The organism is Tenacibaculum discolor (assembly GCF_003664185.1).
Taxonomy (GTDB): Bacteria; Bacteroidota; Bacteroidia; order Flavobacteriales; family Flavobacteriaceae; genus Polaribacter; species Polaribacter discolor.
In genome coordinates this window covers 173015-288357 of the sequence record NZ_RCCS01000005.1, presented here as the reverse complement: position 1 = coordinate 288357, position 115343 = coordinate 173015, and the positions used below count along the sequence as shown (strand labels likewise).

General features: G+C 31.5%; 102 protein-coding genes and 1 tRNA gene (2 of these 103 running past the window's edge). 44 read left to right on the top strand and 59 right to left on the bottom strand.

Going from position 1 to position 115343, the window contains the following annotated elements; translation table 11 throughout:
• The 7 genes from C8N27_RS04785 to C8N27_RS04755 all read left to right on the top strand — a co-directional run.
• On the top strand, positions 1-146 hold the 3' portion of the coding sequence (locus C8N27_RS04785; protein ID WP_121146483.1) for a LuxE/PaaK family acyltransferase. It extends 829 nt beyond the left edge of the window; the window shows 146 of its 975 coding nt (coding positions 830-975); the start codon falls outside the window, past its left edge; it ends in the stop codon at positions 144-146.
• A gap of 58 nt (positions 147-204) precedes the next feature.
• Complete coding sequence (locus C8N27_RS04780; RefSeq protein WP_121146482.1) at positions 205-1491, top strand: D-arabinono-1,4-lactone oxidase; 1287 nt, start codon at positions 205-207, stop codon at positions 1489-1491.
• A gap of 4 nt (positions 1492-1495) precedes the next feature.
• Complete coding sequence (locus C8N27_RS04775) at positions 1496-2674, top strand: alanine racemase (RefSeq protein WP_121146481.1); 1179 nt, start codon at positions 1496-1498, stop codon at positions 2672-2674.
• A gap of 54 nt (positions 2675-2728) precedes the next feature.
• On the top strand, positions 2729-3184 hold the full coding sequence (locus C8N27_RS04770; protein WP_121146480.1) for a YHS domain-containing (seleno)protein: 456 nt from the start codon (positions 2729-2731) through the stop codon (positions 3182-3184).
• A gap of 1 nt (position 3185) precedes the next feature.
• Positions 3186-3620, top strand: coding sequence for a YHS domain-containing (seleno)protein (locus C8N27_RS04765; RefSeq protein ID WP_121146479.1), 435 nt, complete (start codon positions 3186-3188; stop codon positions 3618-3620).
• Between the two features lie 111 nt (positions 3621-3731).
• Complete coding sequence (locus tag C8N27_RS04760) at positions 3732-5378, top strand: glycerol-3-phosphate dehydrogenase/oxidase (protein ID WP_121146478.1); 1647 nt, start codon at positions 3732-3734, stop codon at positions 5376-5378.
• A 93-nt stretch (positions 5379-5471) separates the two neighbouring features.
• Positions 5472-5963, top strand: a complete 492-nt coding sequence (locus C8N27_RS04755) for a hypothetical protein (RefSeq protein ID WP_099214945.1) — start codon at positions 5472-5474, stop codon at positions 5961-5963.
• Positions 5964-6043: 80 nt separating this feature from the next.
• Here C8N27_RS04755 and C8N27_RS04750 read toward each other — a convergent pair whose 3' ends face one another.
• From C8N27_RS04750 to C8N27_RS04740, 3 genes are all read right to left on the bottom strand, one after another.
• A complete protein-coding gene (locus C8N27_RS04750; protein WP_099214944.1) occupies positions 6044-7312 on the bottom strand; it encodes an MFS transporter in 1269 nt (422 codons plus the stop codon).
• A 3-nt stretch (positions 7313-7315) separates the two neighbouring features.
• Complete coding sequence (locus C8N27_RS04745; protein WP_099214943.1) at positions 7316-7975, bottom strand: hypothetical protein; 660 nt, start codon at positions 7973-7975, stop codon at positions 7316-7318.
• 228 nt (positions 7976-8203) lie between these two features.
• A complete protein-coding gene (locus tag C8N27_RS04740; RefSeq protein WP_099214942.1) occupies positions 8204-9199 on the bottom strand; it encodes an NAD(P)H-dependent glycerol-3-phosphate dehydrogenase in 996 nt (331 codons plus the stop codon).
• Positions 9200-9294: 95 nt separating this feature from the next.
• On the opposite strand from C8N27_RS04740, the gene dut reads away from it, so the two are divergent.
• On the top strand, positions 9295-9726 hold the full coding sequence (gene dut / locus C8N27_RS04735) for a dUTP diphosphatase (protein ID WP_121146477.1): 432 nt from the start codon (positions 9295-9297) through the stop codon (positions 9724-9726).
• On the opposite strand, the gene C8N27_RS04730 is transcribed toward dut, so the two are convergent.
• Complete coding sequence (locus C8N27_RS04730) at positions 9723-10262, bottom strand: GNAT family N-acetyltransferase (protein WP_121146476.1); 540 nt, start codon at positions 10260-10262, stop codon at positions 9723-9725. The two genes, dut and C8N27_RS04730, sit on opposite strands and share 4 nt — an antisense overlap.
• Before the next feature lie 84 nt (positions 10263-10346).
• Positions 10347-11354 (bottom strand): recombinase RecA, encoded by a 1008-nt coding sequence (gene recA / locus C8N27_RS04725; RefSeq protein ID WP_099214939.1) that lies wholly within the window; start codon positions 11352-11354, stop codon positions 10347-10349.
• A 116-nt stretch (positions 11355-11470) separates the two neighbouring features.
• On the opposite strand from recA, the gene C8N27_RS04720 reads away from it, so the two are divergent.
• Complete coding sequence (locus C8N27_RS04720; protein WP_121146475.1) at positions 11471-12046, top strand: pseudouridine synthase; 576 nt, start codon at positions 11471-11473, stop codon at positions 12044-12046.
• A gap of 162 nt (positions 12047-12208) precedes the next feature.
• Here the strand turns inward: C8N27_RS04720 and C8N27_RS04715 are convergent, their stop codons facing one another.
• The 4 genes from C8N27_RS04715 to C8N27_RS04705 form a co-directional block, all read right to left on the bottom strand.
• Complete coding sequence (locus C8N27_RS04715) at positions 12209-12649, bottom strand: GNAT family N-acetyltransferase (protein WP_121146474.1); 441 nt, start codon at positions 12647-12649, stop codon at positions 12209-12211.
• Positions 12649-13080 carry a ribose 5-phosphate isomerase B gene (gene rpiB, locus C8N27_RS04710; protein ID WP_121146473.1) on the bottom strand — a complete coding sequence of 144 codons (432 nt, stop codon included), beginning with the start codon at positions 13078-13080 and terminating at the stop codon, positions 12649-12651. Before rpiB ends, C8N27_RS04715 begins: the two co-directional genes overlap by 1 nt.
• A 696-nt stretch (positions 13081-13776) precedes the next feature.
• Positions 13777-13941: a hypothetical protein gene (locus C8N27_RS15865; RefSeq protein WP_164723404.1), complete on the bottom strand. Its 165-nt coding sequence runs from the start codon at positions 13939-13941 to the stop codon at positions 13777-13779.
• Between the two features lie 56 nt (positions 13942-13997).
• Positions 13998-14927, bottom strand: a complete 930-nt coding sequence (locus C8N27_RS04705; protein ID WP_121146472.1) for a diacylglycerol/lipid kinase family protein — start codon at positions 14925-14927, stop codon at positions 13998-14000.
• Positions 14928-15043: 116 nt separating this feature from the next.
• Between C8N27_RS04705 and rnr the strand changes: the two genes are divergently transcribed.
• The 3 genes from rnr to C8N27_RS04690 all read left to right on the top strand — a co-directional run bounded on the left by rnr (position 15044) and on the right by C8N27_RS04690 (position 18233).
• Complete coding sequence (rnr, locus tag C8N27_RS04700; protein WP_121146471.1) at positions 15044-17239, top strand: ribonuclease R; 2196 nt, start codon at positions 15044-15046, stop codon at positions 17237-17239.
• Between the two features lie 91 nt (positions 17240-17330).
• Complete coding sequence (locus C8N27_RS04695) at positions 17331-18008, top strand: head GIN domain-containing protein (RefSeq protein ID WP_121146676.1); 678 nt, start codon at positions 17331-17333, stop codon at positions 18006-18008.
• Positions 18009-18041: 33 nt separating this feature from the next.
• The gene (locus C8N27_RS04690) at positions 18042-18233 is read left to right on the top strand and encodes a Sec-independent protein translocase subunit TatA/TatB (RefSeq protein WP_099214931.1); all 192 of its coding nucleotides are present in this window, start codon (positions 18042-18044) and stop codon (positions 18231-18233) included.
• 55 nt (positions 18234-18288) lie between these two features.
• On the opposite strand, the gene C8N27_RS04685 is transcribed toward C8N27_RS04690, so the two are convergent.
• Positions 18289-18606 carry a heavy metal-binding domain-containing protein gene (locus tag C8N27_RS04685; RefSeq protein WP_121146470.1) on the bottom strand — a complete coding sequence of 106 codons (318 nt, stop codon included), beginning with the start codon at positions 18604-18606 and terminating at the stop codon, positions 18289-18291.
• 2 nt (positions 18607-18608) lie between these two features.
• Positions 18609-19535 carry an SPFH domain-containing protein gene (locus C8N27_RS04680; protein ID WP_099214929.1) on the bottom strand — a complete coding sequence of 309 codons (927 nt, stop codon included), beginning with the start codon at positions 19533-19535 and terminating at the stop codon, positions 18609-18611.
• A 135-nt stretch (positions 19536-19670) separates the two neighbouring features.
• Here C8N27_RS04680 and C8N27_RS04675 point away from each other — a divergent pair, with 135 nt between their 5' ends.
• Entirely contained in the window at positions 19671-20069 is a 399-nt protein-coding gene (locus C8N27_RS04675) for a DoxX family membrane protein (protein ID WP_121146469.1), read from the top strand.
• Positions 20070-20212: 143 nt separating this feature from the next.
• On the opposite strand, the gene C8N27_RS04670 is transcribed toward C8N27_RS04675, so the two are convergent.
• The 4 genes from C8N27_RS04670 to C8N27_RS04655 all read right to left on the bottom strand — a co-directional run bounded on the left by C8N27_RS04670 (position 20213) and on the right by C8N27_RS04655 (position 26887).
• Entirely contained in the window at positions 20213-21106 is an 894-nt protein-coding gene (locus C8N27_RS04670) for a class I SAM-dependent methyltransferase (RefSeq protein WP_121146468.1), read from the bottom strand.
• Positions 21107-21189: 83 nt separating this feature from the next.
• A complete protein-coding gene (gene mnmG, locus C8N27_RS04665) occupies positions 21190-23067 on the bottom strand; it encodes a tRNA uridine-5-carboxymethylaminomethyl(34) synthesis enzyme MnmG (protein ID WP_121146467.1) in 1878 nt (625 codons plus the stop codon).
• 31 nt (positions 23068-23098) lie between these two features.
• On the bottom strand, positions 23099-23515 hold the full coding sequence (gene ybeY / locus C8N27_RS04660; RefSeq protein ID WP_121146466.1) for an rRNA maturation RNase YbeY: 417 nt from the start codon (positions 23513-23515) through the stop codon (positions 23099-23101).
• Positions 23516-23602: 87 nt separating this feature from the next.
• Positions 23603-26887 carry a DUF4175 family protein gene (locus C8N27_RS04655; protein ID WP_121146465.1) on the bottom strand — a complete coding sequence of 1095 codons (3285 nt, stop codon included), beginning with the start codon at positions 26885-26887 and terminating at the stop codon, positions 23603-23605.
• Between the two features lie 561 nt (positions 26888-27448).
• Between C8N27_RS04655 and C8N27_RS04650 the strand changes: the two genes are divergently transcribed.
• The 5 genes from C8N27_RS04650 (at position 27449) to gltX (ending at position 30784) form a co-directional block, all read left to right on the top strand.
• Positions 27449-28294, top strand: a complete 846-nt coding sequence (locus tag C8N27_RS04650) for a hypothetical protein (RefSeq protein ID WP_121146464.1) — start codon at positions 27449-27451, stop codon at positions 28292-28294.
• Between the two features lie 97 nt (positions 28295-28391).
• A complete protein-coding gene (locus tag C8N27_RS15860) occupies positions 28392-28544 on the top strand; it encodes a hypothetical protein (RefSeq protein WP_167444723.1) in 153 nt (50 codons plus the stop codon).
• 124 nt (positions 28545-28668) lie between these two features.
• Complete coding sequence (locus C8N27_RS15855) at positions 28669-28821, top strand: hypothetical protein (protein ID WP_167444722.1); 153 nt, start codon at positions 28669-28671, stop codon at positions 28819-28821.
• A gap of 184 nt (positions 28822-29005) precedes the next feature.
• A complete protein-coding gene (locus C8N27_RS15850; protein ID WP_167444721.1) occupies positions 29006-29158 on the top strand; it encodes a hypothetical protein in 153 nt (50 codons plus the stop codon).
• Positions 29159-29266: 108 nt separating this feature from the next.
• On the top strand, positions 29267-30784 hold the full coding sequence (gene gltX / locus C8N27_RS04645; RefSeq protein WP_121146463.1) for a glutamate--tRNA ligase: 1518 nt from the start codon (positions 29267-29269) through the stop codon (positions 30782-30784).
• A 50-nt stretch (positions 30785-30834) separates the two neighbouring features.
• Here gltX and C8N27_RS04640 read toward each other — a convergent pair whose 3' ends face one another.
• A complete protein-coding gene (locus tag C8N27_RS04640; protein ID WP_099214918.1) occupies positions 30835-31428 on the bottom strand; it encodes a transporter family protein in 594 nt (197 codons plus the stop codon).
• Positions 31429-31484: 56 nt separating this feature from the next.
• Positions 31485-31919 carry a tellurite resistance TerB family protein gene (locus tag C8N27_RS04635; RefSeq protein WP_121146462.1) on the bottom strand — a complete coding sequence of 145 codons (435 nt, stop codon included), beginning with the start codon at positions 31917-31919 and terminating at the stop codon, positions 31485-31487.
• A gap of 402 nt (positions 31920-32321) precedes the next feature.
• Here C8N27_RS04635 and C8N27_RS04630 point away from each other — a divergent pair, with 402 nt between their 5' ends.
• The 9 genes from C8N27_RS04630 (at position 32322) to C8N27_RS04590 (ending at position 42934) form a co-directional block, all read left to right on the top strand.
• Positions 32322-32819 (top strand): nuclear transport factor 2 family protein, encoded by a 498-nt coding sequence (locus C8N27_RS04630; RefSeq protein ID WP_121146461.1) that lies wholly within the window; start codon positions 32322-32324, stop codon positions 32817-32819.
• Between the two features lie 169 nt (positions 32820-32988).
• On the top strand, positions 32989-34218 hold the full coding sequence (locus C8N27_RS04625) for an RNA methylase (protein ID WP_121146460.1): 1230 nt from the start codon (positions 32989-32991) through the stop codon (positions 34216-34218).
• A 483-nt stretch (positions 34219-34701) separates the two neighbouring features.
• A complete protein-coding gene (locus tag C8N27_RS04620) occupies positions 34702-35004 on the top strand; it encodes a GIY-YIG nuclease family protein (RefSeq protein ID WP_121146675.1) in 303 nt (100 codons plus the stop codon).
• Positions 35005-35850: 846 nt separating this feature from the next.
• On the top strand, positions 35851-36405 hold the full coding sequence (locus C8N27_RS04615; RefSeq protein ID WP_121146459.1) for a DUF6932 family protein: 555 nt from the start codon (positions 35851-35853) through the stop codon (positions 36403-36405).
• Positions 36402-37319, top strand: coding sequence for a hypothetical protein (locus C8N27_RS04610; protein ID WP_121146458.1), 918 nt, complete (start codon positions 36402-36404; stop codon positions 37317-37319). The genes C8N27_RS04615 and C8N27_RS04610 overlap by 4 nt, the downstream gene beginning before the upstream one ends.
• A 37-nt stretch (positions 37320-37356) precedes the next feature.
• Positions 37357-37911: a hypothetical protein gene (locus C8N27_RS04605; protein WP_121146457.1), complete on the top strand. Its 555-nt coding sequence runs from the start codon at positions 37357-37359 to the stop codon at positions 37909-37911.
• Positions 37912-37966: 55 nt separating this feature from the next.
• On the top strand, positions 37967-41302 hold the full coding sequence (gene mfd, locus C8N27_RS04600; RefSeq protein ID WP_121146456.1) for a transcription-repair coupling factor: 3336 nt from the start codon (positions 37967-37969) through the stop codon (positions 41300-41302).
• A gap of 12 nt (positions 41303-41314) precedes the next feature.
• Entirely contained in the window at positions 41315-41872 is a 558-nt protein-coding gene (locus C8N27_RS04595; protein ID WP_028891635.1) for an RDD family protein, read from the top strand.
• 201 nt (positions 41873-42073) lie between these two features.
• The gene (locus tag C8N27_RS04590) at positions 42074-42934 is read left to right on the top strand and encodes a DMT family transporter (protein WP_121146455.1); all 861 of its coding nucleotides are present in this window, start codon (positions 42074-42076) and stop codon (positions 42932-42934) included.
• Here C8N27_RS04590 and C8N27_RS04585 read toward each other — a convergent pair.
• A complete protein-coding gene (locus C8N27_RS04585; RefSeq protein ID WP_099214909.1) occupies positions 42931-44016 on the bottom strand; it encodes a hypothetical protein in 1086 nt (361 codons plus the stop codon). The genes C8N27_RS04590 and C8N27_RS04585 overlap by 4 nt on opposite strands.
• A gap of 12 nt (positions 44017-44028) precedes the next feature.
• Positions 44029-45126 (bottom strand): DNA-processing protein DprA, encoded by a 1098-nt coding sequence (gene dprA, locus C8N27_RS04580; protein WP_121146454.1) that lies wholly within the window; start codon positions 45124-45126, stop codon positions 44029-44031.
• A 94-nt stretch (positions 45127-45220) separates the two neighbouring features.
• Between dprA and C8N27_RS04575 the strand changes: the two genes are divergently transcribed.
• Positions 45221-46120 carry an HU domain-containing protein gene (locus tag C8N27_RS04575; RefSeq protein WP_121146453.1) on the top strand — a complete coding sequence of 300 codons (900 nt, stop codon included), beginning with the start codon at positions 45221-45223 and terminating at the stop codon, positions 46118-46120.
• Positions 46121-46179: 59 nt separating this feature from the next.
• On the top strand, positions 46180-46692 hold the full coding sequence (locus C8N27_RS04570; protein WP_099214905.1) for an acyl-CoA thioesterase: 513 nt from the start codon (positions 46180-46182) through the stop codon (positions 46690-46692).
• Between the two features lie 6 nt (positions 46693-46698).
• Here the strand turns inward: C8N27_RS04570 and C8N27_RS04565 are convergent, their stop codons facing one another.
• Genes C8N27_RS04565 through C8N27_RS04540 form a run of 6 tightly spaced genes read right to left on the bottom strand, consistent with a single transcriptional unit; the run spans position 46699 to position 53509 of the window.
• The gene (locus C8N27_RS04565) at positions 46699-47733 is read right to left on the bottom strand and encodes an AI-2E family transporter (protein WP_167444720.1); all 1035 of its coding nucleotides are present in this window, start codon (positions 47731-47733) and stop codon (positions 46699-46701) included.
• A 56-nt stretch (positions 47734-47789) separates the two neighbouring features.
• Positions 47790-49007: a murein hydrolase activator EnvC family protein gene (locus tag C8N27_RS04560; protein ID WP_176550551.1), complete on the bottom strand. Its 1218-nt coding sequence runs from the start codon at positions 49005-49007 to the stop codon at positions 47790-47792.
• A 2-nt stretch (positions 49008-49009) separates the two neighbouring features.
• Positions 49010-49777 (bottom strand): lipoprotein insertase outer membrane protein LolB1, encoded by a 768-nt coding sequence (locus C8N27_RS04555; protein ID WP_099214903.1) that lies wholly within the window; start codon positions 49775-49777, stop codon positions 49010-49012.
• Between the two features lie 20 nt (positions 49778-49797).
• The gene (locus C8N27_RS04550) at positions 49798-50796 is read right to left on the bottom strand and encodes a tetratricopeptide repeat protein (RefSeq protein ID WP_147431702.1); all 999 of its coding nucleotides are present in this window, start codon (positions 50794-50796) and stop codon (positions 49798-49800) included.
• A complete protein-coding gene (locus tag C8N27_RS04545; RefSeq protein ID WP_121146450.1) occupies positions 50774-51790 on the bottom strand; it encodes a sugar nucleotidyltransferase in 1017 nt (338 codons plus the stop codon). The genes C8N27_RS04550 and C8N27_RS04545 overlap by 23 nt, the downstream gene beginning before the upstream one ends.
• Positions 51791-51847: 57 nt before the next feature.
• Positions 51848-53509, bottom strand: coding sequence for an ABC transporter ATP-binding protein (locus C8N27_RS04540; protein ID WP_121146449.1), 1662 nt, complete (start codon positions 53507-53509; stop codon positions 51848-51850).
• Between the two features lie 326 nt (positions 53510-53835).
• Between C8N27_RS04540 and C8N27_RS04535 the strand changes: the two genes are divergently transcribed.
• The 4 genes from C8N27_RS04535 (at position 53836) to C8N27_RS04520 (ending at position 66514) form a co-directional block, all read left to right on the top strand.
• Positions 53836-56532 (top strand): GEVED domain-containing protein, encoded by a 2697-nt coding sequence (locus C8N27_RS04535; RefSeq protein ID WP_121146448.1) that lies wholly within the window; start codon positions 53836-53838, stop codon positions 56530-56532.
• A 68-nt stretch (positions 56533-56600) separates the two neighbouring features.
• Positions 56601-60086 carry a M4 family metallopeptidase gene (locus C8N27_RS04530; RefSeq protein ID WP_121146447.1) on the top strand — a complete coding sequence of 1162 codons (3486 nt, stop codon included), beginning with the start codon at positions 56601-56603 and terminating at the stop codon, positions 60084-60086.
• Positions 60087-60331: 245 nt separating this feature from the next.
• The gene (locus C8N27_RS04525; RefSeq protein WP_121146446.1) at positions 60332-64579 is read left to right on the top strand and encodes a GEVED domain-containing protein; all 4248 of its coding nucleotides are present in this window, start codon (positions 60332-60334) and stop codon (positions 64577-64579) included.
• A gap of 75 nt (positions 64580-64654) precedes the next feature.
• Positions 64655-66514: an ABC-F family ATP-binding cassette domain-containing protein gene (locus C8N27_RS04520; RefSeq protein WP_121146445.1), complete on the top strand. Its 1860-nt coding sequence runs from the start codon at positions 64655-64657 to the stop codon at positions 66512-66514.
• A 30-nt stretch (positions 66515-66544) separates the two neighbouring features.
• Here C8N27_RS04520 and C8N27_RS04515 read toward each other — a convergent pair whose 3' ends face one another.
• The 5 genes from C8N27_RS04515 to C8N27_RS04495 all read right to left on the bottom strand — a co-directional run bounded on the left by C8N27_RS04515 (position 66545) and on the right by C8N27_RS04495 (position 70207).
• Positions 66545-66988: a MarR family winged helix-turn-helix transcriptional regulator gene (locus C8N27_RS04515; RefSeq protein WP_099214896.1), complete on the bottom strand. Its 444-nt coding sequence runs from the start codon at positions 66986-66988 to the stop codon at positions 66545-66547.
• Positions 66972-67412 (bottom strand): EVE domain-containing protein, encoded by a 441-nt coding sequence (locus C8N27_RS04510; RefSeq protein WP_121146444.1) that lies wholly within the window; start codon positions 67410-67412, stop codon positions 66972-66974. Before C8N27_RS04510 ends, C8N27_RS04515 begins: the two co-directional genes overlap by 17 nt.
• The gene (locus C8N27_RS04505) at positions 67405-67635 is read right to left on the bottom strand and encodes a DUF2798 domain-containing protein (protein ID WP_121146443.1); all 231 of its coding nucleotides are present in this window, start codon (positions 67633-67635) and stop codon (positions 67405-67407) included. The genes C8N27_RS04510 and C8N27_RS04505 overlap by 8 nt, the downstream gene beginning before the upstream one ends.
• A 105-nt stretch (positions 67636-67740) precedes the next feature.
• Positions 67741-68457, bottom strand: a complete 717-nt coding sequence (locus tag C8N27_RS04500) for a 3'-5' exonuclease (RefSeq protein ID WP_121146442.1) — start codon at positions 68455-68457, stop codon at positions 67741-67743.
• Entirely contained in the window at positions 68447-70207 is a 1761-nt protein-coding gene (locus C8N27_RS04495; protein WP_121146441.1) for a DUF4153 domain-containing protein, read from the bottom strand. Before C8N27_RS04495 ends, C8N27_RS04500 begins: the two co-directional genes overlap by 11 nt.
• A gap of 173 nt (positions 70208-70380) precedes the next feature.
• Between C8N27_RS04495 and C8N27_RS04490 the strand changes: the two genes are divergently transcribed.
• Complete coding sequence (locus tag C8N27_RS04490; RefSeq protein WP_099214891.1) at positions 70381-71079, top strand: response regulator transcription factor; 699 nt, start codon at positions 70381-70383, stop codon at positions 71077-71079.
• Positions 71080-71224: 145 nt separating this feature from the next.
• The gene (locus tag C8N27_RS04485) at positions 71225-72271 is read left to right on the top strand and encodes a sensor histidine kinase (RefSeq protein ID WP_121146440.1); all 1047 of its coding nucleotides are present in this window, start codon (positions 71225-71227) and stop codon (positions 72269-72271) included.
• A gap of 35 nt (positions 72272-72306) precedes the next feature.
• Here the strand turns inward: C8N27_RS04485 and purD are convergent, their stop codons facing one another.
• From purD to rnpA, 4 genes are all read right to left on the bottom strand, one after another.
• The gene (purD, locus tag C8N27_RS04480; RefSeq protein ID WP_120185916.1) at positions 72307-73581 is read right to left on the bottom strand and encodes a phosphoribosylamine--glycine ligase; all 1275 of its coding nucleotides are present in this window, start codon (positions 73579-73581) and stop codon (positions 72307-72309) included.
• A 149-nt stretch (positions 73582-73730) separates the two neighbouring features.
• A complete protein-coding gene (locus C8N27_RS04475; RefSeq protein ID WP_121146439.1) occupies positions 73731-75410 on the bottom strand; it encodes a DUF6909 family protein in 1680 nt (559 codons plus the stop codon).
• 40 nt (positions 75411-75450) lie between these two features.
• Entirely contained in the window at positions 75451-77076 is a 1626-nt protein-coding gene (locus C8N27_RS04470; RefSeq protein WP_121146438.1) for a S41 family peptidase, read from the bottom strand.
• Positions 77066-77485, bottom strand: a complete 420-nt coding sequence (gene rnpA, locus C8N27_RS04465; RefSeq protein ID WP_237270775.1) for a ribonuclease P protein component — start codon at positions 77483-77485, stop codon at positions 77066-77068. The genes C8N27_RS04470 and rnpA overlap by 11 nt, the downstream gene beginning before the upstream one ends.
• Positions 77486-77595: 110 nt before the next feature.
• Here rnpA and C8N27_RS04460 point away from each other — a divergent pair, with 110 nt between their 5' ends.
• Entirely contained in the window at positions 77596-78774 is a 1179-nt protein-coding gene (locus C8N27_RS04460) for an acyl-CoA dehydrogenase family protein (protein ID WP_099214886.1), read from the top strand.
• Positions 78775-78861: 87 nt separating this feature from the next.
• On the opposite strand, the gene C8N27_RS16140 is transcribed toward C8N27_RS04460, so the two are convergent.
• The 8 genes from C8N27_RS16140 to C8N27_RS04430 all read right to left on the bottom strand — a co-directional run bounded on the left by C8N27_RS16140 (position 78862) and on the right by C8N27_RS04430 (position 86363).
• Complete coding sequence (locus C8N27_RS16140; RefSeq protein ID WP_262607244.1) at positions 78862-78996, bottom strand: hypothetical protein; 135 nt, start codon at positions 78994-78996, stop codon at positions 78862-78864.
• A gap of 239 nt (positions 78997-79235) precedes the next feature.
• Positions 79236-79907, bottom strand: a complete 672-nt coding sequence (locus tag C8N27_RS04455; RefSeq protein WP_167444719.1) for a heparin lyase I family protein — start codon at positions 79905-79907, stop codon at positions 79236-79238.
• Positions 79908-80113: 206 nt separating this feature from the next.
• Positions 80114-80656, bottom strand: a complete 543-nt coding sequence (locus tag C8N27_RS04450; protein ID WP_121146436.1) for a pyridoxamine 5'-phosphate oxidase family protein — start codon at positions 80654-80656, stop codon at positions 80114-80116.
• Positions 80657-80668: 12 nt separating this feature from the next.
• On the bottom strand, positions 80669-82153 hold the full coding sequence (gene glpK / locus C8N27_RS04445; RefSeq protein ID WP_121146435.1) for a glycerol kinase GlpK: 1485 nt from the start codon (positions 82151-82153) through the stop codon (positions 80669-80671).
• 672 nt (positions 82154-82825) lie between these two features.
• Complete coding sequence (locus tag C8N27_RS04440) at positions 82826-83503, bottom strand: response regulator (RefSeq protein ID WP_099214882.1); 678 nt, start codon at positions 83501-83503, stop codon at positions 82826-82828.
• On the bottom strand, positions 83472-85334 hold the full coding sequence (locus tag C8N27_RS04435) for a tetratricopeptide repeat-containing sensor histidine kinase (RefSeq protein ID WP_121146434.1): 1863 nt from the start codon (positions 85332-85334) through the stop codon (positions 83472-83474). The genes C8N27_RS04440 and C8N27_RS04435 overlap by 32 nt, the downstream gene beginning before the upstream one ends.
• Before the next feature lie 86 nt (positions 85335-85420).
• Positions 85421-85594, bottom strand: a complete 174-nt coding sequence (locus tag C8N27_RS15845) for a hypothetical protein (protein ID WP_167444718.1) — start codon at positions 85592-85594, stop codon at positions 85421-85423.
• A 238-nt stretch (positions 85595-85832) separates the two neighbouring features.
• Entirely contained in the window at positions 85833-86363 is a 531-nt protein-coding gene (locus C8N27_RS04430; protein WP_121146433.1) for an RNA methyltransferase, read from the bottom strand.
• Between the two features lie 104 nt (positions 86364-86467).
• Here C8N27_RS04430 and mutS point away from each other — a divergent pair, with 104 nt between their 5' ends.
• Genes mutS through C8N27_RS04415 form a run of 3 tightly spaced genes read left to right on the top strand, consistent with a single transcriptional unit; the run spans position 86468 to position 91208 of the window.
• A complete protein-coding gene (gene mutS, locus C8N27_RS04425) occupies positions 86468-89077 on the top strand; it encodes a DNA mismatch repair protein MutS (protein ID WP_121146432.1) in 2610 nt (869 codons plus the stop codon).
• A 47-nt stretch (positions 89078-89124) separates the two neighbouring features.
• Complete coding sequence (locus C8N27_RS04420; RefSeq protein ID WP_394342563.1) at positions 89125-90417, top strand: MATE family efflux transporter; 1293 nt, start codon at positions 89125-89127, stop codon at positions 90415-90417.
• Between the two features lie 23 nt (positions 90418-90440).
• Positions 90441-91208: an enoyl-CoA hydratase/isomerase family protein gene (locus C8N27_RS04415; RefSeq protein WP_121146674.1), complete on the top strand. Its 768-nt coding sequence runs from the start codon at positions 90441-90443 to the stop codon at positions 91206-91208.
• Between the two features lie 4 nt (positions 91209-91212).
• Here the strand turns inward: C8N27_RS04415 and C8N27_RS04410 are convergent, their stop codons facing one another.
• The 3 genes from C8N27_RS04410 to C8N27_RS04400 all read right to left on the bottom strand — a co-directional run bounded on the left by C8N27_RS04410 (position 91213) and on the right by C8N27_RS04400 (position 93279).
• Positions 91213-92088: a sterol desaturase family protein gene (locus C8N27_RS04410; RefSeq protein WP_121146430.1), complete on the bottom strand. Its 876-nt coding sequence runs from the start codon at positions 92086-92088 to the stop codon at positions 91213-91215.
• A gap of 2 nt (positions 92089-92090) precedes the next feature.
• Positions 92091-92276 carry a hypothetical protein gene (locus C8N27_RS04405; RefSeq protein ID WP_121146429.1) on the bottom strand — a complete coding sequence of 62 codons (186 nt, stop codon included), beginning with the start codon at positions 92274-92276 and terminating at the stop codon, positions 92091-92093.
• Positions 92277-92409: 133 nt separating this feature from the next.
• Entirely contained in the window at positions 92410-93279 is an 870-nt protein-coding gene (locus C8N27_RS04400) for an AraC family transcriptional regulator (RefSeq protein WP_121146428.1), read from the bottom strand.
• Between the two features lie 335 nt (positions 93280-93614).
• On the opposite strand from C8N27_RS04400, the gene C8N27_RS04395 reads away from it, so the two are divergent.
• On the top strand, positions 93615-94064 hold the full coding sequence (locus tag C8N27_RS04395; RefSeq protein ID WP_121146427.1) for a 6-pyruvoyl trahydropterin synthase family protein: 450 nt from the start codon (positions 93615-93617) through the stop codon (positions 94062-94064).
• Between the two features lie 42 nt (positions 94065-94106).
• Here the strand turns inward: C8N27_RS04395 and pth are convergent, their stop codons facing one another.
• The 3 genes from pth to C8N27_RS04380 all read right to left on the bottom strand — a co-directional run bounded on the left by pth (position 94107) and on the right by C8N27_RS04380 (position 96349).
• A complete protein-coding gene (pth, locus tag C8N27_RS04390) occupies positions 94107-94673 on the bottom strand; it encodes an aminoacyl-tRNA hydrolase (RefSeq protein WP_121146673.1) in 567 nt (188 codons plus the stop codon).
• A gap of 137 nt (positions 94674-94810) precedes the next feature.
• Complete coding sequence (locus tag C8N27_RS04385) at positions 94811-95386, bottom strand: 50S ribosomal protein L25/general stress protein Ctc (RefSeq protein WP_121146426.1); 576 nt, start codon at positions 95384-95386, stop codon at positions 94811-94813.
• Between the two features lie 21 nt (positions 95387-95407).
• Positions 95408-96349, bottom strand: coding sequence for a ribose-phosphate pyrophosphokinase (locus C8N27_RS04380; protein WP_099214870.1), 942 nt, complete (start codon positions 96347-96349; stop codon positions 95408-95410).
• 111 nt (positions 96350-96460) lie between these two features.
• Between C8N27_RS04380 and C8N27_RS04375 the strand changes: the two genes are divergently transcribed.
• Both C8N27_RS04375 and katG read left to right on the top strand, forming a co-directional pair.
• Positions 96461-96544: transfer RNA gene (locus C8N27_RS04375), tRNA-Leu, on the top strand.
• A gap of 228 nt (positions 96545-96772) precedes the next feature.
• Positions 96773-99055, top strand: a complete 2283-nt coding sequence (gene katG / locus C8N27_RS04370) for a catalase/peroxidase HPI (RefSeq protein WP_121146425.1) — start codon at positions 96773-96775, stop codon at positions 99053-99055.
• A gap of 66 nt (positions 99056-99121) precedes the next feature.
• On the opposite strand, the gene C8N27_RS04365 is transcribed toward katG, so the two are convergent.
• The 6 genes from C8N27_RS04365 to C8N27_RS04340 form a co-directional block, all read right to left on the bottom strand.
• Positions 99122-100237 (bottom strand): NTP transferase domain-containing protein, encoded by a 1116-nt coding sequence (locus C8N27_RS04365; protein ID WP_121146424.1) that lies wholly within the window; start codon positions 100235-100237, stop codon positions 99122-99124.
• Positions 100230-100706: a cyclic pyranopterin monophosphate synthase MoaC gene (moaC, locus tag C8N27_RS04360; RefSeq protein ID WP_121146423.1), complete on the bottom strand. Its 477-nt coding sequence runs from the start codon at positions 100704-100706 to the stop codon at positions 100230-100232. The genes C8N27_RS04365 and moaC overlap by 8 nt, the downstream gene beginning before the upstream one ends.
• An 11-nt stretch (positions 100707-100717) precedes the next feature.
• On the bottom strand, positions 100718-101239 hold the full coding sequence (locus tag C8N27_RS04355; RefSeq protein WP_121146422.1) for a hypothetical protein: 522 nt from the start codon (positions 101237-101239) through the stop codon (positions 100718-100720).
• Positions 101236-102426: a molybdopterin molybdotransferase MoeA gene (locus tag C8N27_RS04350; protein WP_121146421.1), complete on the bottom strand. Its 1191-nt coding sequence runs from the start codon at positions 102424-102426 to the stop codon at positions 101236-101238. Before C8N27_RS04350 ends, C8N27_RS04355 begins: the two co-directional genes overlap by 4 nt.
• Before the next feature lie 103 nt (positions 102427-102529).
• Positions 102530-103519: a GTP 3',8-cyclase MoaA gene (moaA, locus tag C8N27_RS04345; protein ID WP_121146420.1), complete on the bottom strand. Its 990-nt coding sequence runs from the start codon at positions 103517-103519 to the stop codon at positions 102530-102532.
• Positions 103520-103609: 90 nt separating this feature from the next.
• The gene (locus C8N27_RS04340; RefSeq protein ID WP_121146419.1) at positions 103610-105382 is read right to left on the bottom strand and encodes a MutS-related protein; all 1773 of its coding nucleotides are present in this window, start codon (positions 105380-105382) and stop codon (positions 103610-103612) included.
• Positions 105383-105451: 69 nt separating this feature from the next.
• Here C8N27_RS04340 and uvrC point away from each other — a divergent pair, with 69 nt between their 5' ends.
• Positions 105452-107248, top strand: a complete 1797-nt coding sequence (gene uvrC, locus C8N27_RS04335) for an excinuclease ABC subunit UvrC (RefSeq protein WP_121146418.1) — start codon at positions 105452-105454, stop codon at positions 107246-107248.
• Entirely contained in the window at positions 107245-109434 is a 2190-nt protein-coding gene (locus C8N27_RS04330) for a patatin-like phospholipase family protein (RefSeq protein ID WP_121146417.1), read from the top strand. The genes uvrC and C8N27_RS04330 overlap by 4 nt, the downstream gene beginning before the upstream one ends.
• 57 nt (positions 109435-109491) lie before the next feature.
• On the opposite strand, the gene C8N27_RS04325 is transcribed toward C8N27_RS04330, so the two are convergent.
• The 5 genes from C8N27_RS04325 to C8N27_RS04305 all read right to left on the bottom strand — a co-directional run.
• Positions 109492-111036 carry an Rne/Rng family ribonuclease gene (locus C8N27_RS04325; RefSeq protein ID WP_099214862.1) on the bottom strand — a complete coding sequence of 515 codons (1545 nt, stop codon included), beginning with the start codon at positions 111034-111036 and terminating at the stop codon, positions 109492-109494.
• A 293-nt stretch (positions 111037-111329) separates the two neighbouring features.
• The gene (locus C8N27_RS04320; RefSeq protein ID WP_047787990.1) at positions 111330-111620 is read right to left on the bottom strand and encodes an HU family DNA-binding protein; all 291 of its coding nucleotides are present in this window, start codon (positions 111618-111620) and stop codon (positions 111330-111332) included.
• Positions 111621-111755: 135 nt separating this feature from the next.
• On the bottom strand, positions 111756-112994 hold the full coding sequence (locus C8N27_RS04315) for a DUF4302 domain-containing protein (RefSeq protein ID WP_121146416.1): 1239 nt from the start codon (positions 112992-112994) through the stop codon (positions 111756-111758).
• Positions 112995-112999: 5 nt separating this feature from the next.
• Positions 113000-113860: a substrate import-associated zinc metallohydrolase lipoprotein gene (locus tag C8N27_RS04310; RefSeq protein ID WP_244174713.1), complete on the bottom strand. Its 861-nt coding sequence runs from the start codon at positions 113858-113860 to the stop codon at positions 113000-113002.
• Positions 113861-113870: 10 nt separating this feature from the next.
• A protein-coding gene (locus tag C8N27_RS04305; RefSeq protein WP_121146415.1) for a RagB/SusD family nutrient uptake outer membrane protein crosses the window boundary here: on the bottom strand, positions 113871-115343 show its 3' portion. Its footprint extends 15 nt past the window's final position; the window shows 1473 of its 1488 coding nt (coding positions 16-1488); the start codon falls outside the window, past its right edge; it ends in the stop codon at positions 113871-113873.

Genomic DNA, 115343 nt, shown 5'->3' with positions numbered 1-115343 from the left:
TTAATGTGATTGATTTAGCTAACTATAACTCTTGTTCTTTTATCGCTACACAAGATTTAGGTAAAGTATACCAAGACAACAGTTTTGAAATTATCGGTCGTTTTGATAACTCTGATATTCGTGGTTGTAATTTAATGGTTTTGTAATCCTTTTTTATTTTTTGCTATCTTACCTTGCTATTAACCTCTATTAGTTCAAGGTATTATGAAAAACTGGGCAGAAAATGTACAGTGGAATCCATCTGCAGTTGCATTTCCTCATTCGGAAAATGAAATTCAACAACTTGTTTTAAAAGCTATTCGGTTTAACCAAAAAATTCGAGTTATTGGTTCTGGACATTCTTTTACTTCTTTATGTAGTACTGATGAAATATTGGTGACTCTCGATAATTTTCAAGGACTCATTTCAATTAATAAAGAAAAAAATCAAGCTACTATAAAAGCAGGAACGAAACTTTCTTTATTAGGAGAACTTCTTTTTAAAGAAGGATTAGCCATGGAAAATATGGGCGATATCAACGTTCAATCAATTGCAGGTGCCATAAGTACTGGAACACATGGAACGGGTATTGGACTTAAATCTATTAGTAACCAAGTTATTGGGTTGAAATTTGTGAATGGGAAAGGAGAAATTATTGAGTGCTCCACCACAAAAAATACAGAACTATTTAAAGCTGCTCAAGTATCTTTAGGATGCTTAGGAGTTATTACAGAAGTTACTTTACAGTGTGTACCAACTTACAAACTAAAACTTCAAAACAAAAAAGAGAAATTAAGTGATGTTTTAGCAACTTTAAATGAACGAAATTCTCAAAATAGAAATTTTGAGTTTTATTGGATTCCTTATACAAATACTGCCTGGACCAAAACTTCAAACATTGTAGAAGATTCTGAGCCTGATAAAGTAAACTTTTTCAATTATTGGACCGAATATGTACTCGAAAACTATGTTTTTAAACTCATGTGTGAGTACGCTAAAGTTTTTCCTTCACAAAACAAAACAGTAGCTAACATCACTGCAGCCAGTATTAGTAACGTAAAAAAAGTATATCACAGTCATAAAGTATATGCAACACAACGAATGGTAAAATTTCATGAAATGGAATACAATATTCCAGCAGAAACTTATCAAGATGTATTTAAAGATGTGCAAAAAATTGTCAATTCAAAAAAGTTTAATATTCATTTTCCTATTGAAAATCGCTGGGTTAAAGGTGATGATGTATACATGAGTCCTGCTTACAATAGAGATTCTGCTTATATCGCATGCCATGTATATAATAAAAAGGATAGTAGTGCTTATTTTGCTGCTTTAGAAGAAGTATTTAAAGCCTATGACGGAAGACCTCACTGGGGTAAAATGAATACGTTTAATACAGAAGAAGTTGCAAAAGCATATCCAAAATTTACGGAGTTTATGACTTTCAGAAAAGAACATGATCCAGAAAATATCTTTGTGAACCCGTATATTCAAAAACTATTAGGTATTTAATACTATGGATGCTTATTTTAAAAACCTAAATAAAGAACTAAAAAACTACCAACGAGCCATTCCTTGTTTGTTGATCGATTTAGATATTTTAGATAAAAATATAACTGAAACTCTTTCTAATTTTAGAAATAATGCTTCAATAAGAGTTGTAGTAAAATCATTGCCCTCAGTTCAATTGATTGAATATATTTTACAAAAAACAAACTCTAATAAGTTGATGGTATTTCATCAACCTTTTTTAACCGATTTAACTTCTCGATTAAATAACAAAGTTGATATTTTATTGGGTAAACCTATACCTATAAAAACAGCAGAGTATTTTTATAACAACTTACCTCAGCAACACAACGGATTAAATCCGTACACACAAATCCAATGGTTAGTAGATACTACTAAAAGAATTGAAGAATACGTTAATTTAGCTAAAAAACTCAATCAAAAATTGCGATTGAGTATTGAAATTGATGTTGGGTTACATCGTGGAGGTTTTTCTTCCGTTGAAACCTTAAAAAAAGGATTATCACTCATTGAAAACAATCAAGACTTTGTGGAGTTTTCAGGGTTTATGGGCTATGATCCTCATGTGGTAAAACTTCCAAAGATTATTCGTTCTCAAAAAAAAGCATCACATTTAGCAAATCAATTTTACGAGCAATGCAAAAAATTAATTAAAAATGATTTTCCAGAACTATGGAATAATAACTTAACCTTTAACGGAGCTGGAAGTCCTACCTTAAAACTGCATAAAGAACAAAATTCTCCAATAAACGATATTGCTATTGGTTCGTGTTTTGTAAAACCTACAGCGTTTGATATTCCTTCCTTAAAAAACTATAAGCCAGCAACATTTATAGCTACTCCTGTTTTAAAAACTTTTTCAAATACAACGCTGCCAGGTTTAGAAAAGCTAAAACAATTTTTTACTAAAAAGTCAGCTTTTATTTATGGTGGATTTTGGAAAGCTGATTATTACTATCCAAAAGGTATAAAACAAAATAATTTGTTTGGTGCATCTACCAATCAAACCATGATTAATATCCCGAAAAGTGAGTCTTTACAAGTAGATGATTTTGTGTTTTTAAGACCACACCAAAGTGAATTTGTTTTTTTACAATTCGGAGAAATTTTACCTATTAGAAACGGTAAAATTCAACAATCTTGGCAATTATTAAATAATTTATGATCGTATTTGTAATGTTCATTGTTTTTTGTCGACTACCTTCAAAATCTACAAACAATGAAAAACTTTTTTACACTACTTTTAGTAGTAGTTTCTACTGCGTTATATGCTCAAAAAACAGATTATAATACCAAAAAAGGCTACGTAGCCGAAGGTTATGATGTTGTTTCTTACTTTACAAATGATGAACCTGTAGAAGGAAAAAAGAAGTTTCAAACAACATATGACGGAGCAAAATTCAAGTTTTCCTCAGAAAAAAACTTATCCCTATTTAAAGAAAATCCAACAAAATACATTCCTCAATATGGTGGATATTGTGCTTATGCTGTAGCTGCTAAAAAAACAAAAATGTACATTGATGCTGAAGCTTATGAAATTAGAGATGGTAAACTATACCTTTTTTATAGTTCTTGGATTTCTAGTAAACTTGATGATTGGAAAAATGGTGATACTAAAAAATTACAAGCTCAGGGCGATATAAACTGGGAAGAACTAAAACATAAAAAGGATTAAAATGAAACATTTTTTTATCTTCTTTCTATTTTTTTCAAGTATTGTCTTCTCACAAGAATACAATACTAAAAACGGAGTAGTTGCTAAAGGCTATGATGTAGTAAGTTATTTTAATAATAAAGCCGAAAAAGGAAATAAAAAATTTACAACTAAATATAATAACGTTTCCTTTCGTTTTTCGTCAAAAGAAAATTTAGCTACTTTCCTGAAAAATCCTGAAAAATACAATCCTCAATATGGTGGATATTGTGCTTATGCCATTGGTAAAACAGGTGAAAAGGTGGATATTGATCCAAAAACTTTTGAAATACGAGATGGTAAATTGTATTTATTTTATAACTCTTGGGGAACCAATACTTTAAAAATGTGGTTAAAAGAAAACCCTAAAGAGCTCAAAAAACAAGCAGATGTTAATTGGAAAAAATTGAATCGTTAGTTTAGATTTAATAGTTGCGGGGGCGACTTCTAAAAGGGCTGATAATTTCAGCTCTTTTTTTATACTTATCGTTTCTTTTTATTCTTATTTTTGGTTGATAAAAACAGCTCTATGAATAATTTCTCTTCTTTCAATAGAAAAAACATTCAACAAGAATTACAAACTACCGAATTTGATATTCTAGTAATTGGTGGCGGTATTACTGGTGCAGGTATTGCTTTAGATGCAGCATCACGCGGAATGAAAGTCGCTTTAATTGAAAAAAATGACTTTGCTTCGGGTACTTCAAGCAAATCTACCAAATTAATTCATGGAGGTTTACGCTACTTAAAACAGTTTGATTTTTGGTTGGTAAAAGAAGTAGGTACCGAACGTGCTATTGTTCATAAACTAGCTCCACATTTGGTAATTCCTGAAAAAATGATTTTACCGTTAATTGAAGGTGGAACTTACGGTTCATGGTTAACATCTATTGGACTTAAAGTTTACGATGTTTTAGCTTCTGTTGAAGGAGACGATAAACGTAAAATGCTTGATAAAAAGGAAGCGTTAGAAAAAGAGCCTTTGTTACCAGAGAATATTTTAAATGGTGCTGGTTTTTATGCTGAATATCGTACTGATGATGCGCGTTTAACTATAGAGGTTTTAAAAACAGCTAGTCAATACGATGCTCAAATACTTAACTACACACGTGCAGACGAGTTTATCTATGAAAACAAACGTGTGGTAGGTGCTAAAGTAACAGATGCTTTTACTGATGAAAATTATGAAATAAAAGCTAAATATGTAGTAAATGCAGCGGGGCCATGGGTAGATGAATTACGTCAAATAAACAATTCAAAAATTGGAAAGCGTTTACATTTAACCAAAGGAGTTCACTTAGTTGTTCCACATGAAAAATTACCTGTAAAACAATCTGTGTATTTCGATATTCCTGATGGTCGTATGATGTTTGCTATTCCTCGTGGAAAAGTAACTTATTTTGGGACTACCGATACCAATTATCAACAAGATAAAGACACTGTTGAAACCTCAATGGTTGATGCTTTATATTTAATTGAAGCAGTAAATAACATGTTTCCAGATATTCAATTAACTATTGATGATATTCAGTCTTCATGGGCTGGATTACGTCCGTTAATTCACGAAGAAGGAAAATCAGCTTCAGAATTATCTAGAAAAGATGAAATTTTTGTGTCTGACACCAAATTAATATCAATTGCTGGAGGAAAATTAACAGGTTATAGAAAAATGGCAGAGCGTATCGTGGATATTGTTGCTAAAAAAATGAAAAGACGTTTTGAAGTTGAATTTGATCCAATTCAAACTGAAGAAATCGTTTTATCAGGAGGACCTTTTCAAAATTATAAATCGGTAAAATTATATATAAATCAGATTTATAAACGTATAAAATCATTTGGTTTTTCTGAAAAAGATGCCAGCTATCTAGTTCATAACTATGGTAAACAAACAGAACTTATTTTAGATAAATTTGATGAGCTAAATGAAGAAAATATACAAGAGCGTTTGTTAAAAGCTGAGGTGTGGTTTACTATAAAACATGAAATGACCTGTACTCCTACCGACTTTTTTATGCGAAGAACTGGTCGTTTGTTTTTTGATAAACCTAGCGTTGACCTTTATAAAAACCTTGTTATTCAGGAATTTACAAACCGTTTTAAGTGGGATAAAAATACAACTTTAAAGCACCAACAAGAATTATACAGAAAAATAGATTTAGCAGTAAATTTTAACTAGTTTCTTGTACGGAAAATTAAACGAGTATTATATCTTTGGCGACTGCTAAAATTGGCTACGTAAAAGGTTTGTACAATTAATTTTTTAAGTAATATGAAACAACTAGTACTAGTATTTTTTCTATTAACCACTCTTATAGCAAAAAGTCAAACTAATATTATTTCTAATTCAGATTTTGACAATATTAAAATAAATAATATTGCTTTAACTGAAATAAAAAAGACCTTTGGTAAACAAGAAAAAGTAGAATCCTTATTAGGTGCAACTACTTCTTATGAAGATAATGGCTTTTACTATTATTTTAGATTTAATGGGTTAAAACTTGATTTTTCTACTTCAGGAAGAAAACCTTATATCGAATCTTTAGATGTTTTAAGTAATGAAGCTACTTTTACAATTAAAGGGATTACAGTAACTATAGGAGATCCTATTACTAAATTAGGTGAAGTTGCCTTAAGTACTGGTAGAAATGGCTCTAAAAGTATTTTATATGCTGAATGTGATAGTTGTGATGTTTTTATTAATATCGCTTTTGATCAAGCAACTAAAAAAATTACAAAAATCAATTATTTTGATATGTCGTAATTGATTTAAAAAATCATACTAAAAAAGCCCAGAAACTGAGTTTCTGGGCTTTTTTATATCTTGTATGTACAACCAACCTATCATTCTTCTCTCTCGTGTTCTTCTAAATCTTTCGTTAGATCTAATTTTCGGAGTGTTGGATTTACAATTCCAGTAGTAATAACAGTAATTAAGGTCATTGTTCCACCAAAAACTACTGCCGTTACTGTTCCCATTAATTTTGCCGTTACCCCACTTTCAAAAGCTCCTAATTCGTTAGAAGAACCTACAAACATAGAATTTACTGAAGCTACTCTACCTCGCATATGATCGGGTGTTTTTAATTGTAAAATAGTTTGACGAATTACCATCGAAACTCCATCGGTTACACCGCTAAAGAATAGGGCTACAATAGAAATCCAAAAAACAGAAGATAATCCAAAGACTATAATACAAACTCCAAAGCCAAATATAGCCGCTAAAAGCTTCATTCCTGCATTCCTGCTAATAGGTATATAAGCAGTCACTAACATTGTTAAAAAAGCTCCTATAGCTGGTGCTGCACGTAATGCACCAAAACCCTCTGGTCCTACTTTTAAAATATCTTGAGCATATACTGGTAATAATGCTACTGCTCCACCAAACAGTACCGAAATCATGTCTAAGGTTAGTGCTCCTAAAATAGCTTTTGTCTTATATACAAAACGTACTCCTTCTTTTAAACTTTTCATTACTGGTTCACCAATCTTAGGATTTAAAATTGGTTTCTTTTTAATGAAAAATACTGTTAGAAATGATACTGATACTAATCCGAAGACAATACATAACGACCAATGTACTCCAATCCATGAAATGGTTAACCCTGCAAAAGCAGGTCCTAAAACAGAAGCAATTTGCCATGTTGAACTACTCCAAGTAGCTGCATTTGGATATAGCTTTTTAGGTACTATTAAAGCTATTAATGAAAAAATAGTAGGTCCAAAAAACGAACGTAATAATCCACCAAAAAATACCAAAGCATAAATAGCGTAAAGTACAGTGTTTTTATTCCAACCTTCAATAAAACTAGGCAATGTTAAAAAGAACAGTCCCAAACTAATCAGTGAGAATAAACCAATACACAAGGCTAGTAGATTTCTTTTTTCTTTTTGATCTACAATATGACCTGCAAATAATGCCATAGATACTGCTGGAATTACTTCCATTAAACCTATGATTCCTAACGATAATGGATTTTTAGTAATACTGTATACTTGCCATTCTATAATAATAAATTGCATAGACCATGCAAATACTAAGGCAAAGCGTACTAAAAGAAAAATATTAAACTCTTTGATTCTTAGGGATGCGTAGGGGTCTTTTTTTTCCATGAATTAATTTAGTTTCAAGTCCATTAAAATGGCAAATGTTTCATTAACATCTCTTTCTTTTACCACTATGGTCATTTCGTGTGTAGTAGAAATTACTTCTTGTACTGCAATATTTGCCCAAGCAAATTGCTTTAAAATAAAATAATAAATACCTGATTGATCTAGATTTCCTTTTGGAAGTTTTATCGTTATGGAAGCTAAATCATTTACATTATTAATTAACGCTTCTTTCTTAAAAATTTCTTCAACAAAAGGTTTTAAATTTTTACTTGTAACAATATTTGTTTCAAAAATACCTTGAGAAACCGTTAAAAAATAATCTTTACTATCTGCAGATTTACTTAAAATTTTAGCAATTTCTTTTAATAACGACGTAGTGTTTTTGAAAGTGAAATCGCACAAATCTGAGCGTACAATTACATCTCCCAAATTCAATGCAAGTCGTTTTATATTTTTTCGAACTCTTAATTCATTTGCTGGAGATAGCCTATTAATAGCCATCATAACTGCACCAACTTTTACTTCTTTTTTTAGCAATTTAGAAACTTCTGGTAAAATTTCTCTTGCTAGCGATGATACATTAATTAACTTCTCATTTAGAGCCTCTTCTATAAAAGGAGTTTTTCTGATGGTGATTTCAACAGCTTCTTGAATTGTTTTCATGTTTGTTTAGTTTTAAACTAAAAGTAACAAAAATACAATTAAAAGTGAATTTATACTATATTTTTAATTTGTAATATATTTAATTAAAATCTTTGTTAATCAGATTTTTAAACTAAATTTGTCTTTATTGTATCTTGTTACAAGACCTATACACAACTCAATTTTAGAAGCGATTGATGGGGCTTCTTAATTTTTATTAAGAAGGATTATTTGTACAAATGCAAACAACTAATCTAATCTATTTGTTAACTTTAAAAACTCATCTTTCGCTTCTTTCTTGTCGTATAAAACGTTATAGACAGCGTCGATTATTGGAGTTTTAGCTTTATTTTTTTGATTGATTTTATATGCACTTTTTGTTGCGTAGTATCCTTCAGCAACCATACTCATTTCAAGCATTGCTGATTTAACAGTATATCCTTTTCCTATCATATTTCCAAACATTCTATTTCTACTAAATGTTGAATATCCTGTTACTAGTAAATCACCTAAATATGCTGAGTTATTAATGTTTCGCTTCATTTTATGAATCTTTTTAATAAAGCGTTTCATTTCACGAATACCATTACTCATTAATACCGCTTGAAAGTTATCTCCATATCCTAAACCATGAGCAATTCCAGCTGCTATGGCATAAATGTTTTTTAACATCGCAGCGTATTCTGTACCTATAATATCATCAGATATTTTGGTTTTAATGTAACGTCCTGCTATAGCTTTACTAAGTTCTTTTGCTTTTTCTTCATCTTGACATGCCAATGTTAAATACGATAAGCGTTCCATTGCTACTTCTTCTGCATGACATGGCCCTGATATTACTCCAATGTTTTCATATGGAATATTATATAGTGTATGAAAATGTTCACCAACAATTAATCCTGATTCAGGAACTATTCCTTTGATAGCTGAAAAAATAATTTTTCCCTCTAAAGAAGCTGTTAGCTTTTCTAACTCAGTGTTTAAAAAAGCAGATGGAATAGCAAAAATTAACACATCATAATTTTCAATAATATGGTTTATATCTTCGGATAAATCTAATTGCTCTGGATGTAATTCTGCAGAACTTAAATAACTAGGATTATGCCTGTTACGTTTAATATGTTCAATAGCATATATGCTGCGCATATACCAACCAATAGTTTCTAAGTTTTCAGATAACATTTTAACAATAGCTGTTGCCCAACTTCCACCTCCTAAAACGGCTATTCTAGTTTGATTGCTCATAAGTAGTATTTGTTTGTATTACAAAATTAAGAAATCTATAAACGACTCTCTAAACTTAAAGGTTATTATATTTGAAAATTGAAAATCAAAAGAACATGAATGTACAAATTATAAACAAATCTAAACACCAAACTCCAGCATATGAAACCGAGGGTTCTGCAGGTATGGATTTGCGTGCTAATATAGATGCAGCTATTACTTTAAAGCCTTTGGAAAGAGCTATTATAAAAACTGGATTATTTATTGCACTTCCTATTGGATACGAAGCACAAGTACGTCCTCGTAGTGGATTAGCTGCTAAAAAAGGAATCACAGTTTTAAATTCACCAGGTACTGTTGATGCGGATTACCGTGGCGAAATAGGAGTTATTTTAGTAAACTTATCTAATGAAGAGTTTATTATAAATGATGGTGAGCGTATTGCTCAATTAGTTATTGCAAAACACGAACGTGTAAACTGGCAAGAAGTAGCTGTTTTAAATGAAACAGAACGTGGTACTGGTGGTTTTGGGAGTACAGGAGTTTAAATAAGTATTTTACATACCTGACTCATTTTTCGAACTTCATCAAACAATAATTCAAAATCTAAAAAACAATGTGAATGATATTGGTACCCTAGTTTTTTATAGAATTCAAAAGCTTGTGGTTGCTCATCCATAGTATCTAACCATATTAATTCATATTGTTTTTTTCTAGCTTCCTCTTCTAACCAATTTAACAACTCTTTACCAACTCCTTTACCTTGGGTGTTTTTATGTAAATAAATTCGATGGAGTTTCAATGACTTTCTATTCTCAAGTCCTGGTAATTTCCTATCCCATAAAATTCTGAAAACTCCTACTATTTCTTCTTTATAAAGAATAAAATAATAGCTTGTTTTATCTTCTAACAATTCTTTTTCTAAATTACTTTTAGAAAATTGACTTTGTATATACCAATCTCCTTCATCTTTCCAAAAATGTTTATATGCTGCTTTGTATACATCATCCATTAAGGTTTCTAAAATTTTAAAATCTTCAACCTGTATTTTTTGTAATTGTATGTTACTTGAGATTCTAATCATATCTTCTTAATAAAAAAAGCTGTTCTGAATATCAGAACAGCTTTTTAAAAAATAGTAATAGTTTGAACTTTAAATTTAAATTACTTATTCTTGATTTTCAATAGCTTCTTTTATTTTGTTTTCAAGCTCTTCCATTAATTCAGGATTATCTTTAATAACACCTTTAACAGCATCTCTACCCTGACCTAATTTAGTGTCTCCATAGCTAAACCATGAACCACTTTTCTTTATAATTCCGTAATCTACACCAATATCTAAAACTTCACCTACTTTTGATATTCCTGCACCATACATAATATCAAATTCAGCCATTTGGAATGGAGGAGCTACTTTATTTTTTACAATCTTAACTTTAGTACTGTTACCTATAACTTTATCACCATCTTTAATTTGTGTTCTACGACGAATATCTAAACGAACCGATGCATAGAATTTTAACGCGTTACCACCTGTAGTTGTTTCTGGATTACCAAACATAACTCCAATCTTTTCACGTAACTGGTTAATGAAAAATACCGTACAGTTAGTTTTACTAATTGTTCCTGTTAATTTACGTAAGGCTTGTGACATTAAACGTGCATGAAGTCCCATTTTAGAATCTCCCATTTCACCTTCAATCTCAGATTTTGGTGTTAAAGCTGCAACCGAGTCAATAACAACAATATCAATAGCACCTGAACGAATTAAATTATCAGCAATTTCTAAAGCTTGTTCACCGTGATCTGGTTGAGAAATAATTAAATTATCAACATCCACACCTAAACTTTCTGCATAAAAACGATCAAAAGCATGCTCAGCATCAATAAAAGCAGCAATTCCACCTGCTTTTTGAGCTTCTGCAATGGCATGTATAGTTAATGTTGTTTTACCTGATGATTCTGGTCCGTAAATTTCTATAATTCTTCCACGAGGATATCCTCCTACTCCTAAGGCTAAATCTAATCCTAAAGAACCTGACGATATTGCATCTACATCTTCTACTTGGCTATCTCCTAACTTCATTACGGTTCCTTTACCGTACGTTTTATCTAACTTATCTAGTGTAAGTTGAAGCGCTTTTAATTTCGCTTCTTTTTCTTTATCTGCTGCCATAAATCGTGCTAATTATTTTAAGTAATAAGAACGGCTAAGTTATGAAAAACTAGCATTAATATCCTATCTTTTTATGTTACATTTTGTAATATTGTGCTTCTTAAAAAAAAGAAAAGATGTCAAGCCATCGTCACTTCATGATTTACAAACCCTATGGGTTTTTATCACAATTTATTACTAATCAAAAAAAAGGAGGTAAACATAAATTGTTAGGAGAATTATTTAATTTTCCTGAAGGAACTATGGCTGTGGGTAGATTAGATGTAAAATCAGAAGGTTTATTATTATTAACTACCGATGGGAAAGTAAGTGATTTTATTACTACAAGAGGTGGAGTTGAAAAAGAATACTATGCGCAAGTAGATGGAGCAATTACTTCTGAAGCTGTTGAACAGTTAAAAAATGGTGTTGAAATTGGTTTTGACGGAAAAAAATACCAAACTAAACCTTGTAAGGTTAAATTAATTGACACTCCTGATTTACCTGAACGTTCAAAAAAAATTCGTGATGCTCGTCATGGACCTACCCCTTGGATATCAATTACTTTAACTGAAGGAAAATTTAGACAAGTACGTAAAATGACTTCTGCTGTTGGTTTTCCTACACTTCGCTTGGTACGAGTTCGTGTTGGTGATATTTTATTAGGTAAAATGGAATCTGGTGAAGTAAGAGAGGTTGAGGAATTACTGTAACCTAAGTTACTTTTAAAAAAGTATCTTTTAAGTACTTTTACAAGTATGAGAGATAATTCAAATACTTTTATTTACATTATAGCGGGTATAATTATTCTACACTTTTTAATAGGCTTTGGATATTTACTTTATAAAATGGGTAAAAAAGAAAATAAAAAATAATTATTTCCTTACCATTCTAATATGCGGAATACCATCTTCTAAATAACCCTCACCAATTTGTTTAAATCCATGAGATTCATAGAATTTTTGTAAATAGGTTTGTGCAGAAATGGTTATGGTAGTTTCGTTGTAGTTATCAACAATAGCTTTTATAGATGCTTTAATCAAATCGTGTCCGTAGCCATATTTGCGTTCACTTTCCTTTACTACTACTCTACCAATACTAGGTGTATCAAAATATTCACCACTATTAAATAAACGAGTATAGGCTATTATTTTACCTTCCTTAACTCCTATAACATGTAATGCCTTTTGATCTTTACCATCAATATCTTGATAAACACAATCTTGTTCAACAACAAAAACTTCAGAACGTAATTGAAGTAATTCATATAGTTCTGAAGTTGTTAATTCTTGAAAATTTTTTACTGTAAAATTCATTAACAGTTAGCTATTTTATTTACTCTGTTAGCATGACGACCACCTTCAAATTCAGTAGATAAGAAAATCTTTACAAAACCTAAGGCTTGTTGTAACGATACAAAACGCGCAGGAATTGTTAAAATATTAGCATCATTGTGCTGACGTGTTAATTCAACCAATTCATTATTCCAACATAAAGCAGCACGAACTCCCTGGTGCTTATTAGCAGTCATTTGTGCTCCATTACCACTTCCACATAAAATAATTCCCATTTCAGCTTGTCCTGTCTCCACAGCTTCAGCAGCTGGATGAATTGTATCTGGGTAATCCATACTATCGGTTTCATTTGTACCAAAGTTGATTACTTTATGTCCTAATTCTTCTAAAAGTTTAACAATTTCAAACTTATATTCTGTACCTGCATGGTCATTTCCTACAGCGATTGTCATAATTTGTTGATTTTAATTCAGTTGTGAGTTACAAAAATACAGTTATTCACGGTTATCAACAGTAATTAACAATGCTTTTTTTAGCATTCTTAATAACCTCTTTAAAATTAAGGTGTTAAACTATATTACCTAATTGTTAAGAACTAGTAGTAGATTCTGAAAAGAAAATTTGATTTTCTAGATATTTTTTACAATACAAGAACAAGAATTAATTATGCAACTTTTTTTTTGAGATTTTAATGAACATTTATCAACATTAAATTAACCCTTTTTTTACATTGAAAATAAAATTAACTATTCATAATTTTCAGTGAATTGCTGTTTATAACTTTTGTTAATAACTCTATTTTATAGTTGATTTTTAAGATTTTATTTAACTAATAACTTGTTTATTTATTTTAATAAGTCACTTAACCAAAAATTAAATCCACTTTTTATTCTACATATTAACAGACTATAATAACAATCATTTCTTTTTTAAATTTTAAAAATCTTTTTTATTAATAATATAATATGTTAATAACAGTTTTTTTGAAGTTTAAATTTCAAAAGACTTTCCTATTAAATATGAATTGAGTTGTAAGAACTAGAACTAACGAAGATGGTTTCTCTTTTAGTTACGCTTAGGCAAATTGCGAAAAATAAGGTTTAAATACTATGTTTGTTGATAAGTGCTAATAAGTGAAAGAAAAAGGCTTATACAGCTTTTTTAGATGCTTTCATTAGGTAGATAGTATCTTTAGTTACTATTTCTGATGGAGTTTTTTTGTTTAAAGTCGTGTTTATACTTATTACAGTAACGATAATTCCTGTAATAAATATAAAAATAAACAGCGCTATTATTTTGCGTAAGTTTTTCATTTATAACGACTTTCTTATTATAAAGACGGATGAGTTTAAGAAATGTTACAGTTTTATTAAGTTTTTTTTAACTTTTTAGGAATTACTATTCGAATAGCACTTTTTATGATATTTACTTTTACTTGTCCTCTTCCTATTAACTCTCCATCTGCTTGAATATAAGGAAGATCGTTCTTGTTTTGTGGAGTTATTAACAAAGAGTTAGCTACAAGTGTTTCTACCTTTTTATGCTGAAGAATCTTTCCATTGTACAATTTCTTTATTGAAAAAAATAAATCCAAAAATGATAGATTTTTAGCTATTGTTATATCAAATAAACCATTATTAGAGTGTTTAAAATCAGTTAATTGCATACCCCCTGCAGAATACTTACATATACCAAATAAAGTCATTAAACACTTTGTTTCAATGATTTTGTTGTTAATAGCTATTTTAAAAGTAGTTTTTTTATAGAGTAATAAACCTGCTATACCTCTCAATAAGTATGCAATAGGTCCAAATCTCTTCAATTTATTCAACTTATTAACAACATATCCGTCATAGCCAATACCTGCAACATTATTAAAATAAGAAGTAGTATTAGCCAATTCTAAATAACCAATATCTTGAAAAACAGTATTTTCCTGTTTTATTAAATTAACTGAAGCTTTTATTTTTTTTGGTATATTATAAGTTTTAATCCAATCATTACCAGTACCTAAAGGGATAACTGCAACTGTTATTTCTTTTGAATTTATTGAGTCCTGAGACATAATCCCGTTAACAACGTGATGTAAAGTACCATCACCACCAACAGAAATTATTTTTTTATAACCTTTGTTAATAGCTTGTTGAACAATTAATTTTTCATGATTTGAATATTCTGTTTTTGTATACTCATAAGTTATGTTATTAAACTTTAATTCCTGTTGAATATCAGACCAATATTTATTGAATTTACCATTACCAGCAACGGGATTCACAATAACAAACCAAGAATTATTCATACAAATACATTAAATAAACAGCGGTAAAGTACAAAATGAATTTATAACAGTTATTTAAATAACTAGCATTAATTTTATTTGTACTTTGGTAAAAATTTAAATAAGACGAAAGATTAATGACTAGAAAGAAAAAAATCTACAAAAAAAAGGGTAAAGTAATAAAAGATCTTACCCGAAACATTTTCAAAATACTTAACGAAGACAGTAATAAAAACTATAATTATAAGCAAATTGCAGCTAAGTTGAAGGTTTCTGACACAGATGGTAAGAACCAGATTATTAAAAAATTAGCTGAGTTAACTGCAAATCAAAAAATTAAAGAAGTTGATAGAGGTAAATATCAAATTAACGAAGATCGTAAATATCATGTAGGTACACTTGACGCTACTTCTAATGGGAATGCCTATTTTATTTGTGATGATTTTGAACACGATATTTTTGTGCCTTCAGTAAACTTAGGAAAAGGTCTACATAATGATACTGTTAAAGCTTACGTATATAAAAAACGTAGAAGTAATAAGTTAGAAGCTGATGTTGTTGAAATTATAGAAAGAGCTAAAACAGAATTTGTTGGTGTTTTACAAATGAATAAAAACTTCGGATTTGTTATACCTGACAGTAATAAAATGTATGCTGATATCTTCATCTCTCAAAGTAAATTGAATGGAGCTAATGATGGTGATAAAGTCGTTGCTACAATGACTGATTGGCCAGAGAATTCTAAAAATCCGTTTGGAAAAATTACTCAAGTTCTAGGAAGACCAGGAGACCATGACACAGAAATCCATTCTATTTTATTAGAGTATGGTTTACCTTATGAATTTCCTGCTGAAGTAGAAAAAGAAGCATCTGAATTACCTATTGAAATAACGAATGAAGAAATTGCTAAGCGTAGAGATATGCGTGGTGATTTAACCTTTACAATAGATCCAAAAGATGCTAAAGATTTTGATGACGCTTTATCATTTACAAAACTTGAAAATGGTAATTATGAAATAGGAATTCATATAGCCGATGTATCTCATTATTTACAACCTAAAACTATTTTAGATGACGAAGCTTACGACCGAGCTACTTCTGTATATCTAGTTGACAGAGTGGTACCAATGCTTCCTGAAATGTTAAGTAACGGAGTTTGTTCATTACGACCAAATGAAGAAAAATTAACTTTTTCAGCAGTTTTTGAAATGAATGAGAAAGCACAAGTTATCAACCAATGGTTTGGAAGAACAGTTACATATTCTGATAAACGTTTTGCTTACGAAGAAGCACAAGCAATTATAGAAAATAAGAGTAATATTATTCCAGCAGATGTTTCTTTATCAGGAGAAGCTTATGAAGTTGATGAAAATATTGTTGAAGCTACATTAAAACTTGATGAATTAGCAAAAAAGATGCGTAAGAAACGTATGAAATCAGGAGCTATTTCTTTTGATAGAGTTGAAGTAAAATTTAATTTAGATGAAAATGCTAATCCAACAGGTGTCTTCTTTAAAGAAGCCAAAGACGCTAATAAACTAATTGAAGAATTCATGCTATTAGCAAACAAAAAAGTAGCAGAATTTGTAGGATTATCAAGTGGAAGACCAAGTAAGAAAACATTTGTATATCGTGTACATGATGAACCAGATGTAGAAAAATTAGCTTCATTACAGAACATTGTTAGCAAATTTGGATATAAAATCAACACAGAAACACGTCAAAAAACATCTGATAGTTTAAATAAATTATTATCAGACGTTCATGGTAAAGGAGAAGCTAATATGGTAGAAACCTTAGCAATACGTTCAATGAGTAAAGCTGAATATACTACACAAAATATAGGTCACTACGGTTTAGCTTTTGATTATTACAGCCACTTTACTTCACCAATTCGTCGTTATCCTGATGTGATGACACATCGTTTATTACAACACTATTTAGATGGTGGAAATTCACCAAAAGCTGAAATTTATGAAGAGAAATGTAAACACTCTTCAAAAATGGAAGAATTAGCATCAAAAGCAGAAAGAGATTCTATCAAATATATGCAGGTTAAATACATGCAAGATCATAAAGATCAAGAATTTGAAGGTGTAGTTTCTGGTGTTACTGAATGGGGAATTTATGTTGAAATAAAATCTAATAAATGTGAAGGTATGGTTCGTATCAAGGATATTAAAGATGATTATTATATATTTGATGAAAAACAATACGCTGTGATTGGACAATCAACAAAAAATATGATTCAATTAGGTGATGAAGTAGTAGTAAAAGTTAAACACACCGATTTGGAACGTAAGCATCTTGATTTCAACCTTATTTCACATTAATGTTTTGTAGTTTAAACAATAAAAATTGACATTTGCCTTTATAGTATTGGTATAATTATTGGTTATACTCAATTAACTAATGGAATTTATTATGAAGAAGTTAGCAATATTAAGTTTGTTTTTGATGACCGTTTTAGCATCAGCTCAAACAACCATAACTAAAAATTTAGGAGACTTTTCAATTGTAAAAGTTTATAATGGAATAGATTTAAAACTCGTTAAATCTGATGTTTCTAAAATTGTAGTTACTGGAGAAAAAACAGATAAAGTTAAAATTAAGTTGGATGGAACTACTCTAAAAATATTATTGAGATTCCCAGAAACTACGGCAGATGGTAAAGTTAAAGCAACATTATATTACAATAAAACTTTATCAATTATTGATGCCAATGAAGGAGCAACAATTACAGGTAAAGACATTAAACAACAAAAAATTGAAATTAGAGCTCAAGAAGGAGCTTTTATTAACCTTGTAGTTAATGTTAAACACTTGAACGTAAAAAGCTCTTCAGGAGCAGTTATTAGGCTTTCTGGTGCAACTAAGAATCAAAATGTAAATGCTGATTTAGGTGGAATGTATCATGGATACAAATTATTAGTAGAAGAAATGACCACTGTAAAAGCTGGATCTGGATCTAAAGTAGAAGTACAATCAGGAGAAACGTTAGATGCTAAAGTATCGTTTGGTGGTTCAATTTTTTACAAAGGAAAACCAGAAGTATTTAGAGACAAAAAAGTAATTGGTGGAGTAATAGAACACCGAAGTTAATTTCGTATCTTTGTTGCGCAAAATTTAATAAAAATGAATTTACTTACTATATTTTTAGGAATGATCGGACCATGGCAAATAGCTATTGTCGTTGCATTAGTATTATTATTATTTGGAGGTAGAAAAATCCCTGAATTAATGAGAGGTTTAGGAACAGGTATCAAAGAATTTAAGGATGCTACTAAAGATGAAGAGAAAACAGATAAAGTAGAAGATAAGAAATAAGATATTTATTATAAAAAGAAAACCGAAACATTTAATGTTTCGGTTTTTTATTTAATTAAAGTTTTATAGCTGTACCAGAAGCAGTAACCATTAGCATACCTCCTTTTGCTCCTACGGTTTCATAATCTAAGTCAATTCCAACAACAGCATCAGCTCCTAACATTTTAGCTCTATCTGACATCTCTTTCATAGCTATTTCTTTAGCTTCTCTTAGAACTTTTTCATAAGAACCAGACCTACCCCCTACAATGTCTCTAATACCGGCAAAAAAGTCTTTAAAAATGTTTGCACCAATAATTGTTTCACCACTAACAATACCTAAATATTCTTTAGCAGGTTTATTTTCTAACGATGGTGTAGTAGATAATATCATAATTATTCTTTGTCTTTATTTTCCTGTGCTTTCTTCATAGCTTCACCAATTTGATTACTAGCTGTAAAGCTCGCTACCATATCATTCAACATATTACTACCAGCTTGAGGTGAATTAGGTAATAAAATTAAGTTACTATTAGTTTCTTCACCTATAGACTGTAATGTATCGTAGTGTTGTGTAACAACAATTAAAGCAGAAGCTTCTTGGCTGTTAATTCCTACTTTATTTAATACTTCTACAGATTCTTCTAAACCACGAGCAATTTCTCTACGTTGATCAGCAATACCTTGCCCTTGTAAACGCTTACTTTCAGCTTCAGCCTTAGCTTTTTCAACAATTAAAATACGTTGAGCATCTCCTTCAAATTGTGCTGCTATCTTTTCACGCTCAGAAGCATTAATACGATTCATTGCTGCTTTTACTTGTGCATCTGGATCAATATCAGTCACTAAAGTTTTTATAATATCATAACCATAGTCTGCCATTGCATCATTCAATTCAGCTTTTACAGCGATTGCAATATCATCCTTTTTAACAAATACATCATCTAACTTCATTTTAGGTACTTCAGCACGTACTACATCAAATACGTAAGATGTAATTTGATCATGAGGATAATCTAACTTATAAAATGCGTCATATACTTTTTCACGAATTACTTTGTATTGTACAGAAACTTTTAATTTCACAAATACATCATCCAAGGTTTTTGTTTCCACAATTACATCTAACTGTTGAATTTTTAAGCTTAGTTTACCTGCTATTCTATCAACAATAGGAATTTTTAATTGTAAACCAGAATGACGAATGCTTTGAAAGCGACCAAAACGTTCTACAATTGCAGCAGTTTGTTGCTTAACAATAAAGAATAATGATAAGAATACTAGAATACCGATAACAATTACCGGATACATGTAAATTGACATAGTTTTTAATTTTTAAAATGTTAGTAATTTTTTTGATAAAGATACTACTTATTAACAGTAGATATTTATAAGACGAATTTTATTTGAATTGTTACAATTCTTTTTTAAAAATTATATTTGTAAAAAATCAATTATATGGAACTTATACAACAAAGCATAACAGAAATTTTAATTCTACTTTTTTTAATCGTTACTTTTTTACAATCTGGAATTGATAAAGTAACCGATTGGAAAGGAAATTTATCTTTTATTAAAGGACATTTCAAAGATTCTCCTTTAAAAAACTCAGTACCTCTTTTATTGGCTGTAATTTTAGCTATGGAATTATTAGCTGGTGCATTAATGTTTGTTGGAATTTTTCATTTATCAACAACAGGTAATCATAATATTGCTTTAATAGGTGTAGAGTTATCAGCAGTAACATTAATCTTTTTATTAATTGGACAACGATTAGCAAAAGATTATGCTGGGGCTATGACATTGGCAGTTTACTTTATAATTTCAATTTTAGCTGTTTATTTACTTAATAGATAAAAGTTATTTAAGTATTATTATTAAATAAGTTTACTTTATTTAAAAACCTCTTAAAATGTGATTTTTAAGAGGTTTTTAAATTTTAGTAAGGTATTTATATATTGTAATGTAAAAAACTAGTTAAAATAGCTTTAAATTGAGTTTTATACCTTTTTTATGATGTAAATCAAAGAAGAATATTCACCAGAACGACTTGCTTTTATATTTGACTTTAATCCTGTTAAAAAAGCTTGAATTGGTCTTGATTTTTTTGTCTTATATTTTTCTGATAATAAAGAAACATAGAATGAATCAAATTTCATTGGAAGTGTTTTTTCAACTTTCATTTCAAACAAAGAAAATATTTTTGAAATTGATGTTTTTGAAAAGTGCCATAAATGTCTTGGAACATCATAAGCTGCCCAAAACTCTTTGTAGTGTTTTGCATCAAAACTTTTATAATTTGGAACAGCAATAATTAAAACACCGTTTGGTTTTAAAAGTAATTTTAATTGCTTGATATATTCCGTTAAATTAGGAATATGTTCTAGGACATGCCAAAGTGTAATAACATCAAATTGTTTGTTTTCTATTTTTGAAAGATTTTCTAAAAGATGTATGTTTTTATCCTTAGCAAAAACTCTTGCTTTTTCAGATGGTTCAACACCAGTAATTTTCCAACCACCATTTTGACACACTTTTAAAAAATCACCTGTACCAGCACCGACATCTAAAATTAATTTGTCTTCTGTATTAAAAGAATTAATTAATTTTAGTTTTTTCTTTAAAGTATAATTTTTTACAAATTGATATGTTTTATCAAAAATAGAAGTTTTACTATCTGTATGCGAAATGTAATTTTCACTAACATAGTACTTCTCTAAGTTATTAGGTACAGGAGAAGTTACTAACATATTGTAATCTTCATTTATCATAACCTCATAACTCTCTTTTGATACTGTATAATCAATACAGTTTAAAAAAGGTTTTAAGTTCTTGTAGAACTCTTTCTCTGTAATCAAATTAATAAATTGTGTTGAGTGTTCCTTGTGGAACATTGGTTTTTGGTTAAACAATTATACATAAAAAAATAAAACGTTCCACATGGAACATTTTATTTTTTGTAAATCTAAATTAGAATTTATCTACCCATGTAAACAAGCAAGACGGAAATATCACTTGGTGAAACGCCACTTATTCTACTCGCTTGTGAAATTGAAGTAGGTTGTATTTTAGATAATTTTTCTCTTGCTTCATATGATAGAGATTTTACTTTACTATAATCAAATGTAGAAGGAATAGGTACGTTTTCTAATCTATTTAATTTGTCTGCATTATTCTTTTCCTTTTCGATATAACCAGAGTATTTTAAATGGATTTCAACTTGTTCTATAATTTCATTATCAATTCCATTTTCTTGAATATAGTTTTCAAGATTATCAATTGATCTAAAATCAGAAAAAGTTAATTGAGGTCTAGCAGCAATTTTATACAATTTCATAGATTGATTAATTGTTGCTAAATTTTTACTTTCTAAAATCGGATTAACATCTTCCTTCGTAATACTTAATTTAGTAATGAAGTCGATTAAGTTTTGAGTTTTATTTTTCTTCTCTTCTACCCTATCCATTCTTTCTTGAGAAGCTAACCCTAATTTATAAGCTTTTTCTGTTAAACGTAAATCGGCATTATCTTGTCTTAATAATGTTCTATACTCAGCACGTGAAGTAAACATTCTATATGGTTCTTCTGTCCCTTTAGTAATTAAATCATCAATTAAAACTCCAATATAAGCCTCACTTCTTTTTAAGATAAATGGTTCTTTATTTTGGGTTTTTAAAGCTGCGTTTACACCAGCCATTAAACCTTGTGCAGCTGCTTCTTCATAACCTGTTGTACCGTTAATTTGACCAGCAAAAAATAAGTTATTAATTAACTTAGTTTCTAAGTTATGTTTTAACTGTGTTGGCGGAAAATAATCATATTCTATAGCGTAACCATATCTGAAAAACTTTACGTTTTCAAATCCAGGTATAGCACGTATTGCTTTATCTTGAATATCTTCTGGAAGTGATGTTGAGAAACCGTTTACATAAATCTCAACTGTGTTCCATCCTTCTGGTTCTACAAATATTTGATGACGTTCCTTTTCTGCAAAACGATTAATCTTATCTTCTACAGATGGACAATAACGAGGTCCTGTAGATTTAATTCTACCGTTAAACATTGGTGAACGTTCAAAACCTTCACGAAGTAAATTGTGTACTTCTGGATTAGTGTAAGTAAGATAACAAGAACGTTGTTTTGTTAATGGTTTTGTTATTGGTAAATAAGAGAATTTTTCTGGAGAATCATCACCAGGTTGCTCAGTCATTTTAGAGTAATCTAAAGAGCGTCCATCTACACGAGGAGGAGTTCCAGTTTTCATTCTACCAGCTTCAAAACCTTTTGCAACTAAATCTTCTGTAATACCAGTTGAAGCTCCTTCACCTGCTCTACCACCACCAAATGTTTTTTCACCAATATGAATTAGTCCGTTTAAAAAAGTACCAGCAGTAATAATTACTGTTTTAGCTTTTATTTCTAAACCTAAAGCAGTTTTAACTCCAGTAATTTTATCACCATCAAACAATAATCCATTAACAGAATCTTGATAAAAATCTAAGTTTTCTGTTTGTTCTAACATCGTTCTCCAGCACTCTGCAAATTGCATTCTATCTGATTGTGCTCTTGGACTCCACATAGCAGGTCCTTTTGATTTATTTAGCATTTTAAATTGTATAGCTGTCTTATCAGTTACGATAGCGCTATAACCTCCTAATGCATCAATTTCTCGCACTATTTGCCCCTTTGCAATTCCACCCATAGCAGGATTACAACTCATTTGAGCAATGTTTTGTAAGTTCATTGTAATTAACAAAGTGTGTGCTCCCATGTTTGCACTTGCTGCAGCTGCTTCGCTACCAGCATGTCCACCTCCTACTACAATTACATCGTATGTTGTATTAAATAAACTCATTTTTTATAGTCAGTTCCACGTGGAACTCTTTTTATATTTTATCTAAAATTTCTAAACATTCATTTTCTTTAGAGCGCATAATTTGCTTCTCTTCATCAGTCTTATCTTTGTATTTCATATAATGTAAAACACCATGAATTATCACTCGGTGTAATTCGTTTTCAAAAGAAGTATTAAACTCTTTAGCGTTTTCCTCTACCCTTTCTACAGAAATAAAAATATCACCACCAACTAACTTACCTAACGTATAATCAAAACTGATAATATCAGTAAAGGTATCGTGTTGTAAAAACTCAATATTTATTTTATGTAAATAAGCGTCGTCACAAAAAATATAGTTGATTTCTCCTAATTCAAAATCTTCCTTTTCAATACATTCCTGTATCCATTTAGAAGTGTTTTCTTCATTGTTTAATTGAAACTCGGTTTCGTAATTAAATGCAATCATTTCTTTATATCAAAAACTATTATTAATGTCTTAAAAACTTAATTAAAAAGCAATAGTATTTATATAATCTAGAGGCTTTTTAATACGTTATTTTTTATCCTTTGGAAGGCTAAAGTAGTCTTGAACCTTCTTTTTGTAATTTTGGCGCAAAGGTAGTGATTGTCTGTTTAATATCTCCGTTTGGTTATAAAACAACTTTTTAAACTTCAATTCTTTAGTAGTATTGTTATTAAACTCCTGTAAATTGGTATTTGATTTACGCTGTTTATCTTTATTTTGTTCAAAAGTTGCTTTATCTAATTTAAGTAATTCATAGTTTAATTGCTGCATTCTATTAATGCTTTCTTGAGTAAACCCTTTTTCTAAAATTTCATTTTCTAATTGTTCCATTTCCTTTAATGCTTTTTTAGCATTACCATTACCTTCTTTAATAGCATTTTCTAATTGTTCTCTTAGTTGAGATTGTTCTTTATATATTTGATATAACTCACCATCCAAATCATCACTTTGTTCACCGTTTTGTCCTTCTTTTTCACCTTTATTTTTTCCGTCTTTTCCATCTTTAGGATTCCCTTGATTTTTCTTTTGCATACCTTGTTTCATCTTTTCCATCAATTCGTTTTGCTTTTGAATGATGTCTGGTAAGCTAAATGATTTTCCTTTTCCCTTCCCTTTTCCATTACCAGGTTTAGGGTTCTGCATAGCATCTAAAGTATTACTTAACATATCTGCCAATGTATTAGCAGAGGTCATAACATATTGTTGATTTGATATACCAGTCTGGAAATAATTATCTGCAAAGTTCTCTAAAGATTGATCTAAGTTATAATGCGCTTGTGCTAAGTGATCTTGAATTTTTGATGAGATGCTAGGAACACGCATAGAAAGTACAAATAAACTGTCATCAATGTGTTCAAAATAGGTTTTAAGTTGATGTTGTTTCTGAAGGTTTTTACCAAAGTTAGGATGTGATGAATTTGAGGAAGAAAACTCATTCATTAATGCTTCTTGGTCGAAAGAGAATGTAATAAGGTTTTCTAAAATTTGACGTAAACCTTCCATGTTTTCCTCTTCCATTTCAGCACTCATTGATTGCATTGATTGTTGCATTTTCTGACTCATTTGCTGCATTTTTTCAGCAGCCTTTTTCTGACTTTTTTTAGTTTCAGAAGCCTTATTTTTTTCTAAGTTTTCTTCAGCTTTATTTAATTCTTCTTGAGCCTGTTTTTCTAAATCTTCCATAGAAGGCATTTCCATAGGCTGTTTCAACTTCTTATTATCTTTTTCTAAGTCGTCTAATTCTTTTTTCGCTTTTTGAAACTCATCATTAATCTGTTGTTGTTCTTCCTTATTAGTTTCTTTGTTACTTAATTCTTCTTGTTTTTTAGATAAATCATCAAGCTTGTTTGCTAACTGATTCATTTTTTGTTCAACATAAAAACGCTTAGTCATTTCTAAAATACGTTCTAAACTACGCTCCTGTTGTTTATTTTGTTCCGCTAGTTCTTTTGTTTTTTTTATTAAATCTTCTTTCTTAAGTTTATCTGCAAGCTTATTTAATTCGTCTAGTAATTTTTGTTGTTTCTCTAATTTTTTTAGCTCTTCAATACGCTTTTTAAGGTCTTCTTTTTTCTGTTCTAAGGTTTCATTTTCTTCTTTCTTTTCAGAAAAATTCTCTTGTAATTTTTGTGTTTGACGTTGCATCATTTGCTTGTATTGCTCCTGACGCTTTATTAAATTTTGAATTTTCTTTTGATCATTCCAGTTAATATTCTTTTTGTTCTGTAAATCAAACTGAATCTTTTCTAAATCTTTCTTACTTTTTTGTTGTTGATCTAATGAATTAGTAATGTTTTCAATGTAATTTTTTTGCTCTTGTAGTAGTTCTTCCTCTATTTCTTCTTCTGTTTTTTGTCGATAGCTAAATTTTCTACTTATGGCTTTTTTACTACCATTTACAATATCATTATCGTATACTTGAAAGTACATTTCATAGTCTATTCCTTCTTTTAAATCTAAATTTTCTGGAAACTCAAAATAAAAGGTTTGAATATTCTCTTTATTTATGTTAATTAATTGATTATTAGTGTTTTGATTGTTATTTTTATCGTAATAAACCAATTCTAACCTCTTAAAACCATAATCATCAGCAATTTGACCTACAAACTGAGCATTTCCTCTTGAAATACTATCAATATTTGAATTTACATTGATAGTTGGATATTCATCTTTAGTTACATTAATAGAAAACTGTAGCTGTTCGTAATCTGTTAGATTTTTGTTAGATGTAGTTATTTGATAGTTTGTATTATTTAAAACACGTTTTGTAAACTCAAATTCGTTGTTTTCTTTTTGATTAAAATTTGTTCTTTTCTCTTTTTCTATGAAGGTAACTGTATCGGTTTCAGAAGTTTTTATGTCCCATTTTATAATTGTTCCTTGTGGAACATTTAAGTTTCCGGTGTTGTTAATCGTTTCAGAAGCTTTACCTATGTATGAAGGGTAAGTTAAGTTTAATGCTATATTTTGAATAGATGGAGTTTTAATAATTGTTATACTATACTCATTAGATTCAATTCTGTTGGCACTAGCATAAAAAGTAATAGGGTTTTGAACTTCAGAAAACGTGTATGAAAACAAACCATTTCCTTCACTTTCCATAAAGTATTGTTGATTATTAAAATGAATTTTGGTTTCATGAGGTATTACCTCCCCCTCTGTTTGTAAGTAAACGGTTATATCTTTTCCTTTAATAACACGTAAATCTTTTGCTGTTAAATTAAAATAAAAAGGAGCTGGAGGGTTATATGCTACTGAATGATTTACTACACGATTAAAACTTTGTGAAAGTTTACTAGAAGTTCCTGTAAGCATAGAAATTCCCCAAATTAAGAAAGGAATTAAAGCATATTTTACATACTTTTTGTTTCTACTAAAGTCAATGGCCTTATTAAAAGAAACAGGCTGTAATTCTTTTGATTTTTGCTCAATGCTTGCAGCTAATAAATCAGATTGCTGATTGTTTTGCTGTAATTGTAAAACGTTTAATAGTTTGTCTTTTACTTCAGGAAAATGATTTCCAATAATTTTAGAAGCCTCTTCAAAAGAAATTCCTTTTTGTAGCCCCACTATTTTAAAAATAGGAAAACAAATAAAACGGAAAAATAAGAATGCTTCTACTGCAATAAATAACCAAAATAAAATAGTTCTAGCAGTTGGTTTTAACCATAAAAAATATTCAATAAAGAGTGTAAATAGCAAATAAATCAATCCTAACGAAACAAATAAAATGCTTCCTTTTATCAATTCATTAGTGTAAAATTTCTTACTAAACTGCTCTAGTTTCTGTTGTATTTTATTAAAATCTCCCATATCTAAGTATAAAAATACATGTTTTATGAGGAAATCTTAGTTAAAGATTTATTTAAACACTCATATTTCATTAATAAACTACTTTAAATACGTTATTTGAAGAAAAAATAAGGATTTACCATACCTTTTATAAGGTAAAAAAAACGATGAATATTTAAAGTTCAATTAAATTGCTAGTACTAATTTTAAAAACTTTAAAGATGTTAAAAAACATTTCAAACTTAGGTGCTCTGCTTAATAAGGTAGATTAAAAAAATATTAATGGAGGTTTTTTCTCTGGAAATAATGAATGTGATATAACAGGCTGTTATGAAAGTTACCCAGGAGGAAGTGGTTATGTAGGTCGTGGCGAAGGAAATCCATGTGCTTTTGATACGCCTTATGGAATGAGTTGTTCAGGAATTATACAAGATGGTTTGTGTTGTATAAGCTAAGATCCAGAAAATGTATGAAAGCAGTATTTATTTAAATGCTGCTTTTTTTGTGAAGTGTAGTTCAAATAATAAGTACTTTTTGTAAGGAACAAAAGCTTTTGTAAACTAACTAAAAAATATTTTCAGCATGAAACAACTAGTTATACCAGTATTATTTTTAATTACACTTAATGTTTTTTCTCAAAGTCCGTGGACAAAAAACAAAAATGAAGGATATATTCAAGCATCATTTACCTCAATTGGAAGCTATGATAAAATTTATGGGAATCCAGATTATAAGCCTCAACGAGAAATTACTGATAATACATTACAATTATATGGAGAATACGGTGTAACAGATAAAACAACATTATTTGCTAACGTTCCTTTAAAAATGGTAAAAACAGGTGACTTTACAGAAGATATGTCTGTAATTTTCCCATCTATTACTATTGAAGAAGCTTCTGAAACCTTATTAGGAAACATCCAATTAGGAATAAAACACAACTTTTCAAATAATAAATGGTTGTTATCAGGACAACTTTCTATTGAAGCAAATACAAGTACCTATAAAGAAAATTCAGGATTACGAAGTGGTTACGATGCGTGGACATTTACACCGTTATTTTTAACAGGAAGAGGATTTGACTCATGGTACATACAAGCTTTTACAGGATTTGATATTAGAACAAATGATTATAGCTCTAACTATAAATTAGGAGGAGAAATAGGTTACAAGGCTCTAAATTGGTTATGGATAGCAGGCTTTTTAGACGGTGTTGCCTCTTTAAAAAATGGCGACGTTATATTGTCTCAAGAAAACTTAGCTACAGGGTTATATGTAAATAATCAAAGCTATGCTGCATTTGGACTCAAGTTTATTGGAGAGTTTAATAAATCTTTTGGTGTAAATGTTGGATTTGGAGGTGCTTTTGCGGGAAGAAATGTAGCTAAAGCTCCGGCATTGAGTTTTGGATTGTATCATAAGTTTTAAAAAAGTATGGATAACCCATACTTTTTTTAAGGCAAAATAAATAAAGAGTTTTTAAAGTTCAATTAAATTGCTAGCACTAATTTAAAAACTTTAAAAGATGTTAAAAAACATTTCAAATTTAGGTACTACCCTAAAAAAGACGGAACAAAAAAATATTAACGGAGGTTTTGGACTTACTAGATGTAGATACGACCAAGACTGTCCAAGAAGTGACATGTATTGCTTCCATGGATACTGTCAATATAAATAATATTAACTATTCTAAAAGAAGAATCTAAAAAGTAAGGTAAAACCTTACTTTTTATAAGGTAAAATCAATAAAAAGTGTTTAAAGTTCAATTAAATTGCTAGTACTAATTTTAAAAACTTTAAAGATGTTAAAAAACATTTCAAGTTTAGGTACTACCCTAAACAAAAAAGAACAAAAAAACATTAATGGAGGATTTAGAAACATTAGATGTTTCTCTGACAAGGACTGTCCACCTTGGGATTCTTTTTGTTATAATGGCTATTGCCAGTATAAATAATATTCAAAAAAGCGAGTTTAACTCGCTTTTTTTATTCACAAGTAACATTAATGACTTTTAAACCTAAATAAAAAAAGACTCTAAAAAGTAAGTTAAACTCTTACTTTTTTTATGGTTAATTATTAAGTTAAGTATTAGGAATACAGTAAATTAGTTTTTTTATTAATCTATAAATTTAAAAATTATGTTAAAGAACATTTCAAAAACTGGTAAATTACTTAGTAAACAGGAGCAAAAGATAATTAAAGGAAATGGTGGATGCTTTCCTCTTGAGCCTTGTTATGTGGGTTACGTGTATGATTTCACAGCTTGTGCATGTGTTCCAGATAACTCATAAAAATTATTTTAAAAGCGAGTTAAACTCGCTTTTTTCTTTTTTTCTCTTTCCTCCTTTTTCTTTTCTATTAACATAAAACTATCTTTGCGCTTTCAAATCAATAAAAAAATGACTGAGAACGTAAGAGTACGCTTTGCTCCGAGTCCAACAGGACCTTTACACATAGGTGGTGTAAGAACTGCTTTATTCAATTATTTATTTGCTAAAAAACATAACGGAACCTTTGTTTTACGTATAGAAGATACGGATCAAACTCGTTATGTAGCCAATGCAGAACAATATATCATCGATTCGTTAGAGTGGTGTAATATTCCATTTGATGAAGGCCCAGGTAAAAACGAAAAATTCGGACCTTATCGTCAGTCAGAACGTAAAGATTTGTATAAAAAATATGCCGATCAATTAATTGAAAGCGGTTGGGCATATTATGCTTTTGATACAGCTGAAGAGTTAGATGCACATCGAAAAAATCACGAAGAGCAAGGAAAAACGTTTATCTATAATTGGCATAATCGTCAAAAGTTAAATAATTCGTTAGCACTTTCTGCTGATGAAGTTGCAGCTAAGATTAATGCAGGAGAAAAATTTGTGATTCGTTTTAAAACACCACAAGATGAAACGTTGATTTTACAAGATGAAATTCGTGGTACGATTAAAGTTGAAACAAACACTTTAGATGATAAAGTATTGTTTAAATCTGATGGTATGCCAACTTATCACTTAGCAAATATTGTAGATGACCATTTAATGGAAATTTCGCATGTAATTCGTGGTGAAGAATGGTTACCTTCTCTCCCACTACATGAGTTATTATATCGTGCGTTTGATTGGAAAGCACCAAAATTTGCACACTTACCATTAATTTTAAAACCAGTAGGAAAAGGAAAATTAAGTAAGCGTGATGGTGATAAATTAGGTTTCCCAGTATTTCCATTAGAATATACCAATGAGCAAACAGGAGATGTTTCACGTGGATACAAAGAAGACGGTTATTTTGCTGATGCATTTATAAATATGTTAGCATTCTTAGGGTGGAATCCTGGAACAGAACAAGAAATTTTTAGTTTAAAAGAACTAACAGAAGCGTTCGATTTAGCGCGCGTAAGTAAATCAGGAGCTAAGTTTAGTCCAGATAAAACCAAATGGTTTAATCAGCAGTATTTACAGCAAAAATCTAACGAAGAACTTACAGCGTTATTCTTGCCTATTCTTGAAGAAAAAGGTATAACTACAGATAAAGATCGTACAGAGAAAGTAGTTTCGTTAATAAAAGAGCGAGCAACGTTTGTAGCTGATTTTTGGGAGTTATCTAGCTTTTTCTATCAAAACCCTTCAGAATATGATGCAAAAGCGGTTAAAAAGCAATGGAAAGACACTACAAGTGAGTTAATGCAAGAATTAATAGAAGTAATTTCAAAAATAGAAGATTTTTCAATTGAAAATGCTCAAACTGAAATTAAGGGATGGATTACCTCAAAAGAAATAGGGTTTGGTAAAGTAATGCAGCCACTTCGTTTAAGTTTAGTTGGTAAATTGGCAGGACCAGATTTGTTTGACATTATGACAATGATAGGTAAAGAAACTACCATTACAAGAATAGAAAACGCGATAAACGAACTATCATAAAAATAAAAAAGCCGCTTTTAAGCGGCTTTTTTATTTTATTTTAAGAAGGTTTAAAACATACAACCTCCTAAATGTTTTGCAGCATTACGACCGTTATTACCACCGCCATTATTCCAGTTTAATTTAAATACAACACCTAAAGTTCCTTGAATATGTGAACGCATACTTTCGTAACCTTCAAAAGAGTGTTTATAATATAATTGTGGATTAATACCAATATTATCGCTAACCCAGTAAATTCCACCAGCACCAACATTAAGAGTAGGTGTCATTTTACGTTCAGAGTCAACTACACTTCCTCCTATAAAAACATACGGAGCAAACTTGTTAAACATAGCATTCAAGTTATAACGAAATGAAGCATCCATAGAAAAATACTTTGCCGAGTTTTTAATAAAACCAACATCATCAATAGTATTAAAAGACATAGCACCGTCTAAAGAAAAACGATCACCAATAGGCATGGTTAAACTTAAAGTAGGTACTTGAAATAAGTATTGATCACCAATAAAAGCGGCATCACTTTCACTAAATTTCGTTATTCCGAAACCTACACCTATTTGCCAAGAGTCGTTTAAGTTTTGAGAAAAAACGGATGTTGTTAAACAGGTAAAGATTGCTATGAATAAAATTTTATGTTTCATCGGGAGATAAGTGTTTAGAGTAATAACTGGTTTAATAAGTTTTTAGTATAATTAAATTAATTGGCATTCACCTTTTTAATAGCTGCGGTAAAATCATCTAAGTTGTTATCATTTAAAACTAAATGAACGGCTTCATCACAAACTTTCTCAGCATTCTCTGCAGAGAAATGCAAAGCTACTGCAATTTTACGAAGTATACCAACTTCCTCTTTAGCTACATTTTCATCAGCAAAAATCATTCTTGTTAAACGATATAAGCGTTCAATACGCTCATCATAACTTACAGGGGCGTTTATTGGGTATTTTTCAGGACTTTTTAAAATTAGTTTATATTCTTCTTCACTAATATTCAACTTCTTTGCGGCTCTGTCTAATAATAACTGTTCTCCTTCTGAAATAATTCCATCAGTCTCAGCAATTTTTACTACACTAGCAAAGTGCCCTATTTCTTGTTTATGTTTTCCGGTTGAATATAAATCTGATATTGACATAATTTTTTTGTTTTTTTATGATTGAAAGTAAGTGGTATTTATTTAGAAGCAAAGTTTAAATAAAGTCATATAAATACCGCCGAAAGTTAACAATTCTAACCAAAAACAAAGTATTATTTTTTTTTATTGTAATTTAAAAACACATAAAAACTATTAATTAATAACAGCTGTTTTTTAGGTGTTTTAAAGAGTTTTTATTTTTAGTTAATACGAATGTTTATACTAGTGTTTTTTTATTCTTTAAAATAGCTATTAAACAGGTTTTAATAAAAAAATACAGAAAAAAGAAAATTTAATAGAGAATATTTATAGAACACACAAAAAGAATCAATAAATCTTAATTTAGTTTTTCGTTTTTAAAATTACTAACTTGTTAACAAATGAATTTTTAATCTTATCAAAATGAAAACGGCATACACTATTTTAATTTTTCTAATTTCAATTACGTTTAGTTTTTCACAAAATAATGAAGTAATAGAAAAAGAGGTTAATCAACAAATATGGCAACCATTTAAAAAATCTTTTGAAGCTAGAGATTGGAATACATTTAATAGTTTACATACTAATGATGTTTTAAGAGTTAATAAGTACGGAATTCGCATAGGAGAAGAATACAAAACATCGGTACAAACATCTTATCAAAAACCAACGACTAAGAAAAGACAAATAGATTTTTGTTTCAATCAAAGAACTTATAAAGAAAGTACTGGTTACGAAGTAGGTTATTATCGAGTTATATATACTGAAAAAGACAAAGAACCACGTATTGTATACGGTAGGTTCCACGTGGTACTTAATAAAAAGAATGGTGTATGGTTAATTTCACAAGACTGGGATACTGATACAATTAATGGAGAACCAATTACTAAAGAAGATTTTGAATCAGGTAAATGTTTGTAAATTAGATAGCAATTTTCTTTTATATGATCTCAACAAACAGATTGTTTTAGTCACCTACTCCTTCGAAATAACGTTGAGGTGGTATAACCGATTAAAATAAGGGAATAAAAGCATAAAAATAATTTTCAAAATACTTTATTTTTATAGGCAGAAGCTTTAAAACCAGCCTATGAACAACGAGAAGAATTCTGAAACTTGGAAAAAACTCTACCAAAACTCACAAGAACTCACCAAACCAACATCAATAGACAACATACTTTCTGATGACGATGTAACCTTTTTAAAACAAGAATTAAAAAACATTATCAATCGGTTTTTAGACAAAGGAGAATTACACAAAGGCATCAAAGTATACATAAACCACGAGCTTCAAAACGGAATAGCAGAAGAAATGGCTGCTAATAGACCCGAAGAACATGAAACTATTGAGCAGTGGTGTATGAAGTTATTCGGAGATCAAAAATTCGGAGTTGTTTTCAATAGTTTAGAAACCTTTAGTAATGAATTTACCGAGAGAATGTGTCAGATAGTAGCTCCGTTACTTCAAAAAGCAGGCATGCCATTGGGCGGACTTTCCTTTTTGTTTTTTATGGGAAACTATGGGTTTACCCCTTTCGGAATTCATAAAGAAGCCAAAGGAGAAGAAGGATTTTTGTTTCATTTAGGTCCAAATCATAAAGATTTTTATACTTGGGATATTGAAGAATACAACCAAATAGAACACAATACGAAAGTGTTCCACGAGGTAGATACAATGCTACCAAGCTCCACAAAATATCCGTTAAAAGCAAAATCGGCCATGTTTATTCCGCATCATGTATACCATATTGCAAAAACTGATGAATTTTCGTTGAGTGTGGTAATGGATTATATCAATCCGTCTAGAGACTATTTAGAAAAAACAATTGCTGCACAAATAGCCTCAAGTGAGTTAACTAAAAATCCAAAAGTAGGGTACTTACCACCTGTAGATACCACAACCGAAGAATTGGATTGGAATAGCTTATTAAACCCCAAAACGTGGGAAAATAAATACAAAAACACGCTTACAAAATACATAACCAAACTAAAAAGTAACGAAGGGGTATTAAACCCATCAATACTTCAAAACAACGAAGGAGTACCCAACCCGCCATTTCAAATTACAGGAAAGACAATTTTTCCGTTGTTGTTACATACAGAAAACACAGAGAAAACCTGTATAATGGCAAGAGGAAATGAAGTTGTTGTTAGCAATAACTCACAACTAAGCACAATTATAGAAAAGCTAAACACAGGAGAAACCATAAGTTTTAACGAACTACAAAACCACCTCACTCCTACTTGGGAATTGATGGATGTATTTGATTTTGTAAGTCAGTTAGCACGAGTTGGAGCGATTACTATTTGTAAGGAATAAAGCCTTTTTTTGTACAAACTTTTTAAAGTTATTTTTTTTCTTGTACATCAAGTGCGCTCCGTTTGATGTACAAATAAATTTTTAAAAAATATTTTCTTGTACACAGGCTGTACAAACTTTTTTCTACAAAAAAAATCCTTGTACAACATAAGAAAGACGTTAAGGTTGTATGGTTTCCCGTCATTGCGACCGTAGGGAGAAATCTGCTTAATTTGAGTAGGAAACACTCTTTTAAATACCTAACACGCGACTGTAAGATTTAGCTCCGCTGAACCTTGCGGTTTCTCAGTCGTGCCTCCTTCGAAATGACGTAATGAGTTGTCATTTCGAGCGATAGCGAGAAATCTGTTTAATTCTAGTTAGAAGCATTATTGAAAATACCTAATAGACCATTATAAGATTTAGCTCTGCTGAATCTTGAGACTTCTCAGTCGTAGCTCCTTTGAAATGACGTTTATAATTTTTTATATCTTTAAAAGAAAAATGCTAGAAAATTACGTTGTATACATCATTACAAATAAGAATAAGACCACGTTATATATTGGTGTTACCAACAACCTTCAAAAACGATTATCGCAACACTATTTTGATAGTGAACATGCTAAAAAATCCTTTGCAGGAAAGTACAACTGCTATTATTTGATTTACTATGAAACATTTGAAAATATAAAAGAGGCAATTCACAGAGAAAAAGAATTAAAAAAATGGCGCAGAGAAAAGAAAGAAGCCTTAATTAATAGTTTTAATCCTGAGTGGTATTTTTTGAATAATGAGGTTTTTAAGTAATATTTTTTTATTGCTACTGTCATTTCGACCGCAGGGAGAAATCTCACTCACGGGGGGTACAAATACTCTTGAAAGTACCTAATACACAACTATAAGATTTAGCTCCGCTGAACCTTTCGGTTTCTCACTTCCGTTGCACTCCAGTTCGAAATGACGTTGAGGTTGCATGGTGTCCTGTCATTTCGACCGTAGGGAGAAATCTGTTTAATTTGAGTTAGAAACACCCTTTAAAGTACCTAACACACGACTGTAAGATTTCTCAGTCGTGCCTCCTTCGAAATGACGTTGAGGTTGCATGGTGTCCTGTCATTTCGACCGTAGGGAGAAATCTGCTTAATTTGAGTAGGAAACACTCTTTTAAATACCTAACACACGACTGTAAGATTTCTCAGTCGTACCTCCCTCGAAATGACGTTGAGTTTGCATGGTGTGATGTCATTTCGACCACAGGGAGAAATCTGTTTAATTTGAGTTGAAAATATCCTTTAAAGTACCTAACACACGACTGTAAGATTTCTCACTTCCGTTGCACTCCAGTTCGAAATGACGTTGAGGTTGTCATTTCGACCAGGGGGAGAAATCTCACTCATGGGAGTTACAAACACTCTTAAAAGCAATAAACACCCTTACAAACTCACACACAAACAAATAACCCTTGCCTCCCTCCTCTTTTTTTACTATGTTTAACACGCTAAAAAAGTAAAAAGTAGTACTACCCCTTATCTCAACTATTTTTTATAAAAAATAAGTAACAACAAACACTTCTTTATGGATTGCCGTAAAGGTTTGTGGTTGTGTGCGTTTAGTTTTAAACTTTAAAATTTTAAGTGATAAAAAATATAAATATTGATACCAGATTTTGATCATAATAATGTAATACCACCACATATAGGGAACCCTACTTTACAAGAACACTTAAGTCCATATAATTGTTCAACTTTAGAGCTTTGTCAAAGTCTAGGAAGAACTAAAGAAAGAGTTTTAATTTTAAAGGGGTTATTAGAGTTCAGACAGAAGATGACAAATCTAGGAATTATTGAAGGGTTTCAATGGATCGATGGTAGTTTTACCGAAAACATAGAAAAATCTGAAAGACGACATCCAAATGACTTAGATATAGTCACCTTTTTTAAGGGCTTGAAAGGTGATAAAATAAAAGAAATAAAGACTAACTTTGTAGAATTCATAGACCCAAATATGGCAAAGAGTAACTATAATCTAGATCATTATCTTGTTGATTATAGTTTTGATCCAGATGTTACAGTTGAGATGACTAGATATTGGATTCAATTATTTAGTCACAATAGATTAGGTGTTTGGAAAGGAATTTTGCGGTTAGAGTTAAATACTGTAGATACAGATAAACAAGCATTAGATTACTTAAACTCAATAGAAATATGAGTGCCTTTTCAGAGAAAGAAAAAATAAAAGCTCAAATTTTGGATACTGAACGCATGCTAGGATTAGTAGGTGATCATCCTCTTATGTCTGAAAATTTAAAAAACAAAATAAAAAATCTTAAAGAAAAACTAGCTAGTTTTTCTAGTGAAATAATTGAGCCTAAAGTTAGATTACTATTTAGCGGTAATGCTGTTAAAGGTTCATTAGGAATAAAATCAAAGTTTGTAAGTAAAACTATAAAACCAATTCAAGAATTAGTAAAAACACAAACTGCTCTAGTTCGTTTTGGAATAGTTGGAGAAAGAGGGAAAGCCAAAGATTCTGGAAACTCTGAACTATATCTTACAGCTTTACCTACAGGTTCATTTGGAGTAGAACTCAGCCAACTAGAGAATAATGATTTATTTGATGAAAATGATGTTTCCATAGCTATTAAACAAGTGGTAGAACTCATTAGTGCCTCTGTCAAAAGTGATGAAATGTTTGAAAAGGCAATGGAAAATACACCTAAGAGAAATTTGACTAATTTAAAACAGTTTTTAAAAGAGGTTTCAGAAGCAAATTCTATTTTAAAAATAGAAACAGGGAGTTTTGGTATTAATATTTCTGAACAAGAAATTAAAGAAGGTTTTGAAAGAGTTAATTTAACAGAAACAGATGAGGAAAACCTTTTTATCAAAGGGATACTTAGAGGAATTTTACTTGATTCTGGAAAATTTGAAATTATTGGAGAAGAAGGAGAGCCAATTACAGGTATTATAAATAGCGAAATACCAGAGGAGTTATTGATTGATTATGATAAAAAGTATTTGAATAAGGAATGTTCAGTACATTTAATTATTCACAAAACAACATTTATTACTGGTAAAGAAAAGCTTAATTATGAATTAGTAGAAATATCTGACATTATTTAGTATACCTTAAATTGGTATATAAACAAATTTATATTCAATGAATTGCTTATTTTTTTATACAAATTACTCAGAACTTAGAAGTTGGGTTATTTTATTTTTAGCTATTATAGGTGGGGTAATAACTATTTTAACCTTTATCAATACATTAAAACAAAGAAAACTTGAAAACACATATAAAACAATAGACTTTTTAAGAAATCATATTACCACTCAACAAATAGATAAATTTATTGAGTTATATCAAGCGAATAATTTTTTAAGAGGTGTTAAAGAGAATGAATTTAGATTTTCAGATGGATACACAGACACAGTTGAATACATGTTTTCAGAAGGAGGTTGTGGAAATGGAGATATTCATAATTTGATAGAGTTATTTAATTTAATTTCTCCACAATTAAATAAGTTAAACTTTGACTTAATATGGTTTGAGTATGGTCAAATAATGGATAAGTTATACGAATGGACAAGCTACTTGGATAAAGTTAATAATGATAATTACAAATCTTTTTATTATGAGTTTAACTTGTTTATGAATAAGAATCAAAAAAAGTTATTGGACTATCCTTGGAAACACTACACGTATATTGAGTAATCTGTTGTTTAAAACAAAAAATAATCCTCGTACATTTGCGTAAAATTTTTGTACGTTGAGCAAACAATCGATTGTAAACCAATACCAACAATCTGATAATGTAAAACAGATTGTAAATCAGCTTCAACAAGAACAACACCATTTTCAAATTACGAATTTGGTCGGTTCTTCGTTGTCTTTTGTCATTTCCGAAACTTTTAAACAAGCCGATAAACCTTACTTGTTAATTTGTAACGATAAGGAAGAAGCTGCTTATTATCTAAACGATTTAGAGCAGTTACTGGGCGATAAAAATGTGTTGTTTTATCCTGGTTCGTATCGCAGACCCTATCAGATAGAAGAAACCGACAACGCCAATGTGTTGCTGCGTTCAGAGGTGTTAAACCGTATCAATTCTCGTAAAAAACCGGCGATTATTGTTACCTACCCTACTGCCCTGTTCGAAAAAGTAGTTACCAAAAAAGAACTGGCAAAAAACACGCTAAAAGTAGCCGTGGGTGAGCAAGTATCGCTCGATTTTGTCAACGAAGTACTGTTCGAATATCATTTTAAACGTGTTGATTTTGTAACCGAACCAGGAGAATTTTCGGTACGTGGTGGAATTATCGATGTGTTTTCGTTTTCTCACGACGAACCGTATCGTATAGAGTTTTTTGGTGATGAGGTAGACAGCATCCGAACGTTTGATGTAGAAACGCAACTTTCTAAAGAAAAACTGAAGAAAGTAAGCATAATGCCCAATGTAGAAAACAAAGCGTTGGAAGAAAGCAGAGAAAGCTTTTTAAAATATATTTGGTCTAAAACCGCTGTTTTTGTTAAGAATGTAGACTTGTTAAGCGATTCGTTAGACAAATTCTACCGAAAAGCAGAACTGTCGTTCAACGAACTATCTACAGAAATCAAGCACGCAAAACCAGAAGAACTGTTTTGTAACGGTGAGTTAATTAGAAATCAATTACAAGAATTTACATTAGCGCACTTGTCATCTCTAGCAGAGACGAAAGATCTTACCGAGATACGTTTCGATACGCATCCACAGCCCTCTTTCAACAAAAAATTCGATTTGTTAATTCAGAATTTTAATGAATTTTCAGCCAAAGGATTTACCAATTATATTTTCTGTTCTAACGACAAGCAAGCACAGCGTTTCCACGATATTTTTGACGATGGTGAACAAGAAGTTTCCTATGAAACCATTGTGTTTCCGTTATATCAAGGGTTTGTAGATTTAGACAATAAAATTGTTTGTTATACCGATCATCAAATATTTGAGCGTTATTACAAATTCCGATTGAAGAATGGATACGCGAAAAAGCAATCCATCACCCTACAAGAATTGACCAAATTAGACGTAGGTGATTATGTAACCCACATCGACCACGGTATTGGAAAGTTTGGCGGATTGCAAAAAATTGATGTAGAAGGTAAAAAGCAAGAAGCTATCAAGCTAATTTATGGCGACCGCGATATTTTATACGTGAGCATTCACTCGCTACACAAAATTTCCAAATTCAACGGAAAAGACGGAAAACCGCCTAAAGTATATAAACTAGGGTCGAATGCTTGGAAAAAAGTCAAGCAAAAAACCAAAGCCCGCGTAAAACATATTGCGTTCAACCTAATTCAGTTATACGCAAAACGAAAACTGCAAAAAGGATTTGCTTTCGGACCAGATACACACATGCAGCATGAGTTGGAAGCAAGTTTCTTATACGAAGACACACCCGATCAGTTCTCTTCTACCCAAGAAGTAAAAGCCGATATGGAAAAAGAACAACCGATGGATCGTTTGGTGTGTGGTGATGTTGGTTTTGGAAAAACAGAAATTGCCATCAGAGCTGCTTTTAAAGCCGTAGATAACGGAAAACAAGTGGCAGTGTTAGTACCAACCACGGTTTTAGCGTTTCAGCACTTTAAAACCTTTTCTAAGCGATTAAAAGACTTTCCGGTTACTATTGACTACCTAAACCGTTTTAGAACCACAAAACAGCGCAAAGGCGTGTTAGAAGGTGTTACCGATGGAAGTGTAGATATAGTGATAGGAACACATCAATTAACCAATAAAGCAGTTCAGTTTAAAGATTTAGGGTTGTTGATTATTGATGAGGAACAAAAATTTGGAGTAGCGGCAAAAGACAAGTTAAAAACGATTAAGGAAAATGTAGATACATTAACCTTAACAGCAACCCCAATTCCGCGTACTTTACAGTTCAGTTTGATGGCGGCGCGAGATTTATCGGTAATTAAAACACCACCACCTAACCGTCACCCGATAGAAACCAATGTAATTCGTTTTAGTGAAGAAATCATTCGCGATGCGATTTCGTACGAGATTTCTCGTGGAGGACAGGTGTTTTTTATCCACAATCGTATTGAAAACATCAAAGAAGTAGCAGGGTTGCTACAACGCTTACTTCCGAATGCAAAAATTGGGATTGGGCATGGACAAATGGAAGGAAAAAAGTTAGAAGAACTCATGCTTGGCTTTATGAACAATGAGTTTGATGTACTAGTTTCAACTACCATTATTGAAAGTGGATTGGACGTACCAAATGCGAATACGATTTTTATTAACAATGCAAATAACTTCGGATTGTCTGACTTGCACCAAATGCGTGGTCGTGTAGGACGTTCGAACAAAAAAGCCTTCTGTTATTTTATCACGCCACCATACCATCATATGACCGACGATGCGCGTAAACGAATTCAGGCATTAGAACTGTTTTCTGATTTAGGAAGCGGATTGAATATTGCCATGAAAGACTTGGAAATTCGTGGTGCTGGAGATTTGTTAGGAGGAGAACAAAGTGGGTTTATAAACGATATTGGGTTTGATACGTATCAGAAAATCTTACAAGAAGCCATTGAAGAACTGAAGGAAAATGAGTTTAAAGACTTATATCCTACGGATGAAAACGCGCCGAAAGAGTATGTAAAAGAGGTGCAAATTGATACTGATTTTGAAATTCTATTCCCAGATGATTATGTGAATTCAGTAACCGAACGTTTGAGTCTATACAACAAGTTAGGAACCTTAACCACTGAAGAAGAATTACAAACATTTGAGAGTGAAATTATCGACCGTTTTGGTGAATATCCAACCCAAGTAGCCGATTTATTAGACAGTGTTCGTATTAAATGGTTAGCGAAAGAATTAGGCTTAGAAAAAGTGATTTTAAAGCAAAAACGTTTGATTGGATATTTTGTATCCGATCAGCAAAGTGCTTTTTACCAAACCGAAGCATTTACGAAGATGTTGAAATACGTACAGCACAACCCGAAAAGTTGTGTAATGAAAGAAAAGAAAACCAAAAACGGTTTACGTTTACTCATCACCTTTATAAAAATTGATAGTGTACATAAAGCGTTAGAGACGTTACAGAAAGTGTAAAAATAATTAATAATGGAAGATATAGAAGATAAAGGGTTTATACATAAAGAAATTAGTAGGATTTCGAATATTAGCCCAAGGTTTTATCGTGTTTCGAGTATGTTATTAGATCATTTCATAATGTGTCTTTTAACCATTCCATTAGGAATTATAGTTTCAGTGATAGTTTTTAAATTTGAACTAACTCATACAAAATCTATAGGAATGATACTGTTTTCTATACCAATGTTTATTTACATGAACAAAGATTTTTTAAAAGCAAAAAGTCCTGCAAAACGAATCATGGGGTATCAAATTATTGATATTAAAACGAGCAAACCAGCGAGTGAATTTCAATGTTTTTTAAGAAACTTAACTATTATTGGTTGGCCTTTAGAAGTAATTGTTGGACTAATAAACCCTCAAAGACGTCTTGGAGATTTTCTTGCAAATACCAAAGTTATCACATCAGAAAAGGAGGAATTAAAATTTATTTGGAATGATCTAAAAAATATAAAAGTGAAAGTAAATTTTATTGGAATTTTAATATTAGGAGGATTGTTTTTTTATGGGTTAAGTAAGCTGTTGTAAAGAATAAAAAAATGCTGTATTGAAGTAAGCAAAGTAATCTGTTTGTTGGGAACTTCATGATTAAAAGATTGCCACGTTCCACTCGCAATGAAGAGAACAAACAAAACGTCATTTCGAGCGGTAGCGAGAAATCTTAAGATTAAGAGTTACTCCTTTAAAAGAGATTTCTTCCTCTGGTCGAAATGACATACTTTTACATCCATGCAAACCAATCACGCAAAAAATCTATCAGGAATTATTTTAGCTACGTTATTTATCAGTACTTCAGGAGTACTAGGTAAATATATTGCAATGCCTTCAGAAGTTATTGTGTGGTTTCGCTCGGTGTTTGCTATGGTAATTTTATACGTGTTTTGCCGATTTAAAAAGATTGATTTAACCATACAATCAAGAAGACATTTGTTTCCGTTTTTAATGGGCGGAATTTTTATGGGGGCACATTGGATTACGTATTTCTACGCTTTAAAACTATCTAATGTAGCCATTGGAATGTTGTCGCTGTACACTTTTCCAGTAATGATTGCTTTTTTAGAACCGCTATTTTTAAAGATAAAACTCAACCCAATTCACATTGTATTAGGTCTAATGGTTTTACTAGGACTGTATATTCTAGCTCCTGAGTTTGATATTAAAAACACCCAAGTTCAAGGAGTATTGTTTGGCTTACTCTCTGCCCTATCGTATTCTATAAGAATTTTAATATTAAAGCAATACGTAATACAATACAACGGAGTAATGTTGATGTTTTATCAAACCGTAATCATTACAGTCTTATTAGTCCCAGTCTTATTTTTTATGGATGTTTCAGGATTTCAAGAGCAACTCCCCTATTTGTTATTATTAGCGTTGTTAACTACCGCTATTGGACATAGTTTAATGGTACACTCCTTACAGTTTTTCACCGCATCAACTGCAAGCATAATAAGTAGTATTCAGCCTGTTTTCGGAATTTTGTTAGCATTTATTTTCTTAAACGAAGTTCCCACGTGGAACACGTTTATTGGTGGAAGCCTGATTTTAACAACAGTAATTATTGAAAGTATTAGAAGTAGAAAAGGCTAATGTATTCTTTGCTGCTGCTGAATAATGGTTTTCATACTTACATCTTCATAATTTCTACGAACAAAAGTTAGTGCGCTATCTAAAACCTCTCCCATACCGTCACTATCTCTAAAATTAATATCACCAGTAAACTCAAAAATTTCAGATTTTAATTGTTCGATATTTTTAGGAGTAGAAATATTATCTGATTTCATAGCAGCAAGCAAGCGGTTTAATCGAGAACGAGAACCTAAAATTCTTTTAGCAACAATTGATCGTTCTTCTATTTGATATTGCTCAATAGATTCTGAAGTAAGCTTGTCTCCTACCAATTGAACTAGCTTTAAATTTTCTTTAAAAAACTGTGGATAATACACTTTAAACTTCCCTTCATAACACTGCTGATCAAAATCTATCGGACGAATTTTATATACCACATTTTCAAAATCGTGTGTAGGCACTACAACATAGTTGTACGAACGCATATCACCCAACAAACGAATCATACAACGTTCGTTAAACTTTACAAATTCTTTAGCTAGTTGTGCTTTTTCAATATCTAAACAATCCTCTAAATAATCGTTGATAAAAACATCTCCTGGAATTCCTGATATGTGCTCTTCTATGAGTGTATCTTCATATACCAAAAAGTTTAAGTTATAAGGTGATAAAATATCCTCTAGCTCTAGTCCGTAAATACGAGAAGCATCGGTTCTTTTTACGTAAAAATAAGTGTAGTTATCATTTAAAATATTTCGAATTTTTATACGAAAAGGTTTTGAGTTACCAAACGTACAAAAGTCGATAGCATCAACATTTAAGTGTTTAATACTGGCATCAGAACCATTAGAGTGTAAGATGTTGTATACTTTTTTTAGGTATAAATCAATTTCTGCTCGCTCAAACTCATTGTAAAAAACACGTATCCACAACGTATCGTTATCGTGCTTATCATACACAGCAACCGCCCCTTGAAAACGTAACAAATCATCATAAAAAATAGGAATCTTTATAGTTCTGTTATGCCTTTTCAAGTAGTTTCCTAGTTTTTTATTAACTGGAAAAGCAGGTTTTTTTTGTGATATGAGTTTATATTCTGACATGCCTCAAAGGTACTAAACTTCAAACATTTTTCCCGGTAAAGGTTTTATAACCCCTTTTAATTCCATTTGAACTAAAATAGATGATAGTTGATAAGTAGGAAGATTACAATCCAACGCAATAACATCTAATAACTGTTTACCGTTTTGTTGTAAATAATCGTGTATTTTTTGTTCGTTAGAGTTAAGCTCAACAAATAATTCTTTTTGTTTGGGTACGGCAGCTTGTCGTAGATCCCAATTGAGCATTGTTATAATATCTTGAGCCGAAGTGAGTAAATGTGCTTGATTATTTTTAATGAGATTATTACATCCTTTGCTATATACATCAGTAGCTCTACCAGGTAGTGCAAATACATCTCGGTTGTACGAATTGGCAATATCTGAAGTAACTAATGAGCCACCTTTTTCAGCAGATTCAATGATAATTGTCGCTTTTGATAATCCTGCTACAATGCGATTTCGTTTTAAAAAGTTTTCTCTCATAGGTTGCTCATCGTGCCAAAACTCAGTAATAAGTCCACCATTTTCATTTACTTGGTGAATATATTTTTTATGAGCTTTCGGATAAATTTCATCCAATCCATGTGCCAAGACAGCAATAGTTTGTAAGTTGTTTTTTATTGCGGCCTTATGTGCACAAATGTCTACTCCATAAGCAAATCCACTTACAATTATAGGGTTATAATCTTTCAAATCTTTAATAAGTTCATTACAGAAATCGCGTCCGTACGAACTCATTTTCCGAGTTCCTACAATTGAAATGATTTTATTATTGTTTAGGTTGAGGTTTCCATCTTTAAAAAGTAAGATAGGAGCATCAATACAATGCTTTAGTTGTTGAGGGTAATCTTCATCTAAAAAATACGAAAAAGAAATGTTGTTTTGTTGAATATATGTTAGTTCCTCTTCTGCTCTTTTTAGGTTGTTTTCATCAAAGAGATGTTGGGTTACATGAGCTCCAATTCCGTTAATTTTATGTAGGGAGTTTTTCTTTTCTAAAAACACTTGTTCAACACTTCCTGTGGTGGTAATTAGCTTTTTTGCCAAAATATCACCTACATTTTTTGTTGCTTGTAACCGTAGAATGGCTAGCAATTTTTCTGAGTTCATATAGCAATAATTTGAGTATCAATATACAAAAAACTGTTAATAAAAATTACGAGATTACTTGAAAGTAATGCACTAATAGGCTATATTTGTTCTTATGAGATTAGCCGACTACATTAACGATTTATTATATAGATACGATTGCGTAATTGTTCCTAATTTTGGAGGATTTGTAACGAATAAAATTGGTGCTAGAGTAAATACTACTAGCCACACTTTTTATCCGCCAAAAAAACAACTAACGTTTAACGCGTATTTACAACATAATGATGGTTTATTGGCTAATTATATAGCTTCGAGTAAAAATATTTCTTTTGAAGAAGCTGTTACTTTTATTGCTGAGGAAGTTGCACAATGGAATGAGAAGTTGGAAACAACAAGTGTAACTGTTGCTTCTGTAGGAAGCTTGTCTTTAAATGAAGCGAAACAAGTTGTTTTCGAACCTAATCCATCTAGTAACTTTTTGGCGGAGTCTTTTGGTTTGGCTGAGGTTTCAACACCATCTGTAGAAAGAGTAAAAGAAGTAACAGTTAAATCATTACCTACTACAACTACTGAAGAAAACAAAAGAACAATTCCGTTATATGTAAGAAGAGCTGCAGCAGCGGCTGTTTTTGTAGGAATTGCTTATGTAGGATGGAATGGTGTTCAAAATCAACAACAAGAAGTATTAGCAAACCAAGAAGAGGCTGTTGAGAAGAAGATTCAATCAGCAACTTTTGTAATTGAAAATCCGTTACCAACCATTAACTTAAACGTAAGTAAAGAAGCTAGAAATTTTCATATCATAGCAGGAGCTTTTCAAGAAGAGCACAATGCTGAAAATAAATTAGCTGAACTACAAGATAAAGGTTATGATGCTTCTATCGTTGGAAAGAATGGATTAGGCTTAACTCAAGTAGCTTTTGCAAGTTATGCAACTAAGGTTGAAGCTAGAAAAGCCTTAGAAATTATTAAAGAATCAGTAAGCGAAGACGCTTGGTTATTGGCTAAATAATCTGCATTTATTTTAGGTAGATTTTTTTGTTGCTGTATCTTTGCAGCAAAATTTAATTGATGAGAGCAAAATCACCAAAAGAATCGTTAACTGTACTTACCGATTTAGTTTTACCAGGAGAAACAAATTATTTAGATAACCTTTTTGGAGGAGAATTATTAGCTCGTATGGATAGAGCTTGTAGTATTGCTGCGCGCCGTCATTCGAGAAGAATTGTAGTAACAGCCTCTGTAAACCACGTAGCATTTACCAAGTCGGTACCTGTAGGAAGTGTGGTAACTTTAGAAGCAAAGGTTTCACGTGCTTTTAAATCATCAATGGAGATTTATGTAGATGTTTGGATTGAAGACCGTCAATCTGGTGAAAAAACGAAGGTAAATGAAGGTATTTATACGTTTGTAGCTGTTGATGAAACAGGAAAACCAGTGCCAATTCCTCAAATTGAACCAGAAACAGAATTAGAAAAGCAACGTTATGAAGCAGCTTTGCGTAGAAAGCAATTAAGCTTGGTTTTAGCAGGAAAAATGGATCCTAAGGAAGCAATAGAGTTGAAATCTATTTTTATGGATTAAAACAGTTTATATTTCATCAACATTGCCGCTTTCAGATAAGAAAATGGCAATGTTTTTTGTTTTATCAAACTGTGAAAAGATAATAATCATAATTACCGTAATAGGCACTGAAAGTATCATTCCTGTTATTCCCCATATTTCTCCCCAAACAGCTAAAGAAAGTATAGTAACTAACGGACTTAAATTTAGCGACTTTCCAAAAACTCTAGGTTCTACAACATTACCAACTACTACTTGGATACTTCCAACTGCAAATAATACGACTAAAAAAGGAGGAAATTCTCCAAATTGAATTAAACAAAATATCGCAGGAAAAGCAGTTGCTATTAATGATCCTATAGTAGGAATATAATTCAGTAAAAAGATAAGAAATGCCCAAAATGGGGCTCCGTCTACCCCTACTAACAACAACACAAAATAACTAAGTATACCAGTTAATAAACTAACATAGGTTTTTAGTCGTAAATAATTTGAAATAGAGTCTTCAATCTTTTTTAAGATAAATTGAAAGCTTTTAGGGTTGTTTTGAGAACTCATAAATACTTTTTGCAACTTCTTTTTAAAATTACTTTCCTCTAAGAAGATGAATAAGGCATAAATAATAATCATAAAGGTATTTCCTAGCAAACTACTAATTCCGTTCGCTATATCGCCTAAAACAGAGCCGTAATCGAAATCCCCAACAACCGATTGTAATGACTTAATAATATCGATATGAAAATAAGCGTCTAAACGTTTTATAATAGCATCAACATTCGGTTCGTATTTTGAGTACGAAGTGGTTAAATTTGAAATACTGTTGGTAATTATTTCAGAAACAAAACCAAAACCTAAAATTATAAGTGTAAAAACAAACACATTACTTAGCCAAAAAGGAATAAAGCGTTTAGCAAAAGGAATTTTATAGATGGTTTTCCGAATTTCACGTGTTAAAAACCAAAAAATAAGTGCAAAAACAAAAGGAATTAAAATTCCTTTTCCAATAACCAATGTTGCAATAATCGCTACGGTTACAATAATAAAGTTTGATGCGTTTTTCACACGTTTAAATTTGATTACAATTTAAAAAAATAAAATTTATAAATGTTTTTTTGGTGTTATGAGCGAATCCATTGTGCAGGGTTCAATCGGTTTCTGTTTTTGTATAACATAAAACTAAGCTGTGTTTTACCAGTAACTTTATTGGTAAACACTTTTCCTAATTTTTCACCAGTTTTTACTACGTCTCCCTTTTTAACATATACTTCTTTTAACTTATTGTATGCAGAAATATAGTTACCATGTTGTACTAAAACTGATTTTCTTCCATCAGAATGCAATTGAATAACCAGTACTTTTCCGTTAAAAATACTCTTTACATCAGTATTTGCTTTGGTAGCAATATATAACCCGTGACTATTGATACTAATTCCAGGAAATGTTGGGTGTGGTTGTACTCCAAATTTTCGTGTAATTACACCTTTAACAGGCCAAGGTAAATTACCTCTGTTTTGTTCAAAGTTAGCAAGTAAAGCTTTTTCTTCGGCATTTAAAATAAAACCAGAGCTTTTGGTTTTACCTTTTGTAGTTTTTTTGCCTTTGTTAGCTTTAGCAATAGCATCTCTAATTAACTTATCTATTCTTGCAGCAATTCTTTTCTCTTCTCGTTGCTTTTTCTGTAAATCGCTTTTGTATTTTTTCTCTTCTTTTTTAATTTTAGAGATGAGTTTTTCTTGGTTTTTCTTATCGTCTTCAATTTCTTTTTTCTGACTTTTCTCGTCAGAAAGTAAAGCTTCTTTTGATTTTTTTTGAGCAGTTAGTGAATCGTTTAATTGCTCTACTTCTTTTGCTTTTACGATAATTTCTTCTCCTTGCTTTTTTCTGTAGTCTTTGTACTGTTGCATGTACTTTAAGCGCTTATAGGCTTGGTAAAAGCTTTCAGAAGACAATAAAAACATGGTTTTACTCTGTTGCGATTTACTTTTATAAGATTTAACTACCATGTCTCGGTAGTCATTTTTTAATTCAGCTAGTTCGTCGTTGTATTTTTTTAATTGTTGCTCGTTAGATTTGATTTCTTTTGAAAGTAATTTGGTTTCTAACTCAATAGTTTCAATTAAGCGTTCTCTAACACCAATTTTTTGGTTTAGGTCTTTTAAATCATCTAAAGCACTGCTCTTTTTTTTCTTTGTTTTAAACAAAAGATTATTAACCTGCTCTATTTCATTTTTTAGTTTCTTTCGCCTATTTTCTAGCTCTTTCCTACTTTGAGCAAAAGAAGAAATTCCTACAAAAAACAGGCATAAAAAAGAGATGTAAAAAACAGGGTACTTCATAATTATAATTGAATTTCTTTGTATCCGTTAGGAATATTAAAACTTACATTTAGTTTAGTATCGTATTCTACTGAGCGTGTAGTAATATCAATAATAGTAAATTTATTTTTTTCTTTAGCTTTTATGTTAATTTTCTCAGGGAAAAAAGTAGTATTTTTCTTATAATATTTTGGGTAACTAATATCTAAACGTTGATCTTTTAATGAGTTTACGATTAACTGTTTATTTAGTTTAAAGTGTTTAGGGTTTACATAGAAAAACAAATCGAATAAAACAGGTTGTTTTTTAGGAGATAACTGATATGATTTTTCTTGAATTTGAACTTCTTGACGCTCAGATTTTACATCCATTAAAGCTTCACCTAACAACATGCTTTGTAATTGTTGAAAGTTAATATCAGTTCCTAATAGTTTTTTTAGCATCATAAAATCCCCATCAAAATAACTCTTTTCATATGGAGAGTAAAACTGCACTTTTGTTGGAGTGATTTTAGCTTTAAAAATAGAGATGATTTTGGTTCCTTTTAACCAAATAACTTCATCTTTTTTTATTTTCATTCGTACTGAAAAACCTAAACTTTCTTTATTGTTTTTGTAATTAACTTTTAAACGAGCATCTACCGTTTTTTTGTCAAAACTTGTAGCAATATGTTTCTTAGCTACTTTGCGTGCCGACAGTTCTTTAATAGCGACATCACCAGTAACGTTTTTGGTAGATTTACAAGAGGTTAATCCTAAAAATAATATAACTAATAAGGTGGTATATTTCATAAAATTTGTACTAACGAAACTTATTTTAAAATCTTTTCAGCTTTGTTTTTATAAGAATTGGCTTTTTTAATATTATTCAATCCTTGGTAAGCTTTAGACATTTCTAAGTAAAACTTGGCTTCTATTTCATTATTATCAATAACAAAATCAATGCCGTTTTGTAAGGTTTCTAATGCTTTTTTATAATCTTTATTGTTATTAAACGCTTTTCCGTTCATTAAGTATACAAAAGGTTGTGCAGGAAAAAGAGATAAACCTTGTTCACTGTATTTTAACAAGTCAGCATCGTTGTCAGCAGCTAACTTATCTAATAAAGTTTTTAAATTTTTATAGGACTTTTCTTTTTCAAAAAGTGATTTAGGGTTAAGGTTTTCAGTAATTTTTGTTGGTTGCTCTTCAGTTGTTTTTCGAGCATTTATTTTTCTTTCAATAGAACGAAGTCTACTGTTTAATAATTTAGCTTCTTTTAATTCAGCCAATACTTTTTTAGCAGACGTAAGATCTTTGTTTTGTAAATGTAAAAAAACAAGCAATTGTTTTTTCTTAGGGTGTGTAGTAGCTATTTTTTGTTGAGCAATGATAGCATCAGAAAAATTAGCTAACTTTCTTAAAGTAAAAACTTTGTGTTCAAGCATCCAAACATTATTGGGTTCCAATTCTAAAGCTAAATCAATATAGGTCAAAGCTTCAGGGTTTCTGCCTAACTTTTCATAGTTTTTAGAAAGTTCAAATAAAACAGCTTTGTTATTTGGAAGTATTCTGTTACACTTTTCTAGACTTTGTATAGCCTTTTGATAGTTAAAAATAGCTTTGTCTGAAAGTGCTTTAAAAAAATGCTGTTGAAACTCTATATTGTTTTTCTCAGCTGTATTAACTGATGCAGGAATGCTATCTTGAGCGTTTAGAAAGAAAGAAAAAAGAAGAAAGAAAAAAGACAGTATCACTTTAGAAAAAATAATTTTCTCTCTCTTCTCTCTTCTCTTTTCTATTGAGATTTTATGTAAGCTCTGTATAATCACCTATACTTACCGATGTATAATTAGCATTGTATTTTGCGTGGTTACCAATCATTGCATTATCTAAATTGGCATTTGAAATATGCACGTTTGTTTGAATTAAAGAGTTTGTTATTGTTGAGTTTTCAACAACACTATTTTCTCCAATTGAAACAAAAGGTCCTATTTTAGTATTTTTCAACACTACATTTTTTCCAACATAACATGGCTGAATAATTTCAGCGTTCTCTAATACAACGTCTTCAGACACTAAATTGTTGCCATCAGCTTGTTCAAAACCTAAAACTTGCTTGTTAGTATCTACAGTTGGGTCTTTTTTACCACAATCCATCCAAGTATTTACTTTTCCAGGAATAAATTTAGCTCCTTTTACTTTTAAAGCTTCAAGAGCTTCAGTTAATTGATATTCACCAGAAGGTCTGATATCGTTATCAATTAAATATTTTATTTCTTCAAGTAACTTGTCAGCATCTTTAAAGTAATAAATACCAATAATAGCTAAATCAGAGACAAATTCTTTAGGTTTTTCAACAAAATCAGTAATAAAACCGTCTTTTAATTTTACCACACCAAAAGCGCTTGGATCTTCTACTTGCTTCACCCAAATAGCCCCATCAGCATTAGCGTCTAAGGTAAAGTCAGCCTTAAATAATGTATCAGCAAAAGCGACAACGCAAGAACCACCTAATGATTCTTTAGCACAGTAAATAGCGTGTGCAGTTCCTAACGCTTCTTCTTGTACGTATACAGAACCTTTTGCACCTAAATTTTCTGCTATTTTTATTAATTTATCTTTTGTATCAGCAGGAAACCCTTTAGCAGCAGGCCCAATTATAAAAGCAATTTCCTCTATAGGTTGGTCTACAACAGAAGTAATATCCTCTACTAATCGCTGTACAATTGATTTACCAGCAATAACTGTTAATGGCTTAGGAGTTGTTAATGTATGAGGTCTTAAACGAGACCCAATTCCAGCCATTGGTACTATAATCTTCATATTCTCTCTTTTCGTTTTTAACGGTGCAATATACCATTAATAACGCAGTGAAAAAAGTCATAGCCCTTTTGGAATAGCTTCGATTAATGTTTGGGTGTATTTTGTCTTTGGATGTTGGTAAATTTCGTCTGCATCAGCAATCTCTTCTACCCTACCTTTGTTCATCACAACCAATTGATCGGCCATATATTTTACGACCGATAAATCATGAGAAATGAATATGTAAGTAAAATTAAATTCTGATTTTAGTTGGTTTAATAAATTTAACACTTGAGCTTGTACAGACACGTCCAGAGCCGAAACAGATTCATCACAAATAATTAGTTTGGGTTGTAAAGCAATAGCACGAGCAATTCCTATACGTTGACGCTGACCACCTGAAAATTCATGTGGGTATCGGTTAAAATGAGATGCTTCTAAACCTACTTTTTCTAACAAATTACACACATATTCTTTTCGCTCATTGTTCGAGTTAAGTATGTGATGAACCTTCATTGGTTCTAAAATCGCGTTACCTACTGTAATTCTCGGATTCAAAGAAGAAAAGGGATCTTGAAAAATTATTTGGATATCTTTTCGGAGTTTTTTAAAAGCCGATTTTGAAAGTTTCGTAATGTCAGTGCCCTTGTATAAAATACTTCCAGAAGTAGCTTTTTCTAGTTGTAAAATAGTTCTGCTTAAAGTGGTTTTTCCACAGCCACTCTCTCCTACTAGTCCTAATGTTTCTCCTTCATAAATTTTAAAAGACACATCATTGACTGCTTTCACAATAGCTGGTTTTGAAAACCATGAAGCATTACTAATAAAATCTTTATGCAAATTTACAATTTCTAGCAAAGGAGGGCGCCTGTATATTTTTTGATGAAAAGCATTGCGCTCTTCATCTGTATAAATTGTAGAATCTATAGTTTCGTTGATAAAGTCACTAACTATAGGTAAAGTTTTAAGTCGTTTTTTTGTGTTTGGTTTTGAATTGATTAAAGCTTTTGTATAATTTTCTTTTGGATGTAAAAAAAGATGATTAGCACTTCCCTTCTCTACTATTTTTCCTTTATGCATAACAACGACAGAATCTGCAATTTCAGAAACTAATGCTAAATCGTGAGAAATAAAAATAATTCCCATTTCAAATTCTTGTTGTAATTCTTTTAATAAAGAAATTATTTCTTTTTGTACAGTAACATCCAATGCTGTAGTAGGTTCATCAGCAATTAAAAGTTGAGGTTTACAAGCAATTGCCATAGCAATCATTACACGCTGTTTTTGTCCTCCGCTTATTTGATGAGGATATGAGTTATAAATAGCCTCAGGTCTTGGAAGTTTTACTTTTGAAAACAAAGAAATAACTTCTTCTTTGATTTCTTGATTAGGTAATTGTGTATGTTGCTGTAACATTTCAACAACTTGAAAACCACAAGTTAATGTAGGGTTTAAAGAACTCATGGGTTCTTGAAAAATCATGGCAATTTCATTACCTCGTATTTTTTGATAATCTTGCTCATTATAACCTAATAAAGGTTGTTGGTTAAAAAATAGATCACCTTTCACCGTAGCAGTTTTAGGAAGTAACCCTAAAATAGCTAAAGAACTTATTGATTTACCGCTACCACTCTCGCCTACGATTCCTAATGTTTTATTTTTTTCAACACTAAAAGATACTTGTTGAACTAAAGGCTGAGAGTTTTTAAAGGATATTTCTAAGTTTTTAACTTCAAGCATTAATCATAAAATTTTAATAAAAATACAATTTATATCTCTATTATGCGTTTTCAGAAAGAGGATTTATCTTAACTGTTTGATAGGTAAGTAGTAATAGATTATCTTTTTTTCTTTCCTAATAAACCTAGTGTTTAACTGGGATAAAGGGTTGTTTTGGTTTTATAAAAGAAACATAAACAGTTAATTAACTGTTTAAAAAACATCTTTTTTTATCTTTTTTTATATATTTGTCAATGTTTTAACAAATAATTAAGAGTTTTTATTTAAGGTTTAAGCTTAAAAAAGGCTCTTAAAGTTTTATTAATTCAACTAAAAACCCTTCAAAAATGAAAAACAAAATTACCCTAGCACTTCTGTGCTTATTTTTTGTTGGTGCTTCGTATGCCCAAGAAAAAAGAAACTGTCACTCAATGGAAAATCTTGAGTACAGACAATCCCTTAATCCTTCTTTAAAAAGCAAAATGCAAGAAATTGAGTCTTTTACTCAAAAAAGAATTGCAGAAAAGAAGAACTACCAAGGAAAAATAGTAGGAAATATTATTCAAATCCCAGTAGTTGTACACGTTATTTATAGTAATTCACAAGAAAACATCAGTGTGGCACAAATTCAATCACAAATTGATGTTTTAAATGAAGATTACAGAAGAACGAACTCAGATAAAACAAATAAGTGGTCTCAAGCAGCAGATACTGAAATAGAGTTTTATTTAGCTCAAGTAGACCCAAATGGTAATCCAACAACTGGTATTACAAGAAAGTCATCATCTAAAACTTCATGGGGAACTAATGATGCAATGAAAAAATCATCACAAGGAGGAGTAGACCCATGGGATGCTTCAGAATACCTTAACATGTGGGTATGTAATATTGGTGGTGGAATCTTAGGATATGCACAATTTCCAGGAGGTAGTGCTGCTACTGATGGAGTTGTAATGAGTCCACAATATTTTGGTAGTTCAGATAAAGGATCAGGTTTTTATTTATCATCTCCATTTGACAAAGGAAGAACAACTACTCACGAAGTAGGTCACTTTTTAAACCTTAGACACATCTGGGGTGATGGTGGTTGTGGTGTTGACGATTTTGTTTCTGATACTCCAGAATCTGATGCTGCAAACTACGGATGTGCTTCAAGTCACTCTTCTTGTGGATCAGCAGATATGGTTGAAAACTACATGGATTACTCTGATGATACTTGTATGAACCTATTTACTTTAGGTCAAAAAAATAGAATGCGTGCTGTTTTAGAGTCAGGAGGAGTACGTAGAAGTTTAGCTTTATCAGATAAAACTGGAGGTTCTACTTCATGTACAGCAACGGTACCAACAGGTGTAACTGTATCTAGTATTACTTCTTCAGGAGCATCAGTATCTTGGACAGCAGTTTCAGGAGCTACATACGATGTAAGATATCGTCAAACAGGAACTTCATCATGGACAACTAATGCGGTTTCAGGAACTTCAACATCTTTAAGCGGATTATCAGCATCTACTCAATATGAAGTACAAGTACGTAGTAAATGTTCTGATGGTTCAAATTCAGCATATAGTGCTTCTTCAACTTTTACTACTCCTGAAGTAACAATTTCTTATTGTTCATCAAAAGGAAATAGTGTTTCTGATGAATATATTGGAAGAGTACAATTAGGAACTATTGATAATAGTACTGGAGGAGGAAATGGTTATTCTGACCATACAGGAATTTCAACAAATTTAGCAAAAGGAACTTCTCATACAATCACTATTACACCAACTTGGACAGGAACTGTATATAACGAAGGATATGGTGTTTGGATAGATTATAATCAAGATGGAGATTTTTCTGATTCAGGAGAAACTGTTTGGACAAAGGCTGCATCTAAAGATACACCAGTTAGTACATCTTTTACAGTGCCAGCTTCTGCTACAGATGGAGCAACAAGAATGCGTGTAGTTTTAAAATACAATGCAACACCAACGGCATGTGAAGCTTCATTTTCTTATGGAGAAGTAGAAGACTATACAGTAGTAATTGGAGCAGTAACAGCAGATACAACAGCGCCAACTGTACCAACAAACTTAGCAGCTTCTAGTGTAACGCAAACTTCTTTAACATTAAACTGGTCAGCATCTACGGATAACGTTGGAGTAACTGGTTATGATGTTTATCAAGGAACTACTAATATTGGTTCTGTAACAGGAACTACAACAAATGTAACAGGATTAACAGCAGCAACTACTTATACTTTTTCAGTAAGAGCAAAAGATGCAGCAGGAAATGTTTCTGCTTCTAGTAGTGCAATAAACGTAACAACTTTATCAAACTCAGTTTCATACTGTGAATCAAAAGGAAACAACTCTTCTTATGAGTGGATTGATAATGTTGAGTTAGGAGGAATGACTAATGCAACTGGAGATAATGGAGGATATGCTGATTTTACTTCTAAAACAGCAACGTTGGCTGTAGGAAGCTCAAACCAAATGACTATTAGTGCAGGGTTTAGTAGTTCTTCATATACAGAGCATTGGGCTGTTTGGATTGATTTTAATCAAAACGGAACATTTGAGAGTAGTGAAAAAGTTGTAACAGGATCTTCATCAAGTGCAAATAACTTAACATCTACAGTTGATGTTCCTGCAGGAGCAACTTTAGGAGCAACAAGAATGCGTGTTTCAATGAAATATAATGCTGCTCAAACAGCTTGTGAAACATTTACTTATGGAGAAGTAGAAGACTATACAGTAAATATTGTTTCTAGTACAAGACAAGAATCTTCAGCTAGTGTAAATGGTGAGAGATTGGGTAATGAAAACAGTTTAGACTTAATGTCGTACCCAAATCCAGCAGTAGATTTCATACAAGTAAAATTAGCCTCTAGAGCTGATAATATGACTTATAAAATTGTAAATACAATTGGTAGAGTAATGAAAGCTGGACGCTTAAATTCTTCAAGCATCGATGTTTCTAAACTAAATACAGGAATGTATATTTTAGAAGTTAATGATGGTCAAAAATTACTAACTACTAAGGTGTTTAAAAAATAACTCTTATAGAAAGCCTGAGTTATTTCTCAGGCTTTTTAATTAAAATCAATTAACTAAACCCTTCAAAAATGAAACACAATTATGCAAGAACTGTGTTTTTATCTGCTTTTTTATTCGCAGGAGTTTATACGATAAACGCCCAAGAAAATAGAGAGTTAAAACACGTTAAGTTCAACAAATCTTCAAAGGTATCTCTACAAAAGGCACCAGATTTAATTAGACAAAAATTAAAGCTATTTAAAAATGATGGCTTACAAAAAATTAAATCAAATAGAGATGATTTAGGCTTTACACATGAAAAATTTCAACAAAAATTTAAAGGAGTAAAAGTAGAGTTTGCCACTTATACAGCACATGCAAAGAATGGTTCTTTAATGAGTATGAATGGTGAGTTTTATGATGTTGGAAAGGTAAAAGTAATTCCTAAGCTATCAAAAGCTCAAGCATTTCAAAAAGCTTTATCACACACAGGAGCAGAAAAGTATTTATGGGAATTTCCTGATGCTGCTAAAGAAATGGATAACTATAAAAAACCTGAAGGGGAATTATTAATTCTTCCTAGAGAGGTAATTGGAAAAAAAGAACCAAGATTAGCTTATAAATTTGACATCTTTGCTACAAAACCACTTAGCAGAGGTTATTTATATATAGATGCTCACACAGGAGAAGCATTATTTTACAATGCTATTATTAAGCATTTAGATGAATTTGGTCATGTAGGTGAACTTACCGAGCATGCTAAAAAAAGTAAAAAAGCTACAGAAGCTATAACAGCAGCGTTTGCATCAGGTACTGCACAAACTCGTTATAGTGGAACAAGAACTATTGAAACAACATTAAGTGGAGGAAACTACATTTTAAGTGATTCTGGAAGAAAAATTTACACCAGAGATGCAAAAAATCAAGCGCCAGGTTCTACATATCCATATGTTACAAATTACGATCAGTTTACTGATAATGATAATAATTGGACTACAGCAGAACATAGTGCTAATAAAGATGATGCAGCGTTAGATGCTCATTGGGGAGCAATGATGACCTATGAGTATTTTTTACAAAAGCATAACAGAAATAGTTATGATAATAGTGGAGCTCAAATTAGAAGCTATGTACATGTTGATACTAACTATGATAATGCCTTTTGGAATGGTTCTGTAATGTCTTATGGAGATGGTTCTTCGAATGGAACAGAAGGAAATGGTAACTTCGATGCCTTAACTTCTATCGATGTTGCTGCTCATGAAATAGGACATGCAGTATGTACTCATACAGCAAACTTAGCATACCAAAGAGAATCAGGAGCTTTAAATGAAGGTTTCTCAGATATTTGGGGAGCAGCTGTTGAACATTTTGCAAAAGGAAATGGAAACGATTTAAACCCAGACCTTTCAGTTTGGTTAATAGGAGATGAAATAGACAGACGTAGTGGTTCTGCTGCTTTACGTTCTATGAATGATCCAAAATCACAAGGGCAACCAGATACTTATGGAGGAACTTATTGGAAGAACCCAAACTGTGGTACACCAACAAGATTTAATGATTATTGTGGAGTTCACACAAACTCAGGAGTTTTAAATAAATGGTTTTATTTACTATCAGTTGGTGGATCTGGAACAAATGATGCAAGTGATAACTATAATGTAACGGGAATAGGTATAACAAAAGCAGCTAAAATTGCTTATCGTACCGAAGCTAACTATTTATCAGCTAGTTCAACTTTTGCTGATGCAAGAACTGGTGCTATTCAAGCTGCTACAGATTTATATGGAGCAAACTCTCAAGAAGTAATTTCTACAACAAATGCTTTTTATGCAGTTAATGTAGGAGAAGAGTTTGTACAAACTTGTGCTTTAGCAGCACCAACAAACTTAAATTCATCAAATATTGGTGATAATGGGTTTACAGTAACTTGGACGGCAGTTTCAGGAGCAGCTTCTTACGATGTAACTATTGGAGGAAATACAACAAATGTAGCTGGAACATCATTTAACGCTACAGGATTATTAAGTGGAACAGAATATACAGTATCAGTAGCTGCAAAATGCACAACAGGTGGAACAGGAACACCAGGAACATTAAATGTAACAACAACAGGAACACCACCACTTAATTATTGTTCTTCACAAGGAAATAGTGTTGCTGATGAATATATTGAAAGAGTCCAATTAGGAAGTATAGATAATACTTCTGATGGAGGTGGAGGATATTCTGATTTCACTACAATTTCAACTGATTTATCTATTGGTGATTCTAATACAATAACTATTACTCCTAAATGGACAGGTACTGTTTACAGTGAAGGTTATGGAGTATGGATTGATTATAATCAAGATGGAGATTTTTCTGATTCTGGAGAAACAGTTTGGACGAAAGCAGCATCGAAAGATACTCCTGTAAGTACATCATTTACAGTACCAGCTTCAGCAACTCAAGGAACTACTAGAATGAGAATTGTATTAAAATATAATGCTACACCAACAGCTTGTGAAGCAACATTCTCTTATGGTGAAGTAGAAGATTATACAGTTAATATTACAAATGCTATACCAGATACAGAAGCACCAACAGCGCCTTCTTCAGTAACTGCATCTAATATTGAAGAAACAACAGCAACATTAAGTTGGACAGCGTCTACAGATAATGTTGGAGTAACTAGTTACGAGGTATTTAATGGAGCTACAAGTGCAGGAACTGTTAGTGGTACATCAATGAACTTAACTGGATTAATTGCAAATACAACGTATAATTTTACAGTAAAAGCTAAAGACGCTGCAGGAAATGTTTCAGCATCGAGTAATACAGCAACATTTACAACAAAAGAAGTATCAGCAGTAGAGTATTGTGCTTCTCAAGGAAATAATTCTTCTTACGAATGGATTGATAGAGTTTCTATGGGAGGAGTTGACAATAACACAGGAAACGATGGTGGTTATAAAGATTATACAAACCTTACAATGAATGTGGCTCCAGGATCTAATAGATTATATGTAAGTGCTGGATTTAGTAGTTCTTCTTATACTGAGTACTGGAAAGCATGGATTGATTATGATAAAGATGGTGTTTTTGAAGACACTGAAGTAGTACTAAATGGTTCTTCTTCAAGTGCTGGTGAGCTTTATGAAGATTTTACAATTCCATCAAATGTTTCAGGAACTACAAGACTTAGAGTTTCTATGAAGTATAACAGTGCTCAAACAGCATGTGAAACATTTACTTATGGTGAGGTAGAAGATTATACTGTTAATATTTCTTCTGGTTCTTCAGTAGCTACAATAACTGGTTTTGCAGCAAATATTAGCGGAGAAGCAATAGGAAATGAAGAAAGCTTAGATTTATTAACATATCCTAATCCTGCGGTAGATTTTATACAAATAAAACTAGCTTCAAAAGCAGAAAAAATAAATTATAAACTTATAAATACTGTTGGGAAAGTAGTTAAAGAAGGTCGTTTAAAATCTTCTAATCTAGACGTTTCAAAGTTAAATGCTGGAATGTACATTTTAGAGGTAAATGACGGACAAAAATTACTTACAACTAAATTATTTAAAAAGTAAGTTTTTAAAAACATTAAAGAAAAACAAAAGTCTGAGTTTTTTACTCAGGCTTTTGCTTGTTTTAAATTGTAAAATACCATTGAGAATAAAATCTTTGACTTAGCTAGGGGTGGCTAAACTATTAAAAGTTAGTTTGTAAAGGGTTAAAATGAGTCTATTCAAAAGGTATAAAAGATAAAGAAAAGGTAGAATTGTAAAAGAATTAGGAAATAAAAAACTTAATTATTCAACTTAAATTGATTCAAATGAACAAAAAGTTTAAATTTCTAATTGGAGGTCTGTCTGTTGCAGCAGTTTCAATTATTGGTTCAGATTATCTTAAAAAGCAAGATGTTGCTGATAAACTGGCCGAACAACGTAAAGTACATAGTACTTTTTTAAAGGAAAGTCCTTTAAATGAATCGTTAAAATGGGGGAAAAAAGAAAGAAAACTTAGAGGGTTACCACCTAACAGGTATTTTGATCAAATGCAGTTACTCACCATGAATCCAGCTACAGGAAAAATGGAAGATGGAAGTTTAGCAGGATTGAGAGAAGATCTGTTGAAAAAGAGAGCACAACAAAAAAGTCCAGGAGACAATGGAAATTCTTGGGCAGAAAGAGGGCCTAATAATGTAGGAGGACGTACAAGAGTTGTTTTATTTGATCCAAATGACGCTACAAATAATACTGTATATGCAGGTGGAGTAAGTGGAGGTTTATGGAAAAATACTGATATCAGTAATGCTAACTCACAATGGACAAGAGTACAAAACGTACCAGGGAATTTATCTGTAACTTCTATTACAGTAGATCCAAGAAACTCTAACAGATGGTATGTAGGTACAGGAGAACAATACACAGCAGGTGATGTGGTAGGAAACGGTGTTTATGTAACTACCGATGGAGGTACAACATGGAATGCTGTTAATATACCAGCAGCAGGAGATGCAATTATTAATTATAATGCAAGTAATGTTTTCTTATCAGGAGTTCATTTCGTAAACGATGTGTTAGCATGGGATAATGGAACTTCAACAGAATTATTCGTTGCAGTAGGAGCACACGTGTACGGAGATTCTTCTAGTCCTAGAAATTGGTTAGGATTACAATCTGCTGGATTATATCGTTCTACAGATAACGGGGCAAATTGGAGTAGAATAGAATCTGCTAATATGAAGTATACTTTTGGAGGAAAAGACTATTATTATATAGCTAATGATTTAGAGGTAAGTGCTAACAATACTTTATGGATGGGTACTATTGCTTCTGCCTTAGGAGAAGGTGGAGGTAGAGTGTTTAGCTCAACAAATGGAGGTACTTGGACAGAAGCAGCTGCATCTCCATTAACTGAATCTAATAGAGTAGAAATTGAACCTTCTGCTACTGATGCAAATAAGATTTATGCATTAACACAAGGAACAACAAGTACAGCGCCTGTTCATATTTATAAAACAACAAATGCTTTTTCAACAGCAAGCGCAACATCATTACCAAATGATGCAGATACAAACATTTCGGCAAACGATTTTTGTCGAGGACAAGCGTTTTATGACTTAGTAATTGAAGCAGATCCAACAAATGATAATATTGTATATGTTGGAGGTATCGACTTATTTAAAACCACAAACGGAGGTTCTTCTTGGTCTCAATTATCACACTGGTACGGAGGTTTTGGTCATCAAAATGTTCATGCAGATCAACACTCAATGGCTTTTGGAAATAATGACTCTTCTAAAATATTATTCGGTAATGATGGAGGAATCTATTATTCAGGAAATGCTGGAAGTACAATTAGTGTAAGAAACAAAGGTTATAATGTAACTCAGTTTGTAAAAGCAGGTATTGGTCCTGATGGAGCAGGAGATGTTGACGGAATTTTTAGTGCAGGAGCACAAGATAACGGTACACAAGCATTTAGAAATGCAGTCGCAGGAATTAATAGCTCTACTCAATTAAGTGATGGTGACGGATTCTACACTTTCGTTGATAAAGATGGAGACTATATGATTGCTACGTATGTAAATAATGTAATATATAGGTTTAGCTTACCTTGGAATGGTTTAGGTAGACAGCAAGGAGGAGCAACAACGTTATCAAGTGATCAAAACACAGGAGATTTTGTAAACCCTATGGGGTATGATAATGATGCAAACCGTCTATTATCAAATGCATCAACAAGTTCTGCTAACTCAATTTTGAGTATTAATGTAGCATCAAATTCAAAAGGAAATATTACAAATGCATTATTAGACGCAAGTCCAACTGCTTTTCAAGCATCTCCTTTTACAAATAATGCATGGTTTGTAGGATTAGCGAATGGTAAACTATTAAAGTTAACAAATGTTACTAATTCTAATGCTACATGGTCAAACATAAATACACCTTTTGTTGGTTCGGTATCTTCAGTAAGATTTGGAGCTACTGAAGATGATATTTTTGTAACAATACATAACTATGGGGTAACAAGTGTTTGGGCTACTTCAGACGGAGGAGCAAATTGGGTAAGCAAAGAAGGAAACCTACCAAATATTCCTGTAAGAGATATTTTACAAAATCCATTAGACAGAACTGAAGCTATTTTAGCAACTCAATTAGGAGTTTGGTCAACATCTAATTTTAATGATGCAAACCCTAACTGGAATCAAGCATATAATGGAATGAGCGATGTTAGTGTTACTTCATTTGATTATTGGAATGTAAGTGGAGATCATACAACAAATAAAGTAATTGCTTCTACATACGGTAGAGGAGTGTTTACAGGTTCATTTACTAGTAATGCTGCTGCTGATACTGAAGCACCGTCTGCTCCAACTAGTTTAGCAGCAAGCTCTATAACAGCAACAAGTTTAACGTTAAATTGGACAGCTTCAACAGACAATATTGCAGTAACAGGGTATGATGTATATCAAGGAGCAACTAAAATAGGAAGTTCAACAACTACTTCATATAATGTAACCGGATTAACAGCAAGTACAGCGTATACTTTTACTGTAAAGGCAAAAGATGCAGCAGGAAATATTTCAGGAGATAGTAATACCGTAAACGCAACTACTACAGCAGCAACAATTACGTATTGTACTTCTAAAGGAGATAGTGTTTCTGATGAATATATTGGAAGAGTTCAATTAGGAAGTATCGATAATTCTTCAGGAGGAGGAAATGGATACTCTGATCATACTGCAATTTCTACAGATTTAGAAAAAGGAAAATCAAATACAATTACAATTACACCAACTTGGACAGGAAGTAGTTATGATGAAGGATATGGTGTTTGGATTGATTACAACCAAGATGGAGATTTTTCTGATGCAGGAGAAACAGTGTGGACAAAAGCTAAATCTAAAGACACTCCTGTAAGCACATCGTTTACAGTACCAAGTTCAGCTTTAGATGGAGCAACAAGAATGAGAATCGTTATGAAGTATAATGCAACACCAACAGCTTGTGAGGCATCATTCTCTTACGGTGAAGTAGAAGACTATACAGTAAATATTGGAGCTGCAATAGCAGATACTCAAGCACCAACTGCACCTAGTAGTTTAGCTTCATCAAACGTTGCACAAACTACATTAACTTTATCTTGGACAGCATCAACAGACAATGTAGGTGTTACAGGATATGACGTATATCAAGGAGCAACTAAATTAACAACTGTTACAACAACATCTTACAATGTAACAGGGTTAACAGCTAATACAGCTTATACTTTCTCAGTAAAAGCAAAAGATGCAGCAGGAAATATTTCTTCAGCAAGTAATACGGTAAATGTAACTACATTAGATAATGTTGTTAGTTATTGTTCTTCAAAAGGAAATAGAGTTACTTATGAGTGGATAGATTATGTTTCTTTTGGAGGAATGACAAATACAACTTCTGCAAATGGAGGGTATGGTGATTTCACGAATAAAGTTGCAACAGTTACTCAAGGAACAACAAACCAAATCATTGTAAGTGCAGGATTTAGTGGTTCTTCATATACTGAGTATTTTACGGTTTGGATTGATTATAACCGTAACGGAACTTTTGAAAGTAGTGAACAAACATCTTTAGGTTCTTCTAGTACAGCAGCAAATAGATCAGCAAACATATCTATTCCATCAAGTGCGTTATTAGGACAAACAAGAATGCGTGTATCTATGAAGTACAACGGAGCATCAACAGCTTGTGAAACTTTTGCAGATGGAGAAGTAGAAGATTATACAGTTAATATTGTTAACTCATCATCTTCAGTAGCAGTATCAGGTACAAGTGATGAGTTTGCTGAACCATTAGATAGAGAAGCAAAATCGAGCTTAACAGCATACCCAAATCCAGCAATAAGTAATGTTACTGTAAAATTTGGAAGCAACGAAAATGTAAGTTATAAAATAACAAATACAATTGGTAGAGTTGTATTAACAGGAAAAACAGTTAATGGTACTGTAAATGTTTCTAATTTAAAAACAGGAATTTATTTATTAGAGGCGAACGATGGTAAAAAATCAGAAACCATTAAATTAATGAAGAAATAATAGCTTTTCTTTTAATTATAACAAAACCCGAGCAATTGCTCGGGTTTTTTGTTTCTTTGCATAAAATTTTAGAGAATGAATTACCTATCAGTAGAAAACATAGCAAAATCGTATGGCGAAAAGGTCTTATTTGAAGATATTTCTTTTGGAATTAATAAAGACCAAAAAATAGCCTTTGTTGCTAAAAATGGTAGTGGAAAAACCTCTATTTTAAACATTATTGCAGGAAAAGATACACCAGATGAAGGCCAAGTTATCAGTAGAAAAGGAATTAATATTGCTTATCTAGCACAAGATGATGATTTGGATCCCGACTTAACTATAGAAGAAACTATTTTCTCTACAGAAAATACTATTCTTCCAATTATTCAGCAGTACGAAAAAGCATTGCAAAATCCTGATGATACTGAAAGCTATCAAAAAGCATTTGAGTTGATGGAGCAGCATAATGCGTGGGATTTTGAAACACAATACAAGCAAATTCTTTCTAAGTTAAAGCTTGATGATTTGTCACAAAAAGTAGGAAAGCTTTCTGGAGGACAAAAAAAACGACTATCGTTAGCAATCATTCTAATTAATAAACCTGATTTATTAATACTTGATGAGCCAACCAACCATTTAGATTTGGAAATGATTGAGTGGTTAGAAGCATTTTTCGCTAAGGAAAAAATAACCTTATTCATGGTAACACACGATCGTTATTTTTTAGAACGTGTGTGTAATGAGATTATAGAATTAGATAACGGAAAACTATACAAATACAAAGGAAACTACTCATATTACCTTCAAAACAAAGAAGAACGATTAGCTTTAGAAGCAACCAACTTAAGCAAAGCAAAAAGCTTGTTTAAAAAAGAATTGGATTGGATGCGTCGTCAGCCTAAAGCACGTACTACCAAATCTAAATCACGTATTGATGACTTTTTCCAAATTAAAGAAAAAGCACATCAACGAAGAAAAGAGCATGAAGTTCAGCTAGAAATTAACATGGAGCGTTTAGGAAGTAAAATAGTAGAGCTTCATAAACTAAAAAAGAACTTTGGAGATAAAGTTATTTTAGATGGGTTTGACTATGTTTTTAAACGAGGAGAGCGTATAGGAGTTATCGGAAAAAACGGAACAGGGAAATCCTCTTTCTTAAACATACTAACAGGCAAAATTCCTGTAGATGGAGGTAAAGTAATTGTTGGAGAAACGGTAAAATTTGGTTACTACACTCAAAAAGGAATCCAAATAAAAGAAGGACAAAAAGTAATAGAAGTTATTAAAGAGTTTGGAGAAGAAATTCCGTTAACCAAAGGAAGAAGAATTTCTGCAGCTCAGTTATTAGAACGCTTTTTATTTGATAGAAAAAAGCAATATGATTTTGTCGAAAAATTAAGTGGAGGAGAGCAGAAGCGTTTGTACCTCTGTGCTGTTTTAATTCAAAACCCTAACTTTTTAATTCTTGATGAGCCTACCAACGATTTGGATGTGGTAACCCTAAATGTATTAGAAAGTTTCTTATTGGATTACCCTGGAAACTTAATGGTAGTGTCACACGACCGTTATTTTATGGATAAAATAGTTGATGGCTTATTTGTTTTTAAAGGAAATGGAGAAGTAGAAAATTTTCCAGGAAATTACTCTGATTACAGAGCATATGAAAGCTCTTTACCACCAGAACCTAAAGAAGAGAAGAAAGTAGCTGAAAAGCAAGAAAAAACATCTAAAAAAGGAAAGTTAAGTTATAACGAAAAACGAGAGTTTGGTCAACTAGAGGTTGATATTGAAAGGTTACAAAAGAAGAAAGTAAAATTAGAAGCGCAATTCACCAACGGAGAAATAGCGATGGATGATATCAATGAAAAATCTTTGGAACTACAAGAAATTATAGAAAGCTTAGAAGAAAAAGAAGAGCGTTGGTTTGAACTTTCAATGAAGTTGGAAGATTAGCCGATGTAATCTTGCTTTGTTGAATAACACTTATTCAATGATTAATTTCAGTTGTTGAGCAAATTGTTTTTTATCTGTTAGTTTCGAAAAGAAAAGGTTGTTAGCAGCTGTCTTAATGTCGATAGCTTTTTGCAATACTTCGATTCCTGTCTGCGTTAAAAAAACACATTTTGCCCTTGTGTCGGTTTTGTGTTCTTTTCTTTCTATAAGTTTATTTTTTTGTAATGTTCGTAAGATTTTAGACACCATCATTCTGTCGGTATTACTGTGATCAGCAATCTCTTTTTGAGTGACCTCTTCCGAAGTTTTTAAAAGCCATGCTAAAGCCATTAAAATTACAAACTGTGTATGTGTTAATCCAATTTCATCTAAGGCTCTATTCATTTGTCGTTGCCAAAGCATAGTAGTTTGCCAAAGTAAATAGCCTAGGTTTTCATTTGGATTTTCAAAGTTAAAATTAATGGTGTTCTTCATAAAGCATGTGGCTTGAAATGAGTTTAAAATCAGGTTCACTTATTTCTAATGTCCCCCAACGAAAAGGATACCCCCACTTTTGTTTGTTTATTATAAACTCTAAATCGTTAATAAGTGGCAAAATAGGTATATCTTTTGCATTAAAAAAATTAATATCTAAACGAAAAGGACAAAAATTTGGAGATATTTCAATTGGATAAACTGTATCATTTTGTACCTTTCCAATAGCGGTAAACTCCTGACATTTGTCTTTTTTATTGAAAAACTGTTTACTAGAGTAATAGATTACAAAATCGTTTGTTTTCATTTTTTGTAAAGGCGCTGCTTTACCATGACAAGCTTGAGCAAAGCCACCCTTTATACCATTTTTAACATGTTCTTTTGAAGCTGTGATAATCCAGTATTTAGGTTTTTTGTTATCCATTATATGTGAGTTTTTTCAATAATTTTTTCGAAACAGGTGCCGCAATCATAGAAGTAGGAACAGCAACGAGAAATCCAATTAGAAAGCTTTTCATCCATAGTATAAAAAAGGAAGGTACCATACCTACGTTTATGAGAACCATGATAAAAGACATTGCCAAAGCCATAAAGAAGGCCATTAAAATACCAAATGCTAAGGTAGCTTGTTTTTGTGTTAGTGTCATAACGAAAAATTTAATGATGACACAAATATAATATATGTGACAACAATAAATAGTGTTTTCTTACATTTTTTTTAAAATTTTGAACATAACTCGAAAAGAATTTGCTTATACACGGATTATTTGTGCATCTTCCAATAAAGGCTTATTTAAAAACCGTAATAAAAGTTGAGCTACCGCTACGGTATCTCGTTCGCAATATTCGACAATACGCGATAGGTTTTTTTCTTGGTAATAAACATTAGCAACTTCGCTACCATCAATATCTTGTTTGGGTGATGGAATTCCTAAAATAGCGGTAAGTAATTTTAAAGAAGTATAGTGTTTATAATCGCCAAATTTCCATAGGTCTAAAGTATCTAAATGCGGAACCTCCCAAGGCTTTTTTCCAAATAAATTGAGTTTACTAGGTAAGTCAATTCGATTGATAATCATACGTCGTGCTATATATGGAAAATCAAATTCTTTACCGTTGTGCGCACATAATAGATGGTTTGGATGGTTAAAATGTGTATCTAATAAATTTTTAAAATCAACCAAAAGTTTATGCTCATTATCACCATAAAAAGAAGTAACCCGAAGTTGATTTACTCCCTTACGTTCTACAAAATACCCTACAGAAATACAGATTATTTTTCCAAACTCAGCCCAAATACCAGCTCGATGATAAAACTCTTCAGGAGTAAATTCATCTTTACGTTGGTATTGTGTTTTCAAAGCATATAACTCTTGCATTTCAGTAGATAAATCAGTAAAAAATTCTACTTCAGGAACCGTTTCGATATCTAAAAACAAGATGTTTTGTAGGTTAAGTTTATTCAGCATTTTTTTCTTTAATTAAAGCATAGATATCAGCGTTAGATAAATAATTTTCGGTAGCATCATCATCTATTTTTGATAAGCTAATACTTTTGAAAATAAACTTTACACTTAGTGTTTTAAAATGATGCTCAACTGTCATTAAATTAGGTGATATATTGTAATTCTTTTCTTGGGATTTAAGTTTTTTAATCATACTAGAGCAATCAATCTCACCAATAGAAGTATCACCTTTTAAAACTTTAATAGTATTAAGTTTTTCACTTAAATAAAAACGATATTCTTGAATTGTAGTTTCTTTATTATAACTATTAAGAAATATTTTTTTTAAAATATCGTAGTTCTTGGTGTTAATGGTTAAGTTTTGTTCATCAACATTATAGTAATAGTTTTGGTATCCTTTATAAGGATTGTTAGTTACTTTAATATTTAAACTATCCATTAATTTATTTTGTAGTTGCCAATTACTTTCGGTTTTAAATACTGTTTTTGGATTATAGCCTAAAACACTTTCTACTTTATCTAACTCATGTTTATTATTTAAATACCTAATAATAGAACGTAATTGATTTTTCTTTTCAAAAGTGGTTGAAAAATTAGTACTTTTTATATCAGTATATACTTTTTCAAATTGTTTAACTTGGCTTTTAGAAGATACAGAAAAAGCACCCCAAAAACCAAAAGAAATAAGAAAAGAAATAACAGCTAAACTAAAAGGAAAGACCTTAATTTTTTTACGTTTACTAAAAAGTATGTATGAGGTCATGGCTAAGATCCAACAAGCTAAAATAAATACGAAATAACGGTTTTCGGTAATGCCATATTCGTTAATACGCCTGAAAATAGCGATAAAAAGCAAGGCTATTAAAGGTAATAACAAATAATAAAACCAAGGATGAAATTTTTTAATTGTGCGAGAATCTATGGTTTTTTGAATAGGGTTGATAAGTATTTGAACGATAAATCCTAAAAAAGAAAGAGCAATAACTAAATAAGAAACCCATCCTTTAGGTAAGTTCCAATTGATTACTATTTTTAAGCTATAGGCATATAAAATGATGAGGTATAAAATTACTAATGGAATTAAGATATACTTAACCAGTACCTCTAAAGCTTTGGTGTAGTTAATAGCAAGTTGGTTATGAACATCCTTAGGAAAATCAGAAAGGTAAATCCATGTATTTACAATTCCTATACAAAGCACAAAAACCTGAAAAAAACGATCTCCTTTAAAATCAACATTAAACAAGTGTTTTATAGCGAGTAATGCTAACACAATACCTAAATATAATATCAGGGAGAAAAATAAACTTCTAAAGAGTGCTATAAAAACAGATTTTAAATAATTAAAATAAGCGGATTTATTCCAACTAAATACAAAAGGAGCGACCATTACAAGTAAATGCCCAGTTATAAAGTAAAGCACAAAACGGGTGATAGAGTTTTGATAAATCTCTGAACCATCAATATCAACACTAAAATAAAATAAGAGTAGAAAACCGAGAGTTAGTAAGAATACCCAGGTATTGTCTTTTTTAAACTGTTCTTCAAAAAAACGAGTAGCAATTAACCAGCTTATTCCTAGAATAAAAATTAAAATAACCTTACCGTTAAAAGCATTGTCAAAAGTATTTGCTTCAATCGTAAATAAAGTAAATAACGTACCTACTATTGCCCATGAAAGGGTTATAGGAAATCGTTTAAAGGCATCTTTAGCCTTGGAAGTAATTTCTCCAAGGGAAGAAATAATTTTCATAGGAAACAATTTGTATAAAGATACAAAAACTGCAAAAAAAGAAAAGCAAAAGATTTTTCCTTATTTCTTTTAAGCAAAAGTTTAGTAAATATTAAATGAACGTTAAGTTAAGCATGTACACAAAGGGTTTACTTTTTTATGATTACTTTTGGGTAACACAATAAAAATGAATAATGAACACTAGCGACATTAAAATTTTACTAGTTGATGATGAACCAGATATTTTAGAAATTGTAGGATACAATTTAAAATCAGAAGGATATCAGGTTTTTACTGCAAGTAATGGTGCAGAAGCTGTAAAAACAGCAAAAAAAGTAACTCCACATTTAATCTTACTAGATATTATGATGCCTGAAATGGATGGTATCGAAGCATGTGAAAAAATTAGAAATATAAAATCTTTGGAAGATGTTATAATCTCTTTTTTAACCGCTAGAGGAGAAGACTACTCACAAGTAGCAGGTTTTGACGCTGGAGCAGATGATTATATAACCAAACCAGTAAAACCAAAAGTACTAATAAGTAAGGTAAAATCTTTACTACGTCGTTTAAAGACTGAGGAAAAAGCAGATACCACTACAAAAATTGGAGATATTGTAATCAATAGAGACGAATATGTAGTTTTCAAAGGAGAAGAAAAAATATCTTTACCAAGAAAGGAATTTGAATTATTCTCTCTTTTAACTTCAAAGCCAGGAAAAGTATTTAAAAGAGAAGTTATTTTAGATAGCGTTTGGGGAAATGAAGTAGTTGTAGGAGGAAGAACAATAGATGTACACATACGTAAACTCCGTGAGAAAATAGGAGATCACTATTTTAAAACGGTAAAAGGAGTTGGATACAAGTTTGTGCTAGACGAAACAGACAAATAATTTTTAAACTCAAAAATTAATAAGTAGATTGCTAGCTAGCAATCTATTTTTTTATCATGAAATGAGCTATAATAATTCTTGATACTTCACAAGATAATTAATGGCGAATTACATCTGACATTTAAAAGAATAATAGAAAAAACAGATGAAAAAAATAAAAAAAACCTATAATTACGCACTGTGGTCGGCATTATACTCAACACTATTATCTATAGTTATAGCAGTATTATCGTATTTACTTTTATTAAATAGCCTAGGTGTTGTAACCATTGTTATTTTTGGAGTAGCAATGTTTATTGTCTCTTTTTTTGTAATTCAATACAGAGCTGAACACTTTATTTATCAACGAGTAAAAAAGATGTATGAAGATATTTCTATTTTAGATGTTAACGATTTAAAGCGAAAAAAAGTAACAACAGATGTAGAGGCTTTAACAAAAAGTGTACAAGAATACGTTGAAGGAAAGAGCGAAGAGATAGCGAATTTAACACAACGCGATTCATTTCGTCGAGACTTCTTAGGAAATGTGGCTCATGAGCTTAAAACACCACTTTTTACAGTACAAGGATATATTTTAACATTAATTGAAGGAGCTGCTGAAGACAAAGAAATCCTTGAAAAATATTTAGAAAGAGCAAACAAAGGTGTAGAGAGGTTAACCTCAATTGTAAAAGACTTAGATATGATTGCTAAGTTAGAAACTGAGGGAATGAAAATGAACATGCAAACGTTCAATATTATTGAACTGATTCAAAATGTGTTCGATTTGTTTGAAATGAAAGCTAAAAAAAGAAATATTACGCTACGCTTTGATCGTGTATATGATTTTCCTCATTTGGTAAAAGGAGATGTAGAAAGGATTGAACAAGTACTTATAAATCTTATTGTAAATTCTATTAAGTACGGTAAAGTAGGAGGTATCACCACAGTGAGTGTTGAACCGTATAATCAGAATAAACTTATTATTAAAATAAATGATAACGGTGAAGGAATAAAACAAGAACACATATCACGTTTATTTGAACGTTTTTATCGTGTAGATCAAAGTCGTTCACGTGAACAAGGAGGTTCAGGTTTAGGGCTTTCTATTGTAAAACACATTATTGAAGCGCATAACGAAACTATTCTTTTAAAGAGTGTACACGGAGAAGGTTCTGAGTTCTCTTTTACACTAGAAAAGGCAATGAAATAAAAAAAGGAGTTGGTTACCAACTCCTTTTTTTATTATTATTTTAAATCGAATCCGATATCTTTTCGATAATTCATTTTATCAAAAGATATTTTGTCGATGCTTTTATACGATTTTTCTAAGGCTTCATCCATAGAGTCTCCAAAAGAAGTAATTGCCATAACACGCCCACCGCTCGTAACAACTTTACCGTCTTTTAAAGTGGTTCCTGCATGAAAAACGATAGAATCATCTACAGTATTAAAACCTGTAATTTCTTTTCCTTTTTCATAAGCTTCAGGGTATCCACCCGAAACTAACATCACAGTCGTTGCTGTTTGTGGGGTAACTTCGTATGATTTATCTCCTAAGGTTTGCGTAGCAACACCTTCAAATAAATCTAGTAAGTCTGATTGAATACGTGGTAACACCACTTCAGTTTCAGGATCTCCCATACGAACATTATACTCAACTACAGATGGATTTCCGTTATCGTTCATCAATCCGATAAAAATAAACCCTCTATAATCTATTCCATCTTTTTGTAAACCGTCTATTGTTGGTTTAACGACCAATTCTTCCACTTTCGTTAAAAAATCATCCGTTGCAAAAGGAACAGGAGAAATAGCTCCCATACCGCCTGTATTTAGTCCTGTATCACCTTCTCCAATACGTTTGTAATCTTTAGCAGAAGGTAAAATTTTATAATTCTTTCCATCTGTTAATACGAAAACAGATAATTCTATTCCTTTTAAAAATTCTTCAATAACTACAGTTGATGAAGCACTTCCAAACTTTTGATTAGAAAGCATTTCTTCTAACTCAGCTTTTGCCTCCTCTAAGTCATTTAAAATTAAAACTCCCTTTCCAGCAGCTAATCCGTCAGCTTTCAATACATACGGAGCATCTAATGTTTCTAAGAATTTTTTTCCTTCAGCTAAAGTATCAGTAGTAAAAGATTGGTAGCGAGCTGTTGGAATATTATGTTTTTCCATAAACTGCTTCGAAAAATCTTTACTTCCTTCTAATAAAGCACCGTCTTTTTTAGGTCCAATTACAGGGATGTTTTTTAACTCTTCATCTGCTAAGAAAAAGTCGTGAACCCCTTCTACTAAAGGAGCTTCAGGGCCTACAACTACCATATTAATATCGTGTTGTAAAACAGTTTCTTTTACCTGTGCAAAATCAGTTGGATTGATAGCTAAATTCGTAGCAATAGCATCAGTTCCTGCGTTACCTGGAGCAACATAAAGGTTGCTGATTTTAGTACTTTCTGAAAGTTTTTTAGCAAAGGCGTGTTCTCTACCGCCCGATCCTAAAATTAGAATATTCATTGTTGTGTGTTGTTGTATTGTGAGTGCAAATATAAAATAAGAAAAAAGGCTATGAGCAAAACCTGTCTTTAAAATTGTAGAAAAAACAAAAAAGGCCTCTTTTTGAACAAAAGGAGCCTTTTTTTTATTATTTCATTGTCGCTTTGTAACTAAAATATTTGCTCAAGTATTTTTTGTGTAATAGCATAAGTTGGTGTTACTCCGCTCATTCCAAGTCCGCCAGAAGCAAGTGTAGCACCAGTTTCTAGAGGATTATCAGAAGCATAGTAAGCGTAGCGTACTTTCACATTTTCTGAAATATTACCTCTAATTTTTGAGGCAGATTGAATCGCTTTTTGATAATGCGCTCCTTCCATTTCTAGTCCGATTACATCCCAAGTAGAATCATGAAAGAATCGTAATAAATCTTTATTTTGTAATGATGTTCCTAATACAGTAATCATAGCTCCATCAAAAACTTGAACACCAAAACCTTCTAAATCTTCTTTTGATAATTCGTTTTTAAATGGATAGTTATCAGCAGTACCTTCAAAAATATGCGAAGAAGGAATCATAATATCTCCTTTACCACCTTCTAAAATACCAGCTTTACCCATAATTGAAACAGACTGAACATCTAGATGAATTTTATCTCCTTTTGTTTTGTATGGCTTTAAAAGTTCGTCCATAGTTTCAAAAGCCTGTTCACCAAATGCATAATCCATTACAATAATTACAGGATCTTCTCCAACAGAATTAACTTTGTTAAAAGAATTCGTTTCAAAATCAATTTTTCCTGTATCAATTACCTGAACATTGATGTTGGTTCCTGAAGTGTCTTTAATATAAATTAACCCGTTTTCTGAAGCATAATTTTTAACGGCAGACTGTAAAGCACTACTGTTGGTATTACTCAATACTTCAAAAAGTTGAAAATCTTTATGTTTTTTAGCTTCTTTTGGTAAAGAATTTTGGGCATAGATACTATTCATTACACTGTGCATATTTGCACTAATTATATGAATAGGACGTTCTATTAGTCCGTTGTCTAACAACACTTTTTTAATGTTGTTAGCCCATATTTCTCCATAATAATGGTGTCCAATTTCTTCAATTAAAACAGAACTGAATTTAATAGAGCGTTTTTGGTCGTATAAGGCTTCATTAATAGCAAGCTTACCTAACCAATAAATTAGATGGAAAAATCTATTTGGATTCTCTTCTGTTGCAAACGTGTTGTATGCATCATATACTTCATCGTAAGTTCTTCCTAAAATATTACCAAGATGTACAACAATTACATCTTTTTCCTCATCGGTAAGTGTTTTATTATGTATTACAATATCTTCCAGTTGTAACCATTCACGAATAAAACTTTCACCATTATTAAAAACTACACGGTCTTTAATTTTATGAGATTCAATAAATAAAAATGTCAAGTGTGTAAGAATATCGTAAATTTCAGATCGTCCTCTGGTAATTTCAATATTCATTTGGTTCTTGTCAATACGATAGCAGTTTCTTCTTCTTTTAGGAGGAATAATTGCCTTGAACTTAGAGTTACGATACCCTTCATCAGCAGTTAAATAAATAAACTGACATTCTTCAATTCCTTCAGGTAAACGTTCAATAACGTATACCAGTCCGTTTAATTCAGTTTTATTTTCTGCAATTGAACCATAAATTTCTGGACGTAAAGATAAAAGTGATTTACGTAACGTTTCACCAGAAACACCCATTGGCTTGTAAAAACCGCGACTAAATAAGTGTCGCATTGAAATGTATAAACGCTCAATAGCATTTGTAGATTCTTGGGCTCTTGTACGTTCTTTTAGGATAGGTTTTGACATATGTTTTTAAAGTACAAATATACAAATTATGTTAAAGAAGCTATTTTTTTAAAATACTGCTATATTTTTTAGGGCTATTTAGCAAGTTAACGGCATTTTTTATAGTAATATCATTTTTAAATAAATGCTTATACATTCCTTCTTTATATGCATAACGTTCAACAATTTCATTTTCAATTTCTCTTGATAAAATATCTTCATTTACTAAAACTTTAGCAACTTTAGTGGCTTTTAATTGTTGGATAATCGTGTTATATTCTGAAGTAATTTTATTATTGTTTTCTACTGATTCATATGCTTCTTGGAAAAGTTTTTCTTCTTTAGATACAAAAGCGGTGTCTTTACGAAGTAAATATTCTTTAAATTGATTAAAGTTTGTAGAAGAGAAAGTATAGTTTTCAGCAGATAAATTAGGGTTTTGATGTGTGAAATCAGTTACAAAATTAAAAATAGCTTTTGATTTTAGTAATTCATCTGTTTCTTTTGTTTTTTTAGAAAATTCACTTTCTACATCAGGAGTTACACCACCTCCATCGTATACTTTTCGTCCATTTTGAGTTGTAAACTCATTAAGAGTAGTATCCGAAAACTTAGGTACTTTTCCTGTTTTTGAATCTCTATTAGCATAATCTAATTCCTGAATACAGCGCCCGCTAGGAGTGTAATATTTAGAAATTGTGATTTTCATTTGTGTTCCGTAACTCAAATCAAAGTAACGTTGCACCAGTCCTTTTCCAAAAGAACGCTCACCCATAATTACAGCTCTGTCATAGTCTTGTAAAGCACCAGAAACAATTTCTGAAGCAGAAGCCGATCGACCATTTATTAATACTACAATAGGAATTTCAGCATCTAAAGGTTCTCTATTTGTTTTATAAGTTCTACTGTTTTTTTGAGTTTTTCCACGAGTATCTACAACTTTCAAGCCTTTGGGAATAAATAAATTAGTAATGTTTATTGCATCAAATAAAGAGCCTCCAGGGTTATATCTTAAGTCAAACACTAATTTTTTCATTCCTCTTTTTTTTAGGTCACCAAATGCGTTTACAACACTTTCGGTAGCTTTTTGACTGATAAATCGTGTTAAAACAATATATCCTGTTTCGTTATCAATCATATCATAAAAAGGAACAGGGTCTAAAATAACTTTATCAAGTTTTACAGAAACATTTTTTGTAAGGTTATTCCTTTCTACCTTTAAAGAAAGCTCTTTTCCTGGTACTCCTTTTAGCATTTGAGAAAACTGACTTCTTTCTAAGGTAGCTAATTCTTGTCCGTTTACATTGGTAATAATATCACCTGCTTTTAAGCCAGCTTTATCTGCCGAAAAACCTTTGTAAACTTCAGAAACTACAATTCCTTTTTTAGTATAAAATGTAGAGATACCAATACCTCCATATTCACCTTCACGACGAATACGCGCATCTTCAACATCTTGTTCGTTATAAAAATTGGTATAAGGATCTAAATTTTTAAGCGTGTTTTTTATCGCTTTGTCAGTTAAATCTCCTGGGTTAATTTCATCAATATAATTAATGTTTAACTCTTTAAAAAGGTTGTTGTAAATTTCAATTTGTTTAGCAATCTCAAAAAAACGAGATTGAAAAGAAAAGAAAAGAGAGATTACAATGAGTGAACCAAAAAAAAGGAATTTTCTATTTTTCATCTTGAGTAACTTCTGTAATAAACTGTGTTAATAATTTCTTCATTTTATGCTCTAAATCGGCATATTTCCATTCATCTCTTGCAAGATAAGAAATCATAAACACATACGGTTTATCTACAGTCTCATAAATAGTATGCTTTTCTTTACGGTATGTTTCGCGAAGTAACCGTTTTATACGGTTTCTATCCACGGCTTTTTTAAAGTTACGTTTAGGTACAGAAACTCCAACTTGTGCAGGGAACTTAGAGGTGTGTTCGGTTTGTATATATACCATTCTTAGTGGAAAAACTTTTATCACCTTTCCCTCCTCATATAATCTTCCTATGAGCTTTTTGCTTTTTAAACGCTCCTCTTTTCCTAAAGTAAATCTCATTAGTACAAACATACGCAAACCTGCACTAATAACCATTTTTTTAAGTATTTTTGAAACAATTCTTTTAAGAAACCACATAAAATCAAACCGCAATTAATTTTACACTTCTCTTATACAATTAGTAAAATTAATTTTAAAACATATTTATGAAGTCTGATTTATTTCAAGCCCCAGATTATTATCAAGTAGACGATTTATTAACCGATGAACATAAACTTGTTCGGAACACAGCTCGCGAATGGGTTAAGAAAAACCTATCTCCAATTATTGAAGAGTATGCACAACGTGCAGAATTTCCGAAGGAATTAATTAACGGATTGGCAGAAGTGGGAGCTTTCGGATCTTATATTCCTGAAAAGTATGGAGGTGCAGGGTTAGATCAAATTTCTTACGGGTTAATTATGCAAGAGTTAGAAAGGGGTGATAGTGGAATTCGATCTACTGCTTCAGTACAGTCTTCTCTTGTTATGGGACCTATTTATAACTACGGAACCGAAGCACAAAGACAAAAATACTTACCAAAACTAGCTTCTGGTGAATGGATGGGAAGTTTTGGGTTAACTGAACCAAATCATGGTAGTAACCCTGGAGGAATGGAAACCAAGTTTAAAGACATGGGAGATCATTATTTATTGAATGGAGCAAAAATGTGGATTTCAAATGCGCCAATTTGTAACGTAGCAGTTGTATGGGCAAAAAACGAAGAAGGACGCATTCATGGTTTGATAGTAGAACGTGGTATGGAAGGTTTTTCTACACCAGAAACTCATAACAAATGGTCGTTAAGAGCATCAATTACAGGTGAGTTAATTTTTGACAATGTTAAAGTTCCAAAAGAAAACTTATTGCCAAATAAATCAGGATTAGGAGCACCTTTGTTGTGTCTTGACTCTGCGCGTTATGGTATTGCTTGGGGAGCTATTGGTGCTGCGATGGATTGTTATGATACGGCGTTACGTTATGCGAAAGAACGTACACAATTTGGAAAACCAATAGGTCAATTTCAGTTACAACAAAAAAAACTAGCTGAAATGATTACAGAAATTACAAAAGCACAGCTATTAACATGGCGATTGGGAGTATTAAAAAATGAAGGTCGTGCTACATCTGCTCAAATATCTATGGCGAAGCGAAATAATGTTGATATGGCATTAAAAATAGCTCGAGAAGCAAGACAAGTGTTAGGAGCAATGGGAATTTCTGGAGAGTACTCAATTATGAGACATGCAATGAATTTAGAAAGTGTAATAACCTATGAAGGGACACACGACGTTCATTTATTAATCACAGGATTAGATATCACAGGATTAAACGCATTTAAATAAAAAAAGAAGAAGAAGCACTCAAACGTTAAACCACTAACACATTATTAAAGAGTGCTTCTTCAATCAACTATTAAAACTAAAATTTACCTACTCTTTCTTCTTGCCACCATTAACAAGAATTAAAAGAGCAGTTACTAAACCTATACAAACCAAACCGAAAATAACCATCATAATGGTTCCGTTTGTCCAAGATACCATTGGGATGTTCATTAATTCTATCATTTCTTCTTATACTTTACTGTCTCAAAAATACAAGCATAGTTTAAGTTAAAACATGATTTTTATCAGGGTTTTGAAAAAATGAAGAGATTTTATAAAATAGATTAGAAAGATGTTTCTTCTTTTAATAATGTATCGAAACCGTAAAAACTAGTTTGGTTTAAGTCTTATCTGTCTAGTATTATTTAGTTTATGAATATTTAAGTGCCCTGTATTAAAATGAAGAGTAACTTAAAGATAGATTATCTATATAAAAAAATAGTATCTTCTAAGTACCCAGAGTTCGACCAGCCCATTAAATACATTTCGTTCATAAAGTTTTCATCAATACCACCATACATATTAAGTGCTTTTTCATCACAAACCAGAACGTCATTTTTCCATAGTTGCATTACTCCATTAGTAGCTTCTTCACTACTTGGAGCTTTAACTCTAGCCATAATGTGAATCCACTTTCCATGATCGTCTTCGGTAATAAAATTAGTACCTAAGCCCCCTGAAGGTGATATGCTTGGTTGCTCGGTTCCATTTCTGTATCTATGTAGGGTTAAATTAGAACCTCCTGTATTATTTGGAGATAATGACCAATTTACATGAAAACCTGGATATCGATAATCACTTTTATAAACTGCTAAAAATTTATTGTTGCTAGCTGAGTTTTCTTCTTTACGATGAGTATAATTATTAGGAATATAAAGGTCATACTTTATCCATAATTCTCCAGTATTTGGGTAGGATATTCTTTGCTCAGCAAAAGCGTCTTCTCCTGGTGATCCGCCCTTATAGTAAAACTGAAGAGAATACTCTCCATCTTTCTTTACTTTATTAGAAACAGATGAGTAAGTGCTGCTACCGTAGCTAACATTATTTTCTGTTTGAGATAAATCACCTTTTTCAAAGTCATCAAAAAACAATATATTTTCTGAAGGTTCTTCAATTATCTTAGACTCCTCTTTTGTACAGGATATTAAAAATAGAGTAAGGAAAACCGATAAAGGCAGGAAGCTTTTTTTTATAGTATAATAATTGTTTTGCAGCGTATATTGTTAATGTGTTGATTGTTAAAACGATCATAAATTAGGTTTAGTGTTCAAATTAAAAACCTTATAAGCAAAGAAAGTTAAGAATCTAAGCCACTTTTTAAACCATCAATACTAGTTTGGTTTCTGTCATTCCAATATTGTTTAATTCCTTCTTCACCTTTTTCAGTAGCCCAATCATTTAATTGATTTCGTTCTCCTTGGTATTCATAAAAAGGAATCGACATTCCACAAGAGGTTTGCACACTTTCTACAGAAACAATAAATATTTGACGAGTACCTGGAAGTTTAGGAAACAAACTAGCATAATTACTCCACTTATCATGAGTAGGAAGAACTTCTTCGGCTTTTCCATATAGCCTGAGTATATTTGGAGCACTTTCAAAAGCACAAAACATGATAGTTATTCGATTGTCGTTTAGCAAATGTGCTGAGGTTTCGTTTCCGCTACCTGTTACGCTTAACCAAGCAACTGTATTTTCGTTAAGTACTCTAAAGGTGTCCATTCCTTTTGGTGAAAGATTAATTCTTCCTTCTTTTGCTGCTGTAGCAACAAAAAACATCTTTTGAGCTTCAATAAATTTTTGAACTCGATTTGTTATTTTGTCGTAAAACTTAGCCATGATTCTTTATTTTTAGTCAATCCAATCTTTAGTACGTTCAACAGCTTTTTGCCAAGTACGGTATAGTTTTTCTCTTTTTTCTTTAGAAAAAGAAGGAGTAAATGTCTTGTCTATTTTTCGTTTATTAATAATATCGTTTTGTTGCCAAAAACCAACACAGAAACCAGCTAAATATGCTGCTCCCATTACGGTTGTTTCAATTTCTTCAGGACGTTCCACATCTACATTTAAGATGTCTGCTTGAAATTGCATCAATAAATTATTAACACAAGCCCCACCATCAACTTTTAAAGAAGAAAGTTGTAGCATACTGTCTTTTTGCATAACGTCTAAAATGTCTTTGGTTTGGTAAGCTAACGATTGTAAAGTAGCTTTAATTAAATGGTTTTTTCCAGTATCACGAGTTAAACCGAAAATAGCACCTCTAGCATACATATCCCAATAAGGAGCTCCTAAGCCAGCAAAAGCAGGAACCACATAAACAGGGTTTTCTTCAGTAACTTTTTCAGCAAAAAGCTCACTTTCTTCTGCGCTATTGATAATTTGTAGTCCATCACGTAACCATTGAATTGCAGAACCAGCAACAAAAACACTTCCTTCGAGAGCATAATACACTTTGTTGTTAATTCCCCAAGCAATAGTGGAAATCAAACCATTTTCAGAATATTCTAAGTTTTCACCTGTGTTCATCAACATAAAGCATCCTGTCCCATAGGTGTTTTTAGCCTCCCCTTTTTTAAAACATGCTTGTCCGAATAAGGCAGATTGTTGATCTCCTGCAATACCTGCAATTGGAATTTGAACTCCATTTAATTTATAATTTCCAAAATGATAAGAAGAAGGTTTTACTTCTGGTAACATTGAAGTTGGAATGTTTAATTCTTTTATTAAAATTTCATCCCAACACAAGTTTTTTATATCATATAACATGGTACGCGAAGCGTTGCTATAATCAGTAGCGTGGACTTTTCCATTGGTTAAGTTCCATAAAAGCCAAGAATCAATAGTTCCAAATAACAAATTCCCTTTTTCAGCATCTTCCTGAGCTCCATCTACATTATTTAATATCCAATGAATTTTAGTAGCTGAAAAATAACTATCAATTACTAATCCAGTGGTTTTACGAACATAGTTTTCAAGTCCAGTTTCTTTGAGTAATTCACAAGTATTAGCAGTTCGCTTGTCTTGCCAAACAATGGCATTATATATTGGTTTGCCAGTGTTTTTATTCCAAACAACGGTAGTTTCACGTTGATTGGTAATACCTATTCCAGCTATTTCTGAAGGCAATATTTTAGCCTGTTCAAGAGCTTGTTGTAAGGTTTTTAACTGAGTTTGTAAAATTTCGTTGGCATCATGCTCTACCCAACCAGGTTGAGGAAATATTTGTTGAAACTCTTCTTGAGTTTTTGCAATAATTTCTTCTTCTTTATTAAGAATAACTGTACGACAGCTAGTTGTTCCTTGGTCTAAAGCAATAATATATTTTTGAGTCATTTAGGCATAAAATGATTGAACGCCTAATTTACAATTTTAGTCATGTGTAATAAAAAAAACCTTCTAGAATTTCTAGAAGGTTTACACGTTTAAGTTTGGTTAGTTAACTTTTAGTGTCTCAAAGCATATCCAGCTCCTTTACCAAATTCAGCTAATACTGAAAGTAATGTGTTTAAGCCTTTGCTTGTCTTGCGTAGTAATAATTTTCCCATTTTTAAAATAATTTAATTCCCCTTAAATTAATTGTCATTAAAGAATGAACATGTCAAAGATATGTTGATAATCAGAGGTATAAAACGGGATTTCCGAAGTTAAAAGTGCAATTTTCCGAAAGAGCATAAAAAAAACCTTCTAGAATTTCTAGAAGGTTCATTATTCCCCTTAAATGTCTTTTTTCAATTAATCTTGAAAAGAAGATGTCACAAATGTAAGGAGAGATTAAAGGTTAAAAAAGGGTATTTCCGCAAAAAAAAGTGTGGTTTTCCGCAAAACACAAAAAGAAACCGTTTCGCAAGAAAAAAGCCTTTAGATATCTAAAGGCTTTTTCTATATTCTCTCTCTTTCAAGATTCTTCCCAACAATGGTTTTGAATTCTTTTGCGAAAGTATTCTTTACTTGTAATCTATAAAAAGGGATAACCGTAAAAATAAATGCGTATTTCCGCAAAAGAATCTAATCTATAATTCCTAATTCTTTTGCTTTTAACACTAGGTCTGTATTGTTATTGGCTTGTAGGTCAGTTCTTAGCTTAGATAGCTTACTTTCTATAGAACGGACTTTTATTAATGAACCATCACTTTTTTTAATTAAACCTTCTAGATTAGAAATCTTTGCATGTTTAGGAAGTTCTTTTAAAATTTGAACAGCAATATCATCCATTTGTATTTCTACCAAGGCTCTCTTTAAGAGTTTTTGATGAATTTCATGGGTGTAATATACTTCACCTTTCAACATTTTTTGAATAGCAAAGGTTAATTCGTCAGTGCTACACTTACCTTTTAAGATATATGCAGAAGGATTTAAATTATGTATTACATTAAAAATTCTGTTAGTTTCAGAGTGCCCTGTAATTACTCCTACTTTAATTGGAATTTCTTCTTTGAGGATAGATTTTATAAAAGACTCGCCACCATCTAAAACAACATTTTTGTTTTGATTGTCAAAACTTAAATCGGTAAAAACAATATGAAATGGATTTTCGCTTAAACTTGATTTTATTTTAGAAAAAGCTTCGTCACATGAATTTGCCGTTTCAATTTCTAAACCATCTATATCTTTCAAATACGAAAGAATTCCTTCAAGAATTAACTGATGGTCATCAACTAAAAGTATTTTTGTTTGTCCAGCCATTTAGGGGTATTTGAATATCGGTTTGGGTTCCTTTACCTACTTCACTATTAATGGTTAACGTTCCGTTTAACTCTTCAATTCGTTCTTGTAGGTTTTGTAAACCAATTCCTTTTTTACTAATGTTGGTATCAAAACCAATACCATCATCAACAATATTCAAATGTACGTATTTTTTATGTACAGAAAAATTGATAATTATCTTACTTGCCTTTGCGTATTTTTTACAATTTTGTATGCTTTCTCGAGTACTTAGGTAGAGTAGACGCTTTATAGAATTATCAACAGTGGTCCAATTATAGTTTTGTAATCCATTTAGTTTTATTTTAAAATCAGGTTCAAAATAATCACTCACTAAATTAATAATTTGATTTTTAAAAGAAACTTTATTAAAACTAACACTACTTAATTGATGTGATAAATTACGTACATTTTCTTTTACTGCATCTAATTTTTGAGCTTCCTCTAATAAATTAGACTTTTCTAACTTACGATGTAGTAAGCGTAAGTCTCCAGCTACTTCATCATGCAAAGATTTAGCTATTTGTTTGCGTTCATGTTCTCTTACTTGTACCTGTTGTAGTTGTGCTTGGTATAATAATTTTTTTCTACGTTGAAAATAGAACATAACACTGAACCCAAATAGTAAAAGACCAATTGCAGCAGCTAACCAACCTATTGTTTTTTGTTGTTTATGGTAAAGTATTTCAGCTTGTTTTTTTTCGTTTTCTGTTTTTAAAACTACATTTTCTTTTTCTTTCTTGTCGGTTTCGTATCTAATTTTAGCAAATTGATTTTTTAACCTGCGCTCATTTTGGAATAGACTATCATTTAAAGTTATGTATTCATCTAAATATTGTTTCGATTGTTCTCCCTTTGTAAGTTCTGAAAGATTTTGTAATGCTTCTAATCGTTTTTTATTGTTATAAGTTTGTTTGGCATATTTTAAAGCTTCATAGTTATGATATAAAGCTTTTTGGTTTTGGTCTAGATCTTTGTAATAATCCGCTAAATTTATATGAGTAATGCTTAGTTCATTGTTGCTTTTGAGTTTTTCACGAATATTAAGAACTCTATTGTATTGCTGTAATACGTTTTCTTTTTTACCTAATAAGTAGTTACTTGCAGCTAAGTTTTCTAACAGTAAAGCATATTGGGAAGGGTGTTTTTCTTTTATACTATCTTGATATAAGCCTTTCCTGAAATATTTTATGGCTTTTTGATGCTGTTTTTGTTTTTGATACAACAAGCCTATATTATTAATAATATAGGTATATCCAATACTATTTTTGTTTTTTTTGTTATAAAAAATAGCTTTGTCGTAATATTTTAAAGCATCTTTCTGTTGATTTAATTCTTCTGAAACTAATCCTAGGGCATTATAGACCCTTTCTAGATAAATAGAATGTTGTATTGGTTCTAAATATTGCAAAGCTTCAATTAAACTTATTTCACTCCCTCGATAATCTTTAGCGTCTCTCTGTAATATAGCTAAGCTTAGTAAACGTCTTCCAATAGCTAGAGAGTCGTTTATCCTTTTTGAAATGTCTTTAGATTGATGATAATAATAGAAAGCACTATCGTTGGTATAGGTAAGTTTATTTTGTAAGGCTTTAAAATGAAAATACTTGGCTAATAAAATAGAGTCATTTGTTTTTTGATATAAAGAATCAACTTGTAGAGTAATCTTTGTTAATAAGGGAAGTTTTTTAGTAAAATAGGCTTGTCTTCCACTTTCTATAAGTTCTCCTTTTATTGAGTCGATTAAGTTGCTTTTTTCTTGTGAAAAAAGAAAAGTAGAGCAGAAAAAAATAAAACAAAGGAAATTTTTCATCACAAATCATAAAATAAAACCATTACATTCAAAAGTAATGGTTTTATTTTTATGTTAAACGGAAATATATTTATTTGATTTAATATTTAATCCCCTCCTTGGCCGCCCCCGCCCCCGCCAGTATCTGTACCAGTTTTAGGACCATCAGCATCACCGATATTATCTTCTCCTTGATTGTCTAAGTTTTGCTCTTCAATGTTTGCATCTTGTTCATCTAAACCTAGACTCATTACTGTTTCTTCAAAGTATTTGTTTTCCATATTATAGGGTTTATAATTACTAAATAATTTTTGGGGATAGTTAGGGAGAATAAATTATTGTCTAAAGTAATGTGTTTTTATTAGAAAGTCAAAAATTTAACATTCTGTTTTTAAAAGAATGAAATTATCATTGCGAATCTTTCGACTGTCGCTCAAGACGGGCTAAAGTGAAGCAATCTTTGAATTATAAACTCTAAACAAGCAGATTACTTCGTCACTATTGTTCCTCGTAATGACATTACTTTTTCATTTTAGTAAACAAATCCCACAACACGACTCCACAACTTACCGAAATATTCAGCGAGTGTTTAGTTCCTAATTGCGGAATTTCAATACAAACATCAGAAGCAGAAACTACCTCCTGTTGTACACCTTTTACTTCGTTACCAAATACAACTGCATATTTTTGATCAGTTTCAGGAGTAAAAATATCTAACATCGTACTATTTTCTGCTTGTTCTATGGATAGAACTTTTACATTTTCCGCTTGTAGTTTTTCAACTAAATCCATAGTGTTTTCAATATATTCCCAATCTACAGATTCGGTAGCACCTAAAGCAGTTTTATGAATTTCTTTGTTAGGCGGAGTTGCTGTAATACCACACAAATAAATTTTTTCAATTAAAAAAGCATCCGAAGTTCTAAAAACAGAACCTACATTATTCAAACTACGAATATTATCTAATACTACTATAATAGGAGTTTTGTTTGTTTGTTTAAACTCCTCAATTGTTTTCCTGCCTAGTTCGCTGTTTTTTAATTTTCTCATAAAGTGGTTTTCAGGTTCAAAAGTTTAAAGTTGTGGATAACTTGAAACAAAAGAAACTCTAAACTTTTCTATCTTCGCAAAACTAACCCAAAAAATCTAGAAATTTGGCAAAAACAAAGGCAAAAAAGGTAACTCCATTAATGCAACAGTATAACGGAATTAAAGCAAAATATCCGGATGCTATGTTGTTATTTAGAGTAGGCGATTTTTATGAAACCTTTGGAGAAGATGCTATAAAAGCATCCAAAGTTTTAGGTATTATTTTAACCAAAAGAGGAAGTGGTAGTGAGAGTGAAACAGCGTTAGCTGGTTTTCCGCACCATTCCTTAAATACCTACTTGCCCAAGTTAGTAAAATCTGGATTGCGTGTTGCTATTTGCGATCAGTTGGAAGATCCAAAAATGACTAAAAAGATTGTAAAACGTGGAGTTACGGAGTTGGTAACCCCTGGGGTTGCACTAAATGATGAGGTGTTACAATCGAAGTCGAATAACTTTTTAGCAGGAGTTCATTTTGGGAAAAAGCTATTAGGAGTTTCGTTTTTAGATGTGTCAACTGGGGAATTTCTCATCGCGCAAGGAAATGAAGAATATATAGATAAGCTTTTACAAAATTTTACACCTAGTGAAGTTTTGGTTGAAAAGAAACATAAGCAACGATTTTTAGAAGCTTTTACAAATCGTTTTCATGCATTTTATTTGGATGATTGGGTGTTTCAAAAAGATTATGGAGATGAATTGCTTCGAAATCATTTTAAGGTAAAAACATTAAAAGGATTTGGAGTTGAAGAGTTAGAATATGGAATTGTGGCAGGTGGTGCAGCAATGTATTACTTATCGGAAACACAACATAACAAAATAGAGCATATACAATCTATCAGTAGAATTGCGGAAGATAATTATGTGTGGATGGATCGCTTTACCGTAAAAAACTTAGAATTATATGGTGGGAATTCGGTAAACTCGGTTTCGTTATTGGATGTAATTGATAAAACTATTTCTCCTATGGGAGGACGTTTATTAAAACGTTGGTTAGCGCTTCCATTAAAAGATTTAGCTCAAATTCAACAGCGACATGAGTTAGTAAAGTTTTTAATTGATGACGATACTTTTTCTGAAACTGTAACCTATCAATTAAAACAAATTTCTGATATCGAACGATTGATATCGAAAGTTGCTACGGGTAAGGTTTCTCCACGAGAAGTAATTTTGTTGAAAAATTCGTTAAAAGCAATTCTTCCTATAAAAGAATCCGCAGAAAAAAGCAATAACAAATCAGTTCAAGAAATAGGAAAACAACTGCACGATTGCAAAACGCTGATTGGTAAAATTACCGAGACAGTATTAGAAGAAGCTCCTGTAAATATTAATAAAGGAAATGCGATTGCTAGTGGAGTTTCAGAAGAACTGGATGAATTACGTAACATTTCAAACTCTGGAAAAGAGTATTTAGATACGATGCTAGCTCGCGAAACAGAACGCACTGGAATTCCGAGTTTAAAAATTGCTTTTAATAATGTTTTCGGATATTATATTGAAGTTAGAAATACGCATAAAGATAAAGTTCCAGAAGAGTGGATTCGTAAGCAAACCTTAGTGAATGCTGAACGTTATATCACTGAAGAGTTAAAAGAATACGAAGCTAAAATTTTAGGAGCAGAAGAGAAGATTCAGCAGTTAGAAACAGAGATTTTTGCCAAGTTAGTACAGTATATTATTGGTTTTGTACAACCTGTACAACAAAATGCACAAAATGTGGCTAAGATTGATGCACTACAATCGTTCGCAACCTTAGCTACAGAGAATAATTATGTGCGTCCGTTAATGGATGACAGCACTGATATTGAAATCAAAAATGGTCGTCACCCAGTTATTGAAAAACAATTACCAATTGGTGAAGAATACATAGCTAATGATGTTGTCTTGAACCGTAATCAGCAACAAATTATTATGATTACAGGTCCTAACATGTCAGGTAAATCAGCAATTTTACGTCAAACAGCCTTGATTGTGTTGTTAGCACAAATGGGAAGTTATGTACCTGCACAAAATGCTCGAATAGGTATGGTGGATAAGATTTTTACCAGAGTAGGAGCTAGTGATAATATTTCGATGGGAGAATCTACATTTATGGTAGAAATGAATGAAACAGCTTCTATTTTGAATAACATTTCCGATCGTAGTTTGGTGTTGTTAGATGAAATTGGAAGAGGAACGTCTACCTATGACGGAATTTCTATTGCTTGGGCGATTTCGGAATATTTACATGAACATCCTTCGAAAGCAAAAACGTTATTTGCAACACACTATCACGAGCTGAACGAAATGACTTCGACGTTTGAGCGTATTAAGAACTTTAATGTATCGATAAAAGAGTTAGATAATAGCATTATTTTCTTGCGTAAATTGGTAAAAGGAGGAAGCGATCATAGTTTTGGTATTCATGTAGCAAAATTAGCGGGAATGCCAAGTATGGTAATTCATAGAGCAAACAAAATTCTAAAAGAGTTAGAAGACTCACATTCACACAAAGAGGTTAAAGAAACCTTGAAAGAAGCACAGCATGAAGATATGCAAATGAGCTTTTTTCAGTTAGACGACCCGTTGTTAGAAGATATTCGAGAAGAAATTTTAACTACCAATATTGATACTTTAACACCGATTGAAGCACTTATGAAGTTGAATGAAATCAAACGAATGTTGACAAAAAAGTAGACGTATTGCAACACGATATTAGTTTTAAACATATAAACAAACTAGCAATGCCTGCACTAATTGCAGGAGTGGCAGAACCTTTACTTTCTACTACAGATTTAGCTATTGTAGGTAATATAGAGTATAACGCTACTGAAAGTATTGCCGCTATTGGTATTGTAGGGGCTTTTTTATCTATGCTAATTTGGGTTTTTGGGCAAACACGCAGCGGAATTTCTTCTATCGTTTCACAATATTTAGGTGCCAATAAACTTGATGAAATTAAAAACTTACCTGCACAAGCTATTGTTATTGTATTAGGCGTAAGTGCTCTTATTTTAGGAATCAGTTATCCTTTTGCTAAAGAAATTTTTGAATTATACAATGCTTCAGGAACCATTTTAGACTATTCTGTTGAGTATTATAAAATCCGTGTTTTTGGGTTCCCGTTTACGCTTTTTACGATTGCTGTTTTTGGTACATTTAGAGGTTTACAAAACACCTATTATCCGATGGTAATTGCACTCATTGGAACGTTTATAAATATTGTACTAGATGTCGTTTTGGTTTACGGAGTAGAAGGTTTTGTTCCAGCTATGCATATTCAAGGGGCTGCCTATGCAAGTGTTGTTGCACAAGTTACGATGGCAATAATTTCTGCAGTATTATTATTAAAAAAGACGGATATTTCATTAAAATTCAGCTTACCGTTTAACACTGAAATTCCAAAATTCATAGTAATGGTGTTGAATCTTTTCGTAAGAACGATAGCACTAAATGTTGCATTGTACTTTGGAACTTCTTATGCTACTGACTATGGAGATGCTTACATTGCAGCTTATACCATCGGATTCAATATATGGCTTATGGGGGCTTTTATGATTGATGGATATTCTTCTGCAGGAAATATTTTATCAGGTAAATTATTGGGTGCTAAAGCTTATAAAACATTGGTAACTTTAGGAAATAGATTAATTACTTACGGATTCCTCTTTGGATTATTATTAGCCGTTGTGGGGTTTGTTTTATATCAATTTATAGGAAAAGTATTCACTAAAGAACCAGAGGTTTTAGAGCAGTTTTACAATACCTTTTGGATTATTTTAATCATGCAACCTATATGTTCTATCGCTTTTATTTATGACGGAATGTTCAAAGGAATGGGAGAAATGAAATTTCTACGAAATGTTTTGTTATTAGCAACAGGATTAGTGTTTGTTCCTACATTGTTATATTTTGACTCTCTTGGGTATAAACTCTATGCTATTTGGATAGCTTTTTTCTTGTGGATGATTGCGAGAGGAACTCCACTAATTGTTAAGTTTAGAAGAAAGTTTTTACCCCTAGCTCAAAAAATGTAATTTTGAAGAAACAAGAAAAACAAATGACTACAACTAGAGAAAACGGAAGTTTATACACCCATATAGAAAACAAGGTTGCAACGGTAGAATTTGGACACCCAGCAAGTAACTCTTTTCCAAGTGTATTGTTAGAACGTTTAGCAAACGAACTTGATAAACTTTCAATTAATGATGAGGTTTCGGTAATTGTATTAAAATCAGAAGGGGAACGAGCTTTTTGTGCTGGTGCATCTTTTGACGAATTGGTGTCGATTGATAACTTAGAAGATGGAAAAGCTTTTTTCTCAGGGTTTGCGAATGTAATCAACGCTATGCGCAGATGTTCGAAACTAATTATTGGTAGAGTTCAAGGGAAAACAGTTGGAGGCGGAGTTGGTTTAGCATCCGCTTGTGATTATGTATTAGCTACAGAGCACGCTTCTATCAAACTTTCTGAGTTTACAATAGGTATTGGTCCGTTTGTGATTGCGCCAGCCGTAGAACGTAAAATAAGCGTTAGTGGATTAGCAGAATTAACTTTAGATGCTACCAGCTGGAAAAATGCATACTGGGCAAAAGAAAAAGGCTTGTATGCCCGTGTTTTTGAAACGCAAAATGAATTGGATAAAGAAGTTGAGATTTTATCAGAAAAACTAGCTTCATATAATCCAGAAGCGTTAGCTGAAATGAAAAAAGCTTTGTGGAAAGGTACTGAGCATTGGGAAGAGTTATTAATTGAACGAGCTGAAACTTCTGGTAAGCTTGTATTATCAGATTTTACAAAAAAAGCATTAGAAAAATTCAAGAGCTAAGGAATTAGCTCTTTTTTTCGTAAAAATAATCTGGCTTCCATATTAGATTACCAAAAATAATTTTCAGTTTATGTTTTAAGGTTTTACACCTTTTAACATCTTTCCATATGTTTTTATATTCAATAAAATTTATTTTAATAGGGTTGTTGGTTTTAATGTTTTTAGTTAGTCCATAAATTACTTTTTCTTCCTCCCTTTGAAATGTACCGAATACCTTATCCCAAACAATTAAAAAACCACCATAATTTTTATCTAAATACTTGTTATTAGAACCATGGTGTACTCTATGTACTGAAGGAGTGTTAAACACTTCATCTAACCAGCCTAATTTACCAATATATTCTGTATGGATCCATGTTTGAAATTGAGCTACTAGAATCAATCCGACAATAGCTTGAAATGGATAAAAACCAACTAAAACCATTGGAATTAGGAAAGCCCATTCAAATAAACCCTCAACAATACTTAAACGCATTGAAATGGTAAGATTATAATCTTCAGATGAATGATGAACACTATGACTAGCCCACAATATTCGATGCTCATGTTCTAAACGATGCATCCAATAATAGGTAAAATCAGCAACGAAAAAAGAGAATATCCAAGTAAAAGTATTCATAGGTATTGATAAAGGCGTTACCCAATGAAAAGGCATTAAAAAGATTACACCAATAGATCCTATAATTGTTTTTTCAATAAGTTGATTTAAGAAAAAGATACTAATATTTGCAAAGGTGTCTTTCCAACGCCTTCTTTTTCTAATAATAAAATCGACTAACAATTCAATGATAATTAAGCTTGTATTAAATAGGAAAAAATAACCTATATACAGCATAATATTAGACTCTTCAAATAATGATATTAATTTGGCAAAGCTCATTTTTATCTTTCTTTTTCAGTTATATATTCAGGAATAAAATAAGAGAACCATAAAAACCACAATAGGTTTGTTAATACCCAAGGAGAATTGTTTCCTTGAAAAAAGTCAATTATATAAGTAATGTAATATATACCGACAAAACCTAAAAAACCTAAATACCAATACTTGTGAAATTTGTAATCTTTCATGTGTTCATAATTTGTTTAATTCACAACACAAAAATAGTCTGGGTAATGTAGGAGTGTTTGTCTATTTAGGACAAAAATGACCTTAGTATAAGGGTCAAAGAAAGAATATTAATTTCTGTTTATAGGTGTTCGATTAAATTACTGGAATATAGATTTCTGTAATTAATTCTTCTTGAGAAGTATTTTCCTCATCGTTTAAATAAAATTCTAAGGTTGGTGCGTCAGCAAACTCTAATTGAACCTCATATATCCAATGTGCGTAAATTGTATTGTATGTTTCAAAACAGCTTTCATGACTTCCTTTATGAATAAATTTGGCATATTTTTGAGAAGCAACTTCTTTAACTTTAAACATTTCTTCAACTTCAATTTTTTGTGCTTCTGTAAGTATAATTCCTGCATTATACCTACAATTAATAGATTCCGTTATTTCATCGTCATCCAAAACTTCACCAAGAACAATAGTTTTATCAGTTAATAATTTACGCTTATCAGCATATTTTAAAAGTTGTTTCCATGTTTTCTCAATACCTTTTACATTTTCATAAGTTCCTTTATATTGCAAATAAAGCATTTGAAATGTAGGTAGAGTTTCAATTTCAAACTTTAATAAAGATTCATTTTTTTTATTAGATTCTTCTAAAATTTGATTTGTAATTTTTTGTAGCAGTGTATAAGAGTTCCTAAATCTAGATGGTGTGCAGCGAAAATACTTTTTAAAAGCTTTACTAAAAGCTGCTATATCACTATATCCAATTTCTAGGGCAATATCTGAAATTTCATTATCTGAAAATTTTAAATACTCTGCAGCTTTTTCTAGTTTTCTTCTTTTAAGAAACTGACCAATAGTTTCATGCTGTAACGCTAAAAATATTCTATTAATATTTCGATAGGAATAAAAGGAAATATCTTCTATTTCATTTATATCAATTGATGTTTTAAAACGCTTTTCTAAAAAATCTAATAACTTATTAAATCGCTCTACTTGTGTTGAGTTTTTCATATATTAAAGTTAAATATAATCTCACATTAATGTTTGTTAGTTTAAGACAAAAATTATGTCAAATTATAGAATGTACTTTTTATAATAATTGTGATTACGAGTTTAATGAAAAAGCAATAAATTAAAATCAAATTCGTACTTTTGACGAATAAAACAAGCATTAAAATGGGAAATTCTTTCTTCGCTATTTTAGCAGCAGGTGTTGCAGTTATTTATTTCTTTAATAAATATAGAGCAAACAAAAGGTTTAAAAGAAAATAAGAGTCACCACAACAAACGTAGAGAAATAACTTTTATAAAGGTTATTTTATAACTTCTTTATAAATAGAAAATTTATGAGTAAGATTCGAATTACCAAACAGTTCACTTTTGAAACTGGGCATGCGCTGTATGGTTATGACGGAAAGTGTAAAAATGTTCACGGACATAGTTATAAACTTTCTGTTACTGTGATTGGTTCTCCAATAACAGATACAAGCAATGTTAAGTATGGTATGGTAATTGACTTTGGTGATCTAAAGAAGATTGTTAAAGAAGATATTGTTGATGTATTTGACCATGCTACAGTGTTTAACAAAAATACACCTCATGTTGAGTTGGCACAGGAGTTAAAAAATCGAGGACACCATGTGATTTTAGTAGATTATCAGCCAACAAGTGAAATGATGGTGATTGATTTTGCTAAGAAAATTCAACGCAGACTTCCTGAAAACATTAAACTACATGCTATTAAATTACAAGAAACAGATACTAGTTTTGCTGAGTGGTATGCTTCAGATAATTAATTAGTCAATTATCAGTTATCATTGAAGTGACAATTATATAAACTATTTCCCGTTAAACTCGTTCATGGTGTTGGCTAAACCTGCTGTAATAAAAGAAGTAACCGCTTTTACAGAAAAAGGAATGCGTTCAATCATTGCGCTTTCTTCTTCAGCATTCCATTCACCTAAAACATAATCTACTTGTCGACCTTTACTATATTCAGCTCCTACACCAAAGCGAAAACGAGGGTAAGCACCTGTATTAAACTTATCTTGAATATCTTTTAGTCCGTTGTGTCCACCAGAACTTCCTTTTCCTTTGATACGAATCTTTCCGAAATCAATATTTAAGTCATCAGTAATAATTAATAAGTTTTCAACTTGAATGTTTTCTTTTTGCATCCAGTATTTAACCGCTTTTCCGCTTAAGTTCATATAAGTATTCGGTTTTAAAACGATAACAGTCTTACCTTTTATTTTAAGTTTAGCTATATCACCTAACTTTTCAGTTTCAAAAGAACCTTCATGTTCTTTTACGAAAGCATCTACTATTTTAAAGCCAATATTATGACGTGTATTGTCATATTTTTCACCAATATTACCTAAGCCTACAATTAAAAATTTCTTCATAAAATTGTCTTCTTTCTCTGTTAATTGTTTTGTAGAAAAACCAAATAATCTTTTAAAAAAAGTTCTAAAAACCATACATCAAAAATAAAAAAAGCGCTACACATGGTAACGCTTTTGTATAATTATAGTATTGCGGTCTATGCTTCTGCTTCAGAAGCTGCTTTAGCAGCATTACGAGACATACGAACTTGAGCAACTACTGTGTTGTCTGGGTGTAAGAAAGTATATTTATCATTCTTTAACTCAGTAACATATAATTTATTACCAATTTCTAACTCAGTAATATCAGCTTCGATAAAATCTGGTAAGTTAGCAGGTAATGCTTTTACTTTTAATTTACGTAAGTTGTGACGTAAAGCACCCCCTACCATAACACCTTTAGAAGATCCTACTAAACGTACAGGAATATCCATAGTTACAGCTTTGTCTTCAAATAATTGATAGAAGTCTACATGTAAAATGCTATCATGTACTGGGTGGAACTGTATATCTTGTAATACAGCATTGTATGTTACACCATCTAATTCAATCGTAGCAGTAAATACATCTGGAGTATATACTAATGGCTTGAACGATTTTTCGTCAGCTGAAAAGTGAACAGGCTTGTCTCCTCCGTATAATACGCAAGGAACCTTTCCAGCATTACGTAAGGCTTTGGTTGCTTTTTTACCTACGCTTTCTCTTTGAGATCCTTTGATTGTAATTGATTTCATTACTTTGTTTATTAAGTTTATTTACATTAAAAATTGATCGCTAATAGATGTATTGTCTTGAACTTTATGCATCACATCAGCGAACAAAGCGGCGCAAGATACAACTTTTATTTTAGAAATGTTCTTTTTTAAAGGAATTGTATCTGAAACGATTAGCTCTGTTAATTGCGAGTTTTGAATTCTTTCATAAGCATTACCAGAAAGAATTGGGTGTGTACAAATGGCGCGTACACTTTTGGCACCACGTTCCATCATTAAATCAGCTGCTTTGGTAAGCGTTCCGCCAGTATCAATCATATCATCTACAAGAATAACATTCTTACCTTCTACTTCACCAATTAGCTCCATGTGAGAAATTACATTGGCTTTTTGACGTTGTTTATAGCAAATAACAACATCACTTTCTAAGTATTTAGAATAAGCATAGGCTCTTTTAGATCCTCCCATATCAGGAGAAGCGATGGTTAAATTGTCTAACTTTAAGCTTTTTACGTAAGGTAAAAAGATAGTAGAAGCAAATAAATGATCTACCGGTTTTTCAAAGAAGCCTTGAATCTGATCAGCATGTAAATCCATGGTCATAATTCTAGTGGCTCCAGCTGTTTCTAATAATTTAGCTACTAATTTAGCTCCAATTGCTACACGAGGTTTGTCTTTTCTGTCTTGACGAGCCCAACCAAAATAAGGCATTACAGCAGTAATATGTCTTGCAGAAGCACGTTTAGCAGCATCACACATTAATAACATTTCCATTAAGTTATCAGTTGAAGGAAAAGTTGATCCTACAATGAAAACTCTTCGTCCTCTAATTGATTCTTCAAAAGCAGGTTGAAATTCACCATCACTAAAATGTGTAGTAATTACATTTCCTAGTTTGGTTCCGTAAGCATTGGCAATTTCTTCTGCTAGTTCGACACTTTGTGAACACGCAAAGATTTTTGGGCTTAATTGATTTGTAGCCATTTACAAAAAGATATTTTTAGTTAGTGTTGTTGTTGCGGCAAAAATAAAACTATTTTAAGAGTTTAAAAGATATTTTAAATGAAATATTTTATAGATTTGCACTCTCCAAATGCCAAAGTGGTGGAATTGGTAGACACGTCGGATTCAAAATCCGATGCTCGCAAGGGCGTGTGGGTTCGAGTCCCACCTTTGGTACAAAAAGCACTTTATCTTTTTAAAATTAAGATTAGGTGCTTTTTTTATACACTTAATTTAAAAGGAGAGAATTACTACTTCCTCAAAAACATAAAATACATCTTAAGTTTTTTATTTTAGAAATAAAGATAAATCTAAGTTACATCAATATAAATTATTTCTATTTAAAATAGAAAAAACATAACTATTTCAAATATAGATTTGCTAAAAATCAATTAATAATTTATAATGAAAAAAATAATCTTAAGCGTAGTAACAGCTTCTTTGCTTTTTTCTTGTAGTGGTAAACAAAACCATGGGGAAGAAAAAGAAAAGGGAGGATGTCCTTTTGGTTTTGATAAAGGACACAAAAAAGAACAGTTAACAGAAACTAAGTCAAACAAAGATTGGTGGCCCAATAAGTTAGATTTAGATGTACTTGCACAAAACTCGGAATTATCTAATCCGATGGGAGAAAGTTTTAATTATGCTGATGAATTTAATAAGCTAGATTATGCAGCGTTAAAAGCAGACCTAACTAAGCTAATGACAGATTCTCAAGATTGGTGGCCTGCTGATTATGGACATTACGGACCTTTATTCATTCGTATGGCGTGGCATAGTGCTGGAACATACCGTACCGGAGATGGTAGAGGAGGAACTCGTATGGGAATTCAACGTTTTGCTCCACAAAATAGTTGGCCAGATAATGCTAACTTAGATAAAGCTAGAAGACTACTATGGCCTATAAAACAAAAGTACGGTAAGAAGATTTCTTGGGCAGATTTAATGATTTTAACAGGAAATGTGGCTATAGAGTCTATGGGACTGAAAACTATTGGTTTTGCTGGAGGTAGAGAAGATGTTTGGGTACCACAAGAAGATGTGTATTGGGGATCAGAATCAGGTTGGTTAGAAAGTAGAAGGTTGAATGAGAATGGTGAGCTAGACTTAGAAGTAGAAAACCCTTTGGCAGCAGTACAAATGGGATTGATTTATGTAAACCCTGAAGGCCCAGACGGAAACCCAGATCCAGTAGCATCAGCAAAAAACATACGTATTTCATTTGGTAGAATGGGAATGAATGATGAAGAAACAGTTGCTTTAATAGCAGGTGGACACACTTTTGGAAAAACACACGGAGCAGGATCTGCAGATAATGTAGGGCCTTCACCAGAAGCTGCTGGTATTGAAGAACAAGGATTAGGGTGGAAGAGTAGCTACAAGTCGGGTAAAGGTAAAGATGCCATCACTTCTGGTTTAGAAGTTATTTGGACACCTACACCTACTCGTTGGAGTCATGCTTTTTTAAATACATTGTTTAATAATGAATGGGAGTTAACTAAAAGTCCGGCAGGAGCACATCAATGGGCAGCTAAAGACGTTGGAGAGGTTTTTCCTGATGCTTTTGATAAAAATAAGAGACACAGACCTACGATGTTAACTTCAGATTTAGCTTTAAAGTTTGATCCTGAATACAAGAAAGTTTGTGAAAAATTCTTAGAGGACCCTTTGTCTTTTGATAAAGCTTTTGTGAAAGCTTGGTTTAAATTAACTCACAGAGACATGGGGCCTAAAACTACATACGTAGGGCCAGAAATTCCTGAAGAGGAGTTTATATGGCAAGACCCTATACCTACACGTACTCATAAGTTAATTACAGAAGTAGATATTAACTCATTAAAAAAAGAGATTTTAAATTCAGGTATTCCACATAACCAATTAATAGAAACAGCTTGGGCATCAGCTTCTTCTTTTAGAGGTTCTGATAGAAGGGGAGGAGCAAATGGAGCACGTATTCGCTTAGAACCACAGGTTAATTGGGAGAGCAATAATCCTGCACAATTAAAAAAAGTATTGGCAGTTTATGAGGAACTTCAATCAAAGTTTAACAATGGTTCTAACGACAGAAAGGTTTCTATGGCGGACTTAATTGTTTTAGGAGGTTCAGCAGCTGTAGAAGAAGCGGCAAAAAAAGCAGGATTTTCAATAAAAGTTCCTTTTAATCCAGGTAGAATGGATGCTATACAAGAGCAAACAGATGTAAAATCTTTTGCTGTTTTAGAACCAATGGCGGATGGTTTTAGAAACTATCAAAAAAAGAGATACACGCTTAAGCCAGAAGAATTGTTGGTTGATAAAGCACAGTTATTAACCTTAACAGCTCCTGAAATGACGGTATTGGTTGGTGGTATGAGAGCTTTAAATGCAAATTATAATAACTCAAAAAATGGAGTGTTAACTTATAATCCAGGAGAGTTAACGAATGATTTCTTTGTAAATCTATTAGATATGAATACGTATTGGGAACCTATTTCTGAAGAACAATTAATTTTTGAAGGAAAAGATAGAGTTACTAATAAAGTAAAATGGACAGCGTCTAGAACTGATTTAATTTTTGGTTCTAATTCTGAATTAAGAGCTTTAGCTGAGGTATATGCGAGTGATGATGCTAAAGAAAAGTTTGTAAAAGACTTTATTATTGCTTGGGTTAAGGTAATGAACCTAGATAGGTTTGATTTAAAGTCTTAAATAATATAGAGTAAGTAAGAATATTGAAAACCTATGTCAAGAAAACCTTGGCATAGGTTTCTTTAATTATATCAAATTTTCAATATCTTTTTTAGCTTCTTTAAACTCTTCAGGAGTGTTAATGTTTCTAATAAGGTTATCATCAACTTCAACAATTTCTACATCAGAGTTAATTAACATTTTACGAGGGCAAGAATACCCTTGGGCTAAGTACTGAAGTAGTTTTCCGTAAGCCTTTGGCTCATAAATGGTAATTAATGGTTCAGGAAATTCTTTGTTTTTTCCTTTGATTGCTGTAGCAACTTTACTTGGGTTTCTTTTCTGTAAAAGGAGAGAAATAAGTTCTTTATTTACAAAAGGAACATCGGTTGCTAGTACCAACCAAGCTGTATTTGGGTTCTTTTGAAAAGCAGAACAAATACCCCCAAAAGGTCCTAAGTTTAAAAAGGTGTCGTGAATTTCATTTTCTTTTTCAGAAGGTTTTTGAACAGAAAAGAAAGTGTCTAAAGAGCAGTTTTCTAACAACTCTTTAGCGTATTGTTTTTGAGGTTTTCCAAAATAACTTAATTCTGATTTGTCACTACCCATTCGAGTACTTTTTCCACCAACTAATACTAAACCTTTCACAGGAGCGATATATTCTTCAATCAAATTTTGAATATGCTGTGTAATTTCATCCACTTGGTCAATTGTGTAGCTAGTAATGTTTTTTATATGTGGAAAACGTTCTAGTAAACAATCGAAATAGGTTGAGTTTTCATTCAATAGAATTACAAACTGAATATTTGTTAATTGGTCTAACCTTTTTTTTACAGAAGCTTCTTTTTCGTCATCTAAAATCAAAATTTGTTTCGCCCCTTGGTAATGATTTCCGTTAATGAACACAAAGTCATGATTGTAAAACTGTAAACGTTGTTCGTATTTGTTTACAGGTGATGAAGTGTTTATTTGTAAATTTCCTTCATGATGAAAGGTATATTCAGCTAACGTATTTTGCTCAACATCTTTAGCATGTGATGCGTCAAAATATCCTAAGTTATAGTTTGATAATCTTTTTGAAACGTTATGAACTAAATCAGCGATAACCCCACACTTAGTTCCTAAAATAGCAACTTCGTTAGGCGCAAAATTATCATTATACTTTTTTTCTAGACTTGTATGTTTAGTATGTTTCTTACCCATTTTTAATATCTGATTTTCCACCTGTTTTTTCTACTAACTTTACATCTTTAATTACCATTTTTTGACTGATAGCTTTACACATATCATAAATAGTTAAACAAGTTGCTGAAGCTCCTGTAAGAGCTTCCATTTCTACTCCCGTTTTACCTTCGATGGTTACTTTACAAAAAACCTCCACATGCTCATCGTCTATAATATTGATATCAATGTCCACACCATTGATTAACAAAGGATGGCACATTGGGATGATATCAGAAGTTTTTTTCACAGCTTGAATTCCAGCAATGATAGCAGTTTGAAAAACTGGTCCTTTTTTAGTGATGAGTTCATCGTTTTTAAAATGACATATAATTTCTGAACCTAAAAACATGGTAGCTTTAGCAATGGCTGTACGTTTCGTGATTTTTTTATCAGAAACATTCACCATTTTAGGTTGGTTTTGCTCGTTTATGTGGGAAAATTTAGACATATAAATAGTGATTAATTAAGGAGATGTTGATCTTTAAAAGTATTTACAATGACAGAAATAACTTCTTCGGATAAACTTCCTAATCCAATATCAATTAATTTTCCTTTTAAAACTTCTTTCCAATTCTTTTTATTCAAGACTGTCAATAATTTTTTTAACTCGTTTATTTCATCTGTAATATCATCATAAGTAATTTCTTGAGCTTTTTCTAGTCTAATAAGTTGATTTTTGAAATCATCTAATCTTTTTTCAATCTCAGTCTTTTCTTTTTCTGAAAAAAAACTAACATTTTTTGCGTTATTTATTTCTTCTATGAATTCAATACCTTTTAAACTTAGTCTTAAAAAAATTCCACTTTTAGATTGTATTCCTCTTGCATATCCTTCTTCAATTAAAGACCTCCCAATTTCATATGATACAACTTCACTGACATCTATTGTTTTAAGTATCTCAATAATATTATGATTTTTGCCATCTTCTTTCCTTTTGTAAAGAAAGTTCAATATGTATATTTTCTTCTCTTTAATTTTCATCGATATCTAATTATCGGAAAAACACTTCCTTTTTTAAATGTTACTTCTTCTGTCTTTGGTAGTTCGATAAAACCATCTGCTTCTACTAAACTAGCTAAATCGCCTGAACCATTTCCTTGTATTGGTGTTGCGTATACTTGTCCATTTTCAGAAGTTAATTTTACTTGCATAAAACAGCTTAAGTTAGGTTTAAAATTAATGTTTTCTGCTAAAATTGCTGTTTTTTCTTCAGAATGTAATCCTGCCGATGTTAAATACCAAGGGTAAAAATATACCATACAGTTTACAAAAGTTGAAACTGGATTCCCTGGGAAAGCAAATACGTTGCAGTTATCTGTAACGCCAAACCAAAAAGGTTTACCAGGTCGTTGCGAAACTCTATGAAATAATTTTTGAACGCCTAACTCGTCTAAAACTTCAGGTAGAAAATCAAACTTTCCTTTGCTTACAGCACCGCTAAATAGAAGTACATCGTATTGTTTTAAATACGATTCAATTTTTTCTTTTAAAACTGATTTTTCATCAGTAATATGGGCTGTTTCTGCTGGAATTTTTAAATTGTTCAATAAGGAAACTAACGTATATACATTACTCCTACGAATTTGGTGGTCTAACGGATTTTCATTTACATCAACCAATTCATCACCAGTAGAAACAATCATTACTTTAGGTTGTTTGGCAACTTTTACAGTCGTTTTACCAACAGTAGCCAGCACTCCAATTTCAGCAGCGGAGATTATAGTGTTCTTTTTTATTAGAACAGCACCTTTATTTTTATCGGAACCCTGTGTATGGATGTTCTGCCCTTCTTTAATTTCATCAACAGTAACAGTAGCTATTAGTGTATTAATATCAACATCTTCATAACGAATTACCGTATCGCAGTTATTAGGTAGCACAGCTCCTGTCATTACTTCATAACAGTTGGCTGCATTATCCAGTGTTTTTTGTGGACTTCCAGCAGCTTGGATTCCTTCTATTTTAAAATCGCGAATACCGTGCTCAAAAAAACGATGATTGATAGCAATACCATCCATTGCCACTCGGTTGAATGGAGGGAAATCTCTGTCAGCAACAATATCTTCTTTTAAAACCCTTCCAATAGCTTGTAAAAACGGAATTTCTTCAATTCCAAAATCTTGTGTGTTTTCTAAAATTATATTTTTTGCTTTTGCTACAGTAATCATTAATTAGTTTTAAATTTTTAATGCTTAGTCTTTAGTTTGCTTTATAATTAAATACTGAAACCACTATTACTACATTAACTCATTAAACCATTGTTTCATCAGCCTACCCACCAATTGTACTCATACTTTCGGTTACGTTTCCTTTTCTATTTGCTTCAGCCACAAAACCATTTTCAGGTTTTTCTTTTATCAGTGATAAAAACAAGGCTTTCAAGTCTTCATTGCTTGCACCGTTTCTAATAAAGTCACGTAGGTTAAAAACACCATCATCAAACAAACAGTTCTTAAAAGTTCCAGTTGAGGTAATTCTAATTCGATTACAATCATTACAAATAGTACGGGTGAATGCAGGAATAATTCCTATAGTTCCTTTGTGGTTTTCTATAGAAAAATTTCTAGAAGTAGATGATTTTTTTGAAGGTAGCTTAGTTACAGTAAACTGAGATTGTATTTTATCTAAGATTTTGTTATAGTTCCATACCTCTTCTGCATTTCGTTGTCCTTTTCCATTAAAAGGCATTTCTTCAATAAAACGAACTGCAATATTCTTGTCTTTAGTAAGCTGTACAAAATCGTTAATCTCATCAGTATTAAACCCAGATTGTACGACTACATTCAATTTCAAATTCAACGAACTTTTTTCTAATAACTCAAACGTTTTATATACTTCAGGAAAAACATCTCTACGAGTAATTTTAGCAAACTTTTTAGGATGTAAACTATCAATACTTAAATTAATGTTCTTAACCTTTTTAAGGTTTTCTATTGTTTTGATGTGTTTAGAAATAAGTGCTCCGTTGGTTGTGATATTTATATCATCTAACAAGTCATTATAAGACAACATTTCTAAAAAAGAAACAAAATCTTTTCTTACAAAAGGTTCTCCTCCTGTTAAGCGAACTTTGTTTACACCTAACTCAGTAAGCACTCGAATTATTCGGTACATTTCTTTGTAGGTAAGCAACTCTTTACGAGGTACAATATCAATTCCTTGAGCAGGCATACAATATTGGCAACGTAGGTTACAACGATCTGTTACCGCCAATCTAACATAGTTAATTTGTCTGCCGAAGTTATCGATAAGTCTACTCATAATGTAAAGGTACGGATTAATCAATCAATTTTTCCTGTCATTTGTCGTGGTTTTGTTGAAAGATAATACAGACGTTCTCAAAACCAAAAGTTACACAATTTCCATTTTTTTAAGGAGAAAGGAAGCATTCATGTTTTTGCAAGTTCCAGATTTAATCGTGTAATCAAAAAACAATTCATTATTTACAATTTCAGCATCAAAATAATAATTAAGTATTTGAGGATATTCTTTAGCTAGTTCACATAAACTTACATCGTGAGTAGCTATAATTCCAGTAGATTTTGAACGTGTAAGTTTTTCAACAAATTTTCTAGAACCCGATGCTTTATCTTTACTGTTAGTCCCTTTTAAAATTTCATCAAGAATAATAAAATAGCGATCGGTTTCAATAGTGTCAACAATAAATTTTAACCGTTTTAGTTCCGAATAAAAATAAGACTCATCCTCGGTTAATGAGTCAGATGTTCGCATACTTGTAATTAATTTTATAGGTGTGTATTGATAATTAGTAGCACATACTGGTAGCCCACAATTTGCCATAACTAAGGATAAGGAAACGGTACGCAAAAATGTACTTTTTCCTGCCATATTAGCACCAGTTATAATAAAAAACTGTCCTTTAGAAATCGTAAAATCATTATCAACTCTTTTTGAGGGTTTTAAAAGAGGGTGCCCAAGATTTTGAGCAATAACACCGTTATTTTCTTTCTGAAGAGTGGGAAAAGTAAAAGTAGGATGATTAAAAACGAAGTTAGCAAAAGAGTTATAAGCATCGAAAAAATTTACAACGTTAAACCACGCATCGGTAGTTTCTTTATAGGAAAGAATCCATTTTTCTACTCTTATTGCAAGGGTGATATCCCATAAAAACAAACCATTTCCAATAATAGCAATAACAATATTATTACGTTGATCGAAAGTATTTAAGATTTTAGAAAACTCTTTAAAAATGACGGAAGCTTTTTTTGTTTTGGCAGCAATTTTTTGTTGATTTTCTTTTAGAAGAACAGAATTGAAAGTTTCTTTTTCAATTTGTTCCAGAAGCAAATAATACTGTTTAAAAGTATCTTTAGCTTTACTCGATGAGGTGTAGATATGTTGCGTTTTTTTAATATGGAATGCTGAGATTGTTAAACCTATAAAAAACCAAATTAAAACAACTGAAAAAGGAATCGTATTAAAAACAAATAAGGTTATTAAAATTATTGAAATGGTTGAAAAAAACACAGAAACCCATTTTAAAGAAGAAGCTAGTTTTGATTCATAGCTGATTAACCATTTTGTAATCACTGAGGATTCTTGAGTGGTTGACGAAACTAAAAGTGCTAAAGAAGTAAAATGTTGTCGCCAATGAACCTTTTCAGATAGTTCTTTGAGTGCTTTTTGCTTTTCTTCAATAAAAGTAATTGAATTATTTGTTAATAAGGAAGCTAGTAACTTTTTACCATTGGTTGTTGCAGTTCTATTGATGTATTGAAAAAAAGAACCATTTCCGAACAAATCAATATCATAACTATAATAGTGCGTGGAATTTGTAAATTCTGTTCCTTCAGGAAGTAATTCAAAATGACCATTAAGAACATCAATTTCTAGTTGGTTGTTGTCTTTTTTAAGCTGAATAATGGTACGTTTTTCTTTTATATGTTGATGTTGTATAACTAAAATAGCAAAGAGTAAAACGCCAATAAATCCAATTATAAAAGATATGTAGGTTTGATAGAAGGTTAAATAAAATCCAAAAGAAAAACCTATAAAAACAAATAGCCTGAGTATTCTTATAAAGGTTATTTTACTATTTATTTTAGAAAGTTGAACAGCTAAATCTTTCAGCTCTTTATTATAAAAATCTTGTGGTTGTTGCATTTTTAATTGAAAAGGATAAATGTACAGTATTACAACAAATATCTTTTAATAAAATCGTATTTTCGTTGTATGCCAACATCACTCGAACTTCAAATAAAAACACTACCAAATTCGCCAGGAGTTTATCAATATTTTGATAAAGATGATACGATTATTTATGTTGGAAAAGCGAAGAATTTAAAGAAACGAGTTTCGTCTTATTTTACTAAGAATCACGAGAGTGGTAAAACGCGAGTTTTAGTAAAAAAAATTGTTCGAATAGAGCATGTGGTGGTTGATACAGAAACAGATGCATTATTACTTGAAAATAACCTAATAAAAAAATATAAGCCTCGATATAATGTTTTATTAAAAGATGATAAGACATATCCATGGATTTGTATTAAAAAGGAACGATTTCCACGTATATTTTCTACTAGAAGAGTTGTTAAAGATGGGTCAGAGTACTTTGGGCCTTATACAAATGTGCGAACAGTGCATGCGTTGTTAGACTTAATTAAAGAGTTGTATCCATTAAGAACGTGTAATTATGATTTAAGTCAAGAAAAGATTGATGCTGATAAATACAAAGTTTGTTTAGAATATCACTTAGGAAATTGTAAAGGGCCATGTGAAGGGTATCAAACTGAGGAAGATTATTTAGATGATATAAAAGCTATTAGAAATATTATTAAAGGAAACTTTAAAGAGAGTTTACAGCAGTTTGAAAAAATAATGCTTGACTTTGCAGCTGATATGCGGTTTGAAGAAGCACAAAAAATCAAAGAAAAATTAGCGTCTTTACAGAATTATCAAGCAAAATCAACGATTGTAAACCCGTCTATAAATAATGTAGACGTGTTTTCTATCATTTCTGATGAATCTCATGGGTATGCAAACTTTTTCAAAATAATGAATGGCTCAATTGTGCAATCGTATACCACGGAGATTAAGAAAAAACTAGAAGAAACAGATAAGGAGCTTCTAGAGTTATTTATTGTGGAAACTCGTCAACGCTTTAATTCATTATCAAGAGAAATTTTCGTTCCGTTTAAAGTAAATGTAGGTAAAGATATTAAAGTTACTATACCAAAATTAGGAGACAAAAAACGTATTGTTGAATTGTCTGAACGTAACGCAAAGTTTTACCGTCAAGAACAGTTTAAACAAATAAAAATTGTAGATCCAGACCGTCATGTAAAAAGAATTATGGCGCAAATGCAAAAAGATTTACGATTAGGAAAAGAACCACGCCATATTGAATGTTTCGATAACTCAAATATTCAAGGAACAAATCCAGTTGCTGCATGTGTAGTTTTTAAAGATGGAAAACCAAGTAAAAAAGACTATCGTCATTTTAATATAAAAACAGTAGAAGGTCCTGACGATTTCGCATCGATGGAAGAAGTCGTATACAGAAGATATAAGCGATTATTAGATGAAGAACAACCTTTACCACAGTTAATAGTTATTGATGGAGGTAAAGGGCAATTATCCTCTGCTTTAAAAAGTTTAGACGCTCTAGGATTAAGAGGAAAAATAGCTATTATCGGTATAGCAAAAAGGCTGGAAGAGATTTTTTACCCTGGAGACCCTGTTCCGTTGTACCTTGATAAAAAGTCCGAAACACTTAAAATAATTCAGTATTTACGTAATGAAGCACACCGCTTTGGAATTACTTTCCACAGAAATAAACGAAGTAAAAGCGCAATACAATCAGAATTAGAACAAATCCCGGATATAGGGAAGCAAACCATTACTAATTTATTACGTAAGTTTAAATCAGCTAAAAGAGTTAAAGCAGCTACTTTTGAAGAATTGAAAGAAGTGGTTGGAAATGCTAGGGCTCAAAAAATATTCAAACACTATCAAAAAAAAGAAGAATGAAAAAGTTGCTAATTTTATTATTACTACCAGCATGTATGTTGGCACAAGATCAACCCAAGGTAGGGCTGGTGCTTAGTGGAGGTGGTGCAAAAGGGATTGCGCATATTGGTATATTAAAAGAGCTTGAAAAAGCGGGAGTTCAGGTAGATTATATTGGGGGTACAAGTATGGGAGCCATTGTTGGTGGATTGTATGCTTCAGGGTATACTGCGGATCAAATTGAAGAAGCTGTTCTTAAAACAGATTTTATGAATTTATTACAAGACAAAGTTTCAAGAAGAGAAAAACCTTTTTTCAGTAAAGCACATGGAGAGAAATATGCTATCTCTTTACCTATTAAAAAAGGGAATTTAGGGTTGCCTCTAGGTTTATCAAAAGGACAAAATGTACTTAATTTTTTAACAGAATTGTTAGCTCCTGTTGATGAGGTTACTGATTTTTCAAAACTTCCAATTCCTTTTTATTGTATAGGAACAAATATAGAAACAGGAGAAGAAGAGGTTTTAGAAAGTGGATCGTTACCCCTTGCTTTAAGAGCAAGTGCTGCGTTTCCTTCGTTATTAAATCCAGTGGATATTGATGGGAAGTTATTAGTGGATGGAGGAGTTGTAAACAACTTTCCTGTTGATGTTATGAAAAAGAAAGGTGTAGACATTGTTATTGGTGTTAGTGTACAAGGAGAGCTCTTAAAAAGAGAAGAGTTAGTATCCGTAGCATCACTATTGTTACAGATTATTAATTTTCAGATGTATAAAAAATCTGATGAACAGGTAGAATTATTAGATGTTTATATAAGACCAAATGTAATTGACTATAGTGTGATTTCATTTGATGTAAAGAATGAAATTTTAGCGGAAGGAGAAAAGACAGCAAAAAAATATAGAGTAGTTTTTGATAGTATTGCAAAAACGCAACCTAAAAAAAGGGAGATTTCTAAAATAGCACCTGAAGAAAAAAGATTTTTGGTTGATAGAATTATTATAAAAGGAAATAAAAATTACACAAATAACTACATTTTAGGAAAATTACAGTTACGAGAAGGAGATAGTGTTTCATATAAAGAAGTTTCTAAAAAAATTAACACACTAACAGCGTCAAAAAACTTTAAAAGAATTGATTATCATTTCGAAAAATCCTTTCAAGGGAAAAAATTAGAATTAGCTGTTAAAGAAGAAAATGTACAATCATATTTACGATTAGGGTTGCATTATGATTTACTTTATAAATCTGCTGTATTATTAAATTACAACCATAAAAAAATGCTTTTTCAAAATGACGAGTTTTCTTTTGATGTTGGTGTAGGAGATAAAATTAGATATAACGTTGAGTATTTTATAGATAATGGTCTATTACCAAGTTATGGTTTTAGGACAAGGTATAATGTATTTAATAGTGATTTTATATATGGTTCAGGACTCATAAATGGAAAGTATAGAGATTTTTCTACTTCATTATATCTGCAAACAACATTTGACAAAAAATTTGCAATAGGTATAGGAGCAGAGCATAAAAACATTAATGCAAGCACGCAAAATATTTCAGCAGAAGGTAAAGAGGACTTTTTTGACAATAGTAACTACATAAACACCTTTGCATTTTTAAAGTTAGACACCTACGATAAAGAAATGTTTCCTAAGAAGGGCTTCTATGCAGACATAGGGTTTAAATGGTTCTTATGGTCTGATAGAAATCATAGGTTAGATGAATTAATAGAAAATAGTGAACCTTTTCATCAGTTTTCTCAATTAGGCGGAACGTTAGGGTTTGCAACAACTTTTTATGATAAACTAACATTTCAATATACTTCACAAGCAGGATATACGCTAGGAAAAAAATCATTTGAAATATTTGATTACCATTTAGGAGGATATAACCAAAACTATATTAATAACTTTATTCCAATGTATGGTTATGATACAGGTGGGTTAAATAATCAGTCTTATTTAAGATCAGAATTTAATGTACGTTATGAAGTGTATAAAAAGCATTATGCAATGTTTATAGCTAACTACGCACGTGTAGAAGAAGATGTATTTGATAACGGAGATTTGTTTAAAAACACTAAGTCGGGCTATGCTGTTGGATATAGTGTAGAAACGTTTTTAGGACCTATAGAATTAAAATACACATGGTCTCCAGATCATTCAGATCATTATTGGTTATTTAACTTAGGTTTTTGGTTTTAGAGATAAAAAAATCCCGTATCAAACGATACGGGATTTTTATTTCATAATAAGATTGCCTTACTTACTTTTTTTATTCTTTTTTAAATAGAACTTATATTGTAAGTACTGGTAAGCATCTCTAGGTAATATTTTAATCCACTTTTTGTGTTGAACAAACCATTTAAAACGGATTGAGTTAACGCCTTTTGTTAAATAAGCAGCTATAAACGGATGCACATTTAATGTGATTTCTTTATACTTTTTACCGCTATTTAATATACGTTCTAATTCGGCTTCTATTTTGTCTAAAAGAACAATAGGAGCTTCAACCTCTCCATTTTTATTTGGGTTTGGTTCACGTGTTTTTATCTCTAATTCAGGTCGTACACGTTGTCTTGTAATTTGCACTAAACCAAACTTACTTGGAGGTAAAATTTTATGTTTAGTACGATCTAAAGACATTGCATCTTTTAAATGTTGATATAATTTCTGTCTATTTTCAGCAGATTTCATATCGATAAAGTCAACTACTATAATACCGCCCATATCTCTTAACTGTAACTGACGAGCTATTTCACTGGCTGCAATTAAATTGACTTCTAAAGCAGTTTCTTCTTGGTTTAAGGACTTGTTAGAACGGTTACCACTATTTACATCTATAACATGTAAAGCTTCGGTGTGTTCAATAACTAAATAAGCCCCTTTGCTCATTGAAACTGTTTTACCAAACGATGTTTTTATTTGTCGTTCAATACCGTATTTTTCAAAAATAGGCACATCAGAACGATGATGTCTTACAATATTTTCCTTTTCAGGATATATTTCTTGTAAGTATTCTTTAATTTCAACCTTAAGGGTTTCATCGTTGGTTACTATACTTGTAAAAGAATCGTTCATAACATCTCTTAAGATAGAAGATGCTCTGTTTAACTCACTTAATATTTTTGTTGGGGTATTGTTATTAGCTATGCGTTTACACATAGTTTTCCAACGGTCAAGTGAGTTTTGTAAATCTTTGTCAAGTTCTGCTACCTTTTTACCTTCGGCAACAGTACGTAAAATAAGTCCAAACCCTTTTGGTCTGATACTTTTTGCTAATTTTTTTAAACGCTCCTTTTCTTTCGGATCTGCTATTTTTTGCGATACCGATATACGGTTAGAAAAAGGAACTAAAACTAAAAATCTACCTGCAATAGAAAGTTCCGAACTAATACGCGGACCTTTGGTAGAAATGGGTTCTTTTACAATTTGTACTAATAAATTTTGACCTGATTTTAGTACATCATTAATACTTCCGTCTTTGTTGATATCTTCTTCAAAGCGAAAGTTTTTTAAAGTGAATTCTTTGTAATTACCTGTGCTTACTTTCTTAATGAATTTGTTTAAAGATTGTACTTGTGGGCCTAAATCGTGGTAGTGTAAAAAACCATCTTTAGGATATCCAACATTTACAAAAGCGGCATTTAAACCAGTCATTACTTTTCCAATTTTGGCAAGAAAAATATCCCCAACTGAAAAATTATTGTCGCTTGTTTCTTTGTTTAACTCAATAAGTTTACCATCTCTTAGTAAGGCGAAATCAATATCAGAAGAATTGGAACGAATTATTAATTCTGTTTTCATTCTGAATATGGTTTTGTGCCGACGTAAAATTTACGAAGACGGATTAAAATTTGTAAACAGGTATATGTTTATACCATTTTTAAGGTGTTAAAACCTTAATGTCAATGAACGTAACTTATAAAAGCAACGAAAAAGTAAGCTATTGCTTACTTTTTCTTATGACGATTTGCTCTTGCTCTTTTCTTTCTTTTGTGTGTAGAGATCTTAGCTCTCTTTCTTTTTTTACCACTTGGCATAGTTAAAATGTTTTGTAAAACCTTAAAGGTAAAGGTTTTGGGTTAATACTTTTTTAATTACTTTACAGCTACTTTTGTTTTTACCCCTTCAGTAAATACTTTAGAAGGCTTAAAAGCAGGTATGTTGTGCGCAGGAATCTTGATAGTTGTATTCTTAGAAATGTTTCTACCTGTTTTTTCCGCTCTAGTTTTAATAATGAAGCTACCAAAACCTCTTAAATATACATTATCACCATTCTCTAATGCATCTTTTACTTCTTCCATAAATGCTTCAACAGTGGCTAAAACATCTGCTTTTTCAATCCCGCTCTTATCTGAAATCTTAGATACGATATCTGCTTTTGTCATTATAAATATATTTTGTTTGTTTTCTTTTAAAAATTGAGGGTGCAAATATATGATAATTAATTCATTCCGGAAAAAATAAGAATAAAAAACCCAAAAAACAATTGTTTTTTGGGTAAGCTTAATGAAAACAAGGTTTTATTTAATCATTGTAAATACAAAGTCAGGGTCACCATCACTTGTTAAAATGGCGGTATCAGGGTTTATTAATTGTACTTTATAAGGAGATTTATTAACTAATAAATCAACTAGTGGATTTAAATGTGGTAATAAACTCCAGTTTCTACCAGGAGCTAATTTACCTATTGCTAATAAATCTTCGTTACCTAAAACACCAGAGAATGACATACCGTGTACACCAGAAGTAGAACCTATTAAAAAAGTAATTTCGTCGCCTCCAAGAAGGTATATATCATTCAAAGGAAATGGAGGAAATAATGAGTCATGAATAGGTTTTACTGTATTAAAAGTATCAATAAATTCTTGATTACTAAATGCAGGTCTAGCAGCTGTAGTCCAAGTAACAGTCATGTCGATAGGACTAGAAACTAAAGATATTGAAAAATTACCGTCAATAGAGGTGTATTTATTTTCTGTTTTGTTTAGTATAAATTCAGAATATTTGGTCCCGTTAACGCCAATCGCTGGTGAAATTTCAATACCATTAGATGTGAAGCCAACTCCAAAATTTAAAGAAGAATTTCCTTCAAGACTTGTAGCAAACCTTACCTCTCCATTCCCATTGTAAGAGAAATTGTGAACAACTCCGTCATTTTCATAGGCTAAGTGTCCAGAAGAGTTGTTGAGAAAGTCTTTCATGTCTTGATACTTTTGAAAGTCTGTCCAGTCTTCCGCGGTAGCTTTTTTAAATCTTACTTCAACAAAATCTCTAGAGGTTTTAAAGATAATTTCATCGTTTTCTACGCCATAGTACATGAAATTAAAATCACCTTTATAACCACTACCACCAAAATTTGGTAGCGGAGCTGAGTTACCAGAATCAGATAATTCATGAAGTTCACTTTTTGTTGTGAAAATTAAAGTTGTTGTAGTGTTTAAGCCTATTATATATTCACTTTCAACAGGTGAGATATTGTTATTAAAGTTACCTATTGTTTCAACTCTAGATTCATCTAGAAAATTAAATAAAAAAGTGTATCCTCCTAGGTTATTATTATCAGTAAAGTATACTGTTTTCCATCCATGTTCTGAAGAAAGAAGTAAGTCTCTTAATTCTTTCTCTCTCTGCTTCATACGTTCAGTTGGCGATTGATTAAATAACTCTTCTTCTTTGTTTTCATTACAAGATGTAATAAAAAAAGATAGAGTAAATAAAGCCAAAAGTACACGTATTTTAGTTATATGTTTTTTTATCATTTTAATTATTTAGTGAATTCATCAACATTTTTTGCTACCAATTCTTGTAATTCATACAAATCAATATTAAAGTTATCTTTATAGTATTTAACTACAATAGCTTCTTTTTTTCTGATATCTTCTTTTGCTTTTGTGCTTGTAATACCATTTACTAAGGCATCATAATCTGCTTTGTTTGAAGACAGCATAGCATTTATCATTTCAGCAAAATCTTCATGTTCGTTTGCTCTCGCATAGGCAGAAATAAATCCTAATTCTCTAGCCTCAGTATCAGATATCTCGAACCATTGCCCTGTGTAATCAGACGGGGTAATGTTTCTGTAAGCTATTTCATCAAAAGGTATTCTTTGGTTTAAAATATGTATATATTCATGTTGAATTGTTCCAATGAATTGTATTAATTGATTTTTGTTTTTATAATCTTGGTTATCCACTTCAAAAAACACTATTCTCATTCCGCTTTCAGCTAAACCTAAAACAGAAGTTGCTCCACCAGGATTTATGTTTTTTCCTCCTACTAGGAGAATTTCTCTTGGAGCTATGTTTTTTATAAAGTTTTCACCTCCTAATTGTGTGTAAGGCTCAACCCATACGGCTTTAATAGCTTCCATTGCAGGTCTAACATTTTCTATTTTTGGAGGGTGTAAATACCTATTTAAATCAACTTTTCCAGGACCCCACTTGTAAGAAACTTCTATGTTGTATGGTGTAGTATAGTTATCTCTCAACCATTCATCTGTTTCGTTTAGTACGGGTGTAGAAAGATCAATATTACTTGGACCTAAGTCGTCCTCTTTTGTTACGCATGATGTGCAAATTAATCCCAACATGCCAATACCTAATAATAATTTATTTATTTTTTTCATACTGTTTGTTTTATCTTGGATTTTGCTGTAAACCTCCACTTTGAGCTGTTAAAGGTATTTGTAGTTGTTTTCTTAGATCTTGCTTTTCTAGTACAATATCAGAGCCATCATCTAACTCGTGTGTAATACTTAAGTTAAAGCGTCTAACATCAAACCAACGGAAGCCTTCATGGTAAAACTGTCTTCTTTTAAATTCAGCGATAGTTTTAATATATAATGTTTGCCTATCATTTAGTGAATAGCTCGGAGTGTATTCGTTAGGTATTACAGGGTATACTTGTTGAAGTTTTGTATCTGTTAGTATATCGCTATTTGGGTCGTAACCTTGTGTTTTATTCGCTATATATGCATTTAGATAGATTAAAGCATCATTATAGTTTTCTAGCATAGCAGACGCTTCTGCTCTATTTAGTATTACTTCATCTTTATCAAACATTGTTTGTGCTAAAAAAGGTAAACCTATACCAGCACTTTCATTTGTATACTTAAAATATTCATTATACTTAGGGGTAAAATAGGTGTATTGGTTACCTCTGTATAAATCGTAAGCCCAGTTTTTACTTAAAGGATTAGAGGCTCCTGTAAACAATAAAGGTCTTATTTTATCTACTGATAACCCAAATCGTGAAGACCTGTGTTTTCTAGCCCATATAGAGTTTGTAGAAATAATTAATAAATTGGCAGGCTCGTCAACACTATTGTATAGCATTCTTATTCCTGTTAAATTCATATTTCCATAAGCAACCATATTTCTAGCTTCAGAAGCAGGGTTGGTAACTACTTTATCCGCATGCTCAATTACTTTATCCCATTGACCTTTGTATAAATAAAATCTAGCAGCAAAGGCATTAGCAGCATCTTTAGTGAAATGAAACTTAGGAGAGTTATAATTATCACCAACCATTGAAAGTCCTTTAATTAAATCTTTCTCAATAAGATCGTATACTTCTTGAACTGTATTTCTTTTGTAGGTTTTAAAAAGAACAGTTTCAGGTTCTAATACGTAAGGAATTCCTAGGTCGGTAGAAGCTGTATTAGCATCATAGTGTTTTGCCCAAAAATTAACTAACATAAAATGAGCATATGCTCTAGCAATTAAAGCTTCACCTTTTTGAGCATTTAAGTCAAACTTATTTTTTAATTCTTCAATAGAAGCTAATGCTTGGTTTGCTTGTGAAATTGCTTCATAACAAGAATTCCAATAGTTAACAGGAGAGCCTCTTTCTTCTAAATTAGAGTCTTGCCATTGATATAGTTGTAAATCTAATTGTTCAACATTTGAAACATTACCTTTATCATCAGCATTGTCAGACATTATTTCTGCCATTAGTGCATAATCTTGATCTGGATATGCTGCTGTAATTAATTGAGAAACTTTATCAGGAGAATCAATTAATGTTCTGTTATCTGGTAATTCAGATAAGTATTCACTACATCCTACAAAAGTAAAGGCTAATGTAGCATATAGTATAACTTTGTTTAT

Excerpts from the sequence above, each read along its gene's own strand:
- C8N27_RS04330 (WP_121146417.1), top strand. The coding sequence starts at position 107,245 with ATGAAAAAGTTGCTAATTTTATTATTACTACCAGCATGTATGTTGGCA.
- C8N27_RS15850 (WP_167444721.1), top strand. The coding sequence starts at position 29,006 with ATGTTAAAGAACATTTCAAAAACTGGTAAATTACTTAGTAAACAGGAG.
- C8N27_RS04780 (WP_121146482.1), top strand. The coding sequence starts at position 205 with ATGAAAAACTGGGCAGAAAATGTACAGTGGAATCCATCTGCAGTTGCA.
- C8N27_RS04595 (WP_028891635.1), top strand. The coding sequence starts at position 41,315 with ATGGAAGATATAGAAGATAAAGGGTTTATACATAAAGAAATTAGTAGG.
- C8N27_RS16140 (WP_262607244.1), bottom strand. The coding sequence starts at position 78,996 with ATGATAGAATTAATGAACATCCCAATGGTATCTTGGACAAACGGAACC.
- C8N27_RS04435 (WP_121146434.1), bottom strand. The coding sequence starts at position 85,334 with ATGAAAAATTTCCTTTGTTTTATTTTTTTCTGCTCTACTTTTCTTTTT.
- C8N27_RS04655 (WP_121146465.1), bottom strand. The coding sequence starts at position 26,887 with ATGGGAGATTTTAATAAAATACAACAGAAACTAGAGCAGTTTAGTAAG.
- rnr (WP_121146471.1), top strand. The coding sequence starts at position 15,044 with ATGACTAGAAAGAAAAAAATCTACAAAAAAAAGGGTAAAGTAATAAAA.
- C8N27_RS04545 (WP_121146450.1), bottom strand. The coding sequence starts at position 51,790 with ATGAAGATTATAGTACCAATGGCTGGAATTGGGTCTCGTTTAAGACCT.
- C8N27_RS04620 (WP_121146675.1), top strand. The coding sequence starts at position 34,702 with ATGCTAGAAAATTACGTTGTATACATCATTACAAATAAGAATAAGACC.
- C8N27_RS04605 (WP_121146457.1), top strand. The coding sequence starts at position 37,357 with ATGAATTGCTTATTTTTTTATACAAATTACTCAGAACTTAGAAGTTGG.
- C8N27_RS04685 (WP_121146470.1), bottom strand. The coding sequence starts at position 18,606 with ATGATATTATCTACTACACCATCGTTAGAAAATAAACCTGCTAAAGAA.
- C8N27_RS04555 (WP_099214903.1), bottom strand. The coding sequence starts at position 49,777 with ATGAAATATACCACCTTATTAGTTATATTATTTTTAGGATTAACCTCT.
- C8N27_RS04755 (WP_099214945.1), top strand. The coding sequence starts at position 5,472 with ATGAAACAACTAGTACTAGTATTTTTTCTATTAACCACTCTTATAGCA.
- ybeY (WP_121146466.1), bottom strand. The coding sequence starts at position 23,515 with ATGATTGCATTTAATTACGAAACCGAGTTTCAATTAAACAATGAAGAA.
- C8N27_RS04570 (WP_099214905.1), top strand. The coding sequence starts at position 46,180 with ATGAGAGCAAAATCACCAAAAGAATCGTTAACTGTACTTACCGATTTA.
- C8N27_RS15845 (WP_167444718.1), bottom strand. The coding sequence starts at position 85,594 with ATGGAAAACAAATACTTTGAAGAAACAGTAATGAGTCTAGGTTTAGAT.
- C8N27_RS04525 (WP_121146446.1), top strand. The coding sequence starts at position 60,332 with ATGAACAAAAAGTTTAAATTTCTAATTGGAGGTCTGTCTGTTGCAGCA.
- C8N27_RS04625 (WP_121146460.1), top strand. The coding sequence starts at position 32,989 with ATGAACAACGAGAAGAATTCTGAAACTTGGAAAAAACTCTACCAAAAC.
- C8N27_RS04505 (WP_121146443.1), bottom strand. The coding sequence starts at position 67,635 with ATGACACTAACACAAAAACAAGCTACCTTAGCATTTGGTATTTTAATG.
- dut (WP_121146477.1), top strand. The coding sequence starts at position 9,295 with ATGAATGTACAAATTATAAACAAATCTAAACACCAAACTCCAGCATAT.
- C8N27_RS04310 (WP_244174713.1), bottom strand. The coding sequence starts at position 113,860 with ATGAAAAAAATAAATAAATTATTATTAGGTATTGGCATGTTGGGATTA.
- purD (WP_120185916.1), bottom strand. The coding sequence starts at position 73,581 with ATGAATATTCTAATTTTAGGATCGGGCGGTAGAGAACACGCCTTTGCT.
- C8N27_RS04410 (WP_121146430.1), bottom strand. The coding sequence starts at position 92,088 with ATGAGCTTTGCCAAATTAATATCATTATTTGAAGAGTCTAATATTATG.
- C8N27_RS04640 (WP_099214918.1), bottom strand. The coding sequence starts at position 31,428 with ATGAAACATAAAATTTTATTCATAGCAATCTTTACCTGTTTAACAACA.
- C8N27_RS04400 (WP_121146428.1), bottom strand. The coding sequence starts at position 93,279 with ATGAAAAACTCAACACAAGTAGAGCGATTTAATAAGTTATTAGATTTT.
- C8N27_RS04530 (WP_121146447.1), top strand. The coding sequence starts at position 56,601 with ATGAAACACAATTATGCAAGAACTGTGTTTTTATCTGCTTTTTTATTC.
- glpK (WP_121146435.1), bottom strand. The coding sequence starts at position 82,153 with ATGACTCAAAAATATATTATTGCTTTAGACCAAGGAACAACTAGCTGT.
- C8N27_RS04585 (WP_099214909.1), bottom strand. The coding sequence starts at position 44,016 with ATGTCAGAATATAAACTCATATCACAAAAAAAACCTGCTTTTCCAGTT.
- C8N27_RS04775 (WP_121146481.1), top strand. The coding sequence starts at position 1,496 with ATGGATGCTTATTTTAAAAACCTAAATAAAGAACTAAAAAACTACCAA.
- C8N27_RS04470 (WP_121146438.1), bottom strand. The coding sequence starts at position 77,076 with ATGAAAAATAGAAAATTCCTTTTTTTTGGTTCACTCATTGTAATCTCT.
- C8N27_RS04540 (WP_121146449.1), bottom strand. The coding sequence starts at position 53,509 with ATGCTTGAAGTTAAAAACTTAGAAATATCCTTTAAAAACTCTCAGCCT.
- C8N27_RS04315 (WP_121146416.1), bottom strand. The coding sequence starts at position 112,994 with ATGATAAAAAAACATATAACTAAAATACGTGTACTTTTGGCTTTATTT.
- C8N27_RS04705 (WP_121146472.1), bottom strand. The coding sequence starts at position 14,927 with ATGAATAATTCTTGGTTTGTTATTGTGAATCCCGTTGCTGGTAATGGT.
- C8N27_RS04510 (WP_121146444.1), bottom strand. The coding sequence starts at position 67,412 with ATGGATAACAAAAAACCTAAATACTGGATTATCACAGCTTCAAAAGAA.
- C8N27_RS04680 (WP_099214929.1), bottom strand. The coding sequence starts at position 19,535 with ATGTCAATTTACATGTATCCGGTAATTGTTATCGGTATTCTAGTATTC.
- pth (WP_121146673.1), bottom strand. The coding sequence starts at position 94,673 with ATGAAGAAATTTTTAATTGTAGGCTTAGGTAATATTGGTGAAAAATAT.
- C8N27_RS04320 (WP_047787990.1), bottom strand. The coding sequence starts at position 111,620 with ATGACAAAAGCAGATATCGTATCTAAGATTTCAGATAAGAGCGGGATT.
- C8N27_RS04745 (WP_099214943.1), bottom strand. The coding sequence starts at position 7,975 with ATGAAAACAATTCAAGAAGCTGTTGAAATCACCATCAGAAAAACTCCT.
- C8N27_RS04325 (WP_099214862.1), bottom strand. The coding sequence starts at position 111,036 with ATGAAAACAGAATTAATAATTCGTTCCAATTCTTCTGATATTGATTTC.
- C8N27_RS04340 (WP_121146419.1), bottom strand. The coding sequence starts at position 105,382 with ATGCAACAACCACAAGATTTTTATAATAAAGAGCTGAAAGATTTAGCT.
- C8N27_RS04420 (WP_394342563.1), top strand. The coding sequence starts at position 89,125 with ATGCCTGCACTAATTGCAGGAGTGGCAGAACCTTTACTTTCTACTACA.
- C8N27_RS04690 (WP_099214931.1), top strand. The coding sequence starts at position 18,042 with ATGAATTTACTTACTATATTTTTAGGAATGATCGGACCATGGCAAATA.
- C8N27_RS04670 (WP_121146468.1), bottom strand. The coding sequence starts at position 21,106 with ATGTTCCACAAGGAACACTCAACACAATTTATTAATTTGATTACAGAG.
- C8N27_RS04635 (WP_121146462.1), bottom strand. The coding sequence starts at position 31,919 with ATGTCAATATCAGATTTATATTCAACCGGAAAACATAAACAAGAAATA.
- C8N27_RS15855 (WP_167444722.1), top strand. The coding sequence starts at position 28,669 with ATGTTAAAAAACATTTCAAGTTTAGGTACTACCCTAAACAAAAAAGAA.
- C8N27_RS04365 (WP_121146424.1), bottom strand. The coding sequence starts at position 100,237 with ATGGGTAAGAAACATACTAAACATACAAGTCTAGAAAAAAAGTATAAT.
- uvrC (WP_121146418.1), top strand. The coding sequence starts at position 105,452 with ATGCCAACATCACTCGAACTTCAAATAAAAACACTACCAAATTCGCCA.
- katG (WP_121146425.1), top strand. The coding sequence starts at position 96,773 with ATGAAAAAAATAATCTTAAGCGTAGTAACAGCTTCTTTGCTTTTTTCT.
- C8N27_RS04395 (WP_121146427.1), top strand. The coding sequence starts at position 93,615 with ATGAGTAAGATTCGAATTACCAAACAGTTCACTTTTGAAACTGGGCAT.
- C8N27_RS04495 (WP_121146441.1), bottom strand. The coding sequence starts at position 70,207 with ATGAAAATTATTTCTTCCCTTGGAGAAATTACTTCCAAGGCTAAAGAT.
- C8N27_RS04575 (WP_121146453.1), top strand. The coding sequence starts at position 45,221 with ATGAGATTAGCCGACTACATTAACGATTTATTATATAGATACGATTGC.
- rnpA (WP_237270775.1), bottom strand. The coding sequence starts at position 77,485 with ATGGTTATTAGTGCAGGTTTGCGTATGTTTGTACTAATGAGATTTACT.
- C8N27_RS04590 (WP_121146455.1), top strand. The coding sequence starts at position 42,074 with ATGCAAACCAATCACGCAAAAAATCTATCAGGAATTATTTTAGCTACG.
- rpiB (WP_121146473.1), bottom strand. The coding sequence starts at position 13,080 with ATGACAATCGCTGTAGGAAATGACCATGCAGGTACAGAATATAAGTTT.
- C8N27_RS04475 (WP_121146439.1), bottom strand. The coding sequence starts at position 75,410 with ATGTCAAAACCTATCCTAAAAGAACGTACAAGAGCCCAAGAATCTACA.
- C8N27_RS04490 (WP_099214891.1), top strand. The coding sequence starts at position 70,381 with ATGAACACTAGCGACATTAAAATTTTACTAGTTGATGATGAACCAGAT.
- C8N27_RS04720 (WP_121146475.1), top strand. The coding sequence starts at position 11,471 with ATGTCAAGCCATCGTCACTTCATGATTTACAAACCCTATGGGTTTTTA.
- C8N27_RS04730 (WP_121146476.1), bottom strand. The coding sequence starts at position 10,262 with ATGATTAGAATCTCAAGTAACATACAATTACAAAAAATACAGGTTGAA.
- C8N27_RS04760 (WP_121146478.1), top strand. The coding sequence starts at position 3,732 with ATGAATAATTTCTCTTCTTTCAATAGAAAAAACATTCAACAAGAATTA.
- C8N27_RS04560 (WP_176550551.1), bottom strand. The coding sequence starts at position 49,007 with ATGAAGTACCCTGTTTTTTACATCTCTTTTTTATGCCTGTTTTTTGTA.
- C8N27_RS04430 (WP_121146433.1), bottom strand. The coding sequence starts at position 86,363 with ATGAGAAAATTAAAAAACAGCGAACTAGGCAGGAAAACAATTGAGGAG.
- recA (WP_099214939.1), bottom strand. The coding sequence starts at position 11,354 with ATGGCAGCAGATAAAGAAAAAGAAGCGAAATTAAAAGCGCTTCAACTT.
- gltX (WP_121146463.1), top strand. The coding sequence starts at position 29,267 with ATGACTGAGAACGTAAGAGTACGCTTTGCTCCGAGTCCAACAGGACCT.
- C8N27_RS15860 (WP_167444723.1), top strand. The coding sequence starts at position 28,392 with ATGTTAAAAAACATTTCAAATTTAGGTACTACCCTAAAAAAGACGGAA.
- C8N27_RS04535 (WP_121146448.1), top strand. The coding sequence starts at position 53,836 with ATGAAAAACAAAATTACCCTAGCACTTCTGTGCTTATTTTTTGTTGGT.
- C8N27_RS04500 (WP_121146442.1), bottom strand. The coding sequence starts at position 68,457 with ATGCTGAATAAACTTAACCTACAAAACATCTTGTTTTTAGATATCGAA.
- C8N27_RS04740 (WP_099214942.1), bottom strand. The coding sequence starts at position 9,199 with ATGAGCAATCAAACTAGAATAGCCGTTTTAGGAGGTGGAAGTTGGGCA.
- C8N27_RS04515 (WP_099214896.1), bottom strand. The coding sequence starts at position 66,988 with ATGAAGAACACCATTAATTTTAACTTTGAAAATCCAAATGAAAACCTA.
- C8N27_RS04485 (WP_121146440.1), top strand. The coding sequence starts at position 71,225 with ATGAAAAAAATAAAAAAAACCTATAATTACGCACTGTGGTCGGCATTA.
- C8N27_RS04355 (WP_121146422.1), bottom strand. The coding sequence starts at position 101,239 with ATGAAAATTAAAGAGAAGAAAATATACATATTGAACTTTCTTTACAAA.
- C8N27_RS04350 (WP_121146421.1), bottom strand. The coding sequence starts at position 102,426 with ATGATTACTGTAGCAAAAGCAAAAAATATAATTTTAGAAAACACACAA.
- C8N27_RS04440 (WP_099214882.1), bottom strand. The coding sequence starts at position 83,503 with ATGGCTGGACAAACAAAAATACTTTTAGTTGATGACCATCAGTTAATT.
- C8N27_RS15865 (WP_164723404.1), bottom strand. The coding sequence starts at position 13,941 with ATGAAAAACTTACGCAAAATAATAGCGCTGTTTATTTTTATATTTATT.
- C8N27_RS04675 (WP_121146469.1), top strand. The coding sequence starts at position 19,671 with ATGGAACTTATACAACAAAGCATAACAGAAATTTTAATTCTACTTTTT.
- C8N27_RS04380 (WP_099214870.1), bottom strand. The coding sequence starts at position 96,349 with ATGGCTACAAATCAATTAAGCCCAAAAATCTTTGCGTGTTCACAAAGT.
- C8N27_RS04650 (WP_121146464.1), top strand. The coding sequence starts at position 27,449 with ATGAAACAACTAGTTATACCAGTATTATTTTTAATTACACTTAATGTT.
- mnmG (WP_121146467.1), bottom strand. The coding sequence starts at position 23,067 with ATGAGTTTATTTAATACAACATACGATGTAATTGTAGTAGGAGGTGGA.
- C8N27_RS04715 (WP_121146474.1), bottom strand. The coding sequence starts at position 12,649 with ATGAATTTTACAGTAAAAAATTTTCAAGAATTAACAACTTCAGAACTA.
- dprA (WP_121146454.1), bottom strand. The coding sequence starts at position 45,126 with ATGAACTCAGAAAAATTGCTAGCCATTCTACGGTTACAAGCAACAAAA.
- C8N27_RS04610 (WP_121146458.1), top strand. The coding sequence starts at position 36,402 with ATGAGTGCCTTTTCAGAGAAAGAAAAAATAAAAGCTCAAATTTTGGAT.
- C8N27_RS04415 (WP_121146674.1), top strand. The coding sequence starts at position 90,441 with ATGACTACAACTAGAGAAAACGGAAGTTTATACACCCATATAGAAAAC.
- C8N27_RS04405 (WP_121146429.1), bottom strand. The coding sequence starts at position 92,276 with ATGAAAGATTACAAATTTCACAAGTATTGGTATTTAGGTTTTTTAGGT.
- C8N27_RS04460 (WP_099214886.1), top strand. The coding sequence starts at position 77,596 with ATGAAGTCTGATTTATTTCAAGCCCCAGATTATTATCAAGTAGACGAT.
- C8N27_RS04695 (WP_121146676.1), top strand. The coding sequence starts at position 17,331 with ATGAAGAAGTTAGCAATATTAAGTTTGTTTTTGATGACCGTTTTAGCA.
- C8N27_RS04770 (WP_121146480.1), top strand. The coding sequence starts at position 2,729 with ATGAAAAACTTTTTTACACTACTTTTAGTAGTAGTTTCTACTGCGTTA.
- moaC (WP_121146423.1), bottom strand. The coding sequence starts at position 100,706 with ATGTCTAAATTTTCCCACATAAACGAGCAAAACCAACCTAAAATGGTG.
- C8N27_RS04765 (WP_121146479.1), top strand. The coding sequence starts at position 3,186 with ATGAAACATTTTTTTATCTTCTTTCTATTTTTTTCAAGTATTGTCTTC.
- C8N27_RS04450 (WP_121146436.1), bottom strand. The coding sequence starts at position 80,656 with ATGGCTAAGTTTTACGACAAAATAACAAATCGAGTTCAAAAATTTATT.
- C8N27_RS04385 (WP_121146426.1), bottom strand. The coding sequence starts at position 95,386 with ATGAAATCAATTACAATCAAAGGATCTCAAAGAGAAAGCGTAGGTAAA.
- moaA (WP_121146420.1), bottom strand. The coding sequence starts at position 103,519 with ATGAGTAGACTTATCGATAACTTCGGCAGACAAATTAACTATGTTAGA.
- C8N27_RS04520 (WP_121146445.1), top strand. The coding sequence starts at position 64,655 with ATGAATTACCTATCAGTAGAAAACATAGCAAAATCGTATGGCGAAAAG.
- C8N27_RS04750 (WP_099214944.1), bottom strand. The coding sequence starts at position 7,312 with ATGGAAAAAAAAGACCCCTACGCATCCCTAAGAATCAAAGAGTTTAAT.
- C8N27_RS04630 (WP_121146461.1), top strand. The coding sequence starts at position 32,322 with ATGAAAACGGCATACACTATTTTAATTTTTCTAATTTCAATTACGTTT.